The following is a 111,785-nucleotide window of genomic DNA, read 5'->3' on the forward strand; positions in this document are numbered from 1 at the left end:
GCGTGCTCACCGTCGTCACGGGCGTCGCGGGCTCGGGCAAGAGCTCGCTCATCTACGGGTCGCTCCCCCGCAGCGCCGACGTGATCGTGGTCGACCAGTCGGCGATCCGCGGGTCGCGGCGCAGCAACCCGGCGACCTACACGGGGCTGCTCGACCCGATCCGCACCGCGTTCGCCAAGGCCAACAAGGTGAAAGCCGCGCTGTTCAGCGCGAACTCCGAGGGCGCCTGCCCCAACTGCAAGGGCATCGGTCTCGTCTACACGGACCTCGCGATGATGGCCGGGGTCGCCTCGGTCTGCGAGGTCTGCGAGGGCAAGCGCTTCACCGACGAGGTGCTCACCTACACGCTGAACGGCAAGAACATCCACGAGGTGCTCTCGATGCCGGTCGTCGAGGCCCGCGACTTCTTCGGCACGGGGCCGGCGCACCTGATTCTCGACCGCCTCGTCGACGTGGGGCTCAGCTACCTGTCGCTCGGACAGCCGCTGACCACGCTCTCCGGCGGCGAGCGTCAACGCATCAAGCTGGCGATCAACATGGCCAAGAAGGGGGCGACCTATGTTCTGGATGAACCGACCACGGGCCTGCACCTCGCCGACGTCGACCAGCTGCTCGGGTTGCTCGACCGGCTGGTCGACGACGGCAACACCGTCATCGTGATCGAGCACCACCAGGCGGTGATGGCGCACGCGGACTGGATCATCGACCTCGGTCCCGGCGCGGGCATCGACGGCGGCCGCATCGTGTTCGAGGGCACGCCGGCGGCGCTCGTCGAGCAGGGAGAAACGCTGACGGCGCAGCATCTGCGCGAGTACGTCGGCCGATAGCACGCGGGTTTCGACAGGCTCAACCCGCTAGCGGGCCTACGCCGGGTTCACCCCGAAGGCCTGCGCCAGCTTGTCGATCTTCTGCGCGCGGCCGAGGCGGGGCAGGTCGCTGCCGTCGCGGATGACGCGTCCGCGCGCCTCGAAGTCCGCGAGGAAGTCGCGCGCCCACGCCACGTCGCTCTGCGTGGGGCTGATGACCTCGTTGATCACGGGGGTCTGTTCGATGTCGAGGCAGAGCTTGCCGGTGAGGCCGAGCGCCACGGTCATCTGGCTCTGCTCGCGCAGGATCGGGTGGCTGCTGCCGACCGTCGGTCCGTCGATGGGGCCGGGCAGGTTGCCGATGCGGCTGGCGACGACGAGGCGCGACCGTGGGTAGGCCATGGCGAGGTTGTCCGCGCTGGTGCCGGTGTCGCGGCGGTAGTCGCCGCTGCCGAAGGCCAGACGGAACGTGCCGCGGGCACGCGCGATGGACACCGCTTCCTCGATGCCGAGGGCCGATTCGATGAGCGCCAGAACGGGCGTGTGGCCGCCGAGACGGTCGAAGGTCTCGGTCACGTCGGCGGGCGACTCGGTCTTGGCGAGCATTACGCCGCGCAGTCCGGGAACGCCGGACAGGGCGTCGACGTCGTCGCTCCAGAAGTCGGTGGTGTGGTCGTTGATGCGCACCCAGCCGCTGCCGCCGTCGGCGAGCCAGTCGACGACGTCGCCGCGGGCCGCGGGCTTCGCCTTGGGGTCGACCGCGTCCTCGATGTCGAGCACGATCTGGTCGGCGCGCGACCGGGCGGCGACGTCGAACTGCGCGGTGTTGGTGGCCGAGACGAGCAGCCAGGACCGCGCGATTTCGGCGGGGATCGCGTCACGGTGGGCGGAGGACACTGGTGTGGTGGGCGTCGTTGACATCCCTGCCAGCGTACCGTGCCCCGCCTAGATGCTGGCCTTCCGGTCGGTCCGGTACTCGATGTCGACGAGCCCGGCGTCGTAACTGCCGGTGCGCACGAGCGTGAGGCCGGCATCGGTGTACCCGTCCGGGAACACCCCGCGGCCGCGACCGAGCACGCGCGGCACGATGACCAGGCGCACGACGTCGACGAGCCCCTCCCGGAAGAGCGTGTCGGTCAGAGTGAGACTGCCCCAGACGATGATGTCGCCGGCGAGGTCGGCCTTGAGCCGGCGGACGGCGTCGGCCGCGCCATCCGCCAGCACCAAGGCCGGTTCGAACTCGCCCCACGGCGCTTCCTCGAGGGTGCTCGACACCACGATCTTGGGCAGTTCGTTGATGCGTGGTGCGAGCACCTCGGGGTCGGAGTCGGTCGTCGGCCAGAACGCCGCGAACATGCGGTAGGTGTTCGCGCCGAGCAGGATCGTGTCGACGCCTTTCAGCCGCTCCAGCGTCTCCTGGTCGAGCTGGAAGGTGGCATTCGGGCTGGTGTCGTCGAAGAGCGCGAACTCGCCGCTCTCGTCGCCGGCAAACCCGTCGGCGCTCACGAACTGGTGGACGATCAACTCCCCCATCGTTACGCCGGGACCGCGTTCTTCGCGGCGTCGACGATGAGCTTGGCGACGGCCTCCGGGTGGCTGATCATCGCCACGTGCGAGCTCTCGATCTCGACCGCGTGGCCGCCGGCTCGCTCTGCCATCACCCTGTGCGCCTCCGGCGGGATGGTGCGGTCGTCGGAGCCGATGAGGAACCAGCTGGGGATGGTTTTCCAGGCCGGGACGCCGGAGGGGGTGCCGAGGGTGTTGAGCGCGGCGGGCCTCTGAGCGGCGCCCATCGCCGCGGCATCCTCGTCGGTCAGATCGTCGCAGAACAGTTCTTTGAAGTAGTCGGGGTCGATGTAGCCGTCGCCGTCTCCCTCCGCGGCGCCGGGATACGGACGCACCAGCGTGTGCTCGCCCAGTGCCGAATAGCCGCCGCCGAGCCCGATGGCGCCGAGCACCGGCTCGCCCTCGTCGAGCGCGAAGCCGCAGATGTAGACGAGGGCCGAGACCGCTGCGACGTCCGTTGCCGCGTTGGTGATGACCGCGCCGCCGTACGAGTGGCCGACGAGCACGATAGGGCCGTCGATCGTCGAGAGCACGGTGCGCACGTAGTCGGCGTCGCCGTGAAGCGAGCGCAGCGGGTTCGCCGGGGCGAGAACGGAGTAGCCGTCGCGCTGCAGGATCTTGATCACACCGGTCCACCCGGAGGCGTCGGCAAAAGCGCCGTGCACGAGCACGACGGTGGGCTTCGATTCGGAATTCACGGGTATACCTCTCGATCAGAACGGATAGATGCCCACAACGTAGCGACCGGCCGGAACGCAGGGGAACATCTTGTGCGACACCCGGCTCTCCACCCCGAAAATGCTTCGTCTTATCCGGAGCCGGTGCCAGCATGGTGAAGGAAAGGAAAACGATGAGGGGGTAGGGGCTCATCGAGGTGCGGCCGTCGGTGATCACGTTCTCGGACGGGCAGTGGCGCAATACGCGGTGAGGTGTCGATCGGGGGCTGACTCCATCGTCATAGGAGTGTCACCATCAACCATCGAAAGGACACACCATGCAGTACTCGCTCCTTCTCCACGCACCCGAGCCCGGCGACGCCGACGTCTCGCCCGAGCAGATGGCGTCGTTCCAGACAGCGTTCGACCTCTACGCCAAGTCGCTCGAGAGCGCCGGGGTGCTCGTCGCGGTCGACATCCTCCAGCCGTCGTCGGCGTCGACGACCGTCACCCTGCGCGACGGCAACCCGCGGGTGCAGGACGGCCCGTTCGCCGCGAGCCGCGAGCAGCTGGCCGGCTCCTTCGTGGTCGACGTGCCCGATCTCGACGCCGCCATCGCCTGGGCCGAGAAGAACCCCGGCGCGCAGTACGGCGTGATCGAGATCCGCCCGTCGGCGATCGTCTACCGCGGCGGCGAGTGGATCACGACGCGGTGACCGCGCGGGCGCGGACCGAACGAGTGGCCCGCGCCTCGTACGGACGCCTGCTCGCGATCGTCGCTGCGGAGACGCGCGACATCCCCCGTGCCGAAGACGCCCTCGCCGACGCGTTCGAACGCGCGATCGCGGTGTGGCCGGCCCGCGGCATCCCGGACTACCCGGAGGCGTGGCTCGTGTCGGTGGCCCGCAACCGGCACCGCGACACGGTGAGATCGGCGGCGAACCGGGTGACCGCTCCGCTCGACGCCGACGTCGCGGTGCTCGACATCGTCGACCTCGACGCGATCCCCGACAAGCGGCTCGAGCTCATGTTCGTCTGCGCGCATCCGGCGATCGACACCGCCGTGCGCGCCCCGCTCATGCTGCAGACGGTGCTCGGGCTCGAGTCGGCGAAGATCGCGCGCGCGTTCGCCGTGCCCGAACCAGCGATGGCGCAGCGGCTCGTACGGGCCAAGCGGCGTATCCGCGACGCGGGAGTGCCGTTCGTGGTGCCGCTGCTCAGCGACATGCCGGCGCGGCTGCCGGCCGTGCTCGAAGCGGTCTACGGCGCCTACGCGATCGAATGGCAGCTCGTGTCGGGTCCGACCGTGCGCGAGTCGCTGGCCGCCGAAGCGCTCTACCTGGCGACGACGCTCGCCGCCCTTCTGCCCACGGAAGCCGAGGCCTCCGGGCTCGCGGCGCTCCTCGCCTTCTCGATCGCGCGCGCGGACGCCCGCGTCGCGCCCGACGGCTGCCTCGTGCCGCTCGCCGAGCAGGACCGGTCACTGTGGGATGCCGACCTGGTGCGGCAAGGCGAGGCCCTGTTGCGACGAGCGCACTCCCTCGGCGCGATCGGGCGGTTCCAGCTCGAGGCGGCGATCCAGTCCGCGTATTCGGCGCCGGCCGGCCCCGATCTGCCAGCGCTGCTCGCCCTGCACGAGGCACTCGTGCGCATCGCCCCCACACTCGGCGCGCGCGTGGCCCGTGCCGCCCTGGTCGGCGAGGTACACGGCGCCGCCGCCGGACTGGAATCGCTCGACACCGTCGACGCACCCCGTTTCCAACCCGCGTGGGCGACACGCGCGCATCTGCTCGCCGGCACAGGCCAGACGGATGCCGCGGCCGACGCCTACACGAAGGCGATCTCCCTCACCACCGACGGGCCCTCGCGGCTCTACCTCGAGCGTCGGCTGGCGGCCCTCACACCGACAGGTCGCTGACCACGAGGTAGTGGTCGCTCGGCGGCAGCCCGTCGACCTCGTCGCGCACGATCCAGGAGGAGATTACGCCGACGGGGTGCTCGGGGTCGCCGGGGCGCGCGAGCACGTGGTCGATGCGCCGGTTGTACTGCAGTTCGGCCTCCGCCGCCGCGAAGCGATTGGTCTCGCTGTAGGTGCGCGGGTCGGCGGTGTAGTCGTTCGCCTCGCCCCAGGTGTCGAGCAGGGTCTCGCGCAACCGGGCCATGTCGGGCCAGGTGAAGTCGGCGTTGAGGTCGGCAAGTAGCAGCACGGGCAGCCGGCCGTTGAACGCCGGGCCGCTGACGATCTCGCCGAGGGTCACGACCTGGGCGGCGTGTTCCCCCATGCGGTCGGGCTCCCAGCTGGTGACGCCGACGACGACGTTGAGCGGACCGAGCGGGTGGGCGATGGTGGCGAGCAGCGCGACGAGACCGCGGTCGGTCGACGGCATCGGGTGGGCTTCGACCGAGGTGATCGGCCAGCGACTGAGCAGCCCCAGCCCCATGCGCACCCCGAACTGGTCGTCGCTCTCGAGCGGAAGGGGCGTCGGCGGCAGGCCCGGCTCGACGTACGCGGCGTACATGCCGAGCTCGGCGCCGAGCGTCTCGGCCTGGTTGCGCCCGGCGATCGCCCAGACCTCCTGCAGGCCGACGACGTCGGGCCGCCACTCCTCGAGAGTCGCGATGATGCCGCGTTCGCGGGCGTGCCACTGCTCCCCGAAGATCCACCACACGTTCCACGTCGCGGCCCTGATGACCGCCTGCTCGCCGTCCATCGACTGATAGTAAGTACCCCGATCCGGCGAAACGAGGGGTTGCACCGCTTCCGTAGCGACGTAGCGTGAGGGCATGACTAATCTCGAAACCGGCGACCGCGTCAGCTGGAACACCTCGCAGGGCCGCACGCTCGGAACGATCATCGAGCGCAAGACGCGCGACTTCGAGTTCGCCGGGCAACACTTCACCGCGTCATCCGACGAACCGTCCTTCCTGGTCGAGTCGGAGAAGACCGGGGCGCACGCGGCGCACAAAGGATCGGCTCTGCGCAAACTGAAGTCGTAGCTGCTGGTTCAATAGGGGGGATGCTTACTCCTCCCGTCCCGCCCGCGCGCGCGGTCATCTCCCCCGACAACACCAAGATCGCCACCTACGAGTTCGGCGACCCCGAGGCGCCCACCGCGTTCCTCGTGCACGGTTTCGCGTCGAGCGCGCTGCTCAACTGGCACGCGACCGGCTGGGTTCGCGATCTGACCCGGGCGGGCTTCCACGTGATCGCGATCGATCAACGCGGGCACGGAGCGAGCGACAAGCCGCGGCATCCGGGCGCCTATTCGATGGAGTCGCTCGTCGGCGACGTGCTCTCGGTTCTCGACACGTTTATGCTCGACGAGGTCGCCTACGTGGGCTATTCGCTCGGCGCGCGTGTCGGCTGGGAGGCTACACGCGAGCTGCCCGAGCGCATCTCTCGTGCGGTGCTCGGGGGCATTCCGGACGGGGATCCGCTGACGCGGTTCCGCACCGACGAGGCGCGCGCGCACATCGAGCATGGACACGAGGTCACCGACCGGCTGACCCAGGCGTACCTGCAGATGGCGGGCGGAATCGAGGGCAACGACCTGACCGCGCTCGTCGCGCTGGTCGAGGGCATGCGCGGCGGCCCGCAGCCCGGGCCGGACAACGCGCCGACCCAGCCGCTGCTGTTCGCGACGGGCAGCGAGGATTCGATCCTGCCGAAGTCACGGGCGCTCGCGGAGGCGGCACACGGCGAGTTCTTCGAGATCCCGGGGCGCAACCACTTCAACGCGCCGACGTCGCGGGCGTTCCGAGATGCGGCGCTGGCCTTCCTGTCGGCCCCCGCGGGTTGAGCCTGCGCGGTGGAGCTATGGGAATCGCGCCAGCGATTCCGCGACCCCAGCGCCGAGGGAGCCTGCGACCGAGGGATTGGAAACTCCCTACTGTTCCTTCAACACCTCGTCCACGTCGTACAGCGCGAACCACTTCTCTGCCGCGACCCGCGCCGCCGGCGTGAGCACCGTGAACGTCCGCGGCTTGACTCCGCGCTCGAGCAGGACGCGCTCGAGGTAGTCCCGCACGAGCCACACGTCGACCGGGTCGGCCCCGGTCACGCCGAGAACTCCCTCGATGCGGTCGTCGTCCAGCCCGAGCGCCCGCTCCAGATCCGCGACGCCTAGCCCGGCGAGCTCGAGGTTGGCGTGCAGCTCTTCGCTGGTGGCCGCGCGTTCGCGCTTGTTCAGTGACATGGCTCCATTCTCGCCGCTCGTGCCGGGCCGCAACTTGCGCCATATCGACCTACGAAGCGACCCATAGGTCGATGTGACCCAATTCGAGAGCGAGGATGCCGCGGCCGACGGCATCGTAGGCCTGCGTCATCCGGCTCACCACGTCCAGCCCTCGCCACGGTGCGTGCCCGCCCGGCATACTCGGCTCATGCTGACTATCGGATCCATCGTCTGGGGCGCCCTCGACATCCCGCGCGCGGTCGCGTTCTGGACCGCCGCGCTCGACTACGTGCCCCGCGACGAGGTCGAGGACGACTGGGCGACGCTCGCACCCCGGGTCGGCACGGGCACACGCCTGTCGCTCATGCTCGTCACCTCGGACAAGCCCGCCCGCCACCACCTCGACCTCTTCGCCGACGACCAGGACGCCGAGGTCGAGCGGCTCGTCGGGCTGGGCGCGACGACCGTCGACTGGGACTACCCCGACCTCGCCGACTACATCGTGCTCGAAGACACCGAGGGCAACCGGTTCTGCGTCGTGCAGTCGTAGTGCCGACCATCGAGGACATCGCCGACGAACTGCTGGCCCTGACACCGGCCGAGTTCACCGCCGCCCGCAACGCCCGCGCGAAGCAGCTCGGCGGCGAGCTGGGAGCGGCGGTGAAGGCGTTGCCCCGCCCCTCGGCCGGTGCGTGGGCGACGAACCTGCTCGCGCGTGCGAAGTCCGACGAACTCGCGCAGCTCTTCGCGCTCGGAGATGCCTTGCGCGACGCGCAGTCCGAGGCCGACCGCGACACCCTCGCCGATCTCACGCGTCAGCGGCGGGCGCTCGTCTCAGCGCTCGCGAAGCTGGCCGCGGGTCTCGCCGACGACGCCGGACACGCGGTCAACGCGACCGCGGTCGCCGAGGTCGAACGCACGCTGCAGGCCGGAATGACCGATCCCGCGGCCGCCGCGGCCATCTCGTCCGGGCGGCTGCTGCGCGGGCTCTCCGGGGACGGTCTCGACGCCGTCGACCTCGACGACGCAGTCGCCGGCCAGCCGGCGAGGGCGCGCGCCGTGGTCACGAGCATCGAGTCGAAGCGGGCCGTCAAAGCGGCGGAGGTCGCGGTGGCCGAGGCGAAGTCGGCATTAGAAGATGCAGACCGGATGTCGCAGGACGCGGGTCGCGCGAAGGAGGCCTTGGCGCTCGAGCGTCAGGAACTGCGCGAGCACCTCGCCGAGGTCGAGGCCGAGCTAACCGACGCGGCGCGTGCCGTGGAGGCGGCGGACCGCGACCGCGCGAAGGCGGCGCGAGCACTCGACGAGGCCGAGGAGGCCCGGGCCGCCCTCGACTGAAGCGGACTGAGCCTGTCGAAATCCCCTGGGTAGAAGGGTTTCGACAGGCTCAACCCGCGATGGCCTAGATCGAGTCGGGGCGACGGATCGTGTCTGCGCCGCCGTCGATGTAGATGATCTGTCCGGTGACGTGCGTGTTCTGCTCGCTGGTGAGCCACGCGAGGAGCGCAGCGGGCGCGGACGCCGGCGCCGCCGGTCCGTTGAGCGGCGACGGTGCGCCGGCCGCCATGGCCGCGCGTCCTTCTTCGGTCTCGAGAATCGCGGCCGTCATCGGAGTCGCGATGACTCCGGGAGCGACGGCGTTGAGCGGGATGCCCGCTCCTGCCCACTCGTCGGTCGGCGCGTTCTTGCGCACCCAGAGCGCGATCGCGTTCTTGCTGGTGTTGTAGATCGCGTTGCTCGGGGTGTCCGTCGGGGCGTCGGCGATCGCCTTCGCGAGTTCGAGCGACTTCTCCTCGTCGCCCGAGAGCAGTGCGGCGTGCAGCGGCGGGTCGGTCGGCTCGAGCGCCGCGAGCGACGCGACGAGCGCTGCGCGGGGTGCGTCCGACCCGGCGAGCAGCGGGCGCAGACCCTCGAGCGTGGCGATAGCGCCGAAGTAGTTGACGCCCACGGTCGCGGGGATCGGGGCTGCCAGGCCGGCGACGGCGACGATCGCGTCGATGGTGCCGCCGCTGAGCTCGGTCACTTTCGCGACGAGCTCGGTGCGACCCTCGGCCGTGGTCAGGTCGACGTTGACGTCGGCGTCGCGCAGGTCGACGCCGTACACGGTCTTCCCCTCGCCTCGCAGCTGCTCGGTGAGCGCCTTGCCGATTCCGGATGCTGCGCCGGTGACTACGAACTTTCTTGCCATTTCGGGTTCCACTTTCGTTTCTCTCTTCCCCGGCATCGGTGCCGGCGGGTTCTCAGGGCGCGGCGAGCCAGCTCGGCACCAGCGACATCAGCTGGTCGACGAGCACGTCGGCGGGCACAGGGTCGTCGCTGCGGATCCAGTGCGCGAGCAGGCCGAGCGAGCCGGACGCGGTGTAGACCGCGACGGCCTCCGCGGACAGGCCGTGCGGGATCTCGGGGAGCAGGGCGATGGTGGCGCGCACTTGGGCGGCATACGCCTCGACCGCCCTCGTGAAAACGGTCGAGGTGAAGGGCAGTGCGAGCATGCTGGCGTAGAGGGCACGGTGTTGCACGAGGTGGCCGACGAGCCGCACCTGGGCCACTCGCGCGGCTTCGGCCCCGCTCACGACTCGGTGGCGGCGCAACTCGACGTCTTCGGCGCCGATGGCCTCGAAAGCGCCCTTAAGAACCTCGACGGCGAGCTCGTCGATGCCGGCGAAGTGCGTGTAGAAGGAGCTTCGGCCGATACCGGCGGTGCGGACGATGGCGGCGACGGTGATGAGCTCGTCCCCCGAGGCGAGTGTCTCGACCGCATCGAGGATGGCCTGTCGGGTGCGGGCGACGCGAGGGTCTCCGGACGTGCGGATGCCGCTGCGGGTTTCGTGCAGCGGGGTGACGATCGCGTCGGCGCGTTCCATGGTTCCAGCCTACCTCCACTTCTGGACACCTGTCTAGAAAAGCAGGACGGTGGAGAAAGGTTTCGACAGGCTCAACCCGCCGAGGCGGAAGCGGATTGAGCCTGTCGAAATCCCCTGGGTAGGTGGGGTTTCGACAGGCTCAACCCGCGAGTGGTGCCCTAGCGCTGCGGCGGGGTACCTCCACCGCCCGGCATTCCACCGCCACCGCCCATCGTCCCGGTGGACGCGACTCCCTCGGTGCCGGTTCCGGCGAGTTCGCCGTCGACGTAGACCGAGTACTCCGCGCCATCCTCGAGCTCGGACGACGAGTAGACGACCGACGCGAAATCTTTCACCGACGTGAAGGACTCGATGACCGCGCCATCCGCCGTCTGGATCTCGACGGTCGACCCGGCTTCGCCGCTCGCCGTCACGGCCACGAAGCCCTGCGCCGAGTCCTCGTCGGGGGTCACCGCCATGCCGGCGCTGCCGACCGCGAGCACCGTTCCGCCGGACACCTCGAGGGTGCCGTTCACGTCGAGCGCGCCGTTGCCGTCGTTGGTGGGGCCGTAGACGGTGAGGGTTCCGCCGCTGACCTCGGCGGAGCCGTTGGAGTCGAAGCCGTCGCCCTGGGCGTCGATCGTGATGTCGCCGCCGGTGATGTAGATCATCTCGGCACCGGCGGAGTCCATGCCACCGCCCTGCCCGCCCTCGGTCGCGGCGCTCGTGCCGGCCGACGCGTTGATGCCGTCGTCGCTCGCGGTGATGTCGACGGTGCCGTCGGCCAGGGTGATCGTGGTGCTCTCGAGTCCCTCGTACGCGTCGGTCACCTCGACCGTGCCGCCGTCGATGAGCAGCGCGGTGTCGGCGTGCACACCGTCGTCGCCGCTGGCGAGGCTGATCTCCGCGTCGCCGCCGAGGTGGATGGCGCCGTTGGAGTGCAGCGCGTCGTCGGACGAGTCGACCTCGACCGAACCGCCCTCGATGACGACGTAGGTGCCGCCCTTGAGGCCCTTGGTCGAGGTGTCGGTGACCTCTTCGGCCGCTCCCCCGCCCGCGGCGACCGTGACGGTGCCGCCCGTGATGACGAGGTCGGTCTGGGCGTCGAATCCGTCTCCGGCCGCGGTCACGTCGACCGTGCCGCCGGAGATGTCGATGTACCCGCGCGTGAGGTCGGCGTCTTCGTCGCTCTTGAGTCCGTCGCCTCCGGCCGTGACCGTGACGTCGCCGCCCTCGATCGTGAGCGAGTCCTTGCCGCGCAGCCCGTCGTCGACCGCGTCGACGACGATGGCGCCCGAGAGGACGACGAGGTCGTCGGTCGAGGCGATGCCGTCGTTGCCGTTACCCGTCACGGTGAGCGTGCCGTCGCCGGTGATGGTGAGGTCGGTGTCGGCGTACAGGGCCGCGTTCGCGTCTGCCGTGTCGGCGTAGGCCGACGTATCGCTGAGCATGTTGTCACTGCCGTCGGCGAGCGAGACGACCGCGTTCTGGGCGTTGGTCACCGCGATCGCGGCGCCCGTCGAGCTGGAGATCGCGACCCCGTCGAGCACGAGTGCGACCACGCCCTCGTCGGCGGTGTCGACGACCACCTGTCCGTCGTCGAGGCTGCCGCTGAGCACGTAGGTGCCGTCGGCCGTGATGGTGACCGTCGACCCGTCGATCGTGACAGCGTCGGAATCGGACGTGGCCGTGTCACCGTCGAGGGTGATCTCGACGGCGTCATCCATCGACCATTCGTCGTCGTTCGTCGTGGTGGCGTTCTCGTTCGCGGCCAGCACCGCATCGGCGGTGATCGTCGCGTCGACGTCGGTGATGGTCGACGAGGTGGATGCCGCGGCGGACTCGGTCGACTCCGTGGCAGTCGTCGTGGCACACGCCGTGAGGATGACGGCACCGAGCAGGAGGGAGGTGACAGTGGCGGGAAGGGTAAAACGCTTGCGCATGATGGTGCGCTCCTTAGTTCTGGTTCGAAAAGTGGTGGCGGATGACGCGGGCCCACTTATTGGAGGGGAGATCGTGACGCATGGCGGCGAGGCCGGTTCCGAACTTGGAGATCGTCGCCGGGCGGTGGCCGTGCGACCAGAGCAGCCGGTCGACCTCGCTGGTGCGGGAGCCCGACTTGGTTTCGATAATCACGGAGCGCGGCAGGCGCAGGATCGCGCCGTCGTCGGTCTCCCAGCTGAGGTCGGTGTCGACGGTCGAACGACTCTGCGAGCCGGGCAGGAAGAGCGTCGCGCGCCGGTACCGGGTGACGAGGGTGGGCACGAGGGAGAGGCTCTCGGGGTGGTCGATGCCGATGCCGTCGAGGGCCGCGTCGGCGTACTCGCGTCCGTCGCGGGTGAGGGCGTCGCGGTGGTCCATCTCGTACGGCAGGCGGTCTTTCACCGTCGTGCCGCGCGCGCCGCGGGTCTTCATCTCGAGGTAGGACTCGGCGGTGTCGACGTAGCTGCGCGTGCGGAGTTTGAAGCGACGCCTGCGGCCGGTCGCCGCCATGCGGTAACTCAGGAGTTCGGGGGTATCGAAGTAGACCGACTCGTAGTTGGAGGCGCGCTGGCCGTCGATCTCGAGGACCCGCGTCGCGACATCCAATTTCTCGAGCACTTTCTCTGCCTCGTCGGCATGGAGGATGTACTTGCGGTCGACCCGGGTCTGCAGTGCCGCGACGGCGACGAGCTCGTCGAGCGAGATGGAGTCGAGGTGGTTCACCGGGTGCTCCCGACGAGTTCGGCGGCCTGCTGTTCGGCGGCGAGGAAGCGCGCCTGGGCCGGCGGCGTGTTCGTGATCTTGTAGCGCACGTCGACGAAGGTCGTGTCGTTGACGAGGTCGAGGTGCTGAACGGTGACCTTGTGCACCTGGGCTCCGAGCATGCGTTCGAGTTCGAGGCGCAGCTTGGTCTCGTCGGCGTAGGCGGTGTCGAGCTGTACCGTCTGCTGGCGGTACTGCGTGAACAGGCGCGGGTTGTCGCCGACGAAGAGCACCACGACGATGAGCGCCATGAGGGCGATCACGAGCGGGTTGATGGTGGTGCTGAGTCCGGCGAGGAGGCCGAGCGCGAGCGCCGCGAAGTAGTACGCGACCTCGGTCTGCGAGATCTCGCTCGAGCGGAGGCGGATGATCGAGAGCACTCCGAAGAGTCCGAGGCCCAGGCCGACGCCGACCTCGGCAGAGCCGAGAACTGTCGCGACGGCGAGGACTCCGACGTTGACGCCGAGGAACGCAACGACGAGGTCGCGGCGGCGGTGACGACGGAAGTACATGCCGAACGTCATGATCGAAATGGCGAACAGATCGATGGCGATCATTAGGGCGGGGACCATGGGGGCTCCTGAGTTACTAGTCGGTGAACGGGGTGCGACTAGTTACGCAGGGAGTGCTATGGGGATTCTATGTTGAGGCTGTGGTGTCCGAACTGACTTTGTACGCGCGACGCTTGATTTCGCCCGGCATGACTCAGCGACTGGCACCAGACGAGTCCACTCGTTTCCTTGCACTAACGTTAGGACGGCGGCTGAGGATCGATGCCTAGGTCTCTTCACGAATTCGCAACGACCGCTTCACCGCCGGGGAAAATACATGAACGCTGAAAAAAACGACGTCGTCGACTTCGACACCCTTGAATTCGACGGGATTTCTCCGCCCGATATCCACCAGATTTTCCGATTCCCAGCAAAGTTTCATCCGCCTGCCGTGGACGCATTGATTGAACGATTCACGCAGCCAGGGCAGACGATCTTGGATCCCTTTTGCGGAAGCGGCACATTGCTCGTTGAAGCTGCAATTGCTGGCCGAAATAGCGTCGGCAGTGACGTCGACCCTCTCGCCGTCGCAATCTCAAAAGCAAAAATCTCGAGCTATCGGACTGCCGAACTGCAAAAGTCTTTTGCAGACGCAGCGGACCAAACCCGCGCTTGGGAACGGACTGACGAGCGCTACAAAAGTCTCGCATTCGCAGATATCTCCGCGTCAGAAGCCTCGGCCGAGCAATCAGAATTGTGGGTCCCTGAGATCCCAAAACTAGACCACTGGTTTCGAAGGTATGTCGTTTCTGACCTTGCTCGTATTCGAGCGTGGATAGCACAGCATCAGACCGACCCTGAGATTCAGGAACTACTACTCGTGGTTTTCGGATCCATCATTAGGAACTCCAGCAACGCCGACCCGGTCCCGGTTTCTGGGTTAGAGGTCACGGCACACATGCTGCGAAAGGACGCCGCGGGGCGAGTCGTAAATCCGTTCGCCCTGTTCCGGAAAGCCTTGAAGAAGACAGAAAAAGCAGTCATGTCATTCTCTGCCCTTCGAGCCGCAACTGAAGTCACAGCCGATGTGAAATTGAGAGACGCACAACAGCTCGGAGACTTGAACGACATCGATGCGATTATCACGTCCCCGCCCTACCAGAATGCCGTCGACTACTACCGAAGACATCAGCTAGAGATGTTTTGGCTCGGACACACTGAGTCACAGAAAGATCGCCTCGAGCTACTTCCCCGATACATCGGTCGCGCTCGCGTCGCGAGCTCGCATCCCAGCGCAAATGAAAAATGGAGAGGCACGCCTCAGGTTCAGGCGTGGCTGGATCAGATGCGAAATCACGGAGAATCTCGCGCTCGCGACTTTCAGGTCTACTTTGCGTCGATGACGAGAGTCTTCGAATCCATGTCGACGATACTTAAGCCCGGGTCCCCGGCAATTTTCATTGTGGGCAGGAGCACTTGGAACGGAATCGAAATTCCAACTGATGAGTTGTTCGTCGAACTTGCGGGTCCACATTTCCAGCTCTCGGAGCACCTCACGTACCCCGTTCGCAACCGCTACATGTCCTACGTGAGACGCAATGGGGCTGATATCAATACTGAACACGTGCTTGTTTTCAGGAGGAACGCAACATCCGGACTAGAAAATTCGAGCTAACCTAGCTTTATCTGGTCCTGAAAGTGGAGAAAATGACTGACACATTGCCGATCACTCCTGTTGTCGCCTCCACCATCGGACAAGGACTCGAAGCGTCCGGCATCTCCGCTGGCCCAATTGAGGTACGGCTGTCGCGCGAGCTAATCACGCTCCTTAGCGAACAGCTATATTCGAGCCCGCTAAAGGCCATTGAGGAGTTGGTGATCAACTCCTTCGACGCTGATGCGCCAAGCGTTCATGTCATCGCGCCGCTATCCACGATCGAGCCAGTCCTTTCCGTAGCGCCGCTTATCGCGGTCTATGACACCGGGGTGGGAATGGACTTGGCAGGACTGTCTGACTTGTGGCGGGTAGGGGCATCCAACAAAAGAACCGAGCAGGTCGAGAAAGTTCGAAAACGCAAGCAGATTGGCAAGTTCGGCATTGGGAAGCTCGCCACTTATGCCCTCGCGCGTCGGGTCACCTACATAACGTCGACGGGAATTGGCCACATTTATGCGGTGACTTTATCGTTCGACGATTTCCACTCCTCCCCAAACGGTGAAGCTGAGGCGCCGGTTCGCCTCGATGTACGTGAGATCGAGACGACCGACATCTTGTCACAGGCTGCCCTCGCCACGGCTCTGGAGGAGAGTGGCCTCGACCTCTCGACATGCCTCGACAGTGCGTCTCAATGGACACTCGTATTGCTCGAAGAACTCAAGGGCGTCGTTGAATCGATCTCGGGCAACCGGTTGAAGTGGATACTCTCAACAGCTATGCCACTTGGTGATTTCGAGGTGTTCCTCAATGGAATCGGTATCGAGGCGAAGAAGAACACCTACGCGCGCATCGCGGAATTCAACATCGCTGAACTACCTCAAAAGCGAATCGATACGTTGAACAGGGCAACGGATTCGGATTGGCGCGTTGAAACGCTGGATGTCGACAATGACGGCGGACCGCTGAAGCGCTTGGTTTCGAGTCAGCTGCCTAGCGGAGTTAGTGGCAGCGCAATCGTGACAGACAAGTCACTGTATGGCGGCAAGAGTAGCGATCTCACTCGCTCACACGGGTTCTTCGTAAAGGTACGCGGACGGCTTATCGGGGAGGAGGACCCCCTATTCGGCTCACACGCTTTGAGCTACGAGGTATTTAACCGATTCCGCGCGGAGATTGATGCTGACGATCTGGACATAGATGTCACCGCACCTCGCGAAAGCGCGGGGAATAGCCCCCGCGTGACTGCCCTGCGGGAACTTCTGGTCGAGGTTTTCAACGAGGCCAGGTCCCAGTTCGACATGAAAATGAAGGAAAAAGCGCAGCACGGCGCGCGACGAGAGCACGAACGTCACTACGTGTATCCGACTTTCGTGGAAAAGCCCCTCGCTGACGCTTTGGTGCAGACCAATTTCGATGACGACCTGAATGCCGGTTCGGAGGCCGATGACTCATGGTTCTACGTCGAAGTACCGACAGCTGAGGACACGAAGACCTTAGTTGCAAGCCTGTATTCGACCGATGAACGGCAGCCTTACAGCTATCGCTTGGAGCAGCGAGGAAAACAAGAGCGATTGGTGGAGTTTGATCCCACTGAACATAGCTTCACTGTAAATGCGGACCACGAACTCGCGCTCGAATTCAAAGACTCACCGAAGTCAATGGATCTTCTCTACCATCTCGCAACTGCCGAAGCGTTGTTGGAGGTCTACCTACGAGAAGCCGGGGTCGCTGCTCACGTTGTGGGCGAGGTGCTACAAAGACGGGATAACCTCCTTCGCGGTTTGGCAAGAGAACAGATGAATTCCCCAGCAGCAATCGCGCAGGCCTTGCGCGATTCATCCGATTCAGACACAGAGCTCGAAATCGCGCTGGTAATTGCAGTGAGATCTTTGGGTTTTGTAGCAAAACACTTGGGCAACGGAGGCAAAGCGGACGGTGTTGCTAGATTCCGCGACTATCCGGATGGTGAGCGAAAAATCACACTTGAGGCAAAAGCCAGCGGCAAGTTGCCGAGCCTCAGCGCTCTTGACTTTGCAGGATTGCAGGAACACATGGTCGACGAGGGTGCCGATGGTTGTTTGCTCGTCGCTCCGGGATACCCCGGCGGCACTCGTGAAGACGACGCGGCGGCGGCAAAACGTGCGCAATCCCTGAAAATTAGTTGCTGGACCATTGATCAGCTGGCGCGAGTCGTCGCATCCATGGAAAGACACGACGTTACTGCTCGCTCAGTAATGCAAATAGTGGCGACAAGATACGCTCCCGCCGAAGTCACACTCGCGGTCGATGCCTTACTAGGCGACAGCGCCGAATCTTCACGTGCCCTCGCAGCCGAAATGATCGGTGCGATTCGCGAGCTCGAAACGTTCATGTCTGACGACGCCATTCGCGAGCTGTCGATGATTCGAACCGTCTTGGGTTCGCGAGGGATCAAACCCTCAACTCCAGATGCTCGAATCGCTCTTGAACGTCTTGCGGCGGCCAGCCAAGGTGGAATGACACTTCTTACCGGCGGAGAAAAGTTCCAGCTAAACGTGGCTGTGGAAGAGTTGGAGCGAAGGGTCGCCGACTGGATTGGTACGGATAGCTCGTCTCGTCGCGCAAGTACTTTTTTCGAGTCGTCTCACCACAGAAAAAATCTGCCCGAAATATAGGATGCCGCGAGCTTGGCTATCTGATCCTCAAAGACAACGCGGGCAATCAGTCCGACGGCTCAACCAACAATGACTCGCTTTCCATGGCGCTTGTTCGTTAGAAATGACGGCGCGAGTCCGTCGACCCGCGCCGCCAACTCAACAGAGTCGATCACAGGCGCGATCTTTCCTGCTTCGGCGAGCTCGGCGAGCGACCCGAGATCCGAGGCATTCGTCACCGAATTGAAGCCCACCAGGCGCTGCTTCGAGCCCAGGGCGCGCAACGGGGCGAGCATCGAGCGGGTGAGGCCGCCGAGCAGGCGCGAACCGCCCTCTCCCCCGACGAGCACGAGGGTTCCGGTCGGCGCGAGGATGCGACGCAGGGACGGGATCGGTCGCATGCCGGCCAGATCCAAGATGAGGTCGTACCGGGCGTCGAGAGTCGTGATGTCCGTCACCGTGTAGTCGATGACCTCGTCGGCGCCGAGAGACTTCACGAAGCCGACCTTCGAGGTGCTGCATACCCCGGTCACGTGCGCACCGGAGGCCCGAGCGATCTGCGTCGCGAAGATGCCCACTCCGCCGGCTGCTCCGATGACGAGAACACGCTGGCCCGGCTGCAGGCGCCCGGCGTCGCGCAACGCGTGAAGTGCGGTCGCGCCCGAGGTCGGCAGACACGCGGCCTGCTCGAACGTGAGCGAGGCCGGCTTGGGCGCGATCTTCGCGGCCGACGCACGGGCGAATTCAGCGAGGCCCGCGGACACCACGCCGAACACCTCGTCTCCCGGGGCGTAGGCCGTGACGGCGGCACCGACCGAATGGACGACGCCCGCGACATCCATGCCCCTGATTCTCTGCCGCGGGCCACGGAGGCCGACGAACGGACGCACAATCAGCGGCAGCCCGGTCATGAGGTGGGTGTCGCCGATGTTGAGCGCGGTCGCGCGCACGTCGACAAGCACGTCGTCGGCGCCGATGGTGGGTACGGGAACGTCCGCGAGATGGAGCACCGAGGAGTCGCCGTAGCGGTCCTGCACTATCGCTTTCATGTCAGCCTCCGTAGTGGAATACGTCGTCGAGGGGCACATCGAACTCGCGGGCGATCTGGAACGCCACCTCCAGCGAGGGCGAATAGCGGCCCTGCTCGATCGCGATGACGGTCTGCCGGGTCACTCCGATGCGGTCGGCCAGGTCGGCCTGCGTCATGTCGCCGGCCGCGGCCCGCAGCGCCCGGATGTTGTTCGTCACCTTCGTCGCCTTCACCACTCTCAGAACCCCCGGCGGTAGATGACGACCCGGGTGATCGAGCCGAGCACGGTCGAGAGCGCGAAGCCGAGGTAGAGGGCGTTGGCGATGTAGAAGTAGTCGGCCTCGACGATCGCGAGAAGCAGTGCGCCGAGGGTTCCGATCACGAGGAACGACTGCCCCACCCGGTCGCCGACGCGGGCGATGTCGCGGTCGCGCACGTCTTTCTTCTGGTCGCTGCGGGGCGTGACGATGCCCACCGCGATGCTGACGACGATGGCCGTGACGATTGCGCCGCCGATCGTCCACAGCATGGCCGGCACGTAGTCGACGTCGACGAGGGGCATGGATGCCGCCTGCCGCAGGATCACCGCGACGTAGACGCCGTACAACACGACGGACACCACGAGCTGGATCCAGGACTGCCGTTCTTCGAGAGTCATCGCACACCTCCGTGTCAAAGATTCTTTACATGGATGACGGTAGGGGCGACGGGGCTTCGTGTCAAGAATGTTTTACATCGCGGTTCGGTCAGCGCTGTGCTCGATCGGCCCGCGCACTTAGAGTGAGGAGAAATCCCCTTCCTGTCTGCGCGAGATTGGAACCGCTGTGAGCCTCACTCTCTGGATCGCGATCGGCGCCACCGTGACCGTCGTCGGCACCGTGTGGCAGGTCATCACGTCCGCGCGCACGGGACTCGACTCGATGCGCCATTTCTTGGCGGCTCAGAACTCGATCGTGCAGCGCGAGGTCGGCGAGGCGAAGAACAGGTTCTCCCGACTTCGGGTCGTCAAGCGGCGCCGCGCCTCCCAAGCCGTGCTGGCGAAGGCGGCGAATCTGCTCGACGCAGACGAGCTCCGGCTGTCACAGGCATACAACCGTCAGGCCTGGGGCTGGGGGTTAGTGACTCTCGGCGCGGTCATTGGGGCGATTGCGGCCTGGGTTGATGTTGCTGCGTGAATCACATGGATTTCGACAGGCTCAATCCGCCACGGGGGCGATTGCGGCCAGGGCGGCGTCCAGGGTGGCGCCGGCCGCGTGGCGGTCTACCCGCACGATCGCCATCGAGGCGAAGATCAGGCCAGTGACCGTGGTGGTGAGGAGTTCGCGGGCGGGCGTGTCCAGGTCGGGACGCCTCGTCGCGACGCCCGCGGTTACGCCGGCGCGAAGCTCGGCCACGTAGCGCGCGACCACATCCTGCACCGCGGCCTCGCGCCCGACGGGCGACCCGGTGGCGTTGAGCAGCAGACAGCCGTTGGCCGCGAGCGACGACGGCTCGTCGACCATCGCGCGGCGGAGCCCGCGGATGTAATTCTCGAGCGCGTCCGACGCGACTAGCGGCGACGCGAGCGGGGCGAGACGAGGGCGCACGACGTCGTCGAGGTACGACTCGACCGCGGCGTCGAAGAGGCCGCGCTTGCTGCCGAACGAGTGGTACAGGCTGGACCGGTTCAGTCCGGTGGCGCTTTCGAGGTCGGCGACGGCGGTGTTCTCGTAGCCGCTCCCCCAGAAAACGTCGCGGGCCGCGAGCACGACGTCGGTGTCGACAAACGTCTTCGATCGTCCCACGTCAGGCTCCGTCATCCGCTCATTTGAACTGGTCGTTGCAGTATATAGTGAAACGACCAGTTCAGTTCGACGAGCAGCGTTGCAGCCGAGTGAGCATCACGAATAGGAAAGCCGGTACTGCCATGCGCGCCATCATCCATCACGAGTTCGGTGAGCCCAACGCGGTTCTCGCCGTCGAGAACATCGACCTGCCGGAGCCCTCCGCCAGCGAGGTGCGGGTGCGCCTGCTGCTGTCGCCGATCCACAACCACGACCTCTGGACCGTGCGCGGCACCTACGGGTTCAAGCCCGAGCTGCCCGCCCGCGCCGGCACCGAAGCCGTCGGCGTCGTCGACGCGCTCGGCGCCGACGTCACGCACCTCGAGGTCGGCCAGCGCGTCGCCACCGGCGGAACGTTCGGCGTCTGGGCCGAGTACTTCATCGCCAAGGCCGCGTCACTGATCCCCGTCGACGAGTCACTGACCGACGAGGTCGCCGCGCAGCTGGTCTCGATGCCGTTCAGCGCGATCAGCCTGCTCGACACGCTCGACCTCGGCGAGGGCGACTGGCTGCTGCAGAACGCCGCAAACGGCGCCGTGGGACGCCTCGTCGCCCAACTCGCAGTCGCGCGCGGCATCAACGTCGTCGGACTCGTGCGCAAGCCCGAGCGCGTCGCCGAACTCGAGGCGCAGGGCATCACCAACGTCGTCGCCACCGAGACCGACGGGTGGCAGGAGAAGGTTAAGCAGATCACGGGCGACTCCCCCATCACGACCGCGCTCGACTCCGTGGGCGGCAGCGCCTCGGGCGACCTCACGTCGTTGCTCGCCGAGAACGGCACCCTCATCGTCTTCGGCGCGATGGCGTCGCCCGTGATGGAGATCCGCTCGGGCGGCATCATCTTCAACAACCTCACCGTCAAGGGATTCTGGGGCAGCAAGGTCATGGGCTCGATGGCTCCGCAGAAGCGGAGCGAACTGCTCGGCGAGTTGGCGCTGCGGATTCGGACCGGGGCACTCACCCTTCCGGTCGAGGCGACCTACTCGTTCTACGACGTGCGCACGGCGAGTGAGGCGAACTTCATCGAGGGGCGTGGCGGGAAGGTTTTGCTGCGGCCGTAGAGCTGTCAGACCGGCGGCGGCATCCGCTTGCCGGTCTCCAGCACGGTCTTGAGGTTGCTCAGCAGGTAGACCCAGCCCTCGGCGATCTCGGTCGCGACCGGGCTCTGGATCGGCAGGCCCCGGTGCGTCAGGGTGACGCGGGTGAGCGGGCCGATCGGCGTCAGCCTCCATTCCACCTCGGTGGTCGGGGCGCCGCTGACGGACTCGACCCACACGGGCCGGAACGTCGTGACGAGCCGCTTCTGCGGCTCGATCGCCACGACGACGCCGTGAATATGGATGTCGCCGGCGGGGCCGTAGTTGGTCACCGGCTCCCCGACGACCCAGCTCGACTCGATGCGGTTGTCGAAGTACCAGCCGCCCGTCCCCGCAAGGAGGGCCGCCCAGACCTGCTCGGGCGACGCATTGATGACGATCGAGTCGACGGTCATGGCGTGCTCAGCTGGTCGGGTTGGTCTGTCCGGAGTTCGCCAGCCGGACGATCCACTCGGGCGTGGGGATCTTGTCTTGGCGATCGAGCTTGACCCGGATCTGCGCTGCGAGGATGCTCTCCTCCGGCGACGGCTTCGAGGCCTCGCGCTGGGGAACGTCTCTCGGATTCATGTCGCCCTCCTACCTGGCTCCACTCGTGCTGCCAATTATCGTCTCGGCCGCTGGAAAAAGCCATCGATGCGCATGCCCGCCCGGGTGGCGACGCCGAGTGGTTTCGGCGCCGGATCGTCGTGCGGTTCCTCCTCACCGGTGGGCCGCTGCAGTGCCTCGTCGGTGAACCACTTGATGGTCACACGGATGAACGTGCGCTCGTCGGCGTCACGCGTTTTCATAGATCCGAGGATCTCGAGGCCGGCGAGACGGATGTACTTGTCGGCCGACGTCGTCATGTTGAGCGCGGATTCGGCGCGGCGCCACCAGCGCTCGCGCGACGCGTTGCGGGTGGCCGCGGCGTAGGCGACGACGGCGGCGACCACGGCGAGGATCCCGGCGAAGCCCGACGACATCACGAAGTCGGAGAACCAGTCGACGCACCAGCCGCCCAGGGCGTAGGTGCAGGTCGCGGTGGTCACCTGGCTAGCGTGGCAGGCGGGGGTCGAGGGGTGAAGCGGTTGACGAGGTGCGGGGTTGGGGTAGGAGTTTCGATACGGCCGCGGCCGCCTACTCAACCACCGCGGCGGCTAGTCGTCGCTAGCGACCAACAGGGCTACCTTTTTCGAGGACTTCGAGGCGATGACGAACTCGAGGAACCCGAGGGCGCCGAGGTGGTCGTTGCGGCCGTGCAGCGCGGCGGGGCCGAGGTCGCGCAAACGGTAGACGAAGCGCGAGTCGAGCAGGAGCGACTGCACGACGTAGGAATACCGGGCGGCGAAAGCGGTGGGCAGCGGGCCGAGCTGGTCGGCCCACGCGGTCATGGCGGCGGAGCACGCGCGGGTACTGACCTCTTCGAACGAGTTCGGCGTGATGGCGTCGAGCCGGTACGGGCCGTGCACTCCCGGCGAGGGAGTCGGCAGCGCGCCGGAGGGACTCGCGTAGTCGTCGTCGTACCAGGGGTTCGCGATCAGGGCGGCCAGCGTGTCGAGGTTGCCGCGGGACTTCTTGAGCTCGAACGTCTTGACGTCGATCCAGCGGAAATCGGAGCCGAGTTCGCGGAAGTCGATGACGCGCGACGCGCGTTCGGTCATGTGCATGTCGTAGTCCCCGTTTCTTTCGTGATCGAAACTCCAGTGGAGATACTACGGGTAATCGTGTTATCGGTGTGCGGATCTTGAGGAGAACGGAAAAACCGCCCGCCCCGGGTGTGGGGCGGGCGGTTCAGGGTTTCGACAGGCTCAACCCGCGGCTGACGCTATGCCGCCATGCGGAGGGTTCCAGCAGGGCTGACCCGCAGCTCTCCGTCGACCGTGTCGACCGTGACGGCGCCGCCGTCGGTCAGCGCCTCCGTCACGAGCAGGTCGGCGATGCGGTCGTCGAGCTCGCGCTGGATCGTGCGGCGCAGCGGCCGCGCACCGTACTCGGGCTCGTACCCGCGTTCGGCGATCCAGTCCACCGCGTCATCCGTCACTGTCAGCGAAATCGAGCGACCGGCCAACCGGGCGGATGTCGCGTCGAGCAGCAGCCGCACGATCTCGCGCAACTGCGGGGCCGACAGCTTGCGGAACAGCACGATCTCGTCGATGCGGTTGAGGAACTCGGGCCGCATCGCCTCGCGCAGCTTGCCCATGACGCGGTCGCGCAGATCCTTCTCGGAGGAGTAGCCGCTCGCGTCGGAGGATCCGACGAAGCCCATGGCACCGCTGCGGCTCGCGAGCACCTCGGCGCCCACGTTCGACGTCATGATGATGACCGCGTTGCGGAAGTCGACCGTGCGTCCCTGGCCGTCGGTCAGGCGGCCGTCATCCAGAACCTGCAGAAGCAGGTTGAAGACGTCGGGGTGGGCCTTCTCGATCTCGTCGAAGAGGACGACCGAGTACGGGTTGCGTCGGATGCGCTCGGTGAGCTGTCCGGCCTCGTCGTACCCGACGTATCCGGGAGGGGCGCCGACGAGACGCGACACCGTGTGCCGCTCGCCGAACTCGCTCATGTCGAAGCGCAGCATCGCGGTCGGGTCGCCGAACAGCGACTCGGCCAGCGACTTGGCCAGCTCGGTCTTGCCGACGCCGGTCGGGCCGAGGAACAGGAAGCTGCCCACGGGCCGGTCGGCGTCGCCCATGCCGGTGCGGTTGCGCCGAACGGCCTTCGCGACGACGGAGACCGCGTCGTCCTGGCCGACGACCCGGGCGTGCAGCTCGTCTTCGAGACGGGCGAGACGCGAACGGTCGGCCTCGGTGAGGCGGCTGGCCGGGATGCCGGTGGCGCGGGAGATCACGGCGGCGATCTCCTTCTCGTCGACCACGGCCGAGATTCCGGATGTCGCGGCAGCACCGTGCGCGTCGAGCTTGCGCTGCAGCGCCTCGATCTCGTCACGGTACCGCGAGGCCTCCTCGTAGTGCTCGGCGCTCACGGCGGAGTTCTTCGACTGCTCGAGCGTCGCGAGCTCTTCGAGCAGCGCGGAGACGTCGACCTTCGACCCGAGCGTGAGGCGCAGTCGCGCCCCGGCCTGGTCGATGAGGTCGATCGCCTTGTCGGGCAGGAAGCGGTCGGTCACGTAGCGCGCCGACAGCTCGACGGAAGCGCGGATGGCCGCGTCGGTGTAGGTCACCGCGTGGTGATCCTCGTACGCGCCGCGCAGCCCCGAGAGGATGAGCACGGCGTCTTCGATGCTCGGCTCGCCGACCGTCACGGTCTGGAACCGGCGTTCGAGCGCCGGGTCCTTCTCGATCGAGCGGTATTCCTTGAGCGTGGTGGCGCCGACCACGTGCAGTTCACCGCGGGCGAGCCGCGGCTTGAGGATGTTGCCCGCGTCCATCGCGCCGTCGCCGGATCCGCCCGCGCCGACGACCGTGTGCAGCTCGTCGATGAACACGATCAGCTCGCTCTTGTGCGCGGTGATCTCGTCCATGAGCTTGGTGAGGCGCTCTTCGAAGTCGCCACGGTACTTGGTGCCGGCGAGCATCGCGGGAAGGTCGAGGGAGACGACGCGCTTGTCGCGAAGCTGCTCGGGCACTCCCCCGTCGACGATCGCCTGGGCGAGGCCCTCGACGATCGCGGTCTTGCCGACGCCGGCCTCGCCGATCAGCACCGGGTTGTTCTTGGTGCGCCGGCTGAGGATCTCGATGGTCTGCTCGATCTCGTCGGCACGGCCGATCACGGGGTCGAGTTCGCCGTTGCGGGCACGCTCGGTGAGGTCGATGCCGTAGCTGTCGAGCGTGGGCGTGGTGCTCTTCTGAGCGTCGGATGTCGCGGCCTCCGCCTCCGGAGTGACCGACTCGCGCAGGTTCGACTGCAACGCCTCGGGCGTGACGCCGGCGGATGTCAGCACCTGGCCCGCGGGCGAGTCCTGATTGATGACGAGCGCGAAGAAGAGGTGCTCGGGGTCGATGTACGTCGAGCCCGAGGCACGGGCGATCTGGTAGGCGTGCAGGATCGCGCGCTGTCCCGACTGCGTGAGCATGGGTGCAGCACCGATGGTGGCGCGCACGCCCTCGGGCAGACGCTCGTCGACGCCGTTGACGATCGACTTGGGGTCGGCGCCGACACCGGTGATGGCGCCGATCGCGGGCTCGTTGCTCGCGAGGACACGCAGGATGTGCAGCGCGTCGAGCTCGGAGTGGCCGAGCTCGACGGCGAGCTGGCCCGCCTCGGCGAGCACCTCGCGGCTGCGACGGCTCAGCAGGCGGCTGATGTTGATCGAGTTGCCGGACTGCGCCGACCGCTCGCCCTGAAGGTACCGCGCGAGGAACTCGTCGAACGAGTTGGCGGATTCTTCGGGTGTGTTGTTCGTAGGCAATTCGACCTCCCGGTGAAACTTGAGTGCCTTTGACTCAAGTTAACGCTGGGGGCTGAAATCCATTCCCCGTAAAGGCCCGATCAGCGTTCGCCCGGAGCGGACGGATAAACTCGGAGGCGATCCAGAAGGAGTACCACCATGGTCGACAAGAAAAAAGAAGACGGCCTCGGCGACGAGGGCACGATCCCGCCGTCCGACGACGGAATCGCAGTGACTCTCGGTGAAGAGAGCAACTTCAATCCCGAAGAGGACGAAGAAGCCGACGAGACGGAATAGTTCTCGTTCGAACAGGTTGGTTTGAGCTTGTCGGAGCCCCGCGCGGGGATTTCGACAGGCTCAATCCGCTCTAAGGGCTCAATCGGCTTCGACGGCTTCTGAGCGCTTCCTGCGGATCGAACGGATGCGGGTCGTCAGGAACCAGACGACCAGCGCGATGACGACGGCGATCACGACCTTCTGGAAGATTCCCGCGTACTCCTCGACGATGTGCCAGTTCTCGCCGAGGTAGAACCCGGCGACGACGAAGATCGAGTTCCAGATGAGGCTGCCCGCTGCGGTGAGCGCCGTGAACTTCAGCACCGGCATGCGTTCGACGCCCGCGGGCAGCGAGATGAAGCTGCGGAACAGCGGCACCATGCGCCCGAAGAACACCGCTTTGGTGCCGTGGCGGTTGAACCAGACTTCGGTACGGTCGAAGTCCTCGACGTCCATGAGGGGCAGCTTGCCGACCAGCGCGCGGATCGGCCCGCGGCCGAGCCACGCGCCAAGCGCGTAGAGAACGAGTGCGCCGACGACGGAGCCGATGGTCGTGAACGCTATGGCTTCGATCAGGCTGAAGCTGCCGCGGCTCGCGGTGAATCCGGCGAGCGGCAGGATCACCTCGCTCGGCAGCGGCGGGAAGAGGTTCTCGATCGCGATGACGAGGCCCGCGCCGGGAGCGCCGAGCGTTTCCATCACGCTCACCGCCCAGTCGGCAAAACCGGTCAGGGCGGATCCGTCAGAGTTCGCGATGGCCATTCTCCGACGGTAGCCGAGGCTCTCTGGGGTATTCCTGTGCCTGAGCTATGACTTAACGCAGGCGCCCCTCGCCTTTTCAGACGAGGGGCGGATGACGCGGGGCCCGACTTACGGGATCCAGTTGAACTCGTCGGGGTTCGGCCCGGTGCGCTCGTCGCGGTTGAGTCCGGCGATCGCGGTCAGATCGTCGGCGGTCAGCTCGAAGTCGAACAGCGCGAAGTTCTCTTCGACGCGGCTGCGGGTGACCGACTTCGGGAAGATGATGTCGCCCCGCTGCAGGTGCCAGCGCAGGGTGACCTGCGCTGTGGTGCGGCCGACGCGGTCGGCGATGGCCTGGATGACGGGATCCTTCAAGACGCCGCCCTGGGCGATCGGCGACCAGGCCTCGGTGATGATGCCGTGCTCGGTGTTGAAGGCGCGGGCGACCTCGTTGGTCAGGTAGGGGTGTACCTCGATCTGGTTGACGGCGGGGACCGTCTCGGTCTCGTCGAAGAGGCGCTGCAGGTGGGCCGGCTGGAAGTTGGAGACACCGATCGCCTCGACGCGTCCGGACGCCTTGATCTCTTCGAGCGCCTTCCAGGTCTCGACGTAGTCGCCGACCGCGGGCAGCGGCCAGTGGATGAGGAACAGGTCGAGGTACTCGAAGCCGAGGGTCTCGAGGCTGCGGTCGAATGCCTTCAGTGCGTCTTCGCGGGCGTGGAAGCCGTTGTTGAGCTTGCTGGTCACGAAGATCTCTTCGCGAGCCAGACCGGACTCCGCGACTGCTTCGCCGACGCCCTGCTCGTTTCCGTACATCTGGGCGGTGTCGATGTGGCGGTAGCCGACCTCGAGCGCCTCGAGGGTCGCCTTCTTGGTGTCCTCTGGCGGGACCTGGAAGACGCCGAAGCCGAGCTGGGGGATCTCCGTGCCGTTGTTCAGAGTGATCGTGGGTACTGCGTTCATCGGGTCGTTCTCCTTAGCTTGTGGAACCGTGGCGGCACGCGCCACAGTCAACGCCGCACCTGCGACATCCATACCCGAAATGCCGAATTCTGTCGGGATTCGGAGGTTCGCTCAGTGGCGGCGACGGCGGTTGGTGCCGAGAGCGACCGCGGCGATGGCCCAGCTCGCGGCCCACGCGATCGGGGTCAGCACGGCGAGCACGGCTGTGGGGTTCGGCTTGAAAGTCGCGCCGGCCGGGCCGCGCACGTAGGCGCCGATCGGGATGCTCGCACCTCCCCCGCCGCCTCCGCCGTTCTCGACGTTGTCGCTGCCGCCGCCGAAGCCGAACCAGACCAGCGACACCGGCACGATCTCCACTCCGTCGATACTGACCGGGTCACCGTAACTGGCGCGAGCGCCGACCGACGTGACCTGCTGGGCAAGGTTCTGCACGATGTTCGCCATGGGTCGACGGTACCGGTGCGGCAGGGGGCCCGGTCAAGGGGCTGGCTGGGAACGACCGCGACGAGCGGGCAAGGTACCAGCCGAACGCCCCGCTGGCCATGCCCTGCACGCATCCGGATTGCGGAATACCGTCGAAGGACATCCACGACATCCGCCGAGTGGCGGAGTGAGGAACACAGACATGCCCCAGGTCATCGAAACCGTCGACGTCAACGTCCCCGTCTCGACCGCGTACAACCAGTGGACGCAGTTCGAGACCTTCCCGAAGTTCCTGAGCTTCGTCGAGTCGATCACGCAGACGACCGACACGCTCACCCACTGGAAGGTGAAGATCGCCGGAGTCGAGCGCGAGTTCGACGCCAAGATCTCCGAGCAGCACCCCGACGAGCGCGTCGCCTGGAACAGCGTGGGCGGCGACGAGAACCACGCCGGTGTCGTCACGTTCCACAAGCTGAGCGACACCGAGTCGCGCGTCACCGTGCAGCTCGATTGGGAGGCCAGCGGCCTCGCCGAGAAGGCCGCAGCGGTCGTCGGTGTCGACGATCACGTGATCAAGAAGGACCTCAAGAACTTCAAGGAGTTCATCGAGGCCGAGTCGGTCGAGACCGGCTCCTGGCGCGGCGACGTCGCCAACTAACCTTTCCGCAACAGATGGGCTCCGACCGCACGGTCGGGGCCCATCGCGCATCTAGGGTGAACTATGTCCGTCTCCGAAGACCACAGCGCGGGAATCCTGCTGTACCGGCTCTCCCCTGCCGACACCCTCGAGGTGTTCATCGGCCACATGGGCGGACCGTTCTGGGCGTACAAGCAGTCCGCCGCGTGGTCGATCCCCAAGGGGCTCGTCGAACCGGGCGAGGATCCGTTCGGCACGGCGCTGCGCGAGTTCTCCGAGGAAATCGGCCGGCCGGCGCCCGACATCGCCTACGCCAACCTCGGCGACTTCCGGTACACGTCGGGCAAAATCGTGACGGTGTTCGCCGGAGCCCACGACGAGATGGAGCAGCTGTCGAGCACTCCGGTCACCGTGGAGTGGCCGCGCGGGTCGGGCACGTCGGTGACGTTCCCCGAGCTGGACCGCGCCGAGTGGTGCTCGGTTGAGATCGCGCGGGGGCGGTTGGTGCGCGGGCAGGTTCCCGCCCTGGCGGCGCTGGAGGCGTTGCTCGCGCGTTCGTAAGTTCGTGGATTGAGCTCGTCGAAATTCTTTTTTGGGTGTCGACAAGTTCAACCCGCTTTGGGTTTCGACGGGCTCAACCCGCCTGAGCGCGCGTGCGCACCCGCGCCGCGATCGGCATCGCAGCCAGCGCCAGAACCGTCGTCAGCGCGAGCGCCGCGACGAACCCGTTGCCCGTGGCCGCGCCGAAGGCCGTGAACACCAGCCCGGCGAACGCGATCGTCACCGCCGACGCACTCGAATCGGCGATCGTCATCGCCGCACTGTTGAAGCCCTGGTCGGTCTCGTCCGACATCGACAGCACGAGCGTCGACAGGCGCGGGAAGAGCAACCCCATGCCGCCGCCCGCGAGCAGCCAGCCGGCCGCCGCGACGATCGGCGAGAGCACGAGGGACGCCGTGACCAGCTGCACCGCGATACCGAGGAAGACGATGGCCGCACCGAGGCGGACCGTGGTCGAATGCGACATCCGCTCGCCCAACCGCCCCTGCAGGGTCGAGCCGGTCGCCCACGACACGGCGCCGACCGTGAGGATCAGTCCCGCGAGCCACGACGGCAGGCCGTACTGCTCGTGCAGCAGGTAGGGCAGGTAGACCTCCGTGGCGAAGAACGGTGCGGCGACGGCGCCACGCAGGATGACGGTGGCCGGGAGTCCGCGCTTGACCCGCAGGGTTCCGCGGGGTAGCAACGGACGCACCGCGAGCACCACGACGACGAACGCGACGACCACGATCGGCCAGGCCAGCGCACCGCCGTTCTCTCCGCCGAGGCCGATCGCGAGCACTCCCGCGGCGACGACGATCGCCCAGAGCACGGCCCAGGTGGATCCGGCTGCCGCGGTGTTGGAGACGGACCGCAGGTGCAGCAACGCGGGCACGATCGCGCCCGCCGCGACCAGTGCGATGACGCCGACGCCGAGGAATACCCAGTGCCAGCCGACGGTATCGGCCACGACGCCGGCGACGGGCGGGCCGACGAGGGACGGCACGACCCAGGCCGTGGCGAACGCGCCGAACATGCGCGGGTGCAGCGTGGGCGGGTAGATGCGCGCCACGACGACGTAGAGCGCCACGATCGTCGCGCCCGAACCGAGGCCCTGCAGGAAGCGCCCGACGATGAAGACGTACATGTTCTCGGCAGTGCCCGACAGCACCAGGCCGACGACGAAGATCGCCATCGACGCGATGAGCGGTCCGGAGGGTCCGCGCCGGTCGGACCAGCCGCCCGCGACGACCATGCCGATGACGCTCGCGGCGAGAGTGGCGGAGAACGCGAGCGAGTACAGCGCCTGGCCGTCGAGCTCGCGGCTGACGGTCGGCATGATCGTGGTCACGGCGAGCGACTCGAAAGCGCCGAGGAAGATGAGGGTGATCGAGCCGATGGTGGTCCACAGGTACTGCGGGGCGAGCAGTCGGTGCGTCGTCGGCGTCGTGCTGGTGGGGCTCATGGAACTCTTCGTCAGGATCGTCTGTGGTCACTCGAGGCTAGCGCCCACTTCAGACAACCGACGGACGGGGAATACAATTCCGACACCACTTCACGAAACGAGGCCCCCATGGTTCCGGAGATCAACTACATCGCGGTCGTGCTGGCCACTCTGTCGAGCATGGTTGTGGGGTCGATCTGGTACACGCCGAAGGTCTTCGGTACCTATTGGATGAAGGCGGCGAATATCACGCACACGGGCGAGGCGAAGGATGCGGTGCGGCCGATCGTGATCACCGTGCTGGTGAGCTTCGTCACCGCCTGGGTGCTGGCAGGCTCGGCGTACATCTCGTGGGACTTCTACGGCGGCAGCTTCTTCGTGAACTCGCTCGTCACGGCCATCATCCTCTGGGCCGGGTTCACCGCGGCACGCTTCATCACCCACGACGCGTTCGACGGACGCCCCACCGGGCTCACCGTGCTCAACGTCGCGCACGAGTTCGTGACGATCGTGATCATGTCGATCATCATCGGGGTGTGGCCGGCGTAGCTCGTTCTCGCTTCGACGGGCTCAGCGAGCGGCGCGGGAGCGGCGGCTTCTCGTGACGAGGGCGGCTGCCCCGCGCCATCCGACCAGAAAAATGCCGAGAACGACGGATGTCACGATCACGAAGCTGAGCTGGACACCCTGGTCGCTGGCCAGACGCAGCAGAATGCCGCCGACGACCGTGACGATCCAGACAGGCACGCCGGTCTTCACGACCGCGCGCGGCGCGCGCCAGGCCCGGGTCCCCAGCCAGCCGACGACGAGCGCGACGAGGAACGGCCAGTAGGTGACGAGCGCTCCGAGCACCGGGTTCTCGTCGTGGCTCGCCCGGCCGATGAGCACGAATACGAGGACCAGCAGGGCGTCTGCGGCGAAGGCGAGGAGGGCGTTACGGTTGACGGTCACCCCGTCAACGGTACGGCTCTTCGACAAGCCCGGCGACTTCGACAAGTTCGACGGCCGCGCCTAGGCTCGGCAGATGCCCTCCCGCCCTCCGGCAGCTCCCGCCCTGCCGAGCTATCTCGTGCTCGCCGCCTTCGTGGCGCTCTACGTCGGGGTGTGGGTCGAGTGGCCCTTTCCGGTCTGGGTGCACGGCCTCTACCTGGGCCTCAGCGTCGTCGTCTTCGTCGTCTACGCGGTCGACAAGCGGGCCGCCGGGCGGGGCGCGCACCGCATCTCGGAGAACACGCTGCACCTGCTCGCCCTCGCCGGCGGCTGGCCGGGCGCGATCGTCGCGCAGCAGTCGCTGCGGCACAAGACGGCAAAACGGTCGTTCCGCGCGGTCTTCTGGCTCACGGTGGCCGGCAACGTCGTGGCGTTCGTGCTGTTGGCGACGCCGGTGGTCGCTGTGCTCGTCGGCTAGACCTGCACCCCGCTACTTCGCCCCGGTCACCCGCTCGCGCAGCTCTGACGGCACCAGTTCGAGCAGCTGGTCGCGGCGCAGCGGCAGGTCGAGCAGGCTGAGCTTGATGCGGCCCTTGTTCGCGTGCCGTCCCGCGTCGAGGCGAATGACCATTCCCGCGTTGCGCCGCATCTGGATGCGCAGCTCGACCCCCTCGGTGACCTCGGCCATGGCGCGGCCGTCGATTTCGACCGCGGCCGCGGTCGTGCCCTCGCCGATGGTGAGCTGCATGCGTTCGCGGTGGCTGAGCACGACCGACCGGGTGATGCCCGACATCGGGGCCACCGGAGTGACGACCGAGGCGGCGATCGCCGGCGAGAGCACCGGGCCGCCGGCCGCGTAGTTGTAGGCGGTCGACCCGGCCGAGGTCGCGATGACGAGCGCGTCGGCCTTGTAGTACCCGTACGGAGTCGCGTCGACCCGCAGGTCCGCGGTAACGACGCCGTTGCCCGGGCGGCGGGCGATCGCGACGTCGTTGAACGCGAGATAGCTGTTCTCGACGCCCGCGGTCGTGAGCGTCACCTCGAGCGCGTGGTGCGACTCGAGCTGGAAGTCCTTGTTCGCGACCCGGTCGAGCGCGGCCTCGAGCTCGTCGGGTTCGATCTCGACGAGGAACCCCAGGTTGCCGTAGTTCACACCGAGGACGGGGACCGGCCGGTTCGCGGTGAGCCGCATCGCACCGAGCATGGTTCCGTCGCCGCCGAGCGCCACGATCGAATCGACGCGTCCGACCAAGGTCGCCTCGTCGACGAGCTCGACACCCGTGCCGACCCGTCGCGCGTCGCTCTCGAGGGCGAGCAGCGACACCCCGTGCTTCGCACTCCAGGCGCGGATGACATCGAGCGAGTCGTGGACGGGTTTGGTGGGGTGTGGCACGAGCCCGACGGTGATGATCGACATCCCGGCAGACTACCGGTGGGGGCTGGAGCTAGTGCGGCGACTGCAACTGCTCGGGATCGGCCACCGCAGTGGTCGGGGAACATCCCAGCTCCCCCGGCTGCAGCAGCACGGCCGGCGGGTAGACGTCGGCCACTGCGCCATCCACGAGGCTCACCAGCACGCAGTCGCTGGAGTCCTGCATGGCGACTCCGATGCGGCCGTCGACGTCGGCGACAAACGGTTCGGCGAGCGATTGCAGGGCGGATGACGGAGGGATGAGTTCCGCGCGGATGCGCGCGGCGATCTCGTCGGTGGTGAGAGTGTCGCCGCTCGCCGCGATCTCGGTCAGCACGTTTCGCGCGGCCTCGCGGGCGTTCTCGGCGAGCGTCGGGTAGACGGTGGTGTCGGGTGGCGGCGTGACGACGGGGGCGTCCGCGGGGCAGTCGAACTGTTCGGGCGCACCCTCGTCGGCGCCGTAGTAGTTGAACCCGACGCGGAAGCAGTACGGCCCGGTCGTGGTCGCGACGCCCTGGTTGTCGACGGTCTGCCCCTCCGGCACTCGGAACTCGAGGGAGCCGAACGAGTCACCGATCGCCGCCGGCTCCGTCGCCGTGATGCCGATGAGCTGGACGAGGCTGTTCTCGCCCGCCGCCTGCACCGCGCGGCGGGCAGCGAAGTCGATGTCGTCGTTGCGGTCGTAGGCGATGTCGCTCACGAGCTGTTCGACGCGGGCGCGGGCGTCGTCGCGGGCCCGGCTCTCGACATCATCGGCAACGGGCAACTGCGAGCAGCCGGTCAGAGCGAGCAGGGCGACTGCGGCGGCCGCGATCGCCCGCGTCGCCGGTCTCTCGAGGATGCCGTGCATGCGCTCACGCTACCGCGCTGGTTCATCATTCAGGTCGGATCGGGCGCGGGTGCGACCTGCGCCGCGAGAGGTCGGGGCTTCGACGGGGTTGAGCCGCGGCATCCGGCGATCGAGCCTGAATGATGAACGGCGAGGTCGGGTTTCGACGAGCTCAACCCGCTCGCTGCGGGGCCACCGGGGCGAAGTGCGTGACCGTGGGGAAAGGGTCGTAGAAGTGGTGCAGCAGTGCGCGCCACTCCTGATACTGCGGCGAGCCGCGGAAGCCGATCTCGTGCGCCTCGACGGAGTCCCATTGGATCAGCATGAGGTACTGGTTCGGGTGTTCGATGCCGCGGCTGAGGGTCAGACCACGGAAGCCGGGCATGCCCGCGACGAGGGGCCGCGCGATCGCAAAGGCGGCCTCGAACTCGCGCTCGCCGCCCGGACGTACGGGCAGAATCACGTGCTCGAGGATGCCGTCCATGCGGTCAGGCTACCGCCCGTTCATCATTCAGGCCGGATCGAGCGCGGGTGCGGCCTGCGCCGCGAGAAGTCGGGGCTTCGACGGGGTTGAGCCGCGGCATCCGGCGATCGAGCCTGAATGATGAACGGCGAGGTGGGGGTTCGACAGGCTCAACCCGCTTCGGCAGGGGTTTCGACAGGCTCAACCCGCTGGAGTGGGTTGAGCCTGTCGAAACCCGGTAGCCGCGCTACAGGCCGTTGTTGCGCGCCACCTCGCCGTACCAGGACGCGCTGGGCTTCGGGGTGCGGGCGAACGTCTCCTTGTCCCAGGCGATGAGGCCGAAAGTGGGGGCGTAGCCGGAGGCCCATTCGTAGTTGTCGAGCGCGGACCAGTGCTGGTAGCCGAGCAGCTCGATGCCGTCCTCGATGCAGGCGTGCAGGCCCTCGAGGGCGCCGCGGGTGTAGTCGATGCGGCGCGGGTCGTCCTGCGTCGCGATGCCGTTCTCGGTCACCATGACGGGCACGTGGCCGCTCAGCTCCCACGCAGCACGCACGCCGATGCCGGCCGCTGGCGGGAAGTACTCCCACTCGGTCAGCGTCTTCTCCACCTCGGGGCGGGGCGGGCGGATGCCCTCGGGGCCGACGATGTTGCGCGTGTAGGCCTGCACACCGACGAAGTCATCGCCCGCGATGTTCTCGAGGTACCAGTTCTCGGCAGGGTCGGCGATCTCCTTCAACTTCTCGGCAGCGCCATCCTCGGGAGCCGCCTCGAACGCCTGGGTCGCAACCGTCCAGCCCGTCTTGAGGCCAGAGACCTGCGACAGCACCTCGCGCGACCGCTGGTGCGAGAGCAGCAGGGCGTCGGCGACGGCGAGGTCGGGCTTGGGCAGACCGTAGGCGACGAGGTTCGACGCGTCCTCTCCCCCGGCGAGCATCGCGGCGATGTTCGGCTCGTTGATCGTGCAGACGTAGTTCACGCCTTCCGCCACCACGGGCAGCGCGAGCTCGGTGTAGCGGGCGAACAGGTCGGCGGCGTCGGGCGCGCGCCAGAAGCCGTCGCGCTCGAACCAGCGCGGCACGGTGAAGTGCATGAGCGTCACGATCGGCTCGATGCCGAACTCGTGGGCCGCGTCGACCATGCGGCGGTAGTGGTCGATCGAGGCGCGCGAGACGAGCCCTCGCTCGGGCTCGATGCGCGACCACTCGATGCTGAAGCGGTAGGAGTTGAGGCCGAGGTCGGCGAGCAGTTTCATGTCTTCGCGGTACCGGTGGTAGCTGTCCGCGGCGTCGCCGCTGGGCTCGACGATCGTCGTGCCGGGCTCGTTCTCGTGCACCCACCAGTTGCTGTTGACGTTGTTGCCCTCGATCTGGTGGGCTGCCGTCGCGGCGCCCCAGAGGAAGCCGTCGGGGAAAGTAAGCATGGGTGTATCTCCTTGTGTGTTGCGGTGGACGGTCGGGCGGGTCAGATCACGCGACGTCTTTGCGCGGGTTCGGAATCGCGTCGAGCAGACGCACCGTGTACTCGTCGGTCGGGTTGCGCAGCACGTCCGCGGTGTTGCCGCGCTCGACGACGCGGCCCTGGTTGAGCACCATGATGTTGTCGGTGACGACGCGGGCCGAGAGCAGGTCGTGCGTGATGTAGAGCATCGAGACGCCCCACTGTTCGCGCAGGTCCTCGAGCAGCGCGAGCACGCCGGCGCGCAACGAGACGTCGAGCATCGAGACCGGCTCGTCGGCGATGATCATCTGCGGGTTGCTGGCGAGCGCACGGGCGATAACGACGCGCTGGCGCTGCCCGCCCGACAGCTGGTGTGGCAGTTTTGCGGCGAATTCCTCGACCGGCGAGAGCCCGACGGTGTCGAGCAGCTCGAGCACGCGGCGGCGCGCGTCCTGCCCGCGCAGCCCGGTGAAGTTCACGACCGGACGGGTCAGCGTGTACTCGACCGTGTGCAGCGGGTTGAGCGCGGAGTACGGGTCCTGGAACACCATCTGCACGTCCGAGTGCAGCTGGCGGAACTGGCCGCGGCGCAGCTTCGCCACATCGACGTCGCCGAACATGATGGATCCGCTCGAGGGCTTCTCGACCGCGGTGATGAGCTTGGCGATGGTCGACTTGCCGCTGCCCGACGCGCCGACGAGGGCGAGCGACTGCCCGGGCTCGAGCGTGAACGAGACGTCGTCGACGGCGAGCACCTGGCTCTCGCCCCGACGCGGTGCGGGGTAGACCTTGGAGACGCCCGTGACCACCATCGACTTCTGGTCGGTGCGCTGCTCGCGCGACGACACCGTGGGAGGGTGGGTCGCGCCGCTGGCCCTCTTTGCGCCGGTCGCCGCGCGCTCGTTGCGGTCGACGAAGCCGGGCAGCTCGACGACCTCGGCGCGCGGGTCGGCGTAGTGCGAGAGCAGCATGCGGGTGTAGTCGTTCTGCGGGTTGTGCAGGATGTCGCGGGCCGACGCGTCCTCGACGATGCGGCCCTCGTGCATCACCATGACGCGCTGGGCCGACTCGAGCACGATGCCGAGATCGTGGCTGATGAGGATCGCGGTGAAGTTCTCGGCCTTCTGCAGCTCGATGATCGTGTTCATCACGGCGTGCTGCACGAGCACGTCGAGCGCGGTCGTCGGTTCGTCGAACACCATGAGCTGCGGTTCGAGCGAGAGGGCGAGGGCGATGGAGACGCGCTGTCGCATGCCTCCCGAGAGTTCGCCCGGGAAGCGGTCGAGCACGGTGGCCGGCAGCTCGACCTTGCCGACGAGTTCGAGCGCGCGGTCGTTCCAACGGTCGTGCGTCACGTGGCCGTGGGCCCGGAAGATGTCGACGAAGTGGTTGCGGATGCTGCGCACGGGGTTGAGCGCGTTCATGCCGCTCTGCAGCACCATGGCGATGCCGCCGTGGCGTTGCTCGCGAAGCTGCTCGGGGCTCAGGCTCGCGATGTCCTTGCCGCCGAAGAGGATGCGGCCCTTCTCGATGTGCGCGGGCGGCTTGCTCAGCCCGGTGAGCGCGAAGCCGAGGGTCGACTTGCCCGAACCGGACTCGCCGACCAGGCCGACGAACTCGCCGCGTGCCAGCCGCAGCTCGACGTTGCGCACCGCGTGGGTGGCCTCGTCGCCGTAGCCGTAGTCGACCGAGAGGTCGTGGACCTCGAGGATGGTCTCGTTGTTCTGGACGTTCGTCACTTCTTCGCTCCTTCGCGAAGGCGCGGGTTGCTGATGCCGTCCACGCCGAAGTTGATGAGGGTGAGGGAGGTCGCGAGCAACGCGATGCACAGGCCCGGCGCGAAAAGCAGTGCCCACTGGCCGGTGAGAAGCGCGTTGGAGTTCTGCGCCCAGAACAGCATGGTTCCCCAGCTGACGATGCTCGAGTCGCCGAGCCCGAGGTACTCGAGGCCCGCCTCGGCGAGGATCGCGGCGGTGGCCGCGCCGAAGAAGTTGCCGACGATGAGGCTGGTCATGTTCGGCAGGATCTCCCGGAACACGATGCGGAACGGCCGCTCGCCGCTGAACACCGCCGCGGTGACGAAGTCCCGCGACCGCAGCGATTGCGTCTGGCTGCGCAGCACGCGCGCTCCCCACGCCCAGCCGGTGATCACCACGACGATGATGATCATGCCGATGCCGCCGCCCGAGAGATACGCGGCGATGACGATCATCAGCGGCAGGCCGGGGATGACGAGGAACAGGTTGACGACGAAGTTGATCACGTCGGCCCAGAACCCGCGCACGTAGCCCCAGCTGAGGCCGATGAGCACGGCGATCACCGTGGAGAGCAGGCCGGCCACGAGGCCGACGAAGATACTGATCTGCGACCCCCAGAGCAGCTGGCTGAGCACGTCTTCGCCCGCGGCGGTCGTGCCGAGCCAGTGCTCCCAGCTCGAGTCGGCGCTGCGCTCGAATCCGTTCTCGCTCGCTCCGTACGGGGCGATGAGCGGGGCGAAGAGCGCCAGCAGGATGAACAGGCCGAGGATCGAAATGCCGATGCGGGCCTTGCCGTTCGACCAGATGGTCGCGGCGACGCGGGCGAACACCTGCCAGGGGCTCGGGGCCTTCTCGATCGCGGGAAGGGCGGTGGTCTGAGTAGTCATCGTCGAGCTCCTCATCGTCTCGTGCGCGGGTCGAGCACGCCGTACAGAATGTCGACCAGGAAGTTGGCGACGAGCACGCTCACCGTGATCATCAGGAAGAGCGCCTGCATCAGCGGGTAGTCCTGGTTGGTGACCGCGTTGAACAGCAGGTAGCCGACGCCCGGGTACCCGAACACGCGCTCGACCAGGATCGAGCCGCCGACCACGCCGCCGAGGGCGAGACCGAACGACGTGAGGTTGGGCAGGATGGCGTTTCGAGCGGCATAGCGGAGTGCGACGGTCCGCGGCTTGAGGCCGTTGGCCTCCGCGAAGGTGACGTAGTCGTCGCCGAGGGTCGAGATCATGGTGTTGCGCATACCGAGGATCCAGCCGCCGAGCGAGGTGATGAGGATCGTCAACGCCGGCAGGAACGCGTGGTAGAGCGCGTCGCCGAGGAACTCGAACGACAGGTTCGGCGTCGCGGTCGGGCCGTAGGCGCCGCTCGTGGGGAACAGGCGCCAGACGTAGCCGGCGAAGAACAGCAGCAGCAGCGCGGTCCAGAAGTACGGGAACGCGCTGGCGAACGAGCCGGCGAGGGTCGGCAGGCTGTCGAGCCAGGTTCCGCGCTTCCACGCGGCGAGCACGCCGAGCAGGGTTCCGATCACGAACGCGACGACCGTGACGACACCGACGAGCACGAGCGTGTAGGGCAGGGCGGTCGACACGAGTTCCGACACCGTCTGCGGGTAGAACGTGTACGAGACGCCGAAGTCGAGTGTGAGCACCTGGCCGATGTAGGCGAAGTACTGCTCGACGATGTTGCCCGTCGGCACGCCGAGTTGCGCCTCGATCGCGGCCTTGGTCGCGTTGCTGACCGGTCCGTTCTGCGCCAGCTTGGCGAGTGCGGCGTCGGCAGGCGACCCCGGCATGAGGCGCGGCAGCAGGAAGTTCAGCGTGATCGCGGCCCAGAGAGTGAGCACGAACAGGCCGAGCTTGCGCAGGGCGAACCCGGCCGCCCGCCGGCCGCCGCCGGTCTCGGGGACCGGCGCCGTGGCATCCGGTGTTCTGGTCAGTGTGGAGCTAGTCATCGTCGACCGCCTTCAGATGGGTGAGAACGAGCAGGGGTGTCGACTCGTAGGTCTTCGGGCTCGCGTACGGGTCGTCCTCGCTGGGCCAGCCGGTGAACTTGGCCTCGCTCACGAGACCCCACGAACCGCCGTAGTAGAGGCTGAGCACGGGCAGCTGGTCGTAGACGATCTGCTGCAGCTGGTAGCCGAGTTCGAGCTGCTCGGCCGGATCGATCGCGACCTTGTACTGGTCGAGGATCGCCTGCGCCTCGGGGCTGTCGAAGCGCTCGAAGTTGTTGCCCGCCTCCTCGCCGACCGGCTTGAGGAAGTCGCTCGAGAGCAGCGTGTTGAAGTCGCGGAAGATCGACCCGGTACCGCCGGTGCCGCCCATCGCGAAGTCGTACTCGCCGTTGCGCAGCGCGAGCTGGTACGCGGCGGGCTGGGGCGAGTCGACCTTCACGTCGATGCCGAGGGCGCCCCACTGCTTCTGCACCTCCTGCACTCCCTTGAGCCAGTCGTTGTAGCCGTTAGCGGTGGTGATGGAGAAGCTCAGCTGGGTTCCGCCGGCGTCGACGAGCTTGCCGTCCTGCTGGGTATACCCGGCCTGGGCGAAGAACTCGAGGGCCGTCGCGTCATCCTTCTCGAGCAGTCCGGCGTTGGGGATCGACGGGTCGAGCGCGTCCTGCTGGAAGGGCAGGAGGATGTTGGTCTGGCCGGCCGGCTCCATGTATCCCTCGGCCGCGGCGTCGCCGACGGCCGCGCGGTCGAGTGCCGCGGAGAGCCCCTTACGCACGTTCAGGTCGTTGAACGGCGCCTTGGTCAGGTTGGGGAAGAGCGCGATCGTGCCTCCCGGCGGGAACCAGTAGGTGTTCTTATTGCCGGCGGCGACCCAGGTGCCGTCGACGTCGCTGATGAACGAGTACGCCCAGTCGTAGCCCTTGGTGGCGACGTCGAGCTGCGTGTTCGTGGCCGGCAGGATGATGTGCTCGGCGGCGACCTTGTCGGCCTGCCAGTAGTCGGGGTTCTTGTCGACCGTGTACTGCTGGGCGGCGAAGTTTCCGAGCGTGTACGGACCGGTGCCGACGGGGTCGGGATTGCGGTAGGTCTCGGGGTCGTCGACGTCTTTCCAGATGTGCTCTGGCACGATCAGCGTCGTGCCGATGAGCTGCGCGGCGGGAACGTCGGGGGCGGTGAGGTGCACCGTGACCGTAGTTTCGGTGGTCTCGACGCTCTCGATGTAGCCCCAGATGCCCTGGATGTCGAAAGCCGGTACGTCCTTCAGCAACTGGAAGCTGTAGGCCACGTCGGCACTGGTGAAGGGCTCGCCGTCGCTCCAGGTGACTCCGTCACGGATCTCGTAGACGACCGTCGACGGGTCGGGGAGTTCGTAGCCGGTCGCGAGCCACGGGTGCTCTTCGCCGGTCACGTTGTCGAGGATCACCAGCGGCTCGTACATGTAGAACGCGGCGGTGCGCTTGTTCACCATGTACGGGTTGAAGTTGCGTTCGAAGAGCGGCGATCCGTTGTCCGCGGCGACGAGCATGGTGTCGTCGGGGATGGACGGGTCGGGGGCGCTGGTGATCTGGATACTGCAGGCCGCGAGCATCGTGCTCGCCGTCACTACCGCCAGCGCGGCGAGGACGCGCAGGGGCTTCGATCGGGTGGGGTGCATCATTACTACCGTTTTCTCAGTCGTCATTGAGCTGAACCGTTCCCCCACTGTATGCGCATACATTTCTGACCGCAACCCTGCGTGCGTTTCGGCTCGCTCCGCTAGACCGGCGGGCAGCTGTCGCGCAGAACGACCCGCACGGGGAGGGTCAGCGACTGCGGGCCGAGCCCGGGGTCGTCGAGCCGGGCGGTGATGGCGTGTACGGCGGCGCGGCCGAGCTCGACCATGGGCTGGTGCACCGTAGTGAGGCGGGGTCGCGAGTGGCGTCCCGCGGTGATTCCGTCGAAGCCCGTGACGAGCACGTCTTCGGGCACCCGGATGCCGTGCTGTTCGAGCACGTCGAGCACCCCGAGCGCGGTCTGGTCGTTCGCGCAGACGATGGCGCGAGGCCTGCTGTCGCCTCGCACCAGCCGCTCGGCGATGCGCTGCCCGCCCTCGCGCGTGAAGTCGCCGCGCTCGATCGGCACGGTCGCCTCGTCGACGCCCGCGTCGCGCAGCGCGTCGCGGAACCCCTCGAGCCGCTCGGCGTCGTCGGGCGAATCCCCCGGGCCGGCGACGTAGACGAGGTCGCGCACGCCGTGCTGCTGCAGCACGTAGCCCGCCATGGTGCGCATGCCCGGCCCGTTGCTCGCGCTCACGTGGTCGAAACCGTCGTCGCGTTCCGAGCCGGCGAGCACGACCACGGGGATGCGCCGGGCGACGTGCGCGAGCAGCTCGTCGCTCACCGTGCTGGAGAGCACGGCGAGGCCGTCGACGCGGCCGGCGATGTCGTTGATGAGCGCCTCGCGCGATGCTCCGCGGCCGGCGGCGACCATGAGCGCGAAGCCCCGGCGCCAGGCCTCGATCTCGGCGCCGCGCAGCACCTCGTCGAAGTAGAGGTTCTCGGTCTCGGAGGCACGGTCGTCGTCGTCGACGACGACCGGCACTCCCCCGTCGCCACGCGCGTCGACCGCCGCTGCATAGTCGAGGTCGTCGTGCCCCGGGAAGAAGAGCCCGATCACGTTCGTGCGGCGCGCTGCCAGCCCGCGGGCGTTCGCGCTCGGCACATAACCGAGGTACCGCACGGCGTCGAGCACTTTCTCGCGGGTGAGCTCGCGCACGGCGTCGGGGGTGCGCAGCACGCGGGACACCGTCGCGATCGACACCTGGGCGCGCTCGGCGACGTCGTACACGGTGGGCGCTTTCGCCATCCGTCCGCCTCCTCGGGTTCGCGATCCGTTGTCAGCCTAACCGCGCCGCTCCGACGCCTCATCTTTCGCGCCTCCGGGGACTCGCGTTTCGCAACTCCGGCGTGTCACGTTCCGCGCCTCAGGCCGAGGGTGTTCGTGATTCAGGCCAGATCGGCCGCGCGCACCGGACCGGCCGCGGAATCACGTGGTTTTCGGAGGGCGCCGGCCGCGGCATCCGTTATTCGGTCTGAATCATGAACGTCAGATAGGGAGGGATGGGGGTTTCGACAGGCTCGACCCGCTAAGGGCGCTCAACCCGCAATGGAGGCTCAACCCGCGGGGCGCAAGGGTCACGCGCGGCCGTGCGCGGGGCCCGCCGGAAACCTAGGCTGGGAGCATGGCCCGCAGGAACGAACCGGACGATGCACGGCTGAGCGCCGCCCGCTATCAGGTCGACCGGCTGAAGCCCGAGGGCGAAACGGACGAGCCGGCCGACGCCGGCCAGCCGACGATGGAGCAGCGGGCGCAGTACGTCGAGATCCAGATCGAGCAGGCGATGCGCCGCGGCGACTTCGACAACCTGCCCGGCGCCGGCAAGCCGATCCAGGACCTCGGGCAGATCAGCGACCCCGACTGGTGGATCCGCCGCAAGATCGAGCGCGAGCGCATCACCGGGCTCGGCCCGCCCGCGTTGACCCTGCGCACCGAGAGCGCAGAACTCGATGTGCGCCTCGAGCGTGCGACGAGCGAGCAGTCGATCCGCGACCTGCTCGTCGACTTCAACAAGCGCGTGATCGAGGCGCGGCGCCAGCTGCAGGGCGGCCCCCCGGTGGTGACGCCGACGCGCGACGTCGACGAGGAGATCGCCCGCTGGCGTGAGGCCCGGGAGGCTCGCCGCCGCGCCTACGAGGAGGCCGCCGAACGCGAGGCGGCCGAGTACGCGGCGATGACCTGGCGCGAGAAGCGCCGTGCCCGGCGCGCGGCAACCGGTGGCTGAGTAGGGCCGCCCACGATTCGTGGTGTCGATACGGCGCTGTGCGCCTCCTCACCCGCCGGGCGTTGTAGCCTGTGCTCGGTGCCACAGAGTTGAGGCACGGTCAAGGACGACGGGGAACACAGCGCAGTGACGAACGAGGGACGGCGGGCCGCGCCCGGAGGCAGTCGACGCCGCTCCGCGCGCCCCGGCACGTGGCTCCTGGCCACCACTCTCCGGCGTTCGCGCTCGCAGTGGCGCCTGCTCCTCGGCGTCGTCGCGGTAGCCGTGCTCGCGAGCGTGCTCGTGACGACCCTGAGCCTCCTCGTCAGCGCGACCGAGCAGGGCGGCGTGCGGGGAGCGCTCGCCGCGGTACCCGCGGAGCAGACAGCCCTCGACATCCGCCTGGTCGATCCGACCATCGACGTCGCCGAGGGGCGTGCGATCGTCTCCGAGGCGGTCGACAGCGTCTTCGCCCCGGCGGCAACGACGACTTCCGTCGGCATCGCGGTCTCGAGCTTCGAACCCGTGCTCTCGCTCGCCGGCGTCACGACCGACGGCCCCCTGCCCACCCTCGCCTACTTCGGCGAGTACGACGAGGTCGCCGAGTCCGCGACGCTCACCACGGGCGAGTGGCCCGGCGACGCGTCGACCGACGGAGTACCGGTCGCCATCCCGTCGTCGGCGGCTCTCGCGCTGTCGGTCGACGTCGGCGACACGGTGGTCGTCGAGGCGGGCGGGGCGGATGTCGCGGCCGTCGTCACGGGAGTCTTCGAGCCGAACGACCGCACCGACGAATTCTGGGCAGTCGACCGCCTCGCCGGCGCGGGCTACGACCCGGACTTCCCCGACCCGTCGTCGAGCTTCTACAACCCCGCCGTGGCGCTCGGACCGCTCGTCGTCGGAACGGGGTCGCTCGCCGCCGCCGGCATCCCGGTCGCCTTCGCCGATCTGCGCTTCACCCCCGACTTCTCGCACACGACCGTCGACCAGGTCCAGCCGCTCCTCGACCGGCTGGACACCGCCGACGTCGACATCCCGTTCCGGTCGAACGGTGTGGCCGGGGCGATCTTCACCTCCACGGATGTCGCGACGGCGGTGAACGCGGTGACCGCCGGGCTGACGGTCACCCGGTCGACGGTCGCGGTCGTCAGCCTGCTGCTCGTGGTGCTGGCGGTGGCCGCGATGGCGCAGCTCGCGCGGCTGTTCAGCGACGCGCGCAGCGGTGAGAGGCAGCTGATGCGGGCGCGCGGGGCGTCCCGTCGCGACATCCTCGCCCTGGCAACCGTCGAAGCCGTGGCCGTCGCCGTGGTGACGGCCGCCGCCACTCCGCCGCTCGCGTCCCTCGTGTACCGCGTCCTCGCCGCGCAGGGACCCATGGTCGCGGCGGGAATGCCGGCCGACGCGGGGCTGCCCGCGGTGACCTGGCTCCTCGCCGCCGTCATCGCGGTCGTTTTCGTGGTCGTGCTCGTCGCACCGCTGCTGCGCGCGGACGTGTCGTTCGCCGAGGGCGCGCAGGCCGCCGGACGCCAGCGCCTCGCGTCGGGGATCGCGCGGTCGGGCATCGACGTCGCCGTCGTCGCGATCGCCGCGATCGCCTACTGGCAGTTGCAGGCATACCGCACGCCCGTGCAGGAGACCGGTTCACTCGCGGTCGACCCGGTGCTCGTGGCCGGGCCGGCCCTCGTGCTGGTCGCGACCGCGCTCGTCTGCGTGCGGCTGATCCCCGCGGCATCCCGGCTGCTCGAACGGCTCGGTTCGGGCGCCCGCGGCGCCACCGTGGCCCTCGCCGCGTGGGAGATCGGGCGTCGCCCGCAGCGGGCGACCGCCGCCGTGCTGCTGCTCAGCCTGTCGCTCGCGGTCGGCACCTTCGGGCTCTCCTTCCTCACCACGTGGAAGCAGTCGCAGGTCGACCAGGCGTCGTTCGCCGTCGGCCCGCCGGTGCGGGTGGATGCCACGGGGCCGGCGACCGAAGCGGCTCCGGAGGGCGGGGGCGAACCCGTCATGCGCAGACCCATGCTGATCGGAGGGCTCGGCGATTCGGGCGACGCGGGCGGTATCCGCGCGTCGGTGCTCTCGCTCACGCCGGACGCCCGCGCGCTCCTGACCACCGGGCGGCTCGGCGACCTCGGCGGCGAGACGATCGCCGACGGCCTGGGCGGCGGCGCGGCCTCCGCGACCGGGATCGACCTGCCCGACGGCGCCTCCGGATTCGCCGCCACCGTGCGCCTCGGCGACCCCGGTGCGCCGCTCGCCGCGACCGCGGCGGAGATCACCGCCGTGATCGAAGAGGGCGGCACGCGGCTGCTTCTGCTGCCGCTGGGCCGCGTCGACGCCGACGGCGAGCCACACGATGTACAGGGCGAGCTGGCACCGGCCGCGCGGTCCGACGGCCTGCGCTTCGTCGGATTCCAGGCCAAGCTCGTCGATACGGCCGACGAGGAGTCCGCCGTCGAACGGCGGGAGGAATCGACGGACGTCCTGATGGCGGATCTCGCGGCCCTCGTTCCCGGGGACTCGGACGATTCCGACCCCGCCCGCGTGCCGCTCGCGGTGCCCGCGGATGCCGAGTGGTCCGGGTCGTCGTCGCCGCGTACCGCCACGCTCCCGCCGACCGACGACGTGCCCGACGGCTGGACGCTGCGCGTCGGCGTCACCGTTCCCGTCGATCTGCGGGTGCGCGCCCGGAGCTACGCGCTCGTCGGCTGGCGGCCGAACGCCGGCGTGCCGACCGTGCTGGACGCCGCCCTCGCCGAGCGTCTCGGGGTGACGTCGGGCTCGGATCTCGGGGTCCGCACCGGCGGCGTGCCGGCGACGCTCCACGTGATCGCCATCGCACCGCGCGTGCCCGGGGCGGCGCCGACGGCCGACCTCCTCGGACCGGCCCCGTCCCTCGGCGGCACCCCGGCGGAGGTCGCCGTCGTCGACACGATGCTTCTCGCCCGCTCGCTCATCGAGGCGGGCACCGAAGGCCCGCTCGTCGACGAGTGGTGGGTCGACGTGCCGGAGGGCGAGGCGGCTTCGTATCTCGCCGCCCTTCCCGTGGGAGCTACTGCGGTCAGTACGGACCTGCTCGGCGAGCGGCTGCAGGAAGCCCCGTTGCGGGTCGCCACCCAGGCGACGCTGTGGGTCGCGATCGCGGCGAGCACGCTGCTCGCGGCCGTCGGGTTCGGCGTGCACAGCGCCGCCGGTCTGCGCTCCCGCCGGCTGGAGCTCGCCCAGCTGCGCGCCATCGGCTACTCGCGCCGCCGCCTGGTCGGCCTCGTGGCGACCGAGTCGCTGCTGATGGGAGTGCTCGGCGTCGTCTTCGGCGTGTCGATCGGGGTGCTGCTCGCATGGCTCGTCGGCCCGTTGGTCGCGGTCTCCCCCACCGGCGCACCCACCGTCCCGTCGGTGGTCGTCGAGGTTCCGGCTCTCGGGATCGCCCTGCTGGTCGCCGAAGTGGCAGCGGTGCTGGCGGCCGTCGTCGTGCTCGTCTCCCGCTCGCAGCGGTTCACCGAGCCCGCCCACCTGTTGCGGGAAGGAGTCCAGCCGTGAGCACTGCCGAACGCCGACTCCGGCCCTCCTCCGCGCGGTCGCGCTGGGCCTCCGCCCGCCGCTCCCTCGTCGGCGCCGCCGGGCTCCTCGTGCGGCGCCGCGCCCGCCGAGACGCCGCCCTGCTCGCCGGTTGGTCAGCGCTGCTCTGCATCGCCGCCGGTCTCGCGCTGGGTGTGCCGCGGCTCGTGCTCGACACCGTCGACCGCGGGTCGCGCGCGGCGGTCGCGGAGATCGGCTCCGACGGCGACGTCATCGTGCGTACCCGGGTGGGCAGTCCGAACGCCGCTCCCGAGAACAGCTCGCTGGCCGACGTCGTCGCGCTCGCCGACGAGCTCCCGACGATCCTGCCCGACGGTCTCGCGAGCGTCGCGGGCACGCCCACCCTCTCGGTGCTGAGCCCGGACCTACGGTTGACCAGGATCGTGGCCGACCCGGCGGCGCCCCGGGTCGACGCGCAGTTCGGGTACCTCGGCCCCGACCAGGAAAGCGGCCTGTCGATCGTCGAGGGGCGACTCCCGACGGCCGGCGCGGGCGAGATCGAGGTCGTGGTGTCGCGCGCGGCCGCGGACGCGGCATCCCTCTCCGTCGACTCGGTGTTCCGAACCGCCGCGACGGGTGCCACGGCCGACGGGAAGCCGGCCACGGCAGCCGTGCGCGTCGTGGGTATCGCGACATCCACCGCCCCGGTCTCCGCCGACGAGTGCGCGAGCCGGTGGTGCGACCTCCCCACGATGTGGGAGCCGCTCGAGCAGGATTCGCGCGCGGGAGGGCCGACCACCGGCATCACGATGCTCGCGGGAGCCGACGGGCTCGCCCTCGTGCAACCGCTGTTGCTCGACGCGTCCGCGGGCTCGATCCGGGTGCCGATGGTCGCCGAGAGGTTCACGAGCGGACTCGTCGCGACGGTCGTCGCGGAGACCGACGTGCTCGAGGCGACCGGGGGTTCCGTGGCGACCGCCTCGTCGGTCGCGCTCTCCGTGCACTCGGAGTTCCCCGACGCGCTCCGCGGGTACGAAAGCCGCGCGGCCGCCTCGGTGGCGCAGATGTCGCTCATGATCGCGGGGCTGTTCGGGGCGGTGCTGGTCGTGATGCTGCACCTCAGCGGGCTGCTCGTGCGCCGGAGGGCCGCCGACCTCGCCCTCGAACGGGCGCGCGGGGCCTCGCTCGGGTCCGTCGTGATCCGTGGCCTCGTCGAGTCTGCGCTCCTCGCCGTCGTGGGCGTCGGGGTCGCGCTGGCGGCCGTCGTTCTTCTGGCGCCTGGCCCGCTGCCGGACCCGGTGCCGCTCGTCGCGGTCGCCGTCGTCGCCGTTCTCGCACCGCCGGCGCAGGCGCTGGTCGTCGCACGCGCGGTGTGGAGTGGCCGCCGGCAGCCGGCGAACCGGCGCGACAGACAGCAGCTCGCCGGACGGGCGCACGCCCGCCGCATCGTGCTGGAACTCGCGGTCGTGCTGGTCGCCGTCGCGGCCGTGGTCTCCGTGCGCTCGCGCGGACTGGTCGAGGCGCGCACCGACGGCACCGACCCGCTGCTCGCCGCCGCACCCCTGCTGCTCGCCGCAGCCGTGACGCTCGTGGTGCTGCGCCTGCAGCCCGTGGTCGTGCGCGCGGTCGCCGCCCTCGCCTCCCGGTCGCGCGGCGCCGTCGGGATCCTCGCGGCGGCGCATGCCCGGCGGGCACTGTCGCTGCTGCCGCTGCTCGCGCTCACGGTCGCGGTCGCCTTGGTCGTCGGCGGATCCCTCGTCGTACAGACGGTGAGCCGGGGGCAGGATGACGCGTCGTGGCAACGCGTCGGAGCCGACGCCCGGATCGACGGGGCGATCGACGAGGCGGTCGCCGAGCGCGTGCGCGACTCAGCCGGCGTGACCGCCGTCAGCGCGCAATACTCCGAGCGCCCGGTGGAGATCGACAGCGGCGCGGCATCCGCCCCGGCAACCGTCGTCGCGGTGGATTCCGGCTTCGCGGACCTGGCGGCGCTGCTGCCCGACGGGGCCGCGCCCGGTCGTGGCGCGCTGGGACTGCTCGCCGCGGCATCCGCCCCCGCCGGCGCCGTGCCGGTGCTGGTCGACGAGGCGCTGGCCACACGCATCGACGTCGACGACACGGTCATGGTGTTCGACGACCAGCGCGTCCCGGTGGTCGTCGTCGGCACCTTCGAGGGAGGCCCCGACGGCTACCTCACCGGCCCCTTCGTCTACGTCGGCATCGACGCCCTCGGTGCCGTGCTGCCGGATGCCGTGCAGGCCGACACACTGCTCGTGATGGGCGAGGGCGCGGCGGACGCCGCGCGGTCGGTCGACGGCGCCGAGGTGCTCACGCGGACCGGGTGGCTCGCCGAGCGCCGCGCCCAGCCGCTCGTGCAGGGGGTCGAGCGGATGACCTGGCTCGCCGTCGGGGCGGTCGCGCTCCTCGCCGCGCTCGCACTGCTCACGACGGTGGCCGCCGGCGGGCGGTCGCGCTCCCGCTCGCTCTCGCTGCTGCGCACCCTGGGCGTGCAGCGCGGGTTCGGGTGGATCCTCGCGCTCGCCGAGCTGACGCCGCTCGTCGTCGCCGCACTCGTCGGGGGTGCGGCGGCCGGCGTGGGGATCGTGGTCGCGGTGGGGCCGGCGCTCGGCCTGGGCATTCTCGCGGGCGGCGTCTCGGCACCGCCGTTGCGCATCGACGTGCTGACGGTCGTGCTCGTGATCGCCGGCAGCCTCGTGCTGAGCGCGGCCGCGATCGTGGTCGACGTCGTGGCCCACCGCCGCGACCGGCCGGGAGAAGTACTGAGAGTGGGAGAGACGGAATGACGGAATTCGGGGCCGAGGCGCTCATCGTGTGCGACAACGTCGTGCGCATCTACCAGGTGGAGCAGATCGAGGTGCAGGCGCTGCAGGGCCTCGACCTGCTCGTCGACCGCGGGGAGATGATCGCGATCGTCGGCGCCTCCGGCTCGGGCAAGTCGACGCTGCTCAACGTGCTCTCGGGGCTCGACGTGCCCACGGCGGGGCGCGCCCGGGTGGGCGAGTGGGACCTGCTGCGGATGACGGCGGCCGACCGTCTCGCTTACCGGAGGAGCGTCGTCGGGTTCGTCTGGCAGCAGACATCGCGCAACCTGCTCCCCTACCTGACCGCCGCGGAGAACGTGGCCCTGCCGATGTCGTTCGCGGGCGTACGGTCGCGGGCGCGGCGGCGGCGGACGGCCGAGCTCCTCGACGCGATGGGCATGGCCGCGAAGGCCGGACGGCGTCCCGGCGAGCTGTCGGGCGGCGAGCAGCAACGGGTCGCGATCGCGGTGTCGCTCGCGAACCGACCGCAGGTGCTGTTCGCCGACGAGCCGACGGGCGAGCTCGACACGGCGACCGGCGCCGAGGTGTTCGCCGCCCTGCGCACCGCCAACGAGAGCTTCGGCACCACCGTGGTGATCGTCACCCATGACGCGGAGGTCTCCAGCCAGGTGCAGCGCACGGTGGCGATCCGCGACGGGCGCACGTCCTCCGAGGTGGTGCGGCGCACCGAGATCGACGAGTGGGGCGATTCCGCCGTCATCGCCGAGGAGTATGCGATGCTCGACCGCGCCGGGCGGCTGCAACTGCCCGCCGAGTACCGCAAGGCCCTCGGCCTGCGCAGCCGGGTGCGGCTCGACCTCGAGGCCGACCACGTGGGCGTCTGGCCCGACCGCGCCGCAGACAAGGGAGCGAAATGACCGAGAGCCCGATGGTCGTCGTGCGCGACCTCACGCGCACCTACGATTCCCCCGGCGGCGACGTGCACGCGCTCCGCGCCGTGTCGTTCAGCGTGCCCCGCGGCACCATCGCCGCGCTCGTCGGCCGCTCCGGCTCCGGCAAGACGACGCTGCTCAACTGTGTGGGCGGCCTGGACGAACCGACGAGCGGAACGGTCGTCGTCGACGACATCGAGGTGACGGCGCTCGACGAACGGGCGCGCACCGCCCTGCGGCGGGACCAGCTCGCCTTCGTCTTCCAGACGTTCGGGCTGCTGCCGATGCTGTCGGCGGCCGAGAACGTCGGTCTGCCGCTCCGCCTGCGCGGTGTGGCCCCGAAGGCACGCACCGAACGGGTGGGCCACCTGCTCGACCTGGTCGGGCTCGGCGCCCAGGCGGCGCAGCGTCCGGGAGAACTCTCGGGCGGCCAGCAGCAGCGCGTCGCCATCGCCCGGGCGCTCGCGAACTCCCCGCGGCTGCTCATCGCCGACGAGCCGACCGGGCAGCTCGACGCCGAGAGCGGTGCCGGCATCATGGCGCTACTGCGGTCGGTGGTGCGTGCCGAGGGTATGACGGCGATCATCTCCACCCACGACCCGTCGCTGCAGGCGATGGCCGACCACACCGTGCGGCTCGCCGACGGGGCACTCGTCTGACCTCGCGGGCCGCGACCTGCCGGAATGACACCGGCACGGGCGGTGCGATGGGCCGCGGCATCCGGCAATCTTGACCTCGTCGCTTGATTGGATACAATCTAGGACAAAGCGAATCCATTCCGTTCATCCCGGCAAAGGACCCCATGACCGACGTCATCGACATCAACATCCCCATCCACGGCGAGATGCTGCACTGGGGCCGCAAGCCCACCTACGAGATGGTCGAGCAGATGGTCGACGGATTCGCGTCCGATGTCTCGCGCTGGCTCATCGGTGCCCACACCGGCACCCACGTGGACGCTCCCTCGCACTTCGTGCAGGGCGCCGCGACGGTCGATACCATCGCGATCGACAACGTGGTCGGGCCGGTTCGCGTGCTCGACCTGCGTCACGTCGTCGAGGAGATCACGGCCGAGGACCTCGAAGCCGCGGGGGCTGATGGCGCCAAGCGCGTGCTGTTCCGCACCCGCAACTCGACCGACGCCCTCACCCGGCCCGAGAAGTCGGAGACCTGGGTCGGCCTCGGCCCGAGCGGCGCCCAGTGGCTCGCCGACCGCGGCGTGCTGTTCGCCGGCATCGACTACATGACGATGGAGGCACCCGCCCACACCGAGAAATGGCCGACCCACGTCATCCTCTGTACGGCCGGAATCGTGATCCTCGAGAACGCCGACCTGTCGTCGGTCGAACCCGGCGGCTACCTCATGGTCTGCCAGCCCGTGCCGTTCGTCGGCCGCGAGGCGGCGCCGGCGCCGACCGTGCTGTTGCCGCTGCCCGGCGTGGACGCCTGATGGCCGTGGACATCGCCGACCCGGCCGCCCACGTCGCCGAGCGGTACGCCCGGACCGTGTCGCGGCCCGAGGCGTGGATCACCCTGCGCCCCGAGCACGAGGTCGTCGCCGAGCTGACCGCGGTGCTCGACCGCGCCGCCGCGGGAGCCGACCTGCCCCTGGCCGGACTGCTCGTCGCGGTCAAGGGCAACATCGACGTCGCGGGTATCGACACCACCGCCGCCTGCCCCGCCTTCGCCTACAGCCCCGACAGCGACGCCACGACCGTGCACCGCATCCGTGACGCGGGCGCCGTCGTTCTCGGTTCGACGAACCTCGACCAGTTCGCGACCGGCCTCGTCGGCTCCCGCTCCCCCTACGGCGCCGTGCGTCACGCCACAGACGCCACCCGCATCTCCGGCGGATCCTCCTCGGGTTCGGCCGTCGCGGTCGCCCTCGGTGCCGCCGACTTCGCCCTCGGAACGGACACCGCCGGCTCGGGCCGCGTTCCCGCCGCGTTCCACGGCCTCGTCGGCATCAAGCCGACGAAGGGCTGGGTCAGCGCCGGCGGCGTCGTCCCCGCCTGCCGCAGCTTCGACGTCGTCACCGTGATGGCCGCCGGACTCGACCTCGCCGAGCGCGTGCTCGCCGTGATGAGCGGACCGGACGACCGCGACCCGCTGAGCCGCGAGGGCAGCGCCGCCGCGTTCGCCCAGACGCCGCGTATCGGGGTGCCCCTGCCGGGCCAGCTCGGCGAGCTCGCTCCTGGCTGGGCCGAGGCCTTCGAGACGGAGGTCGCGCGCTGGGAAGCCGCGGGCGCCGAACTCGTGCCCGTCGACATCGAGGTCTTCCTCGCGACGGCCCGCATGCTCTACGAGGGCGCGTTCGTCGCCGAGAGGTACGCCGCGGTCGGCGAGTTCGTCGACGCGCACCCCGACGAGGTCGACCCGACCGTCGGCGGCATCATCTCCCGGGCCAAGGGGCTGCCCGCCTGGCAGCTGTTCCAGGATCAAGAGAAACTCGACCGTGCCGCCGTCGTCGCCCGCGAGGTCTTCGGCCGCATCGACGCGCTGCTGCTGCCGACCACGACCGAGCACCCGACGCTCGCCGCGGTCGCCGCGGAACCGATCGCCGTCAACTCGCGCCTCGGCCGCTTCACCAACTTCGCCAACCTGCTCGACCTCGCCGCGCTCGCCTACCCGGCGGGAACTGTCGACGGCCTGCCGTTCGGCGTGCAGCTCGTCGCTCCCGCCTTCACCGACCACCAGCTCGCCGACCTCCTGAGGAACCGCCCGTGACCACCGTCCTGCTCGCCGTCGCCGGCGCCCACCTCAGCGGTCAGCCGCTGAACCACCAGCTCGCCGACCGCGACGCGGAACTCGTCGAGACGACGACCACGAGCCCCGACTACCGGCTGTTCGCCCTCGCCACCACTCCCCCGAAGCCGGGCGTCGTGCGCGTGGCCGAGGGCGGATCCGCCCTCGAGGTCGAGATCTGGCGCCTGACCGAAGCCGCGTTCGGCTCGTTCGTCGCCGCGCTGCCCCGCCCCATGGCGATCGGTACGGTCACCCTCGCCGACGGCTCCGAGGTGAGCGGCTTCGTCGTCGAACAGATCGCCATCGAGGGGGCCGCCGACATCACGGAGTACGGCGGATGGCGCGGCTACCTGGCCGCTCCCCGCGACTGATCCCCGTTCCGAAACCTCTGCTGCGGCATCCACACCCTGGAGTTTCTATGCACCTCGTCCTCGTCCACGGCGCCGGCGGCACCGCGAACACCTGGTCCTCCGTCGTCCCGCTTCTCGAGCAGCGCGGTCTCGCGTTCACCGTCGCCGACAACTACTCCCAGTCGCTGCGGGCCGACGAGGCCGCCGTGCGCGCGCTGATCGACGCCGTCGACGGACCCGTGCTGCTCGTCGGCCACTCGTACGGCGGCGCGGTGATCACCGCCGCCGGCACGCACGAGCGGGTGGTCGGACTCGTCTACGCCGCCGCGTTCGGACCCGACCGCGACGAGTCGGTGCAGCAGATCGTCAGCGCCTACGAGCCCGCCGAGGTGTCGAAGTACTTCACGCGCGGACCCGCGGGCGAGTGGATCGCCGCCCCCGACGAGGAGTCGTGGCGCGAGCTGGCCTGGGACGTGCCGGAGTCCGTGCGGCTCGCCGGCCGGGCGCAAGGCCGGGTGGCGGCCAATGACATCTTCACGCAGTCGACGGCAGAACCGGCATGGATGTCGCGACCCAGCTGGTACCTCGTCGCGTCGAGCGACAAGCACCTGAGGCCCGAGATCCAGCGGGCGATGGCCGCGCGCATGGGAGCGGTGACCGACGAGGTCGACACCAGCCACGCGGTCGCGCACGCCGCCCCCGAGCGGGTCGTCGCGACGATCGAGAAGGCTCTCGCCGCGCTGGTGTGAGCCCGGGGCCTATGCCCGGCCGTCGAGGTCTTTGACCACGCGGCCGGCCTGCAGCACCATCCGCACGGTTGCGGCCTCGGCGAGGTCGCCGATCGACGCCAGCGGGTCGACCACGGTCACGACGAGGTCGCCGAGCTTGCCCGCCTCGACCGATCCGAGGTGCGCGTCGAGGCCGAGTAGGCGGGCGCCGCCGAGGGCTCCGGCGCTGATGGCGGCGAGCGGCTCGAGGCCGACCTCGACCAGACGGCCGAGTTCGGCGAGATTGCGCCCGTGCGGGTGCACGCCCGCGTCCGTTCCGAGTGCCACGGGAACGCCGGCCGCGATGGCGCGGCGCACCGAGTCGAGTCCGCGGCGCTGGCGGGCCTCCCGGTCGCGGAGCGCGGCGGATGTCGTGGTCGCCGGGTCCAGGGTGCGCAGCAGCGTGCTGAGCGTGGGCACGAGCACGGTGCCGTGCTCGAGCATCAGCGCGATCGTGTCGTCGCCGAGGTCGTAGCCGTGCTCGATGCTCGAGGCGCCCCCGAGGACGGCGGAGCGCACCGCGGCGTCGGTCAGGGCGTGCGCGGTGATCGGGCTGCCGCCGCGTTCGGCGAGCAGGCGGTGAACGAGCCGCACCTGCGCTTCGGGCAGACCGACGTCGTCGGGGTGGTCGGTGGGCGATCCGATGCCGCCCGAGGTGGAGACCTTGATCGCGTCGGCACCGGTGCGCAGCAGGCCGCGCACGGTACGGATGACGTCGTCGTCGGTGTCGACGACCCCCGGTTCGGGGATCGACGGGCGAACCGCCCAGGCCGGCAGCGAACCGTTGGGACGGACGGGGTCGGCGTGCCCGCCGGTCGGCGACAGCATCGCGATGGCGAGGTGCAGGCGCGGCCCGAGGGTCGATCCGGCGGCGACCGCGTTGCGGTACCCCGGCGTGAGGCCGTCGAGGTCGCGCGCGGTGGTGACGCCCGCGAACAGGGTGTCGCGCAGCCCGCCGGCGACCTTCAGCACGTGCTCCTCGGCGAACTGGGCGCGCTGCTCCTCCGGCGTGCCCGGCACCATGCTGAGGTGCACGTGCGCGTCGACGAAGCCCGGCAGCAGGAACGTGCCGGCGAGGTCGATCGTGCGGTCCACGGAGACCGCCGCCCGACGGGGTCCGGCGTAGACGATGACGCCGTCGCGCAGCTCCACGTCGGAGTCCGCCACCGGCGCCGCTCCCGTGCCGTCGATCAGGGTCGCCCCGAGGAGGCGCAGCGCCCCCGGCTCGTGCGGGGTCAGCGGGAGGCGGGCAGCCATGGGGCTCCTTTGTGCGGGGTCTAGTCGGTCAGGCTGAACCCGGCGGCACCGGGGTCGGCGTCGAGCAGGCGTCGCGTGTACCAGTGTTGCGGGTCGGAGTAGACCTGTCCGACCGGTCCGGCCTCGACGACCTGGCCCTGGTACAGCACGACGACGTCGTCGCTCACGCGCTGCACGACGGCGAGGTTGTGCGAGATGAACATCATCGTGACGCCGAGCGAGTCCTTGATGCCCGCGAGCAGGTCGAGGATCTGCGCCTGCACCGAGACGTCGAGGGCCGAGGTGATCTCGTCGGCGATGATCAGGTGCGGGTCGATGATGAGGCCGCGGGCGATCGCGATGCGCTGGCGCTGGCCGCCCGAGAACTCGTGGGGGAAGCGGTGCATCATCTCGGGGGCGAGCCCGACCCGGGTGAGCCACTCGGCGATCAGGTCCTCGTGGGTGGCGACGCGGGCACGCGCGGGGTCGACCGCTTCGGCCAGGGTCTGCGCGATCGTGCGTCGCGGCGAGAGCGACGAGTACGGGTCCTGCGGGATCATCTGGGTGCGACGGCGGTACGCGCCCATCTCCCTGCGGTTGGCGGCGACGATGTCGACGCCGTCGACCACCGCGCTGCCGGCCGCGGCGCGGACCGTGCCGACCAGCACCTTGGCGAGGGTCGACTTGCCCGACCCGGATTCGCCCACGACGCCGACCGTCTTGCCGCGCTCGAGGTGCAGGTCGACTCCGCGCAGCACCTGTGCGGAACCGAACGACACGTCGAGGTCCTTGACCTCGATCATCGTCTCGCTCACGAGTGTCCTCCCGCGGGGATGGTGACCGTCGGCGTCGCCGCCAGCAGCTGCTTCGTGTACGGGTGTTCCACGGTGTCCTCCGAGAGGGTGGCGACGTCGTCGATGCGCTCCACGATGCGGCCGTCCTTCATAACGAGCACGCGGTCGCACAGCGCCCGGACGACGCCGAGGTCATGGGAGATGAACAGCACGGCGGTGCCGGAGTCGACGTTCATGCGCTTCAGCAGCGTGAGCACCTCGCGCTGCACGGTGACGTCGAGCGCGGTGGTCGGCTCGTCGGCGATGAGCAGGTCGGGCTTGCCGGCCATGGCGGAGGCGATCATCGCGCGCTGCTTCATGCCGCCGGAGAGTTGGTGCGGGTACTGCCGCAGACGCCCCTCGGGGTCGGTGAGCTTCACGGCACGGAAGGCGCGCGCGAGCAGGTCGAGCGCGCTGCGGCGGGAGAACCCGAGGCGGATCGTGAGTACGTCGGAAAGCTGGGTGCCGAGCACGAGCGCCGGGTTGAGCGCGGTTCCCGGGTCCTGGTAGACGAGCCCGATCTTCGACGCGAGCACGCGGTCGGGCACCCGCCCGAGGAGGTCGGTGCCGCCGAGCTCGAGCCGGCGGGCCGATGCCTCCAGCCCTTCGCCGAGCAGCTTCGCCACCACGGACGCCGTGAGCGACTTGCCGGAACCGGATTCCCCGACGATGCCGAGCACCTCGCCCCGGTGGATGGTGAACGAGACGTCGTCGACGAGCGGCTTGCCGGTTCCGCCGTGCAGCACCGTGATGCCGTCGGCGACGAGCACGACGTCGTCGCCCCCGGTCGCGACCGGCTCGCCCTGGGCGCGCACGATGCGGGCGCGGGTCGAGTTCGACCGCGGGTTGGCTGCCGCGGCGAGGCCGTCGCCGACCAGCAGGGCGGCGAGCGACGCGAAGGTGAGCGCGACGGCCGGGCCGAGGATCACGACCGGGTTGACGACGATGCGGCTGAGGCCGTCGTTGAGCAGGGTTCCCCAGTCGAACGAGGGGCTCTGCGCTCCGAGGCCGATGAAGGACAGGCCGGAGATCTCGACGAGCGCGCCCGAGAACGCGCCGGCGATGAGGATGAGCGTGGGCTCGGCCATGTTCGGCAGCACGTGGCGCAGCGCGATGCGGTGCGTCGGCACGCCCATCAGCTTCGCGGTCGTCACGTATTCGCTCGCCGAGATCTTCGCGGCGAGGTTGGCGGTGAGTCGGGCGAACCCGGCGATGTTGGCCACGGCCACGGCGACCACGACCTGCACGACGCCCTGGCCGAGGATGGCGGCGACGATGATCGCGACGAGCATCGTCGGATAGCTGACGGCGAACTCGATGAAGCGCAGGCCGAGCTCGCGCACCCGGCGGGGCGCGAGCCACACCCCGATGCCGAAGGCGATGCCGACGACCGAGGAGAGCGCGGTCGCGGTGAACGCCATGAGCACGGTGGCCTGGGTGGCGACGAGGGTGCGCGCGAGCATATCGCGGCCGAGGGTGTCGGTGCCGAGGGGGTGCTCGGGCGTCGACCCCAGGCCGGGGCTACCGCCGATCTTGGTGGCCTGGTCGCCGAGCACGAGCGGCGAGACGACGGCCGCGACGACGATGACGGCGAGCATGCCCATACCGATGACGAGACCGGCGTTCCAGGCGAAACTGCGGGGGCGCGTCGCGGGCGCCTCGGCGGCGCGGGCGAGGGCGGCGGGGTTGGACTCAGTCACGCTTGTCTCCCAGGGTGCGCGGGTCGATGAGACCCAGGATGATGTCGATGACGAGGGTGAGGACGAGGGAGATCAGTCCGATCACGAACACGGCACCGCGGATGACGGGGTAGTCCTTGTCGATCGCGATTGCCTGCACGATGACCCCGCCGAGTCCAGGCCAGGCGAACACGGCCTCGGTGATGAGCGCCGAACCGAGGAGCGCGGTCAGGATGATTCCCGACAGGGTGAGCGCGGTGGTCAGGAGGTTGGGCAGCATGTGCTTCGCGTACAGCGAGAGTGCCGGCAGGCGCCATCCTCTCGCCGTTCGCATGTAGTCCTGCTCGAGGATCACGGCGGTCTCGCGACGCACGATGCGCGCGACCGAGCAGGTGCCGCCGATGGTGAGCGAGGCGATCGGGAGGATCGCGGCGGTGCCGATGTCGTAGGCCGGCGAGTACGCCGGGGGCAGGACCCGCCAGACCACGGCGAAGAGGATGACGAAGCCGGTGGCCAGCACGTAGGTGGGGATCGAGGAGATCAGGCCGGTGATCATCGTGAATCCGAGGTCGAGCCAGCGGCGGCGGTCGCCGCGTGTCGCTACTCCCACGGCCATGCCGAGGGCGACGCCGAGCACGAGAAGCAGCAGGACGGCGGCGATAGTGATCGACAGCGTGTACGGCACGGCCGTCAGCACGATGTCCATCGCCGGCTGGCGGTAGCGGTAGGAATCGCCGAAGTCGCCTTGGATGACGCCCGAGAGGTACGTCCAGAGCTGCACGGGCAACGGCTGGTCGAGGCCGAGCTGCGTGCGGACGAGTTCGACCTGGTCGAGGGTCGCGTTCTCCCCGGCGATGGCCGTTGCCGGGTCGCCGGGGATCAGCTGCACGATCAGGAAGGTGACCAAGACCAACAACGCCAGGTTGACGATGAGGCCGAGGACGCGGCGCACGAGGAACGCGCGCCAGGTCGCCCCGAGGGATGCCGCTTTCACGGGGGTGGTGGGTGCCGCGGCGCCCGGACCGGGCGTCGGGGAGCCGGCGGTGGTTATGGTGCTCATCGCGTGTTCTCCTCAGTGTTCCGGTCCGGGCGGTGCATCAGTCGGTTAGGACGTGATGCGCATCGCGGAGATGTCCCAGTAGCCCGAGAACACGTAGGTGGCGAAGCCCTCACGTGCGACGTAGCGGTGGGTGTCGGTGATGAGCGGCGTCATGTCGACGCGCTCGAGGATCGACTCCTGGGCGGCTTCGAATGCTGCGCACTGGGTCTCGGCGTCGGCTGCCGCCATGCCCTCCTGGTACGCGGCGAGGCCCTCGGGGTTGTCGCTGCCGGCGACGTTGGTGCCGCCCTCGGGGTAGGTCGGTCCGAGGTAGCGGGCGATCGACGTGTGGATGAGGCCCGACTCGGCGTTCTCGGCCGCGACGGCGACGTCCCAGGTCTCGGGCTGCGTGCGCATCTGCGCGGTCCAGTCGGCGGGGTCCGGTGCCGCGACGGTGACGGTCGCGCCGGCCGCACGGAGCGACTCGGCGAGGTAGTCGGCTGCGGGGTCCCAGTTGGACATGATCAGCAGGCGGATGGTCTGGCCGGCGAGGACGTCGGCGGCGGCTTCGGGGTCGTACTGCTGGATGACCGAGGAACCGTCGACGGCGCAGCGGTAGCTGGCGGCGTTGACCGTAGTCTGCTCGACACCGAGGCCGTCGAGGCCGGCGGCGTTGAAGCCCTCGGGGTCGATGGCCTGGGCGACGGCCTGGCGCAACTCGAGGTTGCCCTCGAAGATGGAGCCCGAACCGGGCGACTGGTTGAAGACGAGGTTGTAGGCCGAGCTCGCGAAGCTGACGGTCGTGTACGCGTCGTCGTCCTCGAAGCGCAGGGCGTTCGAGTCGTAGAAGCGGGCGAGGTCGACTCCGCCGGACTGCAGCAGGTTGGCGCTCGTGTTCGAGTCGGCCTGCACCGTGAGGTTGATGGTCTCGGCGGGGACGCCTTCGACGTTCTCCCACGCGGGCCACGCGTCGTAGTCGTCGCGGAGCGTGTAGGCGGCGCTGACGCCGGCGGCCACATCGCTCAGGACGTACGGTCCCGACCAGGCGCCGTCGACGGTTCCGGCGGCGAGGCCCTCGGGGTCGGCGATGCCGGCGGGGCAGATGATGCCGGTGCCGGGACGGGTGACGCCGCCGAGCAGCTGCGAGTAGGGGGCGCTGAGCGAGATCGCGAGCGTGCCCGCGGCGTCGTCGGCGGTGAAGGTCGGGGTGCCGGAGCCGAAGGCCTGGTTCTTCCAGGTCAGGGCGCCCGAGTCCTCGAGGCCGACGAGGTACTCGAACGACGCGGCGACGACGCTCGGGGTGATGGCGGTTCCGTCGGCGCAGGTCGCGTCGTCACGGATGGAGAACGTGTACTCGGAGGCGGAGACGGCTTCCCAGTCGGTAGCGAGGCCGCCGATGTAGCCCTCGGTCTCCCCCTGGCGCAGCAGCGTGTCGAAGCCGAGGCGGGCGACGGTGACGTCGGAGCTCGCGGAGGCCTTCGCGGGGTCGAACGTGGCCGGGGCGTACCAGAGCTCGGCGTTAATCGTGTCGGTGGTTCCCGCAGCCGCTTCCGGCGCGCTGCTTCCGGCACAGGCGCTGAGCGAGAGGCTCGCGACGGCCGCCAGCGCGACGCCGGCGATCAGACTTTTCCTAACCATGGTGCTGTCCTCCAAGAGAGTGATGGTGCTTCGGGTGCAAAGGCTGCGGTGGGATGCCGCGGCTCGACGTCACATCGCCGGCCGGAGCAACTTGGATCCAATGTAGACCAATACGCATCCAATTATGTTTCCGTTGGATTACAAGTGACGGGGAATCCCCACTGACCCCTCTGCCACCCAGACGGCGCGGCCTCCCACCTCGGTGCGCAGCACGCGCGCGGCGGCGAATTCGGACGCGGAACAGAGAAGCGGGTCGACGTCGATCAGCACCCAGTCGGCGAGGAAGCCCGCGCGCAGCATTCCGCGGCGGTCGTCCGCGAACGAGGCATGCGCCGCTCCCCGCGTGTAGGCGGCGACGGCCTCGGGCACGGTGATTCCCTCGTCGGGGCCGACCGGTTCGTCGAGCCCGCGCATCCGCCGGTCGACCGCGACGGGCACGACCTGCCGCGGGTCGAACGGGAAGTACGGGGCGTCGGACCCCATCGCCACCACGGCTCCCGCGTCGAGCCAGGCGCGCATCGGGTTGACGGACTGTACCCGGTCGCCGAGACGTTTCGCCAGCCCCGCCGCGTTGTTCCAGGCGATGGACGGCTGCAGGGAGGCCACGACGCCGAGGCGGGCCGCACGCTCCATGCTGGCGACGCTCGGTTCGAGGTAGGCGTGGATGAGCTGGCAGCGCAACGGCCCGAGCGAGTCGGGAGCGCCGGCCGCCTCGAGACCGTCGAGCACCTGCTCGACCGCCCGGCTGCCGACCGCGTGCACGCCGAGGCCCCAGCCGCGTGAGATGCAGGCGGCGGCGAGTCGTGCGAACTCGTCGGCGGAGAGGCGCTGGACACCGTGGTCGTCGCCCGACCACGGGCGTTCGAGCAACGCCTGCCCTTTCATCCCCTCGCCGTCGTAGTAGATCTTGACCGGGCCCAGCCGCAAGACGTCGTCGCCGGCTCCGGTCGCACCCTCGATGCCGTCGAGCACGGCCACGGCGGCGTCGATGTCGGGCACGAGTGCCGAACCGAGCTGGGGCCAGGGCATCGCGACGACGCGCAGGGTGAGCTCGCCGCGTCGGTGTGCCTCGCGGTAGCCCGCGAGTTCGTCGACCGAGACGGCGGGGTCGACGACGCCGGTGAAGCCCATGGCGTGCAGCAGCGGCTGCACGACGCGCAGCGCGGCGAGACGGTCCTCGATGCGGGGAGGCTCGTCGCCGAGCCAGTCGGGAGCGTCGGGGTCGGCGTCGCCGTCGGCGAGCATCACGGCCGAGAACTCGGCGACGCCGGCGCCCGCGGGCAGCAACTGCAGCGCTTTGAGCCCGGCGCGCTGCGCGTGCGAGTGTGCGTCGATGAAGCCGGGCAGGATGACGCCGTCGAAGTGCTCCTCGACCGTGTCGAGGAGCGCCGCCGCCCGCACCTCGTCGAGGGCACCGATCGCGGCGATGCGGCCGCCGACGACGAGCATCGCCTCGGCCTCGGGCGCGTGGTCGTCCATCGTGCGGATCGAACCGACGACGAGCCGCGCTCCCCTGTCAGACACCGGCGGCCTCGCGCTCGTCGAGCCACTCGTGCACGTCGCCCGCGGTGACGAGGGCATCGCGCTGCAGGTAGCCGATCGCCTCGAGGGCCGCGTCGTGCGCCCGCTCGCTGGATCCGGCGACGCAGTCGGTGAGCACCCGCACCGTGTAGTCGTGCTGGTGCGCATCGGCTGCCGTGTAGTGGATGCAGATGTCGGTGAGCCCGCCGACGAGCATGACGGTCTCCGCCTTGTACGCCTTGAGCACGATCTCGAGCTCGGTACCGAAGAAGGCCGAGTAGCGGCGCTTGCGGATGACGAACTCCTCGGGGCGCGGCTCGAGCCACGACGCGAGCTCGGTGCTCTCGTCGCCCTCGAGGCAGTGCGACCCCTCCGCCCCGTCGAGCTCGCGGCCGATGTCGACGAGGTCGCGCTTATGCACCTCCTGGATGAAGACCACCGGGATGTCGGCCTCGCGGCAGTGCGCGATCAGGTCGCGCACGCGTGGTGCGCGCTCCGCCCGCCCGCTCATGACCGGGATTCCCGGTGTGGGGAGGGCCGACGTGCTGCCGCCCTGGATGTCGACGACGATGAGGACGGGATTACCCGTGACGGTCAGCATGGTGGTTCCTTCCGCGGATGGGACAGATCGATGGTGCTGGTCGCTCTGCACCCGCCCCGCAAGTGTCGGCGGCCCGGCGACCGGGGGTGGGTCGCCGGTGTTACGGCGACGTAAACTCTGCGGCTCCGGGCTCCCGGCCCGTGCGGCGCCGCCGGAACGGCAGCAGCTCGGAGACGCCGACGGCACCGAATGCGTCGCCGACGGCGACCCAGACGCGGGCGTCGGGCGCGTGGTCGCCGAGCAGCTCGGCACACACCCCGCACGGCTCGATGAGGTGGGTGCTGCCGCCCGGGCGCCGCAGCACGCCGACCACCGCGACGACCGGCGAACCGGCGATCACGGCGGCGCTCAGCGCGGCCGATTCGGCGCAGACCGACGCGCGGCCCGCCGACGCTTCGACGTGGAGTCCGGTGACGACCGTGCCGTCGGCCAGCCGCAGGGCGGCCGCGACCTCGTGCACGCCGACCAGGTACCGCGTGTCGAGCACGGCGAGGGCGGTGTCGAGCAGCTCGACGTCACCCTCGCTCATGCCCGCGGGCGGGCCGTCGAGCACAGGGCGGCTCATGTCCAGCCGAGGATCCGGGCCATGTTGCCGCCCTCGACGAGTGCGCGGTCGGCCTCGTCGGGGATCGCCTTCGCGATCTTCATGCGCTCGAGGTCGAAGTCGCTGCCGGGCCACTCGGACCCGAGGAGGATCTTCTCGGCGCCCAGTCGCGCGTAGGCGCGCTTGACGTCGGACATCAGCGTGGCCGAGGTCTCGAGGTAGATGTGCGGGTTGCGCTCGGCGACGATGATCGCCTCGGGCACGTTCCACACGGCGCCCATGTGGGCGATGATCGTCGGCACGCCCGGGAAGCCCTTGGCGATCTCCTCGATCGAGAAAGGCGCGCAGAACGCGTCGTCGAGGGCATTGATCAGCACGGGCAGGCCGAGCTCGTCGCAGACCTCGAACAGCGGGTCGAGCAGGCCGTGGTCGGCCACGTGGTAGCCGTGCATGCTCGGGTGGAGCTTGAGCCCGACGAGGCCGCCGTCGGCGAAACGCCGGATCTCGTCGACCGCGTGGTCCCACTGCGGCATTACTTGGCCGAAGCCGAACAGGCGGTCGGGGTGCTTCTTGACGAGGTCCATCAGGAAGTCGTTCTCGATGCCCTGGGCGAGCGAGCAGACCATCGCGCGGTCCACACCGGCGGCGTCCATCCGGTCGAGGATGCGCTTGGCGTCGAACGGCACGTAGGCCGGCGGCTTCTCCCCCGGCTTCACTCCGCTGAGGTAGTCACTGCGTCCGCGGCGGTCCTGCGTGGTGTTGTATGCGTCGATGATCATGCCTGTGCACTCCCTCTCGCGGCGTCGGAAATCCGCAATTATTTATCCCATTCAAGCATGATTGGATCCAATCGCATAGCGCGCTCAGGCGATTACGGGTCCGGCGGTCATTCCGGCCATGGCGATGAGCGCCGCGAGCGACGCGAACCGGCGCACCGTCTCGACGCGGTTCGGTCGACGGCGCACGACGAGCGCGACGACGGCAGCCCCGTGCGCGGCCACCACGATTGCGGTGATGAGGATGACGGATGCCGACGTCGCCGCCCCGTGCGCGTGCGCCACGGAGCCCAGGGCCTGCGCCCGGCCGGGTCCCGCCCCGAGGAACATCACGAGTACGGCGGCGAGCAGCATACTCGCGGCGTGCAGGTCGTCCCCCGGCGACTGGGTGCCGCGCCTGCGGCGCACGCGGTCGGCGAAGGCGACTCCGATCGCACAACCCATGAGCAGCAGGGACCAGACGGGCGCGGGCAGCATTCCGAGCGGCGGGAGATGCAGGTCGAGCATCGCCGCGAGCATCACGAGCTCGGCCACGGGCACGGCCCGACCGCCCGAGTGCCGCCGGGAGACCGCCAGCGCGAGGGAGACGGCGCCGCAGAACAGGGCGACGACGGTGAGCGCCGTCATGACCGGATTTCCGCGCGGGGACGCCGTGTCGCCGCCATCCCGGAATTTCGCATGATTGGATCCAATCATACGCAGGACGTATCCAACAAGCACCGGAACGACAGAATCCCCAGTTGCCCCTCGCGGGGAAAGGATCCAATCTGTGCCAACATTGGATACCGGCCGATCACACGGCCCCATCCGATCAAAGGGGTTCCGACATGACCATCACCGATGGCAATGCCCTCGTCGACGATCTCGCCGCCCGCATCCGGGCCAAGATCATGTCCGGCGAGATCCCGATCGGCGCCCCGCTGCGCCAGGCCGACCTCGCCGCGCAGTTCGGCATCAGCCGCACCCCCGTGCGCGAGGCGCTGCGCCAGCTTCAGACCGGAGGCCTCATCGAGGTCGTGCCGAACCGCGGCGCCGTCGTCCGCGTGCCTGTGCCGTGGGAGGTGCGCGAGGCCTACGAGGTGCGCGCCGAACTCGAGTCGCTCGCCGCCCGCCGCGCGGTCGACCGCCTCGACGACGCGACGATCGTGGAACTCCGGACCATCAACACCGCGATGTACGAGCGGTCGCTGGCGATCGCCGCCGGCACCGTCCCCGAACACGACGGAACAGACAACGACCACTTCCACGGCCTGATCTACCGCGTGTCGGGTAACACGCGCCTGACCCGCATGCTCGGCGAGATCAATGACGCGTTCCCGCGCAACGTCTCCGCGCTCGTGCTCCGCGACAAGCCGCGTCACCGCGAGGAGAACTTCCGCGAGCACGAGGCACTGCTGGAGGCCTTCGCGGCGGGCGACCACGAGCGAGCCGCCCAGCTGATGCGCGAGCACGTCCTCAGTGCCGGCGAGCACCTCGCCCAGTGGTACGAGCGCCGCTCGTCGACGGTGTTCACGGGCTGACGTTCTCGCGGGTTGAACCTGCCGAAACCCGGGGTGGGGTTTCGACAGACTCAATTCGCTTCTACCCGAACGACGGCGCCTTCGCGATCCAGCCCGTGGCCTCCTCGATCGCGCGTGTGACCGCGAGCAGCTGCGTCTCGCGGCCGTGCCGCCCGACCATCTGGACGCCGACCGGCAGCCCGCCGGCCGTGAAACCGGCCGCGGTGACCACCACGGGATGCGCGGTCAGCGTGAGCCGGTTCGCAAGCATCTGCCAGGTGAAGTACCGGTCGAATCTCGTGCCGTCGACGGTGTCGACCCACTCCAGCGACGCGTCCGGAGCCGCGACGGGGGTCGCGGGCAGCACCAGCACGTCGTACCGCTCGAGCAGTGCTTCGGTGTCGCGGAACGCGCGCGTGCGGCGCTCGTAGGCGTCGGCGAGCTGGGTGGCGGTCATCGCGCGACCCTGCTCGACGTTGCGGACGTAGTCCGGCCGGAAACCCGTGACTCCCACGTCGACCGCGTGACGTCCGCCGAGGAAGAACTCGAACGTCTCGATCGTCTCCCAGGCTTCGTCGGCTCCGGCGAAGTCGGGCTCGGCGTTCTCGACGACCGCTCCGAGGCCCGCGAGCTGCTGCGCGAACGCAGCGTGCACCGCGGCGACGTCGCGGTCGATGGGGAGTCCCCCGGCGTCCACGCTCCACGCGACTCGGAGTCCCGCCACCTCGACGGGCCGCGCCGGATGAGTGGGCAGCGACGACAGCGGCCAGACGCTCTTCTCGACCGCGAGCCCCTCGAGGAACAGCGCGGCGTCGGCCGAGTCGCGGGCCATCGGACCGGTGACCCCGTGCGGGGTCCAGGCGTTGCCCGTGCGGCCGCTGGCCACGCGGCCGGGGCTCGGGCGCACGCCGACGACGTTGCAGAACGCCGCGGGGTAGCGCAGGCTGCCCCCGCTGTCCGAGCCGTCGGCGATCGGGAGCATGCGGGCGGCCAGGGCGGCGGCCGCGCCGCCGCTCGATCCGCCGGCGTGCTTCGTCGTGTCCCACGGGTTGACCGTGGTGCCGAAGACGGGGTTGAACGACAGTACGCCCTGCCCCATCTCGGGCGTGTTCGTCTTGCCGATGATCAGCGCCCCGGCCTCGCGCAGCAGGGTGGCGAGCACACTGTCGTAGCGGGCGGGCGGAGCGTCCGCGAAGGCTGCCGACCCGTTCGTGGTGGGGAAGCCCGCGACATCCATCAGGTCTTTGACCGCCGTCGGCAGGCCGTGCAGCGGCGGCAGGGTCTCCCCCGCGGCCAGAGCCTCGGCGGTGCGCCGGTCGGCCGCCTCGGCCGCGGCGAGCGAGACCGAGTCCGGCTGCTGCGAGACGACGGCACGGAAGGCGGGATTACGCTCTTCGATGCGCTCGAGGTGGGCGCGCATCACCTCGACGGCGGACACCTCCCGCGCGGCGACCGCGCCGGCCAGTCGGACGGCGCTCCAGTCGGCGAGGTGCTCCATCAGCGGCCGCCCTCGTGGCCGTGCTGCTGCTCGGCGTGCCCGTGACCCGCGTGGGCGTCGTGGGCGTCATGGGCAGAGTGCGCGCTGTGGTCGTGCGCCGAGTGGTCGTGTCCGGCGTCGGCGGGCATGGCGCAGTGGTCGGAGGTCGCCGACGGCGGAACGTCGAGCGAGGGATTGCGGTCGAAGAACCCGTCGGGCTCGAGGCGCAGGCGGATGCGGTCGACGGGCATGATCGGCCACTGCTCGGGGCGCGGGAAGTGGTGCACACCGAGCACGGGCCAGAGCACGAGGCGTTCGTTCTCGAGCGAACGGTTCTCGCGCTGCCACACGTGCACGCCGTCGTCTCCGAGCTCGCCCTGGTTCGGGTACTCGCCCGCGATGAAGCGCTGCTCGGGGTCGAACGCGCTGGCCCACAGGTGCTGCGCGACGAACGGGGCCTTGCGCTCCACGACGCTGCCCGGGCGGGCGAAGAGTCCGGCCGTGTTGTCGATCGCGAGGCGGTACGCCGTGCTGTCGCCGTAGCGGTTGACCGCGGACTCGCTCTCGACGCGCCAGTGCTTCGCGGTTGACGGGTCGGCCTTGCGGGCGCCGAGCGACTCCGTCGAGATCGGGGTCTCGACGGCGATGCAGGCGTTGCCCCACGGGTTCAGAGCCTCGTCGGGCTCGGGCTCGGCGTGCACCTCGACGAGGCGGTTGAGCGGTCCGTCGATGGCGGTGTCGAGGCGCACCGCGAAGTAGTGCTGGTGGGTCGGGGCCTGCACGTTCGGCGCGACGAGGCGTCCGTAACGGGGCTTCTCGCCGTCGGCGATGCCCGAGACCGACATCAGTCCGGTGAGCTTGACCTCGAGTTCGATCGAGCCGTCCTGCGACAGGGTCCAGTAGAAGCCGTAGTCGTAGTTCGCGACGGTGGCGAAGCTGGAGATGACCAGCTTGCGGCTGCGGCGCACCTCGGCGCTGCCCGTGCGGGTGTTGACGTGCTTCCAGAGGATCGAGTCGTCTTCCTCGTGGATGCAGATGCCGTTCGCGATCGTCTGCGGTTCGCCGTGGCCGTCGAGGTACTCCACGTCGAAGTAGCGGATCTCGCCGAGGCAGTCGCAGCCGAGCTCGAGGCTCGCGGTGAGGGGGCCCGCTCCGTACTCGCCCCAGTCGAAGAAGTTCTTGCGGTAGGCCGTCGGGTCGCTGTCGAGGTACGGAACGTACATCTCGTTGACGGCGGCGCGCTGCAGGATCGGGCGCACGGTGTCGCCGTCCTTGTAGGTGAGCTCGTGGAGCACGAGTCCCTCGCGGTGGCTGAAGCCGACGACGAACGACCAGTTCTGCCAGGTGATGCGGCGGCCCTCGATGACGAAACCGGGGCCGTCGGGCTGCACGACGTCGAGCGCGGAGACCTCACGGTCGGGTCCCCAGGTGCCCGAGGTGTAGGTGCCGGTCTCGGTGGCCATCGGGATGACGCCGTGGTCTTCGATCCGGATCACCTCGAGGGTGTCGAGGTCGAGGATCGGCACGAGTCCCGCGACGGGGCGGGCGTAGCCGTTGTCCTCGGGGAATTCGCGGTACCAGACCGTGCCCCAGCTCAGGCGGCGGTCGGCGAGGTCGTCGGGCACGAATCCGGTGATCGACTCCGGGTCGACCCAGACCAGCGACGTGTCGGTGATGCCGCGCTTGGCGAGCGCCTCGACGAGCAGCGGCGATTCGCGCGCCGCCCGGGCGATCAGGCGTGCCTCGTCGCTGGAGACGCCGGGACGCCGGTGGTCGACGTCGGACCAGACCTCGACGATGGCGTCGCTCTCGGGGCCGGCCGTCCAGCCCCGCACCTCCCAGGCCGCGTGGGCGTCGGGGTCCATCACGACGAGGCGCACGGGGCGCGCACCGCCGGGTACCAGACTCCGGGCCTTCTCCTCGTCGAGGGAGATGCCCCAGAAGCGCGGGCGGGCGCCGATGCGCTCGCTGGCCCGCACGGCGGCGACGAAGGAGGCGATCTCGGCGGAGGTGAGCGGGTCGAGGACGTGGGCGGTGGTGCTCATGGAGTTCCTTCGGTTCGTGGTGGGTCAGGCTGCGGGAGTGCTCGGGGGGCGTCGAAGACGACGGCGCGGCCGTCGGCCCGGGGGTCGCTCGCGGAGTCGAGGCGGCCGTCGGCGTGCAGGCGCACGGCCTGCACGTGGCCGGCCTCGTCGACCAGGCCGTCGGTTGTCGCGACGGGCAGGCCGAGGGCGTGCGCCGCGGCTTCGGCCTCGGGCACGCCGGGCTCGGCGACGAGGGTCATGACCTCGTGGCCGAGGTCGCGGGCGCCGATGACGAAGCGCGGGCGGCCGAGGGTGGTGGTCGGGTCGGCCGACGGGTCGAGCAGTTCGCGGGCGATCTGCGCGAGGATCCACGGCTGGGCGCTCCCGCCCTGGCAGCCGAGGCCGAGCACGAGGTCGTCGGTCTCGGCGATCACGGGCAGCAGCGTGTGCGGCGGCCGCAGGCCTGGGCCGACGTGGCCGGGGTGGACGGGATCGGTGCTGAACGCCGACCCGCGGTTGTGCAGCACGACGCCGGTGCCCGGGTCGAGGATGCCGGAACCGAAGAGCTGGTACACGCTCTGGATCAGCGTGACGACGGTACCGTCCGCGCCCGCGGCGGTGACCGCGACGGTGTCGCCGAGCGCCCGGCCGGCGCGCGGCAGGGAGCCGGCGTTGGCGCGGTCGCGCGGGTCGAGCATGGCGTCGACGTCGATGGTGCCGCCGCGCGGATCGCCGAGCTTCTCCTGGCGCACGAGGGCCGCGCGGTGCACGGCCTCGACGAGTTCGGCGGTGTCGGTGCCGAGTGCCTCGGGCAGGATGCCGAGCAGTACGACGCCCTGCGTGGGCGGCGGGGCCACCCACCAGCGCACTCCGCCCTCGGTCGAGGTGACCGGTTCGACCAGCTCGGCCTCGTGCGCCGCGAAGTCGGCCTCGGTGTGCGCTCCGCCGAGTTCGCGCAGGCGGGCGGAGATCGACGCGGGGATGCGCCCGCGGTACATCGCGCCGGGGTCGGCGGCGAGTTCGGCGAGGGTCGCGGCGAGGGCGGGCTGCACGACGAGGTCGCCCTCGGCGGCGAGCACGCCGGCGGCGTCGGTGAAGACGCCGGTCATGCCCTCGTCGGCGCGGATCTCCTCCTCGCGCACGGAGATCGCGCGGGCCAGGCCGGCCGAGACGGGGAAGCCGTCGGCGGCGAGCTCGGAGGCGCGGCGCAGCGGGGACTCGAGTCCGAGCCGGCCGCCGAGCGCGTGGATGGCCTGCCAGCCCGCGACGACGCCGGGCACGGTCACGGTCTGGGCGCCCTGCCGGGGCATGCGCTCCTCGCGGGCGAGGGCTGCGACGTCGATGCCCGCGGGGGCAGCGCCGGCCGACAGCACGGCGGTGACGCCGAGTCCGGGGCGGCGCACGAGCGCCACGAGGTCCCCGCCCAGCCCGCACTGGTGCGGGTAGACGACCGCGAGCGCGGCGGCTGCCGCGAGGGCGGCGTCGATGGCGTTACCGCCGGATGCCACGGCGTCGGCCGCGGCATCCAGCGCAGCGGTATGGGGTGCGGCGACGGCGACGCGGGCCGGGTCGGTCACGACGGTCATACGAGGGTCTCCATCCGGGAGGGGGTGAGGAAGTCGAGGTCGGGGCGGGCGACGCCGGCGACCAGGTCGGCGACGGCCTCGCCGATAGCGGGGCCGAACTTGAAGCCGTGTCCCGAGCAGGCCGCGGCGACCAGCACCTCGGGGGTGCCGGGCAGGGCGCCGACGACGAAGCGCTTGTCGGGCGTCATCGTGTACAGGCAGGCCACGGCGTCGCCGCCCGCGGTCTCGATGCCGGGCACAAAACGCTGCAGCAGCCCGGCCAGGTGGGAGATCTCGGCCCCGGTCGGTGCCGCGACCGGCACTTCCGGGTCCCACACCTCCCCGGCGTCGATACCGATCTTGGCACCGGATCCGCCGGCCTCCGGGAGTCCGAAGACGAGGCCCTCGGGCAGGTCGACCGAGAAGCAGCCGAGAACGGGTGGTCGGGCGACGGCCTGACCGGTGGGCACGGTGAGGGTGACGATGCGCCACACCTCGAAGAAGCCCGCGGCCTGGGGCACGAGCTGCGACGCCCACGCTCCCCCGGCCAGCACGAGCCGTCTCGTTCGGACGGAACCCGCCGACGTGCGCACGGTGACGATGCCGTCGTCGACGGTCCAGTCGAGCACGGTCTCGCCGAAGCGCAGCTCGGCACCCGCGGCGGCGGCCGCCGACTGGGCGTAGGCGAGGGCACCGGCCGCGTCGACGACTCCGGCTTCGGGGTCGTAGACGGCGCCGAAGTCGGCGGGCGGGCGCACGGACGGCACGAGGGCCGCCCACTCGTCGGAACCGGCCGGGCGGCTCTGGCCGCCCTGCAGCGCCGGTGCACCGTCGTGAGCGTAGAGCCCGCCGGTGGTTTCGACGAAGGGTTGACCCGCCGCGCGCGCCCAGCGGTCCCAGCCGAGGTAGGCGCGGTCGACGAGGTCGTTCCAGACGGGGCTGGGGTAGGCGCGCCGGATCATCCGCGTCGCGCCGTGGGACGAGCCGCGGGTGTGCCCGGGCTCGAAGCGTTCGATGCCGACGACGTCGAGACCGCGCAGGGCGAGCTCGTACACCGCGGCCGAGCCGTGGATTCCGAGGCCGAGCACCACGGCGTCGCGCACGGTCATCGCGCGGTCACCTCCGCCGCGATCTCCGAGACCCGACCGAGCAGGGCATCGCGGTCCTCGTCGTCGTTGTAGACGTGGGGCGAGACCCGCACGACACTGGCGAGTCCGCGGGCGCCGAGGTCCCACTGCGCGTGGCCGGCGGGAACGCTGATCGAGTCGACACGCGCGAGGCGCAGCGCCGCGCTGACCTGCTTGCTCACCAGACCGTCGATCGTGAAGGTGACGATGGCCGAGGGCGACGCGACGGGGTCGGCGACAACGACGCCGTCGATGGCCGCGAGATCATCGCGAAGACCGGCGGCGTAGCCCACGAGATGGGACTCCGTCGCTGCCATCCCCCGCTCGGCCGCCTCACGCAGGGCGACACCGAGGCCGAGGCGGGCGGCGACAGACGCCTCCCAGGTCTCGAGCTGACGAGCCGAGCCGTCCATGGTCCACTCCTCCGCGCCGGTCCACACCGAGCCTCGCACGTCGGGTGCCCAGCCGCCTAAACCGTCGAGCACACCGTTGCGCAGGTAGGCGAAACCGGTGCCGCGCGGTCCCCGCAGGAACTTGCGGCCCGTGGTCACGAGCGCGTCGCAGCCGAGGGCGAGCACGTCGATGTCGAGCTGGCCGACGGACTGCGTCGCGTCGACGACGGTGATCGCGCCGTGCTTTCGGCCGAGGGCGCAGATCGCAGCGACCGGCTCGACGAGGCCCGACGAGGTGGGGATGTGAACCGCGCTGATGACGACACGGCCGGATGCCGCGGCGAGAGCGCTCTCGAGGGCGTCGAGGTCCATCGCGCCGGTCGCGCCGTTCGGCACGACGACCAGGTCGACCCCGTCGTACCGCTTCATCGCGAGCATCCGCAGGGCCTGGCTGATGTAGCTGGACCGCGGCGCGATGACGGTGTCGCCCGCGCCGAGGCGCAGGGAGTCGAAGACCGCGCGCAGACCGGAGGTCGCGCTGTCGAAGAAGGCGAATTCGCCGGGTGTGCCGCCGAGAAGGGCGGCGGCCGCCGTGTAGACGCCGGCGACCTCGTCGACCATGAGGTTCGCGGCCTCGTACCCGCCGCTGCGCTGTTCCAGCCGCAGGTGGCCGATCATCGCGTCGAGCACCGCGTCGCTCATCAGGCTCGCCCCGGCGGCGTTGAAGTAGTGGCGGCCGGAGGCTCCCACGGTACGGGCGCGCTCGGCTGCGACGTCGATCGCAGCCACCGTCGGCGTGACCAGGGCATCGCCCTCGAGACCGATCGTCATGATGCGGGTCCTTCCTCGTGAGCACCCAACCCGGTGCATAATGGATCCCATAGTAATCAGGTTGTATCCATTTATGCCAGCGCGAGATACTCTGGAGTCCTAGTACAGGGAGAAACATGGTCCACTCAGCCGAAGCCCGCGCGATCGAACTCGGGCTGGTCATCCCCGACTACGCCAATCCCCCGTACGGCGGCCGGTACGGCAGCTCGCTCCGCGCCTTCCACCGCACGGGCGACCTGCTCGAGCTGAGCGGCATCACCCCCGAGTCCCGGGACGGCGTGATGGTGCACCCCGGCTCCGTCGGTGTCGACATCACGCTCGACCAGGCGCAAGAAGCGGCGCGGTACACGGCGGTGAACGCCCTCGGCCTGATCCGCTACGCCCTCGGCAGCCTCGACGAGGTCGTCGCCCTCTCGCGCGGGCTCTGCTTCGTGCTCTGCCCGCCCGGATTCGAGCGGCTCAACGAGGTGTCCAACGCCGCGAGCGACCTGCTCTTCGACGTGTTCGGGCCGGATGTCGGACGGATGGGCCGCGCGTCCATCGGTGCGACCGCGCTCTCGCGCAGCGCGTGCTTCGAACTCTGGCTCAGCCTGGAGTGCCGCCCGCGCAGCGCCGCGTGAGACCGCTCGCGCAGTCCGGCACGCGGGGCCTCGCCTTCTGGACGCTCGTGCTCGCCTCCACGGCGGGCCACCTCGTCAACGGAGCGACCACCCCGGTGATCCCCCGCGTGGTGCAGGGCGAACTCGGCGCCGACCCCTCCCTCGCCGGGCTCCTGGTGTCGCTGGCCGCATTCGCGTCGATCGTCGCGATGCCGGTGGGCGGGATGCTCACCGACCGGTTCGGTCCTCGCCGCGTCATCCTCGTCGCCGCCTGTCTCGCCGCCGTCGGGCTGGCGCTCGTGCTCATGATGTTGAGCGTTCCCAGCCTCGCCGCCAGCCGGCTCGTCTACGGCGCGGGCAACGCCGCCGTCGCGACCGCGCTGACGGCGTGGGTGGTCGCCGAGGCACCGCCCGAGCAACGCGGCCGCGCTCTCAGCTTCTTCGGCCTGAGCGTCTGGGTCGGGCTCGCCCTCGGTCCCGTGCTGGGCGAGAACCTGTTCCAGTCTTTCGGCCACCGCTCCGTCTGGATGGCGGCGGTCGTGCTGCAACTGCTCGGCCTGCTGCTCGCCATGCTGGCCCGCGACGGCCGGGCGCCGCGCTGGGCGGCGGTGGAACGCCGCGCCCGCAGCACCGGCCGCGCCGGCAGCGTCCTACCCGCCGTCGCGCTCCCCGGAGCCGTCGGCCTCGTGGCGTGGGCGGCCGAGGGGTTCCTGATCGCGTTCCTCATCCCCCACCTGGTCGGCCGAGGCGTCGACGCGGAGGGGCTGCTCGGAGCGGCCAACGTGTTCACCGTCTTCGCCGCGAGCGTCATCGCCGCGCGCCTGCTGCTCGGCGGCCTACCCGACCGCCTCGGTGCGACGACGACCGCCCGCATCAGCATGGTGCTGCTCGCGGTCGGTCTCGGCGTGCTCTCGCTCTCGGGCAGCTTCCCCGTGGCGGCGCTCGGCGCCATGCTCGTCGGGTTCGGTTTCTCGCCGCTGTTCCCCGCGCTCACCCTGCTGACGACCCAGAACCTCGATCCGGGTCGGCGCGCGACGGGCGTCGGCACGTTCTCGGCGTTCACGAGCGCCGGGTACGCGGCGGGCTCGCTCGTCGGCGGACTGCTCGTCACGCACCTCGGGTCGGGCCAGGCGCTCGGCATTCTCGCCGTGTTGCAGCTCGCCGCCATCCCGCTGCTGCGTGGAGGAAATCGCGGCGACACGGGCCGCGGCCGGTCCTACCGGGTCGAGCCGCCGCTCGTCTGAACGGCGGCACGATCGCGTACCAGAGCGCCGAGAGTTCTCAGAGAGCCCGGCGCTCAGCGAGCTCAGAGCGCGATGACCACGCTCTTCATCTCGGTGTAGGAGCGCAGCGCTTCTTCGCCGAGGTCGCGGCCGAGCCCCGACTCGCCCACGCCGCCGAAGGACAGCGCGGGGTCGAATACGTTGTAGGTGTTCACCCAGACGGTTCCGGCGCGCAGGCGCTGGCCCATGCGGTGGGCCCGCGCGAGGTCGTTGGTCCAGACGCCGGCCGCGAGGCCGTAGCTCTGGTCGTTGGCGATGGCCACCGCGTCGTCCTCGTCGTCGAACGGGATGATGCCGACGACCGGTCCGAAGATCTCCTCGCGGGCGATGGTCATCTCGTTCGTGACCCCGCTGAACAGCGTCGGCTCGACGTAGTAGCCGGCGCGGTCGGGCACGTTTCCGCCGACGACGACGGTCGCGCCCTCGGCCTGGCCCGTGGCGATGTAGCCGAGCACCTGCTGTCGCTGTTCCTCGGAGACGAGCGGACCGACCGTGACCCCGCCGGCGAGGCCGTCGCCGAGCGAGACCCGGCGTACGGCCGCGGCGAGGCGCTCGGTGGTCTCGGCGAGGATCGAGCGCTGCACGAGCAGGCGGCTGCCGGCGGTGCACATCTGGCCGGAGTGGCCGAAGGAGGCGCGCATCGCCGTGAGCACGGCGGCGTCGAGGTCGGCATCCTCGAAGATGATGTTCGCGCTCTTGCCGCCGAGCTCGAGGGTGAGGCGCTTGAAGTCGCCCGCCGCGGCGGTCATGACCTTGCGCCCGATCTCGGTGCTGCCGGTGAACGAGATCTTGTCGACGCCGCGGTGGGCCGTCAGCGCGGCACCGACGCGGCCGTCGCCGGTGAGGACCTGCACGACGCCGGCGGGAACACCGGCCTCCTCGCAGATCGCGGCGAGACGCAGCATCGTGATGGGGGTCTGCTCGGCGGGCTTGACGATGACGGTGCAGCCCGCGGCCAGCGCGGGGGCGAGCTTGAAGCTCGCGGTCATGATCGGGAAGTTCCACGGCAGGATCAGCGCCGCGACGCCGACCGGCTCGGGCGTCGTGTAGACGTGGTGCTGGCCGCCGTCGATAGGCACGACCGTGCCGGTGAGGCGCGAGGGCGCTCCCGCGTAGTAGCGGAAGACCCGGGCGGCCGTCGCCGTGTCGGCGCGCGAGCGCTCGATCGGCTTGCCGTTGTCGCGGGTCTCGAGCACGGCCAGCTCTTCGAGGCGCTCCTCGATGAGGTCGGCGACCTTTCCGAGGATGCGGCTGCGGTCGTGCGGGCTCATGCCGCTCCACCGGCGGTCCTCGTGGGCGCGGCGCGCGGTGGCGACCGCTTCCTCGACGTGCGCCTCGTCGGCCTGGGGAACGCGGGTCAGCAGCTCCTCGGTGGCCGGGTCGATGATGTCGATCAGTTCCGCGCCCTCCGGGGTGATCCAGACGCCGTCGACGAGGTAGGGCTCGATCGGTGCGAGCGGGGCGAGTTGGTCTCTCATGGGATCCTCCGGGGTGGTGGGTAGAAGCAGTCTCGATCAGGCGGGCAGGTCGAGAAGCCGGGCGGGCTCCCCGACGGTCATCCGGTCGAGCGTCTCGTCGGAGACGCCGAGCAAGCGCAGGCCGGGCACGACGCGCGCGCTCAGGTGGTCGAGGCCGTGGCCGCCGAACCGGCGGAGCTGGCCCTTCGTCCACGTGCTGTGGCCGAGGACCCAGCGGATGCCGGGATCGGTGTCGAGCAGCGCGAGCAGGGCGTCGACGCGCTGCGGGTCGCTCGCGTTGCGGATGCGCCCGACGTGCGCGCCCTCGTTGCCGAAGCACATCTCGAGCACAGCGCCGGACTGGCCGAGGTCGCGCAGGTAGGGGAGGTCGAGGAACTCGTCGACCGTGGTGAACACGATCCTCGAGGGGTCGACGCCGAGCGCCACGAGGTGGTCGACGATCTCGAGGCCGTTGCGGGCGTCGGCGGCCAGACGCACGCTGATCGCGGATCCGGTGGACACCGCGGCGCGGCCGGCGGCGGTGAGGCTGATGCGTTCCTGCTCGCCGTCGGGAGTCGAGAAGGCGCCGGTGGTCCCCATCAGGCCGAGGATCCCGGCCCGGTAGTCGGTTCCCGGCACGGCCTCCGTGAGCGCGCGCTCGAACAGCGCGGTGCGGCCGTCGACGTCGAGCGCGAGGTACCACTCGGGCAGGAGGCGCGGCAGGTACGCGCCGTAGCCCGAGACGACGTGCAGCCCGCCGCGCAGCGCGAGCGCCGGCAGCCTCGGGTGGTCGGGGCCGAAGCCGAGCGAGCTGAGGTCGACGATGGCGCCGAGGCCCGAGCGGGCGCCGATCGCGACCTCGTCGCCGAGCAGGTCGAGGTCGTCGAGACGCAGGTTGTCGGCGAGGGCGAGCTGGCTCCAGCGCAGGGCCGCCGCGAGATCGGCGGTCACCCGCCGGCCGGGATCGAGGTTCTCGACGCCCGGGCGCTGCAGGGCGCTCGCATCGGTGAGGAGGTGCTCGTGCATGGAGACCGCGCCGAGATCAACGCCCTCGACGGGCCCGAAGACGGTCTGGATCACTGGACTCCCATTTCCCCCACGATCACGCGCCGCAGATCGTATCCAATCTACACGTTTATGTATCCTTTGGCGTAGGGCGGTGCGTCTACCCAGCCAACGCGGAGCGCAGCACGGCGAGGTCGGCCGCGCTGTGCGCCACCAGCGTGACGGTCTCGATCGCGGCATCCCGGTTCTCGTCGGCCCACGCCCTGACGGTGTCGACTGCGACGACGGACGCCGCGGCGAGGGGATACCCGTAGACGCCGGTCGATATCGCGGGAAACGCGATCGAGCGGAATCCAGCCGCGAGATCGAGCGAGTTGCGGTAGCAGGCCGCGAGCAGCGCGGCCGCGCGTTCGGGATCGTGCGCGCTGTAGACCGGGCCCACGGTGTGCACGATCTTCGCCGCCGTGGCGATGCGGAACGCGTCGGTCATTTTCGCCTCGCCCGTCGAGGCGCCGCCCAGTGCGCGGCAGGCCTCGAGCAGTTCCGGGCCCGCGGCGCGGTGGATCGCGCCGTCCACTCCCCCGCCGCCGAGCAGGCTGGAATTCGCCGCGTTCACGATGACGTCGCTCGGGAAGCGCGTGATGTCGGCTTGGACGGCGTCGATGGTGATCATGCTCGATGGTCGCCCGGTTCGTCCCGCGGCGCAATCTCGCGCACGGATACAAGCTCATCGCTTATATCGCGATCAAATAAGTTTGAAGCTTATATTTTTCGGATAGAAGTCCTAGGCTTATTGGCATGGACAGCAGCCCACCCCTCACCGCCGTCATCATTGACATCTCCAAGTCGCGCTCGCACGCGGACCGCGCCGCGCTGCAACGTGAGATCGAGACGGCTTTCGGCCGGGTGAACTCCGAGGTCCCGGCGCTGCAGCCGATCGCCCCGACGGTCAGCGACGAGTTCCAGGCCGTCTACGCCGATCTCGCGCTCACCCTGCGCGCCACACTGCTGGCGCGCCTCGTCCTCCCCGAGGGCATCGAGTGCCGCTTCGGCATCGGCCGCGGCGACGTGGTCATCGTCGGCAGCGGTGTCGTCGGTGCGGTGCAGGATGGTTCTGCATGGTGGACGGCGAGAAAGGCGATCGATGAGGCGAGACAGCACCAGTACTCGAAACTCGGTTTCGTCCGCACCTGGTACAACGCCGAGTCCCCCGAGGACGCGCTCGTGAACGCCTACCTGCTCGCCCGCGACCAGATCGTCGGCGGCATGAACCCGCGTGCCCGCCGCCTGCTGCTCGGCCAGCTGCTCGGCTCTACCCAGGCGCAGCTCGCGCTCGACGAGGGCATCTCCCAGTCGGCGGTCTCGCAGAACCTGTCACGCAGCGGCGCCAACGCGATCGTCGCGGGCGCGGCCCTGATCGCGAAGGACGCCCGATGACCCTCCTCGCCCTGCTGCTCGGCTCCGTCGGCCTCGCCGACCTGCTCGCCCACCTCGGCACCTCCCGACGCGACCGGCTGTCCCCGCGCCGACGCTCGCCTCGGCGGCTCTGGGCACCCGCCGCCATCGGCGCCGCCGCGTTCGTCGCCGGAGCCGCGACGACCGGTGCTCCGTGGGGCTGGTGGCCCGTCGGCGCGGCGGCCGTCGCGGGCTGGCTGATCGCCACGCGCGAGACCGCGCGCAGTACCGCCGGCTACTGGGCCGCCGGGACACTCGCGGCGGCCATCGTCGCGGCGTTCGTCTGGGGCGGCGCCCTCCCGACCCCGCGCGGCCCGCTCGTCGACTGGTACGACGCGCTCCCGTACGCGGCCCTCGCCGACATCGGGTTCACGACCTTCGCGCTCGTGGTCGGCGGCGCGTTCTTCCTCGTCGAGTCGGCGAACGTGGTCGTGCGTCTGGCGCTGCGGGGCGAACGGGACCACGGGCCCGTGGATGCCGCGGCCGCCGTCGTCCCGGCGGCCCCGAAGCGCCGCTGGTGGCAGCGGGGCGTCGCACCCGCGACATCCACCGAACAGCCCGTCGCAGAACTCGGTGTCGTCGAACTGCGCGGAGGCCGGTTCATCGGGCCGCTCGAACGGCTGTTCCTGCTGGCGCTCGTGCTCTCCGGCCAGTTCACCGCGATCGCGGCGCTGGTCGCGGCGAAGGGCATCATCCGCTTCCCCGAGATCTCCAAGGACGCGGCGGGCGGCTCGAAGGCCGAGTACTTCCTCGTCGGCAGCTTCGCGAGCTGGACGCTCGTGCTGCTCGTCGTGCTGCTGGTGGCGCTGGGCCCGGCACTCCCGTAGGACCGCCGGGCAGCGCCGCTACTCTTTGGCTGCGCCGTCGATGTTCTCGGGCATGTTGATGACCGCGATCGTGCCGGTGCTGAGGTCTTCCTCCACCTGCTCGAGCGAGCGGCCGCGGGTCTCCGGAGCGCTCGTGAAGACGAAGACGAGCGACAGCACCTGGATCCCGGCGAAGACCAGGAACGTGGCGGTGATGCCGAAGCTGTCGACGACGCTCGGGAAGAACAGGCCGATCGCGAAGTTGGCGAGCCAGAGGAACAGCACCGAGACGCCGAGGCCGAAGCCGCGGAACTTCTGCGGGAAGATCTCGGCGAGCATGAGCCAGACGATCGGCGCGATCGTCGCCTGCGTGACGAACACGAAGATAACGACGAAGACGAGGATGACGGAGGCGCGGCCGATTCCCTCGGGAATCAGCATCGACGAGAAGCCGATGAGCAGGTGGGCGATCGTGGTCCCGCCGAAGCCGGTGATCAGCAGGGTGCGGCGTCCGAACCTGCGGATAAGGCGGAATCCGACGAGCACACCGGTGAGCGAGAGCACGCCGTTCGCGGTGTTGGCGATGAGTGCGCCGCTGGCGCTAAAGCCGGCATCGGTGAGCAGCTGGGTGCCGTAGTACATCACCGCGTTGATGCCGGTGAACTGCTGGGCGACCGCGAGGCCGATTCCCACGAGGAGGATGCGGCGGATCCACGGGATACGCAGGTCGCGCCATCCACCGGTCTGTCCGTCCTGGTTGTCAGAGATCTCGCTCTCCTCGGCCATGTCGTGCACCTCGGCGAGTTCGGCGGCCGCACGCTCGGGGGTGCGCACCTGCTCGAGCACGGCGAGGGCTTCGTTCTCGCGGCCCTGGGCGATGAGCCAGCGCGGGCTCTCGGGCATACGCAGCATGCCGATGAAGAGGGCGATCGCGGGCAGTGCCGAGATCGCGAGCATCACGCGCCAGATACCCTCGACGTCGCCCCAGACGTTGCCGATGATCGCGTTGATGACGAACGCGGAGAGCTGGCCGATCACGATCATGAGCTCGTTGCGGTTGACGATGCCGCCGCGGCGTTCGGTCGGCGCCAGTTCGGCGAGGTAGACCGGCACGGTTACGGAGGCGCCACCGACCGCGAGGCCGAGCACGAAGCGCGCGACACTGATGAACTCGAACGACGGCGCGACGACGCAGCCGATGGCGGCGACGAGGAAGATCACCGCGAGAAGAAGGATGTTGTGGCGGCGCCCGAACCGGTCGGAGAGCCGGCCGCCGAACAGTGCGCCGACCGCGGCGCCGAGCAGCAGGATGCTGGTGACGACACCCTCGGTGACCGGGGTGAGGTCGAAGTCGCGGGTGAGCGGCGCGAGGGCGCCGTTGATCACGCCGGTGTCGTAGCCGAAGAGCAGCCCGCCGAAGGTCGCGATGACGGCGACGAGGCCGAGGCGTGTGGTGTGCGGGCCCTTTCCGAGCGGCGGGAGCGCCCGGCGACGACGCGGCGGGGCGGACGTGGGAGTGTGCGGTACGGAAGACATACGTCCAATGGGTTATGGGGTCGGGGGCGATCGAGCAGCGAGCGTGCTCCAGCTGCGTTGGTGGCCATTCGGGTCTCGAAGAGTCGAGAACATCGCCAGTTTAGACGACATTTGTCGATTAGTCCGTCGCGCATCGTCTAGCGTTGGGTCTTCACGCCCTCCCTCATCGCTGCGGTGCACGGCCCCACCCGCCCACGCATCCCCCGAATAGAGCTTCATGAGCGCGCCCACAACCATCCGTCTGTCGTCTGCCCTCGGGCTGGCGGCACTCACCCTCTCGACCTTCGTCGCCATCACCACCGAGCTGCTGCCGGTCGGCCTGCTGCCGCAGATGAGCCGCGAGTTCAACGTGCCCGAGTCGACCATGGGCCTCGTCGTCACCGTCTACGCCCTGGCCGTCACGATCCTGTCGCTGCTGTTGACGACCTTCACCGCGCGCCTGCCCCGCAAGCGCCTGCTGCTGCTGACCCTCGTGGGCTACGCGGTCAGCAACCTCCTCGTCGCGCTCGCGCCGACATTCGTCGTGGTCTGCATCGGCCGCGGCATCGGCGGCGTGGCCCACGCGCTGTTCTTCTCGGTCGTTTCCGCGTACGCCACCAAGCTGGTGCCGAAGCACCTCGTGGGCCGGGCCATCGCGATCGTCTACTCCGGCACCTCGCTCGGGTTCGTCCTCGGAGTGCCGCTGGCGACCTCGGTCGGTTCCGCCGTCGGCTGGCGGGTCGCGTTCGGTGCTCTAGTCGGAATCGCCGCGCTGCTCGTGGTCGCCACCTCCGTGATGCTGCCCTCCGTGTCGGGCGAGACCGACAGCCACAGCGCACGCTTCCGCGCCTGGCGGCGCTCCGGCCTGCTCGCGGTCGCCGTCGTGAACGTGGTGCTCTTCTTCGGGCACTACGTCGCCTACACCTATATCGCGTCGCTTCTCGCCCTCGCCGGGGTCGAGGAGCAGGCGGTCGGATCGGTGCTGCTGCTGCTCGGCGGCGCGGGGATCTTCGGGCTCGTCGGTGCCGGGCTGCTCGTCGACCGCCGACCGCGGCTCGGTCTGCTGGTGACGGTGGCCGTGATGGCACTCGGGCTCGCAGCGATCCCCCTCACCTCGGGGTCCCTCGTCGGCACGCTCATCGCCATCGGCGCCTGGTGCCTCGCCTTCGGAGCGGCCCCATCGTTCCTGGTCACCGCCGCGATCCGCACCGGTGCGGTCTCCCCCGACATCGCCGGCGCGGTCACCAACGCCACGAGCAACCTCGGCATCGCCGCCGGTGCGGTGGTCGGCGCGCAGATCTTCGCGGGCGCGGGCGTCGTCGGCCTTCCGTGGGTGGGCGCGGCACTGCTCGCGGTCTCGGTGCTGGTCGTGGTGGTCTCCGGCCAGGCGTTCACGTCGAAGCCGCACCGCGAGAACCTCGGCACCGGCGTCATCACGCTGCCGCAGGTCGGCTGACTCGCAGGCGCCGTCGTCGAGACTGGAGGGATGCCCTCCCCCGTACGACTCGCCCGTCTGCCGTGGAAGGCGTGGATCACCGACGCGCGCTTGCTGCTCGCCGGAAAGACCGCCCTCGCCGTCGGGATTGCCTGGCTCATCGCCCCGCTCGTGCCGGGCGTCGCCGACGACTACCCGTACTACGCGCCGCTCGGCGCGCTGATCAGCATGAGTCCGACGCTGATGAGCTCGGTGAAGATGGGCCTGCAAACGCTCGCCTCGCTCGCCATCGGTATCGTGCTCGCCGGCGCGGTCATCGTCCTCGCGTCGCCGAACGTGCTGACGATCTCGCTCGTCGTCGGCATCGGCGCGCTGGTGGCCGGCAGCCGCTGGCTCAAGGACGGCGGCGAGTACGTGCCGGTCGCGGCCCTGTTCGTGCTGATCATCGGGGGTCCGGACGCCGACGCCTACTCGCTCGGCTACATCGTGCAGATGAGCGTGGGCATCGCCGTGGGGCTCGTCGTCAACCTGGCGGTCTTCCCGCCATTGCGGGTGTCGGCGGCGATGCTGCGCATCGGCGAGTTCCGCGGCATGCTGGCGACCCACCTCGACGAGATGGCGCACGCGCTGGCCGAGGAGTGGCCGCCCCAGCACGAGGAGTGGGCGACCCGCAGCGAGGCCTTGCGCAGCACCGCCGACGACGTGCGGTCCGCCCTCGGCGAGGCGGACGAGAGCCGCAAGGGCAACCCGCGGGCCCGGCTGCACCGCCGCGACCTGACCCACGACTACTCCGACCTCTTCGATCTCGAGACCATCACCTTCCACGTGCGCGACCTCACCGACCTGATCGCGGCGTCGATCTGGCAACGCTCGTTCGCGGCCGAGCTTCCCGAGGCGTTGCGGGCGCCGTTGGGCGAACTACTGGAGGCGCTCGGCGCAGTGCTCGTCGCCCGCAACACCGGCGGCGACGCGGCGGAAGCCATGGCAGCCGCCGAGGCCGCCCTCCAGTCCGTGCTCGACTGCATGGACGAGCAGCGCGACGTCGCGCCCTCGTCTCTCAGCACCACCGCCGCGGTCGCGATGACCGCGCGCCGCATGCTCGCGATCATGGCCGAACGGCCGAACGGGTCGTCGGCGCTCCCGCCCGCGGGGGCTAGACCGCGAAGGTCTGTAGCGCCACAATCGTGGTCATGAAAATCACCCCGGGTGGTATTCGTACGCCCGACCAACGACTCCGGGTCTTCGTCAGCTCGACACTCCGCGAACTCGCGCCCGAACGCGCCGCCGCACGCACCGCCATCGAACGGCTCCACCTCGCCCCCGTGATGTTCGAGCTCGGCGCCCGCCCGCACCCGCCACGGCAGCTCTACCGCGCCTACCTCGACCAGAGCGACGTCTTCGTCGGCATCTACGGTTCGAACTACGGCTGGGTGGCACCCGACGAGACGGTGTCCGGCCTCGAAGACGAGTACAACCTCGCCCCCGACCTGCCGCGGCTGATCTACATCACCCAGAGCGCCGCCGCCCGCGAGCCGCGGCTGACGGAACTGCTCGACCGCATCCGCGACGACGACCGGGCCTCGTTCAAGTACTTCGCGACCCCGCAGGAACTCCGCCGGCTGCTCGAGGCCGATCTGGCCACCCTGCTCGCCGAGCGCTTCGACCTCAGCCGCACCGAACCCACGACCGACACCGTGCCGGTGACCCTCGAGCCCACGATGCCGCCCACGCCGGTTCCCCTCACCGAGCTCATCGGACGCGAGACCGAGATCCATGCCGTCGAGGCCCTGCTGAGTGCGGAGGCGGTGCGGCTCGTCTCCCTCATCGGCCCGGGCGGCATCGGCAAGAGCCGGCTGGCCATCGATCTCACCAACCGGGCCAAAAACAGGGGCGAGGATGCCGCCTTCGTCGATCTCACCCCGGTGAACGACGCGTCGCTCGTGCCGAACGTCGTCGCCGAGGCGCTCGGGGTGCTCGACACGGGCGACCGGCCCATCGCCGAGAAACTCACCGCCGCCCTGCGCGAGCGCCGCGTGCTCATCGTGCTCGACAACTTCGAGCAGGTGCTCGCCGCGGCTCCCGGCCTCACCGCGCTGCTCTCGGCGGCGCCCGCGGTGAAGCTGCTCGTGACGAGCCGCACGATCCTCCGCGTCTCCGGCGAACACGCGGTCGAGGTCGGCCCCCTCGCCGTGCCCGACGCGACCCGGGCGGGCGATCCGGCGCGGGTCGCCTCTGTCGCTCTGTTCGTCGAGCGGGCACGCGCCGTCAAACCCGACTTCGACGTCACGCCCGCCACCCTCGAGGCGATCGCGGCCATCTGCGTGGCCCTCGACGGCCTGCCGCTCGCCCTCGAGCTCGCGGCCGCCCGCAGCCGCATGCTCACGCCCGCGGCGATCCTCGCGCGGCTCGACCGACGGCTGACGCTGCTCGCCGGCGGCGCCCGCGATCTGCCGGCGCGGCAGCAGACGCTGCGCAAGACCATCGAGTGGAGCACCCAGCTGCTCGGCCCGCACGAGAAGAAGCTGCTCACCCTGCTCGGGGTCTTCGCCGGCTCGTTCTCGCTCGAGGCGGTCGAGTTCGTGGCGGACGCGTCATCCGACCCCGATCTCGAGCCCCTCTTCGCCCTGGGTAATCTCGTCGACAACAGTCTGGTCCGGGAGGAAGACCGTGGCGGCCGGCCCTACTACTCGATGCTCACGACGCTGCGCGAGTACGCACTCGAGCAGCTCGAGGTCGCCGGCGAGCTCGAGGCGACCCGGGGGTGGCACGCGCGGTACTTCGTCGAGCTGGCGCGATCGCTCGAGCCGTCCCTGCGCGACGGCGGCCAACGCGAGGCGATCGCGCTGCTGAACAACGACCGTGACGACCTGCGGTCGGTCGCCCGCTTCCTCCTCGACACCCGGGACTACGCCACGATCGCGGAGTTCGCGTGGGCGCTCCTGGTCTACTGGTGGCTGGGCGGACTGCTCGGCGAGGTCCGCGCCTGGATGGACGAGGTGCTCGTGCTCGGCCACGAACTGGACGACCGGACGAGGGCCCGCGCCCAGTACTTCAGCCAGTCGATCACGCTCTGGAAGGACCCGGACGACCGGGTGGTTCCCGGGCTGACCGAGAGCGCCGAGCTGTTCGGCCGGGTCGGCGACCGGTCGGGCGAGGGGCTCGCCCATCTCTCCCTCTCGCTGGCGGCGATCGCGCACCGTCCGCCCGACGCGGAGCGGGCGGAAGCCAGTCTCGACCGCAGCATCGACCTGTTGCGCGCTGCGGGAGACGGTTGGGGCGAGGCCATGGCGCTGCTGACCCGCGGCCGGCTGGCGCTCGTGCAGCGGTCCGTGCACCGCGCCGTGGAGTGTTTCGAGCAGAGCCTCGCCCTGGCCCGTACGCAGGGCGAGGACATGGGCATCGCCGCCGCCCTCCAGCACCGCGGCTGGGCCCTGCTCGTGCTGGGCCACACCGCCGACGCGAAGGCGTCGTTCGAGGAGAGCCTCGCCACCTCCGCCCGGCTCGGGCACGCGGAGGGCGTCGCCTACGGGCTCGAGGGTCTGACCGCGATCGCCGCGGCGGAGGGGCGGGCCGAGCGCGCCGGACGGCTGCTGCGCGCCTCGGAGTCACTACGCCGGCAGACCGGTCTCGGTGACGCGGCGAGCTTCTCGTTCCACAAGCACTACCTCGCGCCGATCCTCGCCGGCGACGGGGCCGAAGAACTCGAACGGGCGCGCACGGACGGCAGCGACCTGTCGATCGACGAGGCGGTGGACTTCGCGCTGCAGCACACCTAGCCGGCGGTCGCCCGCTCCAGCACGAGAGGCCGCACCGTGGCGTCGTCGACGGTGCCGACCAACGCGTGGATCACGTTGCCGACCAGGATGTCCGCGGCATCCGCCTGACCGTTCCTGATCCGCCGTACGAGGTGCACGCGTTTCGCGACCTCTCTGTCGACCTCGACCAGCACTGACCGGTCGAAGGCGGCCGGATCGTCGGCGAGGAGGCGCGTGAGTGCGGCGCGGCGGGCGACGCGCTTGCGTTCGTTTCGCGCGTTGCGGACGGCCGTGCGCGCGAGCCTCGCACGGTCGGCGACCGTGGTCCGGTATTCGCGCACACCGACGACCACGGCGAGTCCGACGGCGACAACGGCGGCCACGGAGTAGATCGTCGCGACAGCCGTCGGAGCGCCGTGCACCAGCACTGCGCCGGCCCCGGCAGCGCCCACGACCAGCGCGGCGACGGCCAGGCGCCAGGTCGGCGACCAGGCGAGATCGAAGACCACCATCACCGAGCGTGTGAACGCCGAGTGCCGCACGGGCACCAGCAACGGGCGGATCGGCGTACCCATGTTCACGGAGATCGGCGCGCGGCTGGTCGCGACGTCGGTCGATCTCTCGACCAGGACCCACCCGAAAACCGCCTGGCTGGATGTCGCGGGCAGCCCGAGCGTGACGATCGCGAGTAGCACGGTGAGAAGTACGGTCGCGGTGACGCCGTCGAGCGCGTCGGTGACGGCTTCGTCGGCCGTCGTCGCGTCCGGGACGACGATCCAGAACACGGTCAACGCCCAGATCGCGGCCACGCTGAGGGCGATCAGCGTTTAGCCGATGGCGAATCCGAGATAGCCGACCGAACGCCAGGCCGTGAACGTGCGGAGGGCGGAGTCCCCCGCACGTTCGCGAGGAGCTCCGCCCGGTGACACTACTGCTGCTGCGCTCGTTCGAGCACGAGTTCACGCACGCGTGCGGCATCCGCCGTGCCCCGCATGGCCTTCATGACCGCGCCGATCACGGCGCCGGCGGCCTGCACCTTGCCGTCGCGGATCTTCGCGAGCACGTCGGGCTGGGCCGCGAGTGCCTCGTCGATCGCGGCGATGAGGGGGCCGTCGTCCGAGACGACGACGAGTCCACGCGCGGTGGTGACCTCGCCGGGCGAACCCTCGCCGGCGACGACGCCCTCGAGCACCTGGCGGGCGAGACGGTCGGTGAGTTCGCCGTTCTCGATCATCGCGATCAGCTCGGAGACGTGCAGCGGCGAGACGAGCGACGACGCGTCCACGCCGGCCTGGTTGGCGACGCGGGCGATTTCGCCGGTCCACCACTTGCGGGCCTGGGCGGGAGCGGCGCCGGCGGCGACGGTCTCCTCCACCTCGACCAGCAGGCCGGAGTTCAGCACGTCCTGGAACTCGAGGTCGGTGAAGCCCCACGCGTCTTTGAGACGGCGGCGGCGCACCGCGGGTGCCTCGGGCAGCGCGGCGCGCAGCTCCTCGATCAGCTCGATGCTCGGCTGCACGGGCAGCAGGTCGGGCTCCGGGAAGTAGCGGTAGTCGTCGGCGTCGCTCTTCGGACGGCCGGCGCTCGTGACGCCGGTGTCCTCGTGCCAGTGACGCGTCTCCTGCGTGATGGTGCCCCCCTTCGCGAGGATGGCCGCCTGACGCTGGATTTCGTAGCGGATGGCGCGCTCGACGCTGCGCAGCGAGTTGACGTTCTTCGTCTCGGTGCGGGTGCCGAGCTTGCCGGAACCGCGCGGCGTCAGCGAGATGTTCGCGTCGCAGCGCAGGTTGCCACGCTCCATCTTCGCCTCGGAGATGCCGAGCGCGGTCGCGATGTCGCGGATCGTCGACACGTACGCCTTGGCGAGCTCGGGGGCGTCGCCCTCCGCGCCGTAGATGATGTTCGTGACGATCTCGACGAGCGGCACACCGGCGCGGTTGTAGTCGACGAGCGAGTACTCTGCACCCTGGATGCGGCCGGTGGAACCGCCGACGTGCGTCAGCTTGCCGGCATCCTCTTCCATGTGGGCGCGTTCGATCGACACCTGGAAGACGCGGCCGTTGGGCAGCTCGACCTCGACGTTGCCGTCGTGGGCGATGGGCTCGTCCGACTGGCTGATCTGGTAGTTCTTCGCCAGGTCGGGGTAGAAGTAGTTCTTGCGGGCGAAGCGGCTGGATGGCGCGATCTCGCAGCCGAGCGCGAGGCCGAGGCTGATCGCGAACTTCACCGCCTGCTCGTTGACCACCGGCAGGCTGCCCGGCAGACCGAGGTCGACGGGGGTGATCTGCGTGTTGGGCTCGGCGCCCTGGTTCTCGGAGTTCGCCGGGTTGGGCGCGTCCGAGAACATCTTGGTCTTCGTGTTGAGCTCGATGTGTACCTCGAAGCCGAGCACCGGCTCAAACAGCTCGAGCGCCTTGTCGAAGTCCATCAGTTCTGCCTTGGCCATCAGACGGCTCCTTCTGTTGCTGCGCGCTGTGCGAGGTCGGGGATCTGGCTGATCAGCGTGTGACCCCACTTCTCCTCGAGCAGGCGCTCGAGGGTGGCGCCGACCTCGTAGAGGCGGGCGTCGGCGCGGGCGGGCGCCATGATCTGGATTCCGACGGGCAGGTTGTCCTCCGGCGCGAGGCCGATCGGCAGGCTCATGCCGGGGATCCCGGCGAGGTTCGCGGGGATCGTGGTGACGTCGTTGAGGTACATCGCGAGCGGGTCGTCGATCTTCTCGCCGATCTTGAACGCGGTGGTCGGGGCCGACGGGCTGACGAGCACGTCGACCTTGTCGAAGGCTGCGGCGAAGTCGCTCTGGATGAGAGTGCGAACCTTCTGCGCGCTGCCGTAGTAGGCGTCGTAGTAGCCGGCGCTGAGAGCGTAGGTGCCGAGGATGACGCGGCGCTTGACCTCCGGACCGAAGCCCGCCTCGCGGGTGGCGGCCATGACGTCTTCGACCGTCCCTCCCCCCACAGGGTTCACACGCAGCCCGAATCGCACAGAGTCGAACTTCGCGAGGTTGCTGGAGGCCTCCGCGGGCAGAATCAGGTAGTAGGCGGCGACCGCGTACTCGAAGTTGGGTGCATCCACCTCGACGATCTCGGCGCCGGCTGCCGCGAGCAGCTCCAAGCTCTCGTGGAAGCGCTGTGTCACACCGTGCTGGAAGCCGGGAGCGTCGAGCTGCTTGACGACGCCGACACGGAGTCCCTTGAGGCTCTCGGCTTTCTGCCCGGAGAGCGCGGCTGCCGTGAAGCTGGGCCAGACATCGGTCAGGGAGGTGGAGTCACGCGGGTCATGTCCGCCGATGACGTCGTGAAGCAGAGCTGCGTCGAGCACCGTGCGCGAAACGGGGCCGACCTGGTCGAGCGAGGAGGCCAGGGCGATTGCCCCGTAGCGGGAGACCCCGCCGTAGGTGGGCTTGACGCCGACCGAACCGGTGACGGCCGCGGGCTGGCGGATGGAACCACCGGTGTCGGAGCCGAGCGCGAGAGGCGCCTCGAAGGCGGCGACGGCCGCTGCCGAGCCACCGCCCGAGCCGCCGGGGATACGGTCGAGGTCCCACGGGTTGTGCGTGGGGCCGTAAGCCGAGTGCTCGGTGGTCGAGCCCATGGCGAACTCGTCCATGTTCGTCTTACCGAGCGGGATCAGGTTGGCGGCGCGGAGGCGCGCGACCACCGTGGCGTCGTACGGCGGAACCCAGCCCTCGAGGATCTTGGAACCGGCGGTCGACGGCATGTCGATCGTGCAGAGCACGTCTTTGATGGCGACGGGCACTCCGGCGAGCGGGCCGAGCTTCTCGCCGGCGGCGCGCTTGGCATCGACGGCGGCCGCGGTCGCGAGGGCGTCGGCGGAGACGTGGAGGAACGCGTGCACGTCGCCGTCGACGGCGGCGATGCGGTCGAGGTGTGCCTGCGTGGCCTCGACGCTGGTGATGTCGCCCGAGGCGAGCTTGTCGGCGAGCGCCGCGGCGCTGAGCGTGGTGATCGTCATGGTTACTGTTCTTCTCCCAGGATTGCGGAGACCTTGAAGCGGGCACCATCGTGTTCGGGGGCTCCGGCGAGCGCCTGCGCCGCCGTGAGGGTCTCGCCGGCCACGTCGGGTCGGAAGACGTTGACCAGCGGGATCGGGTGGCTCGTCATGGGGACGTCGGGGGTGGCGACTTCGCTCACCTTGGCGACATTGTCGAGGATCGCGCCGAGCTCGCCCGAGAGCGTCTCGATCTCTTCGGGGGTCAGCGCGATTCTCGAGAGGTTCGCGAGGTGCGAGACGACGTCGGTCGTGATTTCAGACATGGGACTCCGTGGTGTCGCTATAGAGGGATACCCCATCTTAACCGGTGCGCGTCGTACCTTCCGGGTGAGGGCGATGGCGGGCGACGCGCCTACGCTGCCCCCAACGTTCCGGCTCCGCCGTGCGTCGTAGAGGGTAGGAGGCAATTCCATGCGCACACGATTCGCTCTCGTCGCGGTGATCGCGCTCGCACTCGCCGGGTGCGCGAGCTCGCCGGAGGTCACGACCCCGGGCTTTCCCGTCGCGGACGACCTCGACGGATCGTGGCGGCTGACCTCCGGCACCGACACGACCGGCGCCTTCGACCTCGGCGACACCGAGATCACCCTCGAGCTCGACGACCGCACCGCCTCGGGCAACGCGGGCTGCAACAGCTACACCGGGGAGTTCGGTGTCACCGTCGACGGCGGCATCTCGTTCGGTCCGTTCGCGTCCACCAAGATGGCCTGCTCCCCCGACAGTGTGATGGACCTCGAGAGCCGCTACCTGGCCGGCCTCGAGGCCGTCGACACCGCGACGCTCGAAATCGACGGATTCACCCTGAGCCTGAACGACGACGTGCTCGAGCTCGTGTTCGCCGAAGTCGACGACAAGGGCGACGACGAGAGCGACGGCGCGGGCGCGGGCGACGTTGACGAGGCGGCGCTCGTCGGCACCACCTGGTCGCTCGAGTCGATCGGCGGCACCGAGGCCGCGGTCGTCGTCGACGGCGAGGCCTCGCTCGTCTTCGGAGACGACGGCTCGATCCACGGGTCCGCGGGATGCCGCGGCTTCGAGGGCGACTACGTCGACCGCCCCAGCGGCTCGATCTCGATCACCCGGATAGAGATCGACGCGGCAGACTGCCCGGAGAGCATCGGCACCCAGGAGACCCTCGTGTTCGACGTGATCGGCGAGGGATTCACCGCGACAATCGCGGACAACCGGCTTACCCTGTCGAAGGACGGCAGTTCGATCTCGCTCGTCTACCGGCCCCTGGAGGACTGATCACGTGAGACTCGCCCGCACCGCCGTCCTCGTCACGGCACTCGCCCTGCTCACGGGCTGTGCCTCGTCCACGGGCGGAACCGACGACACGATCCCGCCCCTCGACGAAACGGAGACCGCCGTGACCGACCTCTCGGGAGACTGGCTGCTCGTCAAGGGCACCGACGCCCAGGGCTCCATGGCCCTCGACCTCGTCTCCATCACCCTCGCGATCCAGCAGGACGGCACCGTCTCCGGCCAGGCTCCGTGCAACTCGTACACCGGCGCGCTAGAGCAGGACGCGTCATCCGTCACCTTCGGCCCCCTCGCCTCGACGCTCATGGCCTGCGTCGACGACACGAAGACGGCACTCGAGACCCGGTACCTCGCGGCCCTCGAGTCGGTCGCGTCGGCGCGGCTCGGCGGCGAGATCCTCGACCTCAGCGGCGACGGTGTGAGCCTGCGCTACGAGCTGACGCCGAAGAAGTCGACGCAGTAGCGGTCCCTGAGCCTGTCGAAGGGCGTAACGCGCCCGAAACCGGCGCGGAGTAGTTTGGGCGCCATGACATTCCACGTTCCCGCCGTCGATATCACCGCCTGGGTCACCGACGGCACCGCCGAAGAGAAAGCCGCGGTCGCCGCCGCGATCGACACCGCCTGCCGCGAGGTCGGGTTCATCCAGATCCTCGGACACGGCATCCCGACGAGCGTGACCGACGGGCTCGCGAGCGCGATGGACGACTTCTTCGCCCAGGACCTCGACACCAAGAAGCGCAGCATCGCGCCCAAGGGCACCAACCGAGGGTACACGCCCCCGAAGGCCGAGTCCCTCAGCCTCAGTCTCGGCGTCGAGAGCGCCACCCGCATGAACGACTTCTTCGAGGCGTTCAACGTCGGGCTGGCGACGTCCGACTTCCCGGGCGTCGAGCTGGACCCGATGGAGTACGCCGAGAATGTGTGGCCGGATGTCGCGGGCTACAAGGAGCGCATCGACGCGTACTTCTCCGAGGCCGGCCGCGTCGCCACGACGCTCACCGACATCTTCGCCGCCGCGCTCGACCTGCCCGACGGCTTCTTCGACGCGTACACCGACCATTCCATCGACGTGCTGCGCATGAACAACTACGCCCTGCCGCCCGGAACCGTCGACCTCGACGGCGACCTCATCGGCATGAGCGAGCACACCGACTTCGGCATCGTCACCGTGCTCTGGGCCGACCAGGTGAAGGGCCTGCAGGTGCTCGGCAGCGACGGTTCGTGGAACGACGTGAGCCCCGCCGACGACGCCCTGCTCGTCAACCTCGGCGACCTCACCTCGCGCTGGACCAACGAGCGCTGGATGTCGACCCTCCACCGCGTCAAGCCGCCGATCGTCGACGGCACGATCAACCGCCGCCGCAGTGCCGCCTACTTCCACGACGGCAACGCGGACGCCACGATCGCGGCGATCCCCTCGACGGTCGAGCCGGGCACCGAGGCGCTGTACCCGCCCATCACGGTGAGCGCGCACATCCAGGCCAAACTCGCCGGTTCGCGCGCCGGCAAGATCAACACGAGCGCGACGCGCGAGGCCGCGCGCGTCCTCGCCGCGAACGGTGGTTGAGTAGGCCGTCCACGGCCGTATCGAAACCCCCAGCGGGTTGAGCGTGTCGAAACCCAGACTCCTCGGGTTTCGACAGGCTCAACCCGCGCCCGACCCGAAGATGCCCGTGCCCCGCTTCATCAGCAGGTCGTAGGCCTCCCGGTACGTCGACGGCACGGTGTCGCCGGGCTGCCCGTACTTGGCGATCAGCATGCCGACGAGTCCCACTCCGGGAGGGCTGAGCGGACGGTCCTCCTGCCCTGCCGGGATGTGCACGCCGGCCTCGGGGTTCGGCGGCACGTACTGCGGCGTGGTCGTCGGCCAGGTCGACGGGTCGCGCGGAGTCGTCAGCGTGATCGCGACGTCGAGCGTCGGGGCCCCGTCGTCACGCGCGGTCAGGGGGTCGAGACCGTACAGGGCCGAGAGCGTGGCGATGACCGAGCCGTGGTGCATCGGGTCGTTCACGATCTGCCCCTTGGCCGTGTACGCGGAGATCGCGATCGCCGGCACGCGCACCCCGAGGCGGTCGAAGCCGAAGCCCATCTCCGTGTCCGCGCGTTCCTCCGGCGGCGTGCCGGCGGGCGGCGGCACGTGGTCGTAGGTGCCGCCGTGCTCGTCGAAGGTGACGAGCAGCATGGTGTTGCCGGCGTTCGACCCCTCCGGCGTCGAGCTGGCGCGGATGTCGCTGTAGATCGAGCTCAGCAGCGCTTCCCCGGCCCGCACGTCGGACACCGCTCCCCCGGCGATGACCGTGCCGTCGACATCCGTCTCGGTAAATACGCCGACAGGCGGGTGCATGTCGTTGTGGTCGTAGATCATCCGCGGCTCGATGAACGAGTACGCGGGAAGGGTGCCCGTCGCCACATCCTCGCGGAACTGCTGCATCGTGCGGAAGTTCGTGGCGAAGAACGGCTCGAGGCTCGGCGCGTGGATGAACCCCGTCATCGAGACGATCTGACGGTCGTCGTAGTACACGGCCCAGCTGATGCCCGCGTCCTGCAGCCGGTTGAAGATCGTGGGGGCGGCATTCTTGGCGTCGAACCACTTGTGGTACCCGCCGTTGCCGCTGTTCGTCACGTACCCGTGCGAGGTCGACGCGTGGAAGAACGACCGGTTGCAGAATGTCTGCGAGGGCACCGCGCAGTGCCACGAGTCGAACACCGCGAAGTTCTTGGCGAGGGTGGAGAACACCGGCAGCATGCCCGGGTCGAACGCGCCCATGATCACGCCGTACTCGGCAGCGGTCGGCTCCTTTCCGCCGTGGTCGCCGAGGAAGTTGTCCACGTAGTCCTGCAGGAACCCCTCCATGGTGGGCGCCGAGGCGTCGGCCGGGGCGTTGAAGGGTGCCTCCATCGCGGCGGCTTTACGTCCCCGGTTCGCCGCCGGATCGACCGTGCCGAACAGCTGGGTGTTGACGTGCGGGTACTCCTCGCCGGGATCCGGCTGCGGGCTGGAGAAGACCGTGTCGGTGGGGCCGGTGTAGGTGTGCGTCGGCACTTCCTCCCCGGACGACAGCCGGTTGCTGTGGCCGGCGCCGAGACCCTCGAATGTCGCGCCATCCGGCACTTCGTCGTCGGCATAGAGGTAGCCGAAAATGTTGTCGAACGACCGGTTCTCGAACATGACCACGACGAGGTGGTCGAAGCCGGGTCCGGCGGCCCGAGGCGGCACGGTCGTCGTCGGTTGCGGGGCGGGTCGCTCGCCGTCCTGCTGCGAGAGCGCGAAGGCGGCGGCTGCCGCGGCCGCCGCACCGGCCGCTCCGATGCCGGCGGCCCGCAGGAACGTGCGGCGACTCGGTTGATTCCCGTCTGGCTCCCGATCCGACACAGCGACCTCCGCTGCCCATCTTTCAGCACCGGAGCCCGCGTGCGCTACAGCGCGTAGACCACCACGGTGATCGTCACGAGTACCGCGAGGTGGACGGCCCCGAACACGAGCGTGCGCCAGCCCGGTCTGTCCTCACGGAGCGCCGCGAGCATCGGCCAGGCGAACACCGATCCGGCCGTTCCCACCGCGACGATCGCGACGGGCAAGAGCCAGAGCAGCGGCGACACCGTGCCCCACGGTGCGACCTCCCGGGCGACGGCCAGCACGACGACCGCGTCGAGGCCGCCGAACACGAGATCGAGGCGGCTTTTGGCCGCGAACACCTTGCCCGTCGAGAAGGCGGACGCCGCGAACATGCCGGTGAACGCGAGGGTCAGGAAAATCCAGACGAATTCCATCAGTCCTCCTCCATCAGCGCGAAGCCGAGTTCGTCCACCGACGCGGCCGTGTTGTTCAGTACCACGACGGCGCGGCCCGTATCGCGGTCGAAGCCGACCCAGCTCGCGAATCCGCCGGTCATGCCGTTGTGCCAGGTGACGCCGTCGGTCGTGTGCCAGGCGTAGCCGATCTCACTGCCCTCGCCGGCCGGCGCGACGGGCTCCGTCGCCTCGACCCCCGGCGCCGTTTCATCGAGGTTCGCCCGCGCGTACACCGCCATGTCGGCGAGGGTCGACCGCACGCTGCCCGCCGGGGCATCGGCGCCCAGTGTCCACGCGTCGCTCTCGCGCCCGGAGGCCGTGTATCCGGTCGCCGCGTCGTCGGACAGGTCGTCGGTCGACGTCGGCGCGAACGTGTCGTCCATGCCGAGCGGTTCGAAGACACGCTCCCGCGCCAGCGTCGGGTAGTCGTTGTTGGCCGCGACGGCCAAAGCCTGGCCGAGCAGTGCGAACCCGAAATTGGAGTACAGGTATTCCTTCTCGCCGAGGTCGGCATCCCGCGCGCCCGCCACGAGCTCGTCGACGGTCGCCCCGTAGGGGTCGCTCGCGGTGTACTGGGTGACCAACGTCGACACGAATTCCGCCGGACCGAAGGCGAGGCGGGGCAGCCCGCTCGACTGCGTCGCGAGCTCGGCGAGAGTGATGGATGCCGCGGGGCTCGAGCCCAGCTCGAGCAGGTCGCCGAGCGGCGTGTCTGCCGCCACCTCTCCCCTGTCGATCGCGTCGGCGAGCAGTGCCGCGGTGATGGTCTTGGTGACGGACCCGATCTCGTATTCCGTGGTGTTCGTCGCCCCGAAGTGTGCCTCGCGCACGTCGTCCCCGTCGATCACGGCGACACTCACCCGGTCGCGCACTCCCGGCAGTTCGGCGAGCCGGTCGCTCACCTCTGCCACGAGCGCCGCGTCGCCGCTCGTCTCCGTGGACAGGGTCGGCGGCCGCGGGATCGCGGCGGCGCCGAGGCCGAATACGGCGACGGCCGCGATGACGGCCACGATGGTGGTCTTGGTGGAACGCTTCACATGGTCCTCCGTGCTGCGGACAGGATGACGAGCAGGGGCACGACCCGCTCGGGTGGGATCGAGTAGTGGCCGCGGCCAGCCTGGTGCAGCCAGCTCTGGGCGACGAGCTGGTTGAGGTGGTGGTACAGCTGCCCGGTCGTCCCCATGCCCTCGCCTGCCGACAGCTCGGCGACCGTGGTCGCGCCGTTGATGACGGCCTGCAGCAGGGCGAGACGTACCGGGTTGCCGAGCGATGCGATGCTCGCCGAGAGCAGCGTCCAGTCGGACTCGAGGACCGCGTCGACGGGGAATCCGACCTGCCACTCGACCGGGCCCGCCGCGACGCGGACGGCACCGGCGAATACAACCGCGCCCGGGTCGCCGATGCGCTGCCTGATGCCGTTGAGAATCCAGAGCGGGTCGTCGGTGCTCGACACGGGGTCGGGTGCGACGGTGGCGGCCCGCCCCTCGAGCGCGTCGACCCGAGCGGTGAGCTCGGCCAGTAGGCGGCGCAGTTCCGAATCGGATTCCATTTCTCCATTATTACGGAAAAGCGTCGTGGTGGGCAAGGACGGGGTGTACCGCCGCACGTCACGGTCGTACAGTGCTGGCATGAACGCGCATCTCTTCGGATACGTCAGCTACCGCGACGCCGCAGCGGCACTCGACTGGCTCTCCGCCTGCGGCTTCACCGTCGTGCGGCGCATCGACGCGGCAGGCGGCCGGGTGCTGCACGCGGAAGTGCGGCTCGGCCAGGCGGTCGTCATGGTGTCGAGCAACGACGACGACTTCGACGACACGGTGCTCGTCGAGCGCCCGTCGGGGCACGGGCTCTACCTCATGGTCGACGACGTCGACCGGTTGTTCGCGCGCGCCGTCGCCGCGGGGGCCACACCGGTCATCGAACCGGAGGACACCGAGTGGACCACCCGTCGCGCCGAAGTGCGCGACCCGGAGGGCAATGTCTGGTCCTACGGCAGCTACGAACCCGGCCAGATCTAAGTCAGCCGGCCCTGCGCCGACCAGACCCGAGCCGACTCAACACCGGCGACACCGTTATGCCTCGCCGAGGTGGCATAGCGAAACGGTGGATGCCGCTCGGCGGCGGGTTACTCCGCGGAGACCGCGTCCTCCGGGGATTCCGCGGAGGACTCGGATTCCGGCGCCGCTTCCTCGGGCAGCGCGACCGCCGCCGGCCCGCCCTCGAGCAGCAACGCGAACTGCGCCGCGTCGAGGATGCGGATGCCGAGCTCTTCGGCCTTGCCGAGCTTGGAGCCCGCGCCCGGGCCGGCCGCCACGTAGTCGGTCTTCTTCGAGACGCTCGAGCCGGACTTGCCGCCCGCGGCGATGATCGCCTCCTGCGCGCCCTCGCGCGTGAACCCCTCGAGACTGCCGGTGGCGACGACCGTGATGCCGACCAGCGGTCCGTCGGCCGCTGCCGCGGCGCCCGGTCCGGGGTGGCCGGGAGTCGCGAACTGCATTCCCGCTGCGGCCCAACGCTCGACGATCTCGACGTGCCAGTCGACCTGGAACCAGTCGATGAGCGCGTCGGCGATGATTCCGCCCACGCCGTCGACCGCTGCGAGTTCTTCGCGCGAGGCGGCGCGGATCGCGTCGATCGACCCGAAGTATCCCGCGAGCGCACGGGACGCGACCGGCCCGACGTGCCGGATGCTCAGCGAGACGAGGATTCGCCAGAGCTCCTTGGTCTTGGCGATCTCGAGGTTCTCGATGAGTTCGTATGCGGTCTTCGATGGCACATAGTGCTCGTCGCCGGCGAAGGTCTCGGCCTCGGGGTCGAAGAGCGGGTCGGTCTTCTTGCGTTGACGGCGGAACGGCGCAACCTCTTTGGGCACCGACTCTTCGTCGTCGCCCGTCGCCGCGACGAGCTTGACCTCGCCGGTCTCGCTGTCGCGCACCTGCACGCGGATCGGGAACAGGTCGGCGATCGTGAGGTCGAACAGGCCGGCCTCGGTGACGAGCGGCGGCGTCTCGGGCACGACGGGCTGGGTGAGGGCGGCGGCGGTCACCTCGCCGAGCGCCTCGATGTCGAGGGCGCCGCGGCTGCCGACGTGCTCGACGCGGCCGCGCACCTGCGCGGGGCAGCTGCGCGCGTTCGGGCAGCGCAGGTCGATGTCGCCCTCCTTGGCGGGGGCGAGGGCGGTGCCGCACTCCGGGCAGAACTCGGGCATCACGAACTCGCGCTCGCTGCCGTCGCGCAGCTCGACCACCGGGCCGAGAACCTCGGGGATCACGTCGCCGGCCTTGCGCAGCACGACGGTGTCGCCGATGAGCACGCCCTTCACCTTGACGACGTCCTGATTGTGCAGGGTCGCCTGGCGCACGACAGAACCGGCGACGCGGGCGGGCTCCATCACGGCGAACGGGGTGGCGCGGCCGGTGCGGCCGACGCTCACTACGATGTCGAGCAGCTTCGTCTGCACCTGCTCGGGCGGGTACTTGTACGCGATGGCCCACCGCGGGGCCCGGCTCGTCGCGCCGAGCTCGTCGTGCAGCGCGAGCTCGTCGATCTTGATGACGATGCCGTCGAGCTCGTGCTCGGGGTCGGCGCGGTGGGTGCCGTAGTACTCGATGAACTCGACGGCGGCAGCGGTGCTGTCGACGACCTTGTAGTACGGGCTCGTCGGCAGGCCCCAACCCTTGAGCAGGTCGTACGTCTCACTCTGGCTCGCGACGGGCGGGTCGGGCCAGGCGCCGATGCCGTGCACCAGCATCGCCAGCGAGGCGAACCGGGCGCGGGCGGCCTCCAGCTCGAGGCCATCCTTCTTGTCGAGCTGCGCGCGGAGCCCGCCGCTGGCCGCGTTGCGCGGGTTCGCGAAGGCCGGGAACCGGCGCGCGGCAGACAGCCGCGCCTTGTCTTCTTCGAACTCGGCCGATCCGGACTTGCGTGCGGTGAAGCGGTCCCGGCTTTCCTCGAAGGCACGCTCGCGCAGGCTCGCCTGCAGCTCGTTGAGCTTTTCGAAAGCGACGACAGGGATGAAGACTTCGCCGCGCACCTCGACGAGCGCGGGGTGCCCCTCGCCCTCGAGCCGCTGCGGGATTCCGGCCACGAGCTTGATGTTCTCGCTCACGTCTTCGCCGACGCGGCCGTCACCACGGGTCGCTGCACTGGTGAGCACGCCGTTCTCGTAGCGGAGGTTGATCGCGAGCCCGTCGATCTTGAGCTCGCAGAGGAAGTGGACCGCGCGGCCCGAGTTCTGCACGGCCTTCGCCGCCCACGCCTCGAACTCCTCGATGGAGAAGACGTTGTCGAGGCTCAGCATGCGCTCGGCGTGCACGACCGGATCGAACAGTGCGACATCCGCCCGCCCGCCCACGTTCTGGGTCGGGCTGTCCTGGCTCTGCAGCTCGGGGAACAGTCGCTCGACCTCTTCGAGCCGCTGCATCAGCTGGTCGTACTCGGCGTCGGAGACGAGGGTCGTGTCGCGGTCGTAGTAGGCGTCGCGCAGTTCGAGAATGCGGTTGGTCAGCTGCTGCGCTTCACCGCGGGCGGCCTCGAGCTCTTGGGGTGCGTAGGTCTCTTCCACGGTCACAGTTTACGTTCGGCCGCCGACACCGGTTCGAGCTTGCTTTCGCCGAGAACTCCGCGTGAGCGGTCCCGGGTCGGACCGTGTGTGTGGTTGCTTACGCGAGGATTCCTTTCTTCGATGCGGGGTCCCGGGTACAGTGGGCGCCACACACGGCCTCCAGCGACGGGAAGCACCATGACCATCACCCCTGCTCCTCCCTCGCGGCATCCGGGCGCGGCCGCCGCCGCGTCGCTCGCCGTCCTGGTCGTCGCCTTCGTGCTCTCGGTGCTCGACGGAGTCGTCGGCGTCGTGTACACGCAGGGCCAGACCCTGGAGTCGCTCGACGGCTTCGACTACGCGCTACCCGCGCTCGGCTGGGCGGTGCCCTACGCACTGTGGCAGCTCGTACCGCTGACGGCCGGTGTGTTCCTGTCGTTCTGGCTCATCCTGCCGATCCGGCCGCGGCACCGGGTGGGCCAGGTCGTCCTGCGCGCCTTCGTCGCCCTGGTGATCGGGGTCGTGGTCGCCGGCATCGTCGCGGCCGCGCGTCTGCTCGCGACCGATCTTCCCGTGAACCCGTCGTCGGGAGACGGCCGGTACTACGTGCTCGTGGTCGGCACTCTCGCGCACTCGGCGTGGCAGGTGTTCTCCGACACGCTGGGTCTCGTGGTCGCGGCAGGCCTGGCGATGTGGGGCTGGCTGCACACGCGGCCGGCCTACGGTCCGCTGCGGCGCAGCGCCGACGAAACCGTGTCGGTCGACGCCGAGGTCTAGGCGGGAACGGGAACGGCGCTCACCGTGCGGGCGATCGTGCACTGTCCGAGCACGCGCGTGCCGACGTAGACGACCGCGGTCTGGCCGGGCGAGACGCCGTTGATCGGCTCCACGGGACGGATGACCATCTCGCCGTCCTCGACCGAGACCACGGCCGCGACGGGGTCGGCGTGAGCGCGGATCTGCACCTCGCACTCGAACGGCAGGATCGCGCCATCCTCGCCCACGGTGGAAATGCCGGACTCGACGGGGCCGAGACCCGCCCAGGAGAACTTGGTGCCGGCCAGCTCCGAGAGGTCGAGCGCCTCTTTCGGGCCGACGACGACGGTGTTGGTCTTCGGCTGCACCTCGAGCACGAAGCGCGGCATGCCGTCGTCGGACGGGTAGCCGATCGAGAGGCCCTTGCGCTGTCCGATGGTGAAGGCGAGAGCGCCCTGGTGGGTGCCCAGCACCTTGCCCGAGCGGTCGAGGATGTCGCCCTGTTCGGCGCCGACCTTCTCGGCGAGCCAACCGCGGGTGTTGCCGTCGGGGATGAAGCAGATGTCGTGGGAGTCGGGCTTGTTCGCGACGCTGAACCCGCGGGCGGCGGCTTCGGCGCGCACCTCGGCCTTCGACGGCGTCGAGCCGAGCGGGAAGAGCGAGTGCTCGAGCTGGTCGGCGGTGAGCACGCCGAGCACGTAGGACTGGTCCTTTGCCCAGGTCGCGGCGCGGTGCAGCTCGGCGTTGCCGTCCGCGTCGCGGCGCACGTCGGCGTAGTGGCCCGTGGCGACCGCGTCGAAGCCGAGCGCGAGCGCCTTCTCGAGCAGCGCCGAGAACTTGATGCGCTCGTTGCAGCGCATGCACGGGTTGGGGGTGCGGCCGGCGGCGTACTCGTCGATGAAGTCTTCGACCACGTCCAGCTTGAAGCGCTCGGAGAAGTCCCAGACGTAGTAGGGGATGCCGATGATGTTCGCGGCGCGCTGCGCGTCCATGGAGTCTTCGATGGTGCAGCAGCCTCGGGCCCCGGTGCGCAGGGTCCCCGGCATCCGGCTCAGCGCCAGGTGGACCCCGACGACTTCGTGCCCCGCTTCGACGGCGCGTGCCGCGGCTACCGCCGAGTCCACGCCGCCGCTCATTGCCGCTACAACCTTCATGGGGTCAAGTGTACGCGGGGCCGCCTGGACGGCGCCGGAGCGAGCATGACGATGGCGCGGAGCCATAGGCCCCGCGCCATCGCTGTGGTTCGTTACGCTGCGCTGTCGGCGTCCGGAACCTCGGGGAGGTCGGGGCGCGAGGTGGAGAGCACGACGTCGAGAACGGCGGATGCCTCCTCGTCGGTCGACTTCTGCGCGAGTGCGAGCTCGGAGACCAGGACCTGGCGGGCCTTGAGCAGCATGTTCTTCTCGCCGGCCGAGACGCCGCGGTCCTGCTCACGACGCCAGAGGTCGCGCACGACCTCGCCGACGCGGTAGACGCTGCCCGACGCCATCTTCTCCTGGTTGGACTTGTAACGACGCGACCAGTTGCCCGGCTCCTCGACGAACGGCTCGCGCAGTACCTCGAACACCGCCTCGACTCCGGCGTCGTCGATGATGTCGCGGACGCCCACGAGCTCGGCGTTTTCGATCGGCAGCTTGATCGTCAGGGCGTTGGCGTGAACCTTGAGCGTCATGAACTGCTTCTCGACACCCTTCACCGTCACCGTGGAAACCTCGGTGATCGTGACCGCGCCGTGATGCGGGTAAACAAGGGTCTCCCCCACGATGAATTCCATTGCGAATTTCCTCTGTTCTGTCGGTGTTCTGTCGTTGCGAAAGTCTGGTCAGGCGCGCGGCTCGAGCGCCCACACGGGCAGGAAGCCCACGAGTTGCTCGACGAGTTCGTCGTCCGAGATGTCGAGGCGTCCGCGCATCCACGCGGAGATCGACGTGAGTGCGCCGCCGGCCACGTAGGTGGTGAGCAGCTCGGGGTCGATGTTCTCCGGCACGTCCGCGGCCGTGAAGACGGACTGGAGCAGCCGCGTCGAGTAGGCCTCGACGACGTCGTCGAACGCGGTGCGGGTGAGCGGCAGCTCGAGCACGCTGGAGTAGAGCGGATAGTGCTCGAGGATGTGCCCGATGAGCCGGGTGTAGCCGGCGCGGGCGGCGAGCGATCCCGAGACGTTCTCGTCGGCCGCCTCGGTTCCGATGCCGGCGAACTGCGCGCGCAGGAACGCGGTGGAGAGTTCGTCGAGGCTGCCGAAGTGCGCGTAGAACGAGCTGCGGCTGATCTGCGCCGTGCGCACGATGTCGCTGACAGATGCCACACGGTCCGAAATCAGGGAGCGGACCGCTTCGAATATGGCCTGGCGGGTCTTTTCCGCCCGTGGATCCGCTGTCGCTCTGTCGTGCTCCACCGGATTCATCGTCCCTAGTCTACCACTTCTCGGACAGTTGTCCGAGAAGCCCGTTTCGGCGACACTACTTCTATGCCCGAACCCCTCTCCCCCGAGCTCGAAGCCGCCGTCGCGGAAGGCTACGCGAACCGCGAACGTGCGAACATGGCGCCCACCGTGGCCTACTTCACGGCGCTGCTCGCGGAGCATCCGGACAACCCGTGGCTGCTCTACGAGGTCGGCGGCGCGCACGACACCGCGGGCGACGAGGCCGAAGCGCGCGACTACTACGAGCGGGCGTTGGCGGGCGGCATCGACGGCGACGCCCGGCGGCGCTGCCTGCTGCAGTACGGCAGCACGCTGCGCAATCTCGGCCTGCACGACGAGTCGGTCGACGCCCTGCAGCGGGCACGCGACGAGTTCCCGGATTCCGATTCGGTGCGGGTGTTCCTCGCACTCTCGCTGCACGCTGCCTCGCGCAGCGACGCGGCCGTGGCCGAGCTGCTCGAGCTCGCGGCCGACGGCATCCGCACGCCCGAGGTCGAGCGCTACACGGCGGCGATCCGTGGCAACGCCGCCTACCTCCGTGCCCTCGCCGAAGGGCGCTGACAACTCGCTGACGCTGTTGTGCCGTATCGCCGGTCGGAGCTAGCGTTGATCGCGGCGTCGTCCCCTGCCCCCGGATCGCGTCCAGTTGCGATTCCGCGCAACCATGATCGGGGAGAACCCATGTCCACTCGTCGCACACGCGTGCTCGCGCGCGCCATCCTGCCGCTCGTCGCCGCTGTCGCCTTCGCGTCCCTCACCGTTCCCGCCGCGCACGCGGCCGACGTCGTCACGGTGCGCGATTCGGCGGGGCTCGCCCGCGCATTGAAAGCCGCCCGCGCCGGCCAGACGATCTCGCTCGCCGCCGGTCGGTACTCGGGCGAATTCGTCGCCGCCGCGTCGGGCACCGCGTCGGCGCCCGTCACCCTGACCGGCCCCCGCACGGCCGTGCTCACCACGGGCTCGACCGGCTCGGGGTACGCCCTCCACATCACGGGCGACCGGTGGCGGGTGGTCGGCTTTTCCGTCCGCACCGCGGAGAAGGGCATCGTGCTCGACGGTTCCGTCGGCACGGTGCTGAACAGTCTGGACGTTGGGTCGATCGGGCACGAGGGCGTACACTTCCGCGCGAACAGCAGCGACGGCATCCTCGCCAACTCGCTCGTGCACGATACCGGTCTGACGAAGCCCCAGTTCGGCGAGGGCGTCTACATTGGCAGCGCCCAGAGCAACTGGTCGGGCGTGACGGGATCGGCCACGACGCCCGACCGGTCCGACCGGGTAACCGTGCGCAACAACGTGATCTCGAACACACCCGCCGAAGGTGTCGATGCCAAGGAGGGAACGACGGCCGGCACGATCTCCAGCAACCGTTTCGTGCGCACCGGCTTTTCCGGTGCCAACTCGGCCGACTCCGCGATCGACCTCAAGGGCAACGCCTATTCGGTCTCCGGCAACCTCGTCTCGGGCACGAAGCTCGACGCGATCCAGGTGCACACGGTGCTGGCCGGCTGGGGCAACCGCGCCCGTATCGCCGGGAACGGCGTGGGCAACGGAGTGCCGGGGTACGAGGTGCGGGTACAGGCGACGAGTGTGGGCACCGTGGTCGCCTGCGAGCCGAGCGCGGCCGGCGCGGGCCTCACCAACGCGCGCTGCGTGCCGTAGCGGGCGTCAGCGCCCGAACGTCGGCTGCTTCTCCGCGAGGCCGGCACGCGATGCGCGGGCGACCGCCGCGGGCAGCGCTTCGACCAGTGCGTCGATCTCCGCTTCGGTGGTGTGCGTGCCGAGGGTCATCCGCAGGGCTCCGCGCGCATCGGCCTCGCTGAGCCCCATACCGGTGAGCACGTGGGATGCCTCGGGCACTCCGGCCTGGCAGGCAGATCCGGTCGAGACCGAGAAGCCCGCGACATCCAGCAGGAAAAGCAGCGAGTCGCCCTCGCAACCGGGGAACGTGAAGTGCGCGTTGCCGGGCAGCCTCCCCTCGACGGTCGGGTCGCCGCGCAGGACCGCGCTCGGCACGGCCTCGCGCACACCCGCGACGAGACGGTCGCGCAACGAACGCAGCCGGGTCGCGTGTTCCTCGAGCCCCGCGGTGGCCTGGCTCGCGGCGAGTCCGAAGGCGACGGCACCTGCGACGTCCTGCGTGCCGGAGCGGGCGCGCTGCTGGTTGCCGCCGTGCAGCAGCGGCACGACCGTGGCGCTGCGGGCGATCACGAGCGCGCCGATGCCGACGGGTCCGCCGATCTTGTGCGCGGAGATCGAGAGCGCGGCGACGCGGAGCGCGTGGAAGTCGATAGGCACGTAGCCGTAGCCGGCGATGGCGTCGACGTGCACGGGAACGCCGTGGGCCGCGGCGAGCGCCGCGATCTCGGCGACCGGCTGCAGGGTTCCGACCTCGTTGTTGGCGCTGAGCACGGTGACGAGCGCGACGTCGTCGTCGAGGGCGGCCTCGAGAGCGGCGAGGTCGACGCGGCCGAACTCGTCGATACGGATCCACTCGACGACCGCGCCCTCGTGCTTCTCGAGCCACTCGACGGCGTCGACGGTGGCGTGGTGTTCGCCGTGCGGCACGAGGATGCGGGGCCGCGGCAGAGCGGTCTCTGAGCCTGTCGAAGGGCCTGTCGAAGCGTTCCGCGCCCACCACAGCCCCTTGATGCCGAGGTTCACCGCTTCGGTGCCGCCGCCGGTGAAGGTGACCTCCACCGAGTCGGCGCCGACGGAATCGGCGACCCGCTCCCGGGCTTCCTCGAGCATGCGCTTGGCGTTCTGGCCCTGGCTGTGGATCGACGCGGGATTGCCGACCACGGCGAGCGCCGACGCGTAGGCAGCGATGACGTCGGGCGGCATCGGCGACGTCGCCGCGTGATCCAGGTAGATGGGCATGTAACAAGCATGACTCACACCGGTCCTAGTGTGGGACGCATGTCTACCGATTCCGCACCACGACCGCTGGGCGTCCGTGCCACCGCGACCGGGGGCGAGCTGCGCGTCTGGTCGGCGAACGCCACGGCGATGGAGCTGTGCCTGTACGACGAGAAGGACGCGAACTGGCTGGTCTCGGCCGTACCGATGGTGCGCGACGACGACGACGTGTGGACCGCCGAGTCCCCCGCGCTCGTCGCCGGCGCCCGCTATTCCGTGCGCGCCTCCGGCCCGAAGGGGCCCACCCACCACTTCGACCCGACGCTCGACCTCATCGACCCGTACGCGCGCGGCCTCGCCCGCACCAACGCGGGCGAATGGCGGTCGTACGTGCAGGACGACGCTTTCGATTGGGAGGGTGTGACGAAGCCCGGCATCCCGATGGACCACACGGTGCTGTACGAGGCCCACGTGAAGGGGCTCAGCAAGCTCAACCCCGACGTGCCCGAAGAGCTGCGCGGCACCTACGCCGGACTCGGCGACCCGGCGACCATCCGCTACCTGAAAGACCTCGGCATCACCTCGGTCGAGCTCCTCCCGATCCACCAGTCGGTGAGCGAGCAGCGGCTGATCAAGCAGGGGCTCACCAATTACTGGGGCTACAACACCCTCAACTTCTTCACCCCGCACGCCGAGTACGCCACCAAGGAAGCGCAGACCGGCGGCACCGGCGCCGTGCTGCGCGAGGTGAAGACCATGGTGAAGAACCTGCACGCGGCCGGCATCGAGGTGATCCTCGACGTGGTCTACAACCACACCGCCGAGGAGGGACCCACCGGCCCCACCACGAGCCTGCGCGGCATCGACAACGAGTCGTACTACCGGCAGAACAGCCAGGGCCACTACATCGACGTCACCGGGTGCGGCAACACCGTCGACTTCGCCATCCCGGCGGCGCAGCAGCTCGTGCTCGACTCGCTCAGGTACTGGGCCAACGAGGTGCAGGTCGACGGCTTCCGGTTCGACCTGGCCGTCACGCTCGGGCGCGACGAGAACGTCGAGTTCGACGCCCGGCACCCGCTGCTCGCCGCGATCGTCGAGGACCCCGCGCTGGCCGGCGTGAAGATGATCGCCGAGCCGTGGGACGTGGGGATGGGCGGCTGGCAGGTCGGCCGGTTCCCCGCCGGCTGGTCGGAGTGGAACGACGGCTACCGCGACCGCATGCGCGACTTCTGGCTCACCGACATCGGCGCGGCCCGCGCCAACGGCCTCGCCCCCAACGGGATCGGCTCGCTCGCGCGTCGGCTCGCGGGGTCTGCCCACGTCTTCCCGCAGAACCGCGGGCCCATGGCATCCGTCAATTTCATCACCGCCCACGACGGTTTCACGATGGCCGACCTGACGGCGTACTACACGAAGCACAACCTCGGCAACGGCGAGAGGAACCGCGACGGCACGGGCAACAACCACTCGTTCAATCACGGCATCGAGGGTCCGACCGACGACGCGACGATCCTCGCGGCGCGCTGCAAGGCGATCCGCAACCTGATGGGCACGCTCGTCCTGAGCGCCGGCATCCCGATGATCACGGCGGGCGACGAGTTCGGCCGCAGCCAGCGGGGCAACAACAACGCCTACTGCCACGACAGCGAGCTGACCTGGCTCTCCTGGCAGCGCGAGGACTGGCAGCGCGACCTGCAGGAGGTCTCGACCCTGCTGCTGCGCCTGCGTCGCGAGAACCCGGCGCTGCGCCCGGTGCGGTTCGGGCGCTTCGGCGAGACCGTGCCGAGCGCCACCCAGATGGACTGGTACAACAAAGAGGGCCTCTCGATGTCGGAGGACGACTGGGACTCCCCCGCCGAGCGCACGCTGCAGTACCTCGCCGCGTCGACGCCCGAGTTCGAGGACTTCAACCGCATCCTGCTGATCGTGCACGGCCTCGAGGACGCGATCACCGTGACACTGCCCGAGCACGAGGGCGTCACCGGCTACACGCTGCTCTGGGACTCGTCGCTCACCACGAAGCCCGTCGGCGAGCACGTGCCCGGCAGCGAGCTCACGGTGGCCGGCACGTCGATGCAGCTGTTCCGCGCGCACTGAGCACCCTCGGCGGATTGAGCCTGTCGAAATCCCAGCTTCCGGGTTTCGACACGCTCGACCCGCGACCGGCAGAATAAGCCCCATGTCGAAACGCACGGATGCCGCAGCCGGGACCCCCGCGACCCTCGCCCTCACCGCGGCGGGAATCCGGTTCCTCCCCCACGCCTACGACCACGACCCGGGCACCACGAACTACGGCATCGAGGCCGCGACCGCGCTGGGACTCGACCCCGAGCAGGTGTTCAAGACGCTGCTCGCCGACGTCGACGGCGCGCTCGTCGTCGCGATCGTGCCGGTGACCGGCAAGCTCGACCTGCGCGCGCTCGCCCGGGAGGTGGGCGGCAAGAAGGCAGTGATGGCCGATCCCGCGGTCGCGCAGCGCAAGACCGGGTACATCGTCGGCGGCATCAGCCCGATCGGCCAGAAGAACCCGCACACCACGGTGCTCGACGAGACCGCGGAACTCTACCCCTCGATCTTCGTCTCCGGCGGACGTCGCGGATTCGACATCGAACTCGCCCCCGCCGACCTGCTGGCCATCACGAACGGCACGACGGCCGCGATCGCCCGGGAGTGAGCCCGTCCCTGAGCCTGTCGACGGGCGACCCTTCGACAGGCTCAGGGACCGTGCGTGCTACACCGCGACGGCGATGAGCCCCATCTCGGCGGCAGAGGCGAGCAATGGATGCCGCGGCACCACGCGCACGTTGTAGCCGAAGCTGCCCGCCCGGCCCAGCGGCACGGTACCGGCGAATGTCGATACCCCGTTTGCCGCGCCCGTGAGTTCGAGCGACTCCTGGTGCGTGTCGGCGAGACGGTCGCCCTCGCGGGCGCGTCCGTAGACCACCTCGACGGTGACGTCGTCCGCGGTCAGGCCGCCCAGCTCGACTTGCGCACGCACGTGCAGGGTGTCGCCCACCTGCGGCACGGCATCCACCCCGCCGGATTCGACATGGGTCACGTGCACGGCGGGCCACTCCGCCTCGACCTTGGACTTCCAGAGCGAGAGCTCGCGGGCGGGCTGGTACGTCCCGGCCGAAATCGTCTCCTCGGCGGTCGCGGCGGGGATGTACAGCCGCTCGACGTACTCGCGCACCATGCGGTCGGCGGAGAGCGCGGGGGTCAGCGTCGAGAGCGTGTGCCGGATCGACTGCACCCAGCGGTGCGGCACGCCGTCGTCGCCGCGGTCGTAGAACCGCGGGGCGATCTGGTGCTCGATCAGGTCGTACATGCTGTCGGCCTCGAGCTTGTCGCGTTCCGCACCGTCGCCCGCGGAGTCGGCGGACGGGATCGCCCAGCCGTTCTCCTCGTCGTAGTACTCCGCCCACCAGCCGTCGAGGATCGACAGGTTGAGCGAGCCGTTGAGCGCCGCCTTCATGCCGGAGGTGCCGCAGGCCTCGAGCGGCCGCAGCGGGTTGTTGAGCCAGACGTCGGTGCCCGGGTAGAGGAGCTTGGCCATGGCGATGTCGTAGTTCGGCAGGAAGACGATGCGCTCGCGCACGTCGATCTCGGACGCGAACTCGACCAGGCGCTGGATGAGGCGCTTGCCCTCGTCGTCGGCCGGGTGCGACTTTCCGGCGATCACGATCTGGATCGGACGCTCGGGGTGCAGCAGCAGGGAGCGCAGCCGCTCCTCGTCGTGCAGCATCAGGGTGAGGCGCTTGTAGGTGGGCACGCGGCGCGCGAAGCCGATGGTGAGGATGTTCGGGTCGAGCAGCGACGAGTACCACGACGGGTCGCCCACGCCGGGGTTCTGCTCGCTCCACGCGTCGCCCACGCGGCGGCGGGCGTCGGTGACGAGCTGCTGGCGCATCGCATTGCGCGCCTGCCAGAGCTCGCCGTCCGAGACGTGCTCGCTCGTCCAGTCGGCGTCGAACGCGTTGCCGGCGCCGAACTTGGCCGTGGCCAGGTCGGTGAGGATCGGGTCGGTCCAGCTGGGCGCGTGTACGCCGTTGGTGACAGAGGTGATCGGCACGTCGTCCTCGTCGAATCCCGGCCAGAGTGCGCCGAACATGCCGCGCGAGACGTGCCCGTGCAGCTTCGAGACGCCGTTGGCACGCTGCCCGAGGCGCAGGCCCATGACGGCCATGTTGAATGTGCCGGTGACGCCGCCGTCGTAGTCCTCCGCGCCGAGGGCGAGCACGTCGGCGACATCGACGCCCGGCAGCAGCTCGGTCGAGAAATACCGCTCGATGAGCGTGGATTCGAACCGGTCGATTCCCGCGGGCACCGGGGTGTGGGTCGTGAAGACCGTGCCGGCGCGCACCACCTGCAGTGCCTCGGTGAACGACAGCCCGTCGCCGATGAGGTCGCTGATGCGTTCGAGGCCGAGGAAGCCCGCGTGCCCCTCGTTGGTGTGGAAGACGAGCGGTTCGGCGGTGCCGGTCAGCTCGGTGAACACACCGATGGCGCGCACCCCGCCGATGCCGAGCAGCAGTTCCTGCAGCAGGCGGTGCTCGCCGCCGCCGCCGTACAGCCGGTCGGTGACCGAGCGCAGCTCGTCGTCGTTCTCGGGAACGTCCGTGTCGAGCAGAAGTAGCGTGACGCGGCCGACCTTGACCCGCCAGATGCGCGCGGCGAGCGCGCGCCCGTCGGGTAGGGCGAGGGTGATCATCGCTGCCCGGCCGTCGGGGTGGCGCAGCACGCTGAGCGGCAGGCCGTCGGGGTCGAGCACGGGGTAGGTCTCCTGCTGCCAGCCCTCGCGCGAGATGGCCTGGCGGAAGTAGCCCGAGCGGTAGAAGAGTCCGACGGCGATGATCGGCACGCCGAGGTCGGACGCGCTCTTCAGGTGGTCGCCGGCGAGGATGCCGAGACCGCCCGAGTACTGCGGCAGCGCCGCGGCGATGCCGTATTCCGGCGAGAAGTAGGCGATCGAGGCGGGGGCGTCGGCCAGGGTCTGGTACCAGCGCGGCTCGGAGAGGTAGGTGTGCAGCTCGTCGCGCAGCGCGTCGGTGCGGGCGACGAAGTCGTCGTCGGCGGCGAGCTCGTCGAGCCGCTCCGGCTCGACCGCTCCGAGCAGGCCGATCGGGTCGTGCCCGCTCGCCTCCCAGCCGTCGGGCGAGATGGACGCGAACAGCTGTTTGGTCGGCTCGTGCCACGACCAACGCAGATTGCTGGACAACTCCTCCAGACCGCTCAGTGCCTCGGGAAGTACGGTGCGGACGGTAAACCTACGGATGGCTTTCACCCGACCCACCCTAGAACATCGGGGTGGCCGATCGAGTGAACTATCGGCGAATCCGCCACCTCCTGTGGCGGGCTACGGCGGCCGACCCGAACAGGTACGCCGCGTAGGCGAACAGTCCGCCCGCGGCGACGGGGACGAGGATGCCGCGGCTCTCCCCCGAGAGGGCGTTGTTGACCCAGCCGAGCTGCGGGATCGCGTACCAGAGCGTGCCCTTCACCTG

109 protein-coding genes (2 of these 109 cut by a window edge) are annotated in these 111,785 nt (G+C 69.6%); 42 read left to right on the top strand and 67 right to left on the bottom strand.

Features of this window, described 5'->3' with window-relative positions; genetic code table 11:
* Positions 1-827, top strand: partial view of an ATP-binding cassette domain-containing protein gene (locus HD599_RS10240; protein WP_221420481.1) — the 3' end only. 1,450 nt of this gene lie to the left of the window's left edge; only the last 827 of its 2,277 coding nucleotides appear in the window; its start codon lies off the left edge, out of view; the stop codon is at positions 825-827.
* Positions 828-863: 36 nt separating this feature from the next.
* On the opposite strand, the gene HD599_RS10245 is transcribed toward HD599_RS10240, so the two are convergent.
* Genes HD599_RS10245 through HD599_RS10255 form a run of 3 tightly spaced genes read right to left on the bottom strand, consistent with a single transcriptional unit; the run spans position 864 to position 3,070 of the window.
* Positions 864-1,727: an HpcH/HpaI aldolase/citrate lyase family protein gene (locus tag HD599_RS10245; RefSeq protein ID WP_184236920.1), complete on the bottom strand. Its 864-nt coding sequence runs from the start codon at positions 1,725-1,727 to the stop codon at positions 864-866.
* A 24-nt stretch (positions 1,728-1,751) separates the two neighbouring features.
* The gene (locus tag HD599_RS10250; RefSeq protein ID WP_184236923.1) at positions 1,752-2,330 is read right to left on the bottom strand and encodes a dihydrofolate reductase family protein; all 579 of its coding nucleotides are present in this window, start codon (positions 2,328-2,330) and stop codon (positions 1,752-1,754) included.
* An 11-nt stretch (positions 2,331-2,341) separates the two neighbouring features.
* A complete protein-coding gene (locus HD599_RS10255) occupies positions 2,342-3,070 on the bottom strand; it encodes an alpha/beta fold hydrolase (protein WP_343062006.1) in 729 nt (242 codons plus the stop codon).
* Positions 3,071-3,366: 296 nt separating this feature from the next.
* On the opposite strand from HD599_RS10255, the gene HD599_RS10260 reads away from it, so the two are divergent.
* Together HD599_RS10260 and HD599_RS10265 are read left to right on the top strand one after the other, a co-directional pair.
* Positions 3,367-3,744 carry a YciI family protein gene (locus HD599_RS10260; protein WP_184236927.1) on the top strand — a complete coding sequence of 126 codons (378 nt, stop codon included), beginning with the start codon at positions 3,367-3,369 and terminating at the stop codon, positions 3,742-3,744.
* A gap of 23 nt (positions 3,745-3,767) precedes the next feature.
* Positions 3,768-4,946, top strand: a complete 1,179-nt coding sequence (locus HD599_RS10265) for a DUF6596 domain-containing protein (protein ID WP_184236930.1) — start codon at positions 3,768-3,770, stop codon at positions 4,944-4,946.
* Here HD599_RS10265 and HD599_RS10270 read toward each other — a convergent pair.
* A complete protein-coding gene (locus HD599_RS10270; RefSeq protein WP_184236935.1) occupies positions 4,927-5,739 on the bottom strand; it encodes an endonuclease/exonuclease/phosphatase family protein in 813 nt (270 codons plus the stop codon). The two genes, HD599_RS10265 and HD599_RS10270, sit on opposite strands and share 20 nt — an antisense overlap.
* A gap of 73 nt (positions 5,740-5,812) precedes the next feature.
* Here HD599_RS10270 and HD599_RS10275 point away from each other — a divergent pair, with 73 nt between their 5' ends.
* Together HD599_RS10275 and HD599_RS10280 are read left to right on the top strand one after the other, a co-directional pair.
* On the top strand, positions 5,813-6,025 hold the full coding sequence (locus tag HD599_RS10275) for a hypervirulence associated TUDOR domain-containing protein (RefSeq protein WP_184236938.1): 213 nt from the start codon (positions 5,813-5,815) through the stop codon (positions 6,023-6,025).
* Positions 6,026-6,045: 20 nt separating this feature from the next.
* On the top strand, positions 6,046-6,828 hold the full coding sequence (locus tag HD599_RS10280) for an alpha/beta fold hydrolase (RefSeq protein WP_184236941.1): 783 nt from the start codon (positions 6,046-6,048) through the stop codon (positions 6,826-6,828).
* 87 nt (positions 6,829-6,915) lie between these two features.
* Here the strand turns inward: HD599_RS10280 and HD599_RS10285 are convergent, their stop codons facing one another.
* Positions 6,916-7,224 carry a DUF2316 family protein gene (locus HD599_RS10285; protein ID WP_184236944.1) on the bottom strand — a complete coding sequence of 103 codons (309 nt, stop codon included), beginning with the start codon at positions 7,222-7,224 and terminating at the stop codon, positions 6,916-6,918.
* A gap of 187 nt (positions 7,225-7,411) precedes the next feature.
* On the opposite strand from HD599_RS10285, the gene HD599_RS10290 reads away from it, so the two are divergent.
* Together HD599_RS10290 and HD599_RS10295 are read left to right on the top strand one after the other, a co-directional pair.
* A complete protein-coding gene (locus HD599_RS10290) occupies positions 7,412-7,753 on the top strand; it encodes a VOC family protein (RefSeq protein WP_184236947.1) in 342 nt (113 codons plus the stop codon).
* A complete protein-coding gene (locus tag HD599_RS10295; protein WP_184236950.1) occupies positions 7,753-8,541 on the top strand; it encodes a transposase in 789 nt (262 codons plus the stop codon). Before HD599_RS10290 ends, HD599_RS10295 begins: the two co-directional genes overlap by 1 nt.
* Before the next feature lie 64 nt (positions 8,542-8,605).
* Here the strand turns inward: HD599_RS10295 and HD599_RS10300 are convergent, their stop codons facing one another.
* The 5 genes from HD599_RS10300 to HD599_RS10320 form a co-directional block, all read right to left on the bottom strand.
* Positions 8,606-9,391 (bottom strand): SDR family oxidoreductase, encoded by a 786-nt coding sequence (locus tag HD599_RS10300; protein WP_184236953.1) that lies wholly within the window; start codon positions 9,389-9,391, stop codon positions 8,606-8,608.
* 52 nt (positions 9,392-9,443) lie between these two features.
* Positions 9,444-10,067: a TetR/AcrR family transcriptional regulator gene (locus HD599_RS10305; protein WP_184236957.1), complete on the bottom strand. Its 624-nt coding sequence runs from the start codon at positions 10,065-10,067 to the stop codon at positions 9,444-9,446.
* A 158-nt stretch (positions 10,068-10,225) separates the two neighbouring features.
* Entirely contained in the window at positions 10,226-11,989 is a 1,764-nt protein-coding gene (locus tag HD599_RS10310) for a carbohydrate-binding domain-containing protein (RefSeq protein WP_184236960.1), read from the bottom strand.
* Between the two features lie 13 nt (positions 11,990-12,002).
* Positions 12,003-12,752, bottom strand: coding sequence for a VTC domain-containing protein (locus HD599_RS10315; RefSeq protein ID WP_184236963.1), 750 nt, complete (start codon positions 12,750-12,752; stop codon positions 12,003-12,005).
* Positions 12,749-13,363 carry a DUF4956 domain-containing protein gene (locus HD599_RS10320; RefSeq protein WP_184236966.1) on the bottom strand — a complete coding sequence of 205 codons (615 nt, stop codon included), beginning with the start codon at positions 13,361-13,363 and terminating at the stop codon, positions 12,749-12,751. The genes HD599_RS10315 and HD599_RS10320 overlap by 4 nt, the downstream gene beginning before the upstream one ends.
* A gap of 256 nt (positions 13,364-13,619) precedes the next feature.
* Here HD599_RS10320 and HD599_RS10325 point away from each other — a divergent pair, with 256 nt between their 5' ends.
* Together HD599_RS10325 and HD599_RS10330 are read left to right on the top strand one after the other, a co-directional pair.
* On the top strand, positions 13,620-14,957 hold the full coding sequence (locus tag HD599_RS10325; RefSeq protein WP_184236969.1) for a TRM11 family SAM-dependent methyltransferase: 1,338 nt from the start codon (positions 13,620-13,622) through the stop codon (positions 14,955-14,957).
* Positions 14,958-14,989: 32 nt separating this feature from the next.
* Positions 14,990-17,593 carry an ATP-binding protein gene (locus HD599_RS10330; protein ID WP_184236972.1) on the top strand — a complete coding sequence of 868 codons (2,604 nt, stop codon included), beginning with the start codon at positions 14,990-14,992 and terminating at the stop codon, positions 17,591-17,593.
* Between the two features lie 59 nt (positions 17,594-17,652).
* Here HD599_RS10330 and HD599_RS10335 read toward each other — a convergent pair whose 3' ends face one another.
* The 3 genes from HD599_RS10335 to HD599_RS10345 are packed head-to-tail and all read right to left on the bottom strand — an operon-like array spanning position 17,653 to position 19,260.
* Entirely contained in the window at positions 17,653-18,621 is a 969-nt protein-coding gene (locus HD599_RS10335) for an NAD(P)-dependent alcohol dehydrogenase (RefSeq protein WP_184236975.1), read from the bottom strand.
* 1 nt (position 18,622) lies between these two features.
* Positions 18,623-18,838 carry a helix-turn-helix domain-containing protein gene (locus tag HD599_RS10340; RefSeq protein ID WP_184236978.1) on the bottom strand — a complete coding sequence of 72 codons (216 nt, stop codon included), beginning with the start codon at positions 18,836-18,838 and terminating at the stop codon, positions 18,623-18,625.
* Between the two features lie 2 nt (positions 18,839-18,840).
* Positions 18,841-19,260, bottom strand: coding sequence for a hypothetical protein (locus HD599_RS10345; RefSeq protein WP_184236981.1), 420 nt, complete (start codon positions 19,258-19,260; stop codon positions 18,841-18,843).
* 166 nt (positions 19,261-19,426) lie between these two features.
* Between HD599_RS10345 and HD599_RS10350 the strand changes: the two genes are divergently transcribed.
* Positions 19,427-19,777 carry a hypothetical protein gene (locus tag HD599_RS10350; protein ID WP_184236984.1) on the top strand — a complete coding sequence of 117 codons (351 nt, stop codon included), beginning with the start codon at positions 19,427-19,429 and terminating at the stop codon, positions 19,775-19,777.
* 21 nt (positions 19,778-19,798) lie between these two features.
* Here HD599_RS10350 and HD599_RS10355 read toward each other — a convergent pair whose 3' ends face one another.
* On the bottom strand, positions 19,799-20,401 hold the full coding sequence (locus HD599_RS10355; protein WP_221420482.1) for a TetR/AcrR family transcriptional regulator: 603 nt from the start codon (positions 20,399-20,401) through the stop codon (positions 19,799-19,801).
* Between the two features lie 107 nt (positions 20,402-20,508).
* Between HD599_RS10355 and HD599_RS10360 the strand changes: the two genes are divergently transcribed.
* Positions 20,509-21,486 carry a zinc-binding dehydrogenase gene (locus HD599_RS10360; RefSeq protein ID WP_184236987.1) on the top strand — a complete coding sequence of 326 codons (978 nt, stop codon included), beginning with the start codon at positions 20,509-20,511 and terminating at the stop codon, positions 21,484-21,486.
* A 5-nt stretch (positions 21,487-21,491) separates the two neighbouring features.
* Here HD599_RS10360 and HD599_RS10365 read toward each other — a convergent pair whose 3' ends face one another.
* From HD599_RS10365 to HD599_RS10385, 5 genes are all read right to left on the bottom strand, one after another.
* Positions 21,492-21,917, bottom strand: coding sequence for an SRPBCC domain-containing protein (locus tag HD599_RS10365; RefSeq protein WP_184236990.1), 426 nt, complete (start codon positions 21,915-21,917; stop codon positions 21,492-21,494).
* 7 nt (positions 21,918-21,924) lie between these two features.
* On the bottom strand, positions 21,925-22,089 hold the full coding sequence (locus tag HD599_RS10370) for a hypothetical protein (protein WP_184236993.1): 165 nt from the start codon (positions 22,087-22,089) through the stop codon (positions 21,925-21,927).
* Between the two features lie 35 nt (positions 22,090-22,124).
* The gene (locus tag HD599_RS10375; protein WP_184236996.1) at positions 22,125-22,550 is read right to left on the bottom strand and encodes a hypothetical protein; all 426 of its coding nucleotides are present in this window, start codon (positions 22,548-22,550) and stop codon (positions 22,125-22,127) included.
* A 108-nt stretch (positions 22,551-22,658) separates the two neighbouring features.
* Positions 22,659-23,162, bottom strand: a complete 504-nt coding sequence (locus HD599_RS10380; RefSeq protein WP_184236999.1) for a hypothetical protein — start codon at positions 23,160-23,162, stop codon at positions 22,659-22,661.
* A 164-nt stretch (positions 23,163-23,326) separates the two neighbouring features.
* Positions 23,327-25,867 (bottom strand): ATP-dependent Clp protease ATP-binding subunit, encoded by a 2,541-nt coding sequence (locus HD599_RS10385; RefSeq protein WP_184237002.1) that lies wholly within the window; start codon positions 25,865-25,867, stop codon positions 23,327-23,329.
* Positions 25,868-26,005: 138 nt separating this feature from the next.
* Between HD599_RS10385 and HD599_RS10390 the strand changes: the two genes are divergently transcribed.
* Positions 26,006-26,143, top strand: a complete 138-nt coding sequence (locus HD599_RS10390) for a hypothetical protein (RefSeq protein WP_184237005.1) — start codon at positions 26,006-26,008, stop codon at positions 26,141-26,143.
* 78 nt (positions 26,144-26,221) lie between these two features.
* Here the strand turns inward: HD599_RS10390 and HD599_RS10395 are convergent, their stop codons facing one another.
* The 3 genes from HD599_RS10395 to HD599_RS10405 form a co-directional block, all read right to left on the bottom strand.
* On the bottom strand, positions 26,222-26,884 hold the full coding sequence (locus tag HD599_RS10395; RefSeq protein ID WP_184237008.1) for a DedA family protein: 663 nt from the start codon (positions 26,882-26,884) through the stop codon (positions 26,222-26,224).
* 108 nt (positions 26,885-26,992) lie between these two features.
* A complete protein-coding gene (locus HD599_RS10400) occupies positions 26,993-27,826 on the bottom strand; it encodes an aldo/keto reductase (RefSeq protein WP_184237011.1) in 834 nt (277 codons plus the stop codon).
* Positions 27,827-27,937: 111 nt separating this feature from the next.
* The gene (locus HD599_RS10405; protein WP_184237014.1) at positions 27,938-28,270 is read right to left on the bottom strand and encodes a hypothetical protein; all 333 of its coding nucleotides are present in this window, start codon (positions 28,268-28,270) and stop codon (positions 27,938-27,940) included.
* A 181-nt stretch (positions 28,271-28,451) separates the two neighbouring features.
* On the opposite strand from HD599_RS10405, the gene HD599_RS10410 reads away from it, so the two are divergent.
* Entirely contained in the window at positions 28,452-28,907 is a 456-nt protein-coding gene (locus HD599_RS10410) for an SRPBCC family protein (protein ID WP_184237017.1), read from the top strand.
* A 63-nt stretch (positions 28,908-28,970) separates the two neighbouring features.
* Complete coding sequence (locus HD599_RS10415; RefSeq protein ID WP_184237020.1) at positions 28,971-29,447, top strand: NUDIX domain-containing protein; 477 nt, start codon at positions 28,971-28,973, stop codon at positions 29,445-29,447.
* Between the two features lie 73 nt (positions 29,448-29,520).
* Here the strand turns inward: HD599_RS10415 and HD599_RS10420 are convergent, their stop codons facing one another.
* Complete coding sequence (locus HD599_RS10420) at positions 29,521-30,891, bottom strand: MFS transporter (protein WP_184237023.1); 1,371 nt, start codon at positions 30,889-30,891, stop codon at positions 29,521-29,523.
* Between the two features lie 108 nt (positions 30,892-30,999).
* Between HD599_RS10420 and HD599_RS10425 the strand changes: the two genes are divergently transcribed.
* A complete protein-coding gene (locus HD599_RS10425; protein ID WP_184237026.1) occupies positions 31,000-31,419 on the top strand; it encodes a DUF1761 domain-containing protein in 420 nt (139 codons plus the stop codon).
* A 21-nt stretch (positions 31,420-31,440) separates the two neighbouring features.
* Here the strand turns inward: HD599_RS10425 and HD599_RS10430 are convergent, their stop codons facing one another.
* A complete protein-coding gene (locus tag HD599_RS10430) occupies positions 31,441-31,821 on the bottom strand; it encodes a DUF3054 family protein (RefSeq protein WP_184237029.1) in 381 nt (126 codons plus the stop codon).
* A gap of 73 nt (positions 31,822-31,894) precedes the next feature.
* Between HD599_RS10430 and HD599_RS10435 the strand changes: the two genes are divergently transcribed.
* Positions 31,895-32,278: a DUF1294 domain-containing protein gene (locus tag HD599_RS10435; protein ID WP_184237032.1), complete on the top strand. Its 384-nt coding sequence runs from the start codon at positions 31,895-31,897 to the stop codon at positions 32,276-32,278.
* Positions 32,279-32,290: 12 nt separating this feature from the next.
* Here the strand turns inward: HD599_RS10435 and HD599_RS10440 are convergent, their stop codons facing one another.
* The 9 genes from HD599_RS10440 to HD599_RS10480 all read right to left on the bottom strand — a co-directional run bounded on the left by HD599_RS10440 (position 32,291) and on the right by HD599_RS10480 (position 42,492).
* On the bottom strand, positions 32,291-33,217 hold the full coding sequence (locus HD599_RS10440; RefSeq protein WP_184237035.1) for an NAD(+)/NADH kinase: 927 nt from the start codon (positions 33,215-33,217) through the stop codon (positions 32,291-32,293).
* 28 nt (positions 33,218-33,245) lie between these two features.
* Entirely contained in the window at positions 33,246-34,061 is an 816-nt protein-coding gene (locus HD599_RS10445) for a hypothetical protein (RefSeq protein WP_184237037.1), read from the bottom strand.
* 151 nt (positions 34,062-34,212) lie between these two features.
* Positions 34,213-34,524 (bottom strand): antibiotic biosynthesis monooxygenase family protein, encoded by a 312-nt coding sequence (locus HD599_RS10450; RefSeq protein ID WP_184237040.1) that lies wholly within the window; start codon positions 34,522-34,524, stop codon positions 34,213-34,215.
* A gap of 226 nt (positions 34,525-34,750) precedes the next feature.
* Entirely contained in the window at positions 34,751-35,923 is a 1,173-nt protein-coding gene (locus HD599_RS10455; protein ID WP_184237043.1) for a glycoside hydrolase family 1 protein, read from the bottom strand.
* Positions 35,924-35,969: 46 nt separating this feature from the next.
* Positions 35,970-37,679, bottom strand: coding sequence for a dipeptide ABC transporter ATP-binding protein (locus HD599_RS18335; RefSeq protein WP_184237046.1), 1,710 nt, complete (start codon positions 37,677-37,679; stop codon positions 35,970-35,972).
* Complete coding sequence (locus HD599_RS10465; RefSeq protein WP_246376164.1) at positions 37,676-38,584, bottom strand: ABC transporter permease; 909 nt, start codon at positions 38,582-38,584, stop codon at positions 37,676-37,678. Before HD599_RS10465 ends, HD599_RS18335 begins: the two co-directional genes overlap by 4 nt.
* Before the next feature lie 11 nt (positions 38,585-38,595).
* Complete coding sequence (locus HD599_RS10470; RefSeq protein ID WP_184237052.1) at positions 38,596-39,651, bottom strand: ABC transporter permease; 1,056 nt, start codon at positions 39,649-39,651, stop codon at positions 38,596-38,598.
* Positions 39,644-41,329, bottom strand: a complete 1,686-nt coding sequence (locus HD599_RS10475) for an ABC transporter substrate-binding protein (RefSeq protein WP_246376166.1) — start codon at positions 41,327-41,329, stop codon at positions 39,644-39,646. Before HD599_RS10475 ends, HD599_RS10470 begins: the two co-directional genes overlap by 8 nt.
* Positions 41,330-41,403: 74 nt before the next feature.
* Positions 41,404-42,492 carry a LacI family DNA-binding transcriptional regulator gene (locus tag HD599_RS10480; RefSeq protein ID WP_184237055.1) on the bottom strand — a complete coding sequence of 363 codons (1,089 nt, stop codon included), beginning with the start codon at positions 42,490-42,492 and terminating at the stop codon, positions 41,404-41,406.
* Between the two features lie 376 nt (positions 42,493-42,868).
* Here HD599_RS10480 and HD599_RS10485 point away from each other — a divergent pair, with 376 nt between their 5' ends.
* The 9 genes from HD599_RS10485 (at position 42,869) to HD599_RS10520 (ending at position 54,519) form a co-directional block, all read left to right on the top strand.
* Positions 42,869-43,468, top strand: a complete 600-nt coding sequence (locus tag HD599_RS10485; RefSeq protein ID WP_184237058.1) for a DnaJ family domain-containing protein — start codon at positions 42,869-42,871, stop codon at positions 43,466-43,468.
* Positions 43,469-43,594: 126 nt separating this feature from the next.
* Positions 43,595-46,981: an FtsX-like permease family protein gene (locus HD599_RS18340; RefSeq protein WP_184237061.1), complete on the top strand. Its 3,387-nt coding sequence runs from the start codon at positions 43,595-43,597 to the stop codon at positions 46,979-46,981.
* A complete protein-coding gene (locus HD599_RS10495) occupies positions 46,978-49,764 on the top strand; it encodes a hypothetical protein (protein ID WP_184237063.1) in 2,787 nt (928 codons plus the stop codon). The genes HD599_RS18340 and HD599_RS10495 overlap by 4 nt, the downstream gene beginning before the upstream one ends.
* Positions 49,761-50,660 carry an ABC transporter ATP-binding protein gene (locus HD599_RS10500; RefSeq protein WP_184237066.1) on the top strand — a complete coding sequence of 300 codons (900 nt, stop codon included), beginning with the start codon at positions 49,761-49,763 and terminating at the stop codon, positions 50,658-50,660. The genes HD599_RS10495 and HD599_RS10500 overlap by 4 nt, the downstream gene beginning before the upstream one ends.
* Complete coding sequence (locus HD599_RS10505) at positions 50,657-51,334, top strand: ABC transporter ATP-binding protein (RefSeq protein WP_221420484.1); 678 nt, start codon at positions 50,657-50,659, stop codon at positions 51,332-51,334. The genes HD599_RS10500 and HD599_RS10505 overlap by 4 nt, the downstream gene beginning before the upstream one ends.
* Before the next feature lie 143 nt (positions 51,335-51,477).
* Entirely contained in the window at positions 51,478-52,125 is a 648-nt protein-coding gene (locus HD599_RS10510) for a cyclase family protein (RefSeq protein ID WP_184237069.1), read from the top strand.
* Positions 52,125-53,402, top strand: coding sequence for an allophanate hydrolase (atzF, locus tag HD599_RS10515; RefSeq protein ID WP_221420485.1), 1,278 nt, complete (start codon positions 52,125-52,127; stop codon positions 53,400-53,402). Before HD599_RS10510 ends, atzF begins: the two co-directional genes overlap by 1 nt.
* Complete coding sequence (locus HD599_RS17810; protein ID WP_221420486.1) at positions 53,399-53,791, top strand: allophanate hydrolase-related protein; 393 nt, start codon at positions 53,399-53,401, stop codon at positions 53,789-53,791. Before atzF ends, HD599_RS17810 begins: the two co-directional genes overlap by 4 nt.
* 47 nt (positions 53,792-53,838) lie before the next feature.
* Complete coding sequence (locus tag HD599_RS10520) at positions 53,839-54,519, top strand: alpha/beta fold hydrolase (RefSeq protein ID WP_184237072.1); 681 nt, start codon at positions 53,839-53,841, stop codon at positions 54,517-54,519.
* A gap of 9 nt (positions 54,520-54,528) precedes the next feature.
* On the opposite strand, the gene HD599_RS10525 is transcribed toward HD599_RS10520, so the two are convergent.
* From HD599_RS10525 to HD599_RS10570, 10 genes are all read right to left on the bottom strand, one after another.
* Entirely contained in the window at positions 54,529-55,794 is a 1,266-nt protein-coding gene (locus HD599_RS10525) for a metal-dependent hydrolase family protein (RefSeq protein WP_184237075.1), read from the bottom strand.
* Positions 55,795-55,814: 20 nt separating this feature from the next.
* The gene (locus HD599_RS10530) at positions 55,815-56,588 is read right to left on the bottom strand and encodes an ABC transporter ATP-binding protein (RefSeq protein ID WP_343062011.1); all 774 of its coding nucleotides are present in this window, start codon (positions 56,586-56,588) and stop codon (positions 55,815-55,817) included.
* On the bottom strand, positions 56,585-58,306 hold the full coding sequence (locus HD599_RS10535; RefSeq protein WP_343062012.1) for a dipeptide/oligopeptide/nickel ABC transporter permease/ATP-binding protein: 1,722 nt from the start codon (positions 58,304-58,306) through the stop codon (positions 56,585-56,587). The genes HD599_RS10530 and HD599_RS10535 overlap by 4 nt, the downstream gene beginning before the upstream one ends.
* Positions 58,299-59,345, bottom strand: a complete 1,047-nt coding sequence (locus HD599_RS10540) for an ABC transporter permease (protein WP_184237078.1) — start codon at positions 59,343-59,345, stop codon at positions 58,299-58,301. Before HD599_RS10540 ends, HD599_RS10535 begins: the two co-directional genes overlap by 8 nt.
* A 45-nt stretch (positions 59,346-59,390) precedes the next feature.
* On the bottom strand, positions 59,391-60,962 hold the full coding sequence (locus HD599_RS10545) for an ABC transporter substrate-binding protein (protein ID WP_184237081.1): 1,572 nt from the start codon (positions 60,960-60,962) through the stop codon (positions 59,391-59,393).
* Positions 60,963-61,100: 138 nt separating this feature from the next.
* On the bottom strand, positions 61,101-62,486 hold the full coding sequence (locus HD599_RS10550; RefSeq protein WP_184237084.1) for an amidohydrolase family protein: 1,386 nt from the start codon (positions 62,484-62,486) through the stop codon (positions 61,101-61,103).
* A complete protein-coding gene (locus HD599_RS10555; RefSeq protein WP_184237087.1) occupies positions 62,479-63,084 on the bottom strand; it encodes a cysteine hydrolase family protein in 606 nt (201 codons plus the stop codon). The genes HD599_RS10550 and HD599_RS10555 overlap by 8 nt, the downstream gene beginning before the upstream one ends.
* 100 nt (positions 63,085-63,184) lie before the next feature.
* Positions 63,185-63,649: a cytidine/deoxycytidylate deaminase family protein gene (locus tag HD599_RS10560; RefSeq protein WP_184237090.1), complete on the bottom strand. Its 465-nt coding sequence runs from the start codon at positions 63,647-63,649 to the stop codon at positions 63,185-63,187.
* Entirely contained in the window at positions 63,646-64,407 is a 762-nt protein-coding gene (locus HD599_RS10565) for an amidohydrolase family protein (RefSeq protein ID WP_184237093.1), read from the bottom strand. The genes HD599_RS10560 and HD599_RS10565 overlap by 4 nt, the downstream gene beginning before the upstream one ends.
* Positions 64,408-64,491: 84 nt before the next feature.
* Positions 64,492-65,031, bottom strand: coding sequence for a hypothetical protein (locus HD599_RS10570; protein ID WP_184237096.1), 540 nt, complete (start codon positions 65,029-65,031; stop codon positions 64,492-64,494).
* Between the two features lie 200 nt (positions 65,032-65,231).
* Here HD599_RS10570 and HD599_RS10575 point away from each other — a divergent pair, with 200 nt between their 5' ends.
* A complete protein-coding gene (locus tag HD599_RS10575; protein ID WP_184237099.1) occupies positions 65,232-65,924 on the top strand; it encodes a GntR family transcriptional regulator in 693 nt (230 codons plus the stop codon).
* 61 nt (positions 65,925-65,985) lie between these two features.
* Here HD599_RS10575 and HD599_RS10580 read toward each other — a convergent pair whose 3' ends face one another.
* Genes HD599_RS10580 through HD599_RS10600 form a run of 5 tightly spaced genes read right to left on the bottom strand, consistent with a single transcriptional unit; the run spans position 65,986 to position 73,319 of the window.
* Positions 65,986-67,401, bottom strand: a complete 1,416-nt coding sequence (locus tag HD599_RS10580; protein WP_184237102.1) for an amidase — start codon at positions 67,399-67,401, stop codon at positions 65,986-65,988.
* Positions 67,401-69,425: a primary-amine oxidase gene (locus HD599_RS10585; protein WP_184237105.1), complete on the bottom strand. Its 2,025-nt coding sequence runs from the start codon at positions 69,423-69,425 to the stop codon at positions 67,401-67,403. Before HD599_RS10585 ends, HD599_RS10580 begins: the two co-directional genes overlap by 1 nt.
* Positions 69,422-70,990 carry a gamma-glutamyltransferase gene (locus tag HD599_RS10590; RefSeq protein ID WP_184237108.1) on the bottom strand — a complete coding sequence of 523 codons (1,569 nt, stop codon included), beginning with the start codon at positions 70,988-70,990 and terminating at the stop codon, positions 69,422-69,424. Before HD599_RS10590 ends, HD599_RS10585 begins: the two co-directional genes overlap by 4 nt.
* A complete protein-coding gene (locus HD599_RS10595; RefSeq protein WP_184237111.1) occupies positions 70,987-72,078 on the bottom strand; it encodes an FAD-dependent oxidoreductase in 1,092 nt (363 codons plus the stop codon). Before HD599_RS10595 ends, HD599_RS10590 begins: the two co-directional genes overlap by 4 nt.
* The gene (locus tag HD599_RS10600) at positions 72,075-73,319 is read right to left on the bottom strand and encodes an aminotransferase class V-fold PLP-dependent enzyme (RefSeq protein WP_184237114.1); all 1,245 of its coding nucleotides are present in this window, start codon (positions 73,317-73,319) and stop codon (positions 72,075-72,077) included. The genes HD599_RS10595 and HD599_RS10600 overlap by 4 nt, the downstream gene beginning before the upstream one ends.
* 116 nt (positions 73,320-73,435) lie before the next feature.
* Here HD599_RS10600 and HD599_RS10605 point away from each other — a divergent pair, with 116 nt between their 5' ends.
* Together HD599_RS10605 and HD599_RS10610 are read left to right on the top strand one after the other, a co-directional pair.
* Entirely contained in the window at positions 73,436-73,939 is a 504-nt protein-coding gene (locus HD599_RS10605; RefSeq protein WP_184237117.1) for a RidA family protein, read from the top strand.
* On the top strand, positions 73,936-75,162 hold the full coding sequence (locus HD599_RS10610) for an MFS transporter (protein WP_184237120.1): 1,227 nt from the start codon (positions 73,936-73,938) through the stop codon (positions 75,160-75,162). The genes HD599_RS10605 and HD599_RS10610 overlap by 4 nt, the downstream gene beginning before the upstream one ends.
* Before the next feature lie 62 nt (positions 75,163-75,224).
* Here the strand turns inward: HD599_RS10610 and HD599_RS10615 are convergent, their stop codons facing one another.
* From HD599_RS10615 to HD599_RS10625, 3 genes are all read right to left on the bottom strand, one after another.
* Positions 75,225-76,679: an aldehyde dehydrogenase family protein gene (locus HD599_RS10615; protein ID WP_184237123.1), complete on the bottom strand. Its 1,455-nt coding sequence runs from the start codon at positions 76,677-76,679 to the stop codon at positions 75,225-75,227.
* 36 nt (positions 76,680-76,715) lie between these two features.
* Positions 76,716-77,738, bottom strand: a complete 1,023-nt coding sequence (locus tag HD599_RS10620; protein ID WP_184237126.1) for a phosphotriesterase family protein — start codon at positions 77,736-77,738, stop codon at positions 76,716-76,718.
* Between the two features lie 85 nt (positions 77,739-77,823).
* Positions 77,824-78,336: a macro domain-containing protein gene (locus tag HD599_RS10625; protein WP_184237129.1), complete on the bottom strand. Its 513-nt coding sequence runs from the start codon at positions 78,334-78,336 to the stop codon at positions 77,824-77,826.
* Between the two features lie 125 nt (positions 78,337-78,461).
* Here HD599_RS10625 and HD599_RS10630 point away from each other — a divergent pair, with 125 nt between their 5' ends.
* On the top strand, positions 78,462-79,100 hold the full coding sequence (locus tag HD599_RS10630) for a SatD family protein (RefSeq protein ID WP_184237133.1): 639 nt from the start codon (positions 78,462-78,464) through the stop codon (positions 79,098-79,100).
* Complete coding sequence (locus tag HD599_RS10635) at positions 79,097-79,945, top strand: hypothetical protein (protein WP_184237136.1); 849 nt, start codon at positions 79,097-79,099, stop codon at positions 79,943-79,945. The genes HD599_RS10630 and HD599_RS10635 overlap by 4 nt, the downstream gene beginning before the upstream one ends.
* An 18-nt stretch (positions 79,946-79,963) precedes the next feature.
* Here HD599_RS10635 and HD599_RS10640 read toward each other — a convergent pair whose 3' ends face one another.
* On the bottom strand, positions 79,964-81,460 hold the full coding sequence (locus HD599_RS10640; protein ID WP_184237139.1) for a sugar porter family MFS transporter: 1,497 nt from the start codon (positions 81,458-81,460) through the stop codon (positions 79,964-79,966).
* 217 nt (positions 81,461-81,677) lie between these two features.
* On the opposite strand from HD599_RS10640, the gene HD599_RS10645 reads away from it, so the two are divergent.
* The 3 genes from HD599_RS10645 to HD599_RS10655 are packed head-to-tail and all read left to right on the top strand — an operon-like array spanning position 81,678 to position 86,650.
* Entirely contained in the window at positions 81,678-82,895 is a 1,218-nt protein-coding gene (locus HD599_RS10645) for an MFS transporter (RefSeq protein ID WP_184237143.1), read from the top strand.
* A 30-nt stretch (positions 82,896-82,925) separates the two neighbouring features.
* Positions 82,926-84,068: an FUSC family protein gene (locus HD599_RS10650; protein ID WP_184237146.1), complete on the top strand. Its 1,143-nt coding sequence runs from the start codon at positions 82,926-82,928 to the stop codon at positions 84,066-84,068.
* The gene (locus HD599_RS10655; RefSeq protein ID WP_184237149.1) at positions 84,065-86,650 is read left to right on the top strand and encodes a DUF4062 domain-containing protein; all 2,586 of its coding nucleotides are present in this window, start codon (positions 84,065-84,067) and stop codon (positions 86,648-86,650) included. The genes HD599_RS10650 and HD599_RS10655 overlap by 4 nt, the downstream gene beginning before the upstream one ends.
* Here the strand turns inward: HD599_RS10655 and HD599_RS10660 are convergent.
* The 4 genes from HD599_RS10660 to gatC form a co-directional block, all read right to left on the bottom strand.
* Positions 86,647-87,438, bottom strand: a complete 792-nt coding sequence (locus tag HD599_RS10660; protein WP_184237152.1) for a hypothetical protein — start codon at positions 87,436-87,438, stop codon at positions 86,647-86,649. The two genes, HD599_RS10655 and HD599_RS10660, sit on opposite strands and share 4 nt — an antisense overlap.
* A 119-nt stretch (positions 87,439-87,557) precedes the next feature.
* Entirely contained in the window at positions 87,558-89,075 is a 1,518-nt protein-coding gene (gene gatB / locus HD599_RS10665) for an Asp-tRNA(Asn)/Glu-tRNA(Gln) amidotransferase subunit GatB (RefSeq protein WP_184237155.1), read from the bottom strand.
* Entirely contained in the window at positions 89,075-90,604 is a 1,530-nt protein-coding gene (gene gatA, locus HD599_RS10670) for an Asp-tRNA(Asn)/Glu-tRNA(Gln) amidotransferase subunit GatA (RefSeq protein WP_184237158.1), read from the bottom strand. The genes gatB and gatA overlap by 1 nt, the downstream gene beginning before the upstream one ends.
* Before the next feature lie 2 nt (positions 90,605-90,606).
* Positions 90,607-90,906: an Asp-tRNA(Asn)/Glu-tRNA(Gln) amidotransferase subunit GatC gene (gene gatC, locus HD599_RS10675; RefSeq protein WP_184237160.1), complete on the bottom strand. Its 300-nt coding sequence runs from the start codon at positions 90,904-90,906 to the stop codon at positions 90,607-90,609.
* A gap of 148 nt (positions 90,907-91,054) precedes the next feature.
* On the opposite strand from gatC, the gene HD599_RS10680 reads away from it, so the two are divergent.
* The 3 genes from HD599_RS10680 to HD599_RS10690 all read left to right on the top strand — a co-directional run bounded on the left by HD599_RS10680 (position 91,055) and on the right by HD599_RS10690 (position 93,473).
* Positions 91,055-91,891: an META domain-containing protein gene (locus tag HD599_RS10680; RefSeq protein ID WP_184237163.1), complete on the top strand. Its 837-nt coding sequence runs from the start codon at positions 91,055-91,057 to the stop codon at positions 91,889-91,891.
* A 4-nt stretch (positions 91,892-91,895) separates the two neighbouring features.
* Complete coding sequence (locus tag HD599_RS18030; protein ID WP_184237166.1) at positions 91,896-92,369, top strand: META domain-containing protein; 474 nt, start codon at positions 91,896-91,898, stop codon at positions 92,367-92,369.
* 63 nt (positions 92,370-92,432) lie between these two features.
* The gene (locus HD599_RS10690; RefSeq protein WP_184237169.1) at positions 92,433-93,473 is read left to right on the top strand and encodes an isopenicillin N synthase family dioxygenase; all 1,041 of its coding nucleotides are present in this window, start codon (positions 92,433-92,435) and stop codon (positions 93,471-93,473) included.
* A gap of 78 nt (positions 93,474-93,551) precedes the next feature.
* On the opposite strand, the gene HD599_RS10695 is transcribed toward HD599_RS10690, so the two are convergent.
* From HD599_RS10695 to HD599_RS10710, 4 genes are read right to left on the bottom strand one after another with little or no spacing between them, the layout of a single operon-like run.
* Positions 93,552-95,279, bottom strand: a complete 1,728-nt coding sequence (locus tag HD599_RS10695) for an alkaline phosphatase family protein (RefSeq protein ID WP_184237172.1) — start codon at positions 95,277-95,279, stop codon at positions 93,552-93,554.
* A gap of 44 nt (positions 95,280-95,323) precedes the next feature.
* Positions 95,324-95,677: a hypothetical protein gene (locus tag HD599_RS10700; protein ID WP_184237175.1), complete on the bottom strand. Its 354-nt coding sequence runs from the start codon at positions 95,675-95,677 to the stop codon at positions 95,324-95,326.
* Positions 95,677-96,735, bottom strand: a complete 1,059-nt coding sequence (locus HD599_RS10705) for a serine hydrolase (protein ID WP_184237178.1) — start codon at positions 96,733-96,735, stop codon at positions 95,677-95,679. The genes HD599_RS10700 and HD599_RS10705 overlap by 1 nt, the downstream gene beginning before the upstream one ends.
* Entirely contained in the window at positions 96,732-97,247 is a 516-nt protein-coding gene (locus HD599_RS10710; RefSeq protein ID WP_184237181.1) for a helix-turn-helix domain-containing protein, read from the bottom strand. The genes HD599_RS10705 and HD599_RS10710 overlap by 4 nt, the downstream gene beginning before the upstream one ends.
* 79 nt (positions 97,248-97,326) lie before the next feature.
* On the opposite strand from HD599_RS10710, the gene HD599_RS10715 reads away from it, so the two are divergent.
* Positions 97,327-97,716: a VOC family protein gene (locus tag HD599_RS10715; RefSeq protein WP_184237184.1), complete on the top strand. Its 390-nt coding sequence runs from the start codon at positions 97,327-97,329 to the stop codon at positions 97,714-97,716.
* A 107-nt stretch (positions 97,717-97,823) separates the two neighbouring features.
* Here the strand turns inward: HD599_RS10715 and ligA are convergent, their stop codons facing one another.
* Entirely contained in the window at positions 97,824-100,268 is a 2,445-nt protein-coding gene (ligA, locus tag HD599_RS10720; protein ID WP_425489159.1) for an NAD-dependent DNA ligase LigA, read from the bottom strand.
* Positions 100,269-100,439: 171 nt separating this feature from the next.
* Here ligA and HD599_RS10725 point away from each other — a divergent pair, with 171 nt between their 5' ends.
* Positions 100,440-101,018, top strand: coding sequence for a hypothetical protein (locus HD599_RS10725; protein WP_184237191.1), 579 nt, complete (start codon positions 100,440-100,442; stop codon positions 101,016-101,018).
* Here the strand turns inward: HD599_RS10725 and mnmA are convergent.
* The 3 genes from mnmA to HD599_RS10740 all read right to left on the bottom strand — a co-directional run bounded on the left by mnmA (position 101,015) and on the right by HD599_RS10740 (position 103,302).
* Positions 101,015-102,151, bottom strand: coding sequence for a tRNA 2-thiouridine(34) synthase MnmA (mnmA, locus tag HD599_RS10730; RefSeq protein ID WP_184237194.1), 1,137 nt, complete (start codon positions 102,149-102,151; stop codon positions 101,015-101,017). The genes HD599_RS10725 and mnmA overlap by 4 nt on opposite strands.
* A 92-nt stretch (positions 102,152-102,243) precedes the next feature.
* A complete protein-coding gene (locus HD599_RS10735) occupies positions 102,244-102,771 on the bottom strand; it encodes a CarD family transcriptional regulator (RefSeq protein WP_184237197.1) in 528 nt (175 codons plus the stop codon).
* A gap of 48 nt (positions 102,772-102,819) precedes the next feature.
* The gene (locus tag HD599_RS10740; RefSeq protein ID WP_184237200.1) at positions 102,820-103,302 is read right to left on the bottom strand and encodes a TetR/AcrR family transcriptional regulator; all 483 of its coding nucleotides are present in this window, start codon (positions 103,300-103,302) and stop codon (positions 102,820-102,822) included.
* A gap of 162 nt (positions 103,303-103,464) precedes the next feature.
* Between HD599_RS10740 and HD599_RS10745 the strand changes: the two genes are divergently transcribed.
* Complete coding sequence (locus HD599_RS10745) at positions 103,465-103,980, top strand: tetratricopeptide repeat protein (protein WP_184237202.1); 516 nt, start codon at positions 103,465-103,467, stop codon at positions 103,978-103,980.
* 120 nt (positions 103,981-104,100) lie between these two features.
* Positions 104,101-105,081 carry a right-handed parallel beta-helix repeat-containing protein gene (locus HD599_RS10750; protein ID WP_184237205.1) on the top strand — a complete coding sequence of 327 codons (981 nt, stop codon included), beginning with the start codon at positions 104,101-104,103 and terminating at the stop codon, positions 105,079-105,081.
* A gap of 6 nt (positions 105,082-105,087) precedes the next feature.
* Here the strand turns inward: HD599_RS10750 and HD599_RS10755 are convergent, their stop codons facing one another.
* On the bottom strand, positions 105,088-106,299 hold the full coding sequence (locus HD599_RS10755) for a cysteine desulfurase family protein (RefSeq protein ID WP_184237207.1): 1,212 nt from the start codon (positions 106,297-106,299) through the stop codon (positions 105,088-105,090).
* Between the two features lie 39 nt (positions 106,300-106,338).
* On the opposite strand from HD599_RS10755, the gene glgX reads away from it, so the two are divergent.
* The gene (gene glgX, locus HD599_RS10760; RefSeq protein ID WP_184237210.1) at positions 106,339-108,378 is read left to right on the top strand and encodes a glycogen debranching protein GlgX; all 2,040 of its coding nucleotides are present in this window, start codon (positions 106,339-106,341) and stop codon (positions 108,376-108,378) included.
* Positions 108,379-108,460: 82 nt separating this feature from the next.
* Entirely contained in the window at positions 108,461-108,955 is a 495-nt protein-coding gene (ybaK, locus tag HD599_RS10765) for a Cys-tRNA(Pro) deacylase (protein ID WP_184237225.1), read from the top strand.
* Positions 108,956-109,012: 57 nt separating this feature from the next.
* On the opposite strand, the gene glgP is transcribed toward ybaK, so the two are convergent.
* Both glgP and HD599_RS10775 read right to left on the bottom strand, forming a co-directional pair.
* Positions 109,013-111,565, bottom strand: coding sequence for an alpha-glucan family phosphorylase (glgP, locus tag HD599_RS10770; RefSeq protein ID WP_184237228.1), 2,553 nt, complete (start codon positions 111,563-111,565; stop codon positions 109,013-109,015).
* A 40-nt stretch (positions 111,566-111,605) separates the two neighbouring features.
* Positions 111,606-111,785 carry the end of a signal peptidase I gene (locus tag HD599_RS10775; protein WP_184237231.1) on the bottom strand. The gene runs 465 nt beyond the window's last position, so 180 of the gene's 645 nt are visible here — the last part of the coding sequence; its start codon lies off the right edge, out of view; it ends in the stop codon at positions 111,606-111,608.

The organism is Conyzicola lurida (assembly GCF_014204935.1).
In the GTDB taxonomy this organism is placed as follows: domain Bacteria; phylum Actinomycetota; class Actinomycetes; order Actinomycetales; family Microbacteriaceae; genus Conyzicola; species Conyzicola lurida.

What these genes read in the sequence shown, in the direction of transcription:
- HD599_RS10755 (WP_184237207.1), bottom strand. Translation starts at nt 106,299, where the DNA reads ATGCCCATCTACCTGGATCACGCGGCGACGTCGCCGATGCCGCCCGAC.
- HD599_RS10615 (WP_184237123.1), bottom strand. Translation starts at nt 76,679, where the DNA reads ATGAGAGACCAACTCGCCCCGCTCGCACCGATCGAGCCCTACCTCGTC.
- gatA (WP_184237158.1), bottom strand. Translation starts at nt 90,604, where the DNA reads ATGACGATCACCACGCTCAGCGCCGCGGCGCTCGCCGACAAGCTCGCC.
- HD599_RS10735 (WP_184237197.1), bottom strand. Translation starts at nt 102,771, where the DNA reads ATGGAATTCATCGTGGGGGAGACCCTTGTTTACCCGCATCACGGCGCG.
- HD599_RS10575 (WP_184237099.1), top strand. Translation starts at nt 65,232, where the DNA reads ATGACCATCACCGATGGCAATGCCCTCGTCGACGATCTCGCCGCCCGC.
- HD599_RS10320 (WP_184236966.1), bottom strand. Translation starts at nt 13,363, where the DNA reads ATGGTCCCCGCCCTAATGATCGCCATCGATCTGTTCGCCATTTCGATC.
- HD599_RS10360 (WP_184236987.1), top strand. Translation starts at nt 20,509, where the DNA reads ATGCGCGCCATCATCCATCACGAGTTCGGTGAGCCCAACGCGGTTCTC.
- HD599_RS10390 (WP_184237005.1), top strand. Translation starts at nt 26,006, where the DNA reads ATGGTCGACAAGAAAAAAGAAGACGGCCTCGGCGACGAGGGCACGATC.
- HD599_RS10640 (WP_184237139.1), bottom strand. Translation starts at nt 81,460, where the DNA reads ATGTCTTCCGTACCGCACACTCCCACGTCCGCCCCGCCGCGTCGTCGC.
- HD599_RS10440 (WP_184237035.1), bottom strand. Translation starts at nt 33,217, where the DNA reads ATGTCGATCATCACCGTCGGGCTCGTGCCACACCCCACCAAACCCGTC.
- HD599_RS10650 (WP_184237146.1), top strand. Translation starts at nt 82,926, where the DNA reads ATGCCCTCCCCCGTACGACTCGCCCGTCTGCCGTGGAAGGCGTGGATC.
- HD599_RS10345 (WP_184236981.1), bottom strand. Translation starts at nt 19,260, where the DNA reads ATGACTCTCGAAGAACGGCAGTCCTGGATCCAGCTCGTGGTGTCCGTC.
- HD599_RS10710 (WP_184237181.1), bottom strand. Translation starts at nt 97,247, where the DNA reads ATGGAATCCGATTCGGAACTGCGCCGCCTACTGGCCGAGCTCACCGCT.
- HD599_RS10290 (WP_184236947.1), top strand. Translation starts at nt 7,412, where the DNA reads ATGCTGACTATCGGATCCATCGTCTGGGGCGCCCTCGACATCCCGCGC.
- HD599_RS10510 (WP_184237069.1), top strand. Translation starts at nt 51,478, where the DNA reads ATGACCGACGTCATCGACATCAACATCCCCATCCACGGCGAGATGCTG.
- HD599_RS10435 (WP_184237032.1), top strand. Translation starts at nt 31,895, where the DNA reads ATGCCCTCCCGCCCTCCGGCAGCTCCCGCCCTGCCGAGCTATCTCGTG.
- HD599_RS10415 (WP_184237020.1), top strand. Translation starts at nt 28,971, where the DNA reads ATGTCCGTCTCCGAAGACCACAGCGCGGGAATCCTGCTGTACCGGCTC.
- HD599_RS10645 (WP_184237143.1), top strand. Translation starts at nt 81,678, where the DNA reads ATGAGCGCGCCCACAACCATCCGTCTGTCGTCTGCCCTCGGGCTGGCG.
- HD599_RS10590 (WP_184237108.1), bottom strand. Translation starts at nt 70,990, where the DNA reads ATGACCGTCGTGACCGACCCGGCCCGCGTCGCCGTCGCCGCACCCCAT.
- HD599_RS10445 (WP_184237037.1), bottom strand. Translation starts at nt 34,061, where the DNA reads ATGCACGGCATCCTCGAGAGACCGGCGACGCGGGCGATCGCGGCCGCC.
- HD599_RS10410 (WP_184237017.1), top strand. Translation starts at nt 28,452, where the DNA reads ATGCCCCAGGTCATCGAAACCGTCGACGTCAACGTCCCCGTCTCGACC.
- HD599_RS10500 (WP_184237066.1), top strand. Translation starts at nt 49,761, where the DNA reads ATGACGGAATTCGGGGCCGAGGCGCTCATCGTGTGCGACAACGTCGTG.
- HD599_RS10560 (WP_184237090.1), bottom strand. Translation starts at nt 63,649, where the DNA reads ATGAGCCGCCCTGTGCTCGACGGCCCGCCCGCGGGCATGAGCGAGGGT.
- ybaK (WP_184237225.1), top strand. Translation starts at nt 108,461, where the DNA reads ATGTCGAAACGCACGGATGCCGCAGCCGGGACCCCCGCGACCCTCGCC.
- HD599_RS10595 (WP_184237111.1), bottom strand. Translation starts at nt 72,078, where the DNA reads ATGACCGTGCGCGACGCCGTGGTGCTCGGCCTCGGAATCCACGGCTCG.
- HD599_RS10600 (WP_184237114.1), bottom strand. Translation starts at nt 73,319, where the DNA reads ATGACGATCGGTCTCGAGGGCGATGCCCTGGTCACGCCGACGGTGGCT.
- HD599_RS10715 (WP_184237184.1), top strand. Translation starts at nt 97,327, where the DNA reads ATGAACGCGCATCTCTTCGGATACGTCAGCTACCGCGACGCCGCAGCG.
- HD599_RS10305 (WP_184236957.1), bottom strand. Translation starts at nt 10,067, where the DNA reads ATGGAACGCGCCGACGCGATCGTCACCCCGCTGCACGAAACCCGCAGC.
- HD599_RS10580 (WP_184237102.1), bottom strand. Translation starts at nt 67,401, where the DNA reads ATGGAGCACCTCGCCGACTGGAGCGCCGTCCGACTGGCCGGCGCGGTC.
- HD599_RS10480 (WP_184237055.1), bottom strand. Translation starts at nt 42,492, where the DNA reads ATGGCGAAAGCGCCCACCGTGTACGACGTCGCCGAGCGCGCCCAGGTG.
- HD599_RS10750 (WP_184237205.1), top strand. Translation starts at nt 104,101, where the DNA reads ATGTCCACTCGTCGCACACGCGTGCTCGCGCGCGCCATCCTGCCGCTC.
- HD599_RS10355 (WP_221420482.1), bottom strand. Translation starts at nt 20,401, where the DNA reads ATGACGGAGCCTGACGTGGGACGATCGAAGACGTTTGTCGACACCGAC.
- HD599_RS10505 (WP_221420484.1), top strand. Translation starts at nt 50,657, where the DNA reads ATGACCGAGAGCCCGATGGTCGTCGTGCGCGACCTCACGCGCACCTAC.
- HD599_RS10485 (WP_184237058.1), top strand. Translation starts at nt 42,869, where the DNA reads ATGGCCCGCAGGAACGAACCGGACGATGCACGGCTGAGCGCCGCCCGC.
- HD599_RS10310 (WP_184236960.1), bottom strand. Translation starts at nt 11,989, where the DNA reads ATGCGCAAGCGTTTTACCCTTCCCGCCACTGTCACCTCCCTCCTGCTC.
- HD599_RS10655 (WP_184237149.1), top strand. Translation starts at nt 84,065, where the DNA reads ATGAAAATCACCCCGGGTGGTATTCGTACGCCCGACCAACGACTCCGG.
- HD599_RS10285 (WP_184236944.1), bottom strand. Translation starts at nt 7,224, where the DNA reads ATGTCACTGAACAAGCGCGAACGCGCGGCCACCAGCGAAGAGCTGCAC.
- HD599_RS10330 (WP_184236972.1), top strand. Translation starts at nt 14,990, where the DNA reads ATGACTGACACATTGCCGATCACTCCTGTTGTCGCCTCCACCATCGGA.
- atzF (WP_221420485.1), top strand. Translation starts at nt 52,125, where the DNA reads ATGGCCGTGGACATCGCCGACCCGGCCGCCCACGTCGCCGAGCGGTAC.
- gatB (WP_184237155.1), bottom strand. Translation starts at nt 89,075, where the DNA reads ATGGCCAAGGCAGAACTGATGGACTTCGACAAGGCGCTCGAGCTGTTT.
- HD599_RS10545 (WP_184237081.1), bottom strand. Translation starts at nt 60,962, where the DNA reads ATGGTTAGGAAAAGTCTGATCGCCGGCGTCGCGCTGGCGGCCGTCGCG.
- HD599_RS10520 (WP_184237072.1), top strand. Translation starts at nt 53,839, where the DNA reads ATGCACCTCGTCCTCGTCCACGGCGCCGGCGGCACCGCGAACACCTGG.
- HD599_RS10365 (WP_184236990.1), bottom strand. Translation starts at nt 21,917, where the DNA reads ATGACCGTCGACTCGATCGTCATCAATGCGTCGCCCGAGCAGGTCTGG.
- HD599_RS10525 (WP_184237075.1), bottom strand. Translation starts at nt 55,794, where the DNA reads ATGGCTGCCCGCCTCCCGCTGACCCCGCACGAGCCGGGGGCGCTGCGC.
- gatC (WP_184237160.1), bottom strand. Translation starts at nt 90,906, where the DNA reads ATGTCTGAAATCACGACCGACGTCGTCTCGCACCTCGCGAACCTCTCG.
- HD599_RS10245 (WP_184236920.1), bottom strand. Translation starts at nt 1,727, where the DNA reads ATGTCAACGACGCCCACCACACCAGTGTCCTCCGCCCACCGTGACGCG.
- HD599_RS10625 (WP_184237129.1), bottom strand. Translation starts at nt 78,336, where the DNA reads ATGATCACCATCGACGCCGTCCAAGCCGACATCACGCGCTTCCCGAGC.
- HD599_RS10555 (WP_184237087.1), bottom strand. Translation starts at nt 63,084, where the DNA reads ATGCTGACCGTCACGGGTAATCCCGTCCTCATCGTCGTCGACATCCAG.
- HD599_RS10380 (WP_184236999.1), bottom strand. Translation starts at nt 23,162, where the DNA reads ATGACCGAACGCGCGTCGCGCGTCATCGACTTCCGCGAACTCGGCTCC.
- HD599_RS10475 (WP_246376166.1), bottom strand. Translation starts at nt 41,329, where the DNA reads ATGACGACTGAGAAAACGGTAGTAATGATGCACCCCACCCGATCGAAG.
- HD599_RS10400 (WP_184237011.1), bottom strand. Translation starts at nt 27,826, where the DNA reads ATGAACGCAGTACCCACGATCACTCTGAACAACGGCACGGAGATCCCC.
- HD599_RS10540 (WP_184237078.1), bottom strand. Translation starts at nt 59,345, where the DNA reads ATGAGCACCATAACCACCGCCGGCTCCCCGACGCCCGGTCCGGGCGCC.
- HD599_RS10745 (WP_184237202.1), top strand. Translation starts at nt 103,465, where the DNA reads ATGCCCGAACCCCTCTCCCCCGAGCTCGAAGCCGCCGTCGCGGAAGGC.
- HD599_RS10335 (WP_184236975.1), bottom strand. Translation starts at nt 18,621, where the DNA reads ATGAAAGCGATAGTGCAGGACCGCTACGGCGACTCCTCGGTGCTCCAT.
- HD599_RS10425 (WP_184237026.1), top strand. Translation starts at nt 31,000, where the DNA reads ATGGTTCCGGAGATCAACTACATCGCGGTCGTGCTGGCCACTCTGTCG.
- glgX (WP_184237210.1), top strand. Translation starts at nt 106,339, where the DNA reads ATGTCTACCGATTCCGCACCACGACCGCTGGGCGTCCGTGCCACCGCG.
- HD599_RS10370 (WP_184236993.1), bottom strand. Translation starts at nt 22,089, where the DNA reads ATGAATCCGAGAGACGTTCCCCAGCGCGAGGCCTCGAAGCCGTCGCCG.
- HD599_RS10635 (WP_184237136.1), top strand. Translation starts at nt 79,097, where the DNA reads ATGACCCTCCTCGCCCTGCTGCTCGGCTCCGTCGGCCTCGCCGACCTG.
- HD599_RS10585 (WP_184237105.1), bottom strand. Translation starts at nt 69,425, where the DNA reads ATGAGCACCACCGCCCACGTCCTCGACCCGCTCACCTCCGCCGAGATC.
- HD599_RS10470 (WP_184237052.1), bottom strand. Translation starts at nt 39,651, where the DNA reads ATGACTAGCTCCACACTGACCAGAACACCGGATGCCACGGCGCCGGTC.
- HD599_RS10405 (WP_184237014.1), bottom strand. Translation starts at nt 28,270, where the DNA reads ATGGCGAACATCGTGCAGAACCTTGCCCAGCAGGTCACGTCGGTCGGC.
- HD599_RS10690 (WP_184237169.1), top strand. Translation starts at nt 92,433, where the DNA reads ATGACATTCCACGTTCCCGCCGTCGATATCACCGCCTGGGTCACCGAC.
- HD599_RS10630 (WP_184237133.1), top strand. Translation starts at nt 78,462, where the DNA reads ATGGACAGCAGCCCACCCCTCACCGCCGTCATCATTGACATCTCCAAG.
- HD599_RS10725 (WP_184237191.1), top strand. Translation starts at nt 100,440, where the DNA reads ATGACCATCACCCCTGCTCCTCCCTCGCGGCATCCGGGCGCGGCCGCC.
- HD599_RS10420 (WP_184237023.1), bottom strand. Translation starts at nt 30,891, where the DNA reads ATGAGCCCCACCAGCACGACGCCGACGACGCACCGACTGCTCGCCCCG.
- HD599_RS10300 (WP_184236953.1), bottom strand. Translation starts at nt 9,391, where the DNA reads ATGGCAAGAAAGTTCGTAGTCACCGGCGCAGCATCCGGAATCGGCAAG.
- HD599_RS10455 (WP_184237043.1), bottom strand. Translation starts at nt 35,923, where the DNA reads ATGCTTACTTTCCCCGACGGCTTCCTCTGGGGCGCCGCGACGGCAGCC.
- HD599_RS10565 (WP_184237093.1), bottom strand. Translation starts at nt 64,407, where the DNA reads ATGATCATCGACGCATACAACACCACGCAGGACCGCCGCGGACGCAGT.
- mnmA (WP_184237194.1), bottom strand. Translation starts at nt 102,151, where the DNA reads ATGAAGGTTGTAGCGGCAATGAGCGGCGGCGTGGACTCGGCGGTAGCC.
- HD599_RS10325 (WP_184236969.1), top strand. Translation starts at nt 13,620, where the DNA reads ATGAACGCTGAAAAAAACGACGTCGTCGACTTCGACACCCTTGAATTC.
- HD599_RS10570 (WP_184237096.1), bottom strand. Translation starts at nt 65,031, where the DNA reads ATGACGGCGCTCACCGTCGTCGCCCTGTTCTGCGGCGCCGTCTCCCTC.
- HD599_RS10450 (WP_184237040.1), bottom strand. Translation starts at nt 34,524, where the DNA reads ATGGACGGCATCCTCGAGCACGTGATTCTGCCCGTACGTCCGGGCGGC.
- HD599_RS10465 (WP_246376164.1), bottom strand. Translation starts at nt 38,584, where the DNA reads ATGACTACTCAGACCACCGCCCTTCCCGCGATCGAGAAGGCCCCGAGC.
- HD599_RS10395 (WP_184237008.1), bottom strand. Translation starts at nt 26,884, where the DNA reads ATGGCCATCGCGAACTCTGACGGATCCGCCCTGACCGGTTTTGCCGAC.
- HD599_RS10275 (WP_184236938.1), top strand. Translation starts at nt 5,813, where the DNA reads ATGACTAATCTCGAAACCGGCGACCGCGTCAGCTGGAACACCTCGCAG.
- HD599_RS10270 (WP_184236935.1), bottom strand. Translation starts at nt 5,739, where the DNA reads ATGGACGGCGAGCAGGCGGTCATCAGGGCCGCGACGTGGAACGTGTGG.
- HD599_RS10680 (WP_184237163.1), top strand. Translation starts at nt 91,055, where the DNA reads ATGCGCACACGATTCGCTCTCGTCGCGGTGATCGCGCTCGCACTCGCC.
- HD599_RS10280 (WP_184236941.1), top strand. Translation starts at nt 6,046, where the DNA reads ATGCTTACTCCTCCCGTCCCGCCCGCGCGCGCGGTCATCTCCCCCGAC.
- HD599_RS10700 (WP_184237175.1), bottom strand. Translation starts at nt 95,677, where the DNA reads ATGGAATTCGTCTGGATTTTCCTGACCCTCGCGTTCACCGGCATGTTC.
- HD599_RS10605 (WP_184237117.1), top strand. Translation starts at nt 73,436, where the DNA reads ATGGTCCACTCAGCCGAAGCCCGCGCGATCGAACTCGGGCTGGTCATC.
- HD599_RS10260 (WP_184236927.1), top strand. Translation starts at nt 3,367, where the DNA reads ATGCAGTACTCGCTCCTTCTCCACGCACCCGAGCCCGGCGACGCCGAC.